At 43.4% G+C, this 115,343-nt stretch carries 97 protein-coding genes (1 of these 97 only partly in view); 42 read left to right on the top strand and 55 right to left on the bottom strand.

Annotated features, from left to right (window positions below):
* Nucleotides 1-720 carry the 5' portion of a hypothetical protein gene (locus A136_RS02485; protein ID WP_017064354.1) on the bottom strand. Its footprint begins 741 nt before the window's first position, so 720 of the gene's 1,461 nt are visible here — the first part of the coding sequence; its start codon is at nt 718-720; the stop codon falls past the left edge of the window.
* A gap of 197 nt (nt 721-917) precedes the next feature.
* On the bottom strand, nt 918-2,573 hold the full coding sequence (locus A136_RS02480; protein ID WP_017064353.1) for an ABC transporter substrate-binding protein: 1,656 nt from the start codon (nt 2,571-2,573) through the stop codon (nt 918-920).
* Between the two features lie 400 nt (nt 2,574-2,973).
* Here A136_RS02480 and A136_RS02475 point away from each other — a divergent pair, with 400 nt between their 5' ends.
* From A136_RS02475 to A136_RS02465, 3 genes are all read left to right on the top strand, one after another.
* A complete protein-coding gene (locus A136_RS02475; protein WP_017064352.1) occupies nt 2,974-4,170 on the top strand; it encodes a DEAD/DEAH box helicase in 1,197 nt (398 codons plus the stop codon).
* 133 nt (nt 4,171-4,303) lie between these two features.
* Nucleotides 4,304-4,705: a PPC domain-containing DNA-binding protein gene (locus A136_RS02470; protein WP_017064351.1), complete on the top strand. Its 402-nt coding sequence runs from the start codon at nt 4,304-4,306 to the stop codon at nt 4,703-4,705.
* 70 nt (nt 4,706-4,775) lie between these two features.
* The gene (locus A136_RS02465; RefSeq protein ID WP_017059480.1) at nt 4,776-5,399 is read left to right on the top strand and encodes a 3'-5' exonuclease; all 624 of its coding nucleotides are present in this window, start codon (nt 4,776-4,778) and stop codon (nt 5,397-5,399) included.
* A 72-nt stretch (nt 5,400-5,471) separates the two neighbouring features.
* Here the strand turns inward: A136_RS02465 and A136_RS02460 are convergent, their stop codons facing one another.
* Nucleotides 5,472-6,308, bottom strand: coding sequence for a DUF6279 family lipoprotein (locus A136_RS02460; RefSeq protein WP_017064350.1), 837 nt, complete (start codon nt 6,306-6,308; stop codon nt 5,472-5,474).
* A gap of 303 nt (nt 6,309-6,611) precedes the next feature.
* Here A136_RS02460 and A136_RS02455 point away from each other — a divergent pair, with 303 nt between their 5' ends.
* Entirely contained in the window at nt 6,612-6,785 is a 174-nt protein-coding gene (locus tag A136_RS02455) for a hypothetical protein (protein WP_017064349.1), read from the top strand.
* 140 nt (nt 6,786-6,925) lie between these two features.
* Here the strand turns inward: A136_RS02455 and dbpA are convergent, their stop codons facing one another.
* The 9 genes from dbpA to A136_RS02410 form a co-directional block, all read right to left on the bottom strand.
* Nucleotides 6,926-8,305: an ATP-dependent RNA helicase DbpA gene (gene dbpA, locus A136_RS02450; protein WP_017064348.1), complete on the bottom strand. Its 1,380-nt coding sequence runs from the start codon at nt 8,303-8,305 to the stop codon at nt 6,926-6,928.
* A 148-nt stretch (nt 8,306-8,453) separates the two neighbouring features.
* Nucleotides 8,454-9,362 carry an aldo/keto reductase gene (locus tag A136_RS02445; protein ID WP_017064347.1) on the bottom strand — a complete coding sequence of 303 codons (909 nt, stop codon included), beginning with the start codon at nt 9,360-9,362 and terminating at the stop codon, nt 8,454-8,456.
* A gap of 218 nt (nt 9,363-9,580) precedes the next feature.
* Nucleotides 9,581-10,168, bottom strand: a complete 588-nt coding sequence (locus A136_RS02440) for a hypothetical protein (RefSeq protein WP_017064346.1) — start codon at nt 10,166-10,168, stop codon at nt 9,581-9,583.
* A gap of 210 nt (nt 10,169-10,378) precedes the next feature.
* Entirely contained in the window at nt 10,379-11,323 is a 945-nt protein-coding gene (locus A136_RS02435; protein ID WP_017064345.1) for a PstS family phosphate ABC transporter substrate-binding protein, read from the bottom strand.
* Complete coding sequence (locus tag A136_RS02430) at nt 11,323-11,961, bottom strand: OmpA family protein (protein ID WP_017064344.1); 639 nt, start codon at nt 11,959-11,961, stop codon at nt 11,323-11,325. Before A136_RS02430 ends, A136_RS02435 begins: the two co-directional genes overlap by 1 nt.
* Nucleotides 11,961-13,274 (bottom strand): TolC family outer membrane protein, encoded by a 1,314-nt coding sequence (locus A136_RS02425; RefSeq protein WP_017059472.1) that lies wholly within the window; start codon nt 13,272-13,274, stop codon nt 11,961-11,963. Before A136_RS02425 ends, A136_RS02430 begins: the two co-directional genes overlap by 1 nt.
* 34 nt (nt 13,275-13,308) lie before the next feature.
* Nucleotides 13,309-14,634 (bottom strand): HlyD family type I secretion periplasmic adaptor subunit, encoded by a 1,326-nt coding sequence (locus A136_RS02420; protein WP_017059471.1) that lies wholly within the window; start codon nt 14,632-14,634, stop codon nt 13,309-13,311.
* Nucleotides 14,627-16,786 (bottom strand): type I secretion system permease/ATPase, encoded by a 2,160-nt coding sequence (locus A136_RS02415; protein WP_017064343.1) that lies wholly within the window; start codon nt 16,784-16,786, stop codon nt 14,627-14,629. Before A136_RS02415 ends, A136_RS02420 begins: the two co-directional genes overlap by 8 nt.
* A gap of 33 nt (nt 16,787-16,819) precedes the next feature.
* Nucleotides 16,820-25,996, bottom strand: coding sequence for an RTX toxin (locus A136_RS02410; RefSeq protein ID WP_017064342.1), 9,177 nt, complete (start codon nt 25,994-25,996; stop codon nt 16,820-16,822).
* Nucleotides 25,997-26,245: 249 nt separating this feature from the next.
* Here A136_RS02410 and A136_RS02405 point away from each other — a divergent pair, with 249 nt between their 5' ends.
* The 5 genes from A136_RS02405 to A136_RS02385 all read left to right on the top strand — a co-directional run bounded on the left by A136_RS02405 (nt 26,246) and on the right by A136_RS02385 (nt 31,603).
* Nucleotides 26,246-28,093 carry a M3 family metallopeptidase gene (locus tag A136_RS02405; protein WP_017064341.1) on the top strand — a complete coding sequence of 616 codons (1,848 nt, stop codon included), beginning with the start codon at nt 26,246-26,248 and terminating at the stop codon, nt 28,091-28,093.
* A 521-nt stretch (nt 28,094-28,614) separates the two neighbouring features.
* On the top strand, nt 28,615-29,532 hold the full coding sequence (locus A136_RS02400) for an alpha/beta hydrolase (protein ID WP_017064340.1): 918 nt from the start codon (nt 28,615-28,617) through the stop codon (nt 29,530-29,532).
* A 262-nt stretch (nt 29,533-29,794) separates the two neighbouring features.
* Nucleotides 29,795-30,274, top strand: a complete 480-nt coding sequence (locus A136_RS02395; RefSeq protein WP_017064339.1) for a hypothetical protein — start codon at nt 29,795-29,797, stop codon at nt 30,272-30,274.
* 225 nt (nt 30,275-30,499) lie between these two features.
* A complete protein-coding gene (locus A136_RS02390; protein ID WP_017064338.1) occupies nt 30,500-31,297 on the top strand; it encodes a hypothetical protein in 798 nt (265 codons plus the stop codon).
* A 96-nt stretch (nt 31,298-31,393) separates the two neighbouring features.
* Nucleotides 31,394-31,603, top strand: coding sequence for a hypothetical protein (locus tag A136_RS02385; RefSeq protein WP_017064337.1), 210 nt, complete (start codon nt 31,394-31,396; stop codon nt 31,601-31,603).
* Nucleotides 31,604-31,877: 274 nt separating this feature from the next.
* On the opposite strand, the gene A136_RS02380 is transcribed toward A136_RS02385, so the two are convergent.
* Nucleotides 31,878-32,711 carry a RecX family transcriptional regulator gene (locus tag A136_RS02380; RefSeq protein ID WP_029235207.1) on the bottom strand — a complete coding sequence of 278 codons (834 nt, stop codon included), beginning with the start codon at nt 32,709-32,711 and terminating at the stop codon, nt 31,878-31,880.
* A gap of 204 nt (nt 32,712-32,915) precedes the next feature.
* The gene (locus A136_RS02375; RefSeq protein ID WP_017064335.1) at nt 32,916-34,520 is read right to left on the bottom strand and encodes a mechanosensitive ion channel family protein; all 1,605 of its coding nucleotides are present in this window, start codon (nt 34,518-34,520) and stop codon (nt 32,916-32,918) included.
* A 251-nt stretch (nt 34,521-34,771) separates the two neighbouring features.
* On the opposite strand from A136_RS02375, the gene A136_RS02370 reads away from it, so the two are divergent.
* The 4 genes from A136_RS02370 (at nt 34,772) to A136_RS02355 (ending at nt 39,425) form a co-directional block, all read left to right on the top strand.
* Nucleotides 34,772-35,020 (top strand): hypothetical protein, encoded by a 249-nt coding sequence (locus A136_RS02370; RefSeq protein WP_017062732.1) that lies wholly within the window; start codon nt 34,772-34,774, stop codon nt 35,018-35,020.
* Between the two features lie 921 nt (nt 35,021-35,941).
* The gene (locus A136_RS02365) at nt 35,942-38,005 is read left to right on the top strand and encodes a protein-disulfide reductase DsbD family protein (RefSeq protein WP_032546833.1); all 2,064 of its coding nucleotides are present in this window, start codon (nt 35,942-35,944) and stop codon (nt 38,003-38,005) included.
* A gap of 3 nt (nt 38,006-38,008) precedes the next feature.
* Entirely contained in the window at nt 38,009-38,578 is a 570-nt protein-coding gene (locus A136_RS02360) for a protein disulfide oxidoreductase (protein WP_017064333.1), read from the top strand.
* Nucleotides 38,579-38,705: 127 nt separating this feature from the next.
* The gene (locus A136_RS02355; protein WP_017064332.1) at nt 38,706-39,425 is read left to right on the top strand and encodes a DsbA family protein; all 720 of its coding nucleotides are present in this window, start codon (nt 38,706-38,708) and stop codon (nt 39,423-39,425) included.
* A gap of 314 nt (nt 39,426-39,739) precedes the next feature.
* On the opposite strand, the gene A136_RS02350 is transcribed toward A136_RS02355, so the two are convergent.
* Entirely contained in the window at nt 39,740-40,756 is a 1,017-nt protein-coding gene (locus A136_RS02350) for a succinylglutamate desuccinylase/aspartoacylase family protein (protein ID WP_017064331.1), read from the bottom strand.
* Nucleotides 40,757-41,132: 376 nt separating this feature from the next.
* Here A136_RS02350 and A136_RS02345 point away from each other — a divergent pair, with 376 nt between their 5' ends.
* The 3 genes from A136_RS02345 (at nt 41,133) to A136_RS02335 (ending at nt 43,838) form a co-directional block, all read left to right on the top strand.
* Nucleotides 41,133-42,107 carry a porin gene (locus tag A136_RS02345; RefSeq protein ID WP_017064330.1) on the top strand — a complete coding sequence of 325 codons (975 nt, stop codon included), beginning with the start codon at nt 41,133-41,135 and terminating at the stop codon, nt 42,105-42,107.
* 154 nt (nt 42,108-42,261) lie between these two features.
* Nucleotides 42,262-43,152 carry a DMT family transporter gene (locus tag A136_RS02340; RefSeq protein WP_017064329.1) on the top strand — a complete coding sequence of 297 codons (891 nt, stop codon included), beginning with the start codon at nt 42,262-42,264 and terminating at the stop codon, nt 43,150-43,152.
* A 68-nt stretch (nt 43,153-43,220) separates the two neighbouring features.
* The gene (locus A136_RS02335) at nt 43,221-43,838 is read left to right on the top strand and encodes a glutaredoxin domain-containing protein (protein ID WP_017064328.1); all 618 of its coding nucleotides are present in this window, start codon (nt 43,221-43,223) and stop codon (nt 43,836-43,838) included.
* Between the two features lie 153 nt (nt 43,839-43,991).
* Here the strand turns inward: A136_RS02335 and A136_RS23085 are convergent, their stop codons facing one another.
* From A136_RS23085 to A136_RS02325, 3 genes are all read right to left on the bottom strand, one after another.
* Complete coding sequence (locus A136_RS23085; protein ID WP_017064327.1) at nt 43,992-44,126, bottom strand: hypothetical protein; 135 nt, start codon at nt 44,124-44,126, stop codon at nt 43,992-43,994.
* Nucleotides 44,127-44,411: 285 nt separating this feature from the next.
* The gene (locus A136_RS02330) at nt 44,412-44,762 is read right to left on the bottom strand and encodes a hypothetical protein (RefSeq protein WP_017064326.1); all 351 of its coding nucleotides are present in this window, start codon (nt 44,760-44,762) and stop codon (nt 44,412-44,414) included.
* 100 nt (nt 44,763-44,862) lie between these two features.
* On the bottom strand, nt 44,863-46,068 hold the full coding sequence (locus A136_RS02325) for a multidrug effflux MFS transporter (protein ID WP_017064325.1): 1,206 nt from the start codon (nt 46,066-46,068) through the stop codon (nt 44,863-44,865).
* Between the two features lie 108 nt (nt 46,069-46,176).
* Between A136_RS02325 and A136_RS02320 the strand changes: the two genes are divergently transcribed.
* Nucleotides 46,177-47,073, top strand: coding sequence for a LysR family transcriptional regulator (locus tag A136_RS02320; RefSeq protein WP_017062741.1), 897 nt, complete (start codon nt 46,177-46,179; stop codon nt 47,071-47,073).
* Nucleotides 47,074-47,215: 142 nt separating this feature from the next.
* Nucleotides 47,216-49,060 carry a putative bifunctional diguanylate cyclase/phosphodiesterase gene (locus A136_RS02315; protein ID WP_017064324.1) on the top strand — a complete coding sequence of 615 codons (1,845 nt, stop codon included), beginning with the start codon at nt 47,216-47,218 and terminating at the stop codon, nt 49,058-49,060.
* 106 nt (nt 49,061-49,166) lie between these two features.
* Here A136_RS02315 and A136_RS02310 read toward each other — a convergent pair whose 3' ends face one another.
* The 3 genes from A136_RS02310 to A136_RS02300 form a co-directional block, all read right to left on the bottom strand.
* Nucleotides 49,167-50,477 carry a peptidoglycan DD-metalloendopeptidase family protein gene (locus A136_RS02310; RefSeq protein ID WP_029235206.1) on the bottom strand — a complete coding sequence of 437 codons (1,311 nt, stop codon included), beginning with the start codon at nt 50,475-50,477 and terminating at the stop codon, nt 49,167-49,169.
* Between the two features lie 277 nt (nt 50,478-50,754).
* Nucleotides 50,755-51,054, bottom strand: coding sequence for an isoamylase early set domain-containing protein (locus tag A136_RS02305; protein WP_009845720.1), 300 nt, complete (start codon nt 51,052-51,054; stop codon nt 50,755-50,757).
* Nucleotides 51,055-51,178: 124 nt separating this feature from the next.
* The gene (locus A136_RS02300; RefSeq protein WP_017064322.1) at nt 51,179-51,832 is read right to left on the bottom strand and encodes a hypothetical protein; all 654 of its coding nucleotides are present in this window, start codon (nt 51,830-51,832) and stop codon (nt 51,179-51,181) included.
* Nucleotides 51,833-51,864: 32 nt separating this feature from the next.
* On the opposite strand from A136_RS02300, the gene A136_RS02295 reads away from it, so the two are divergent.
* From A136_RS02295 to A136_RS02280, 4 genes are all read left to right on the top strand, one after another.
* Nucleotides 51,865-52,347 (top strand): GFA family protein, encoded by a 483-nt coding sequence (locus A136_RS02295; protein ID WP_198929242.1) that lies wholly within the window; start codon nt 51,865-51,867, stop codon nt 52,345-52,347.
* A 175-nt stretch (nt 52,348-52,522) separates the two neighbouring features.
* Entirely contained in the window at nt 52,523-53,197 is a 675-nt protein-coding gene (locus A136_RS02290) for a YoaK family protein (RefSeq protein WP_017064320.1), read from the top strand.
* Between the two features lie 228 nt (nt 53,198-53,425).
* On the top strand, nt 53,426-54,796 hold the full coding sequence (locus tag A136_RS02285) for a YjiH family protein (RefSeq protein WP_017064319.1): 1,371 nt from the start codon (nt 53,426-53,428) through the stop codon (nt 54,794-54,796).
* A 435-nt stretch (nt 54,797-55,231) separates the two neighbouring features.
* Entirely contained in the window at nt 55,232-57,103 is a 1,872-nt protein-coding gene (locus tag A136_RS02280; protein ID WP_017062748.1) for a methyl-accepting chemotaxis protein, read from the top strand.
* A gap of 128 nt (nt 57,104-57,231) precedes the next feature.
* Here the strand turns inward: A136_RS02280 and A136_RS02275 are convergent, their stop codons facing one another.
* A complete protein-coding gene (locus A136_RS02275) occupies nt 57,232-58,638 on the bottom strand; it encodes an alpha-amylase family glycosyl hydrolase (protein WP_017062749.1) in 1,407 nt (468 codons plus the stop codon).
* Nucleotides 58,639-58,921: 283 nt separating this feature from the next.
* Complete coding sequence (gene ppiC / locus A136_RS02270) at nt 58,922-59,203, bottom strand: peptidylprolyl isomerase PpiC (RefSeq protein WP_258185064.1); 282 nt, start codon at nt 59,201-59,203, stop codon at nt 58,922-58,924.
* Nucleotides 59,204-59,484: 281 nt separating this feature from the next.
* Here ppiC and A136_RS02265 point away from each other — a divergent pair, with 281 nt between their 5' ends.
* Nucleotides 59,485-60,399 (top strand): chemotaxis protein, encoded by a 915-nt coding sequence (locus A136_RS02265; protein WP_017062751.1) that lies wholly within the window; start codon nt 59,485-59,487, stop codon nt 60,397-60,399.
* Between the two features lie 94 nt (nt 60,400-60,493).
* Here A136_RS02265 and A136_RS02260 read toward each other — a convergent pair whose 3' ends face one another.
* The 4 genes from A136_RS02260 to hutW all read right to left on the bottom strand — a co-directional run bounded on the left by A136_RS02260 (nt 60,494) and on the right by hutW (nt 63,833).
* Entirely contained in the window at nt 60,494-61,054 is a 561-nt protein-coding gene (locus A136_RS02260; protein ID WP_017062752.1) for an ATP:cob(I)alamin adenosyltransferase, read from the bottom strand.
* 113 nt (nt 61,055-61,167) lie between these two features.
* Nucleotides 61,168-61,698 carry a heme utilization protein HutZ gene (gene hutZ / locus A136_RS02255; protein WP_017064318.1) on the bottom strand — a complete coding sequence of 177 codons (531 nt, stop codon included), beginning with the start codon at nt 61,696-61,698 and terminating at the stop codon, nt 61,168-61,170.
* A gap of 155 nt (nt 61,699-61,853) precedes the next feature.
* Nucleotides 61,854-62,375: a heme utilization cystosolic carrier protein HutX gene (hutX, locus tag A136_RS02250; protein WP_016784265.1), complete on the bottom strand. Its 522-nt coding sequence runs from the start codon at nt 62,373-62,375 to the stop codon at nt 61,854-61,856.
* Between the two features lie 48 nt (nt 62,376-62,423).
* Nucleotides 62,424-63,833, bottom strand: coding sequence for a heme anaerobic degradation radical SAM methyltransferase ChuW/HutW (hutW, locus tag A136_RS02245; RefSeq protein WP_017064317.1), 1,410 nt, complete (start codon nt 63,831-63,833; stop codon nt 62,424-62,426).
* A 161-nt stretch (nt 63,834-63,994) separates the two neighbouring features.
* On the opposite strand from hutW, the gene A136_RS02240 reads away from it, so the two are divergent.
* The 6 genes from A136_RS02240 to A136_RS02215 all read left to right on the top strand — a co-directional run bounded on the left by A136_RS02240 (nt 63,995) and on the right by A136_RS02215 (nt 68,876).
* Nucleotides 63,995-64,786, top strand: coding sequence for an energy transducer TonB (locus tag A136_RS02240; protein WP_017064316.1), 792 nt, complete (start codon nt 63,995-63,997; stop codon nt 64,784-64,786).
* Between the two features lie 2 nt (nt 64,787-64,788).
* Nucleotides 64,789-65,490 (top strand): MotA/TolQ/ExbB proton channel family protein, encoded by a 702-nt coding sequence (locus A136_RS02235; RefSeq protein ID WP_017064315.1) that lies wholly within the window; start codon nt 64,789-64,791, stop codon nt 65,488-65,490.
* The gene (locus A136_RS02230; RefSeq protein WP_017064314.1) at nt 65,487-65,900 is read left to right on the top strand and encodes an ExbD/TolR family protein; all 414 of its coding nucleotides are present in this window, start codon (nt 65,487-65,489) and stop codon (nt 65,898-65,900) included. Before A136_RS02235 ends, A136_RS02230 begins: the two co-directional genes overlap by 4 nt.
* Nucleotides 65,901-66,065: 165 nt before the next feature.
* Nucleotides 66,066-66,953: a heme/hemin ABC transporter substrate-binding protein gene (locus A136_RS02225; RefSeq protein WP_017064313.1), complete on the top strand. Its 888-nt coding sequence runs from the start codon at nt 66,066-66,068 to the stop codon at nt 66,951-66,953.
* A gap of 103 nt (nt 66,954-67,056) precedes the next feature.
* Nucleotides 67,057-68,094 (top strand): FecCD family ABC transporter permease, encoded by a 1,038-nt coding sequence (locus tag A136_RS02220; protein WP_017064312.1) that lies wholly within the window; start codon nt 67,057-67,059, stop codon nt 68,092-68,094.
* Nucleotides 68,094-68,876 (top strand): heme ABC transporter ATP-binding protein, encoded by a 783-nt coding sequence (locus A136_RS02215; RefSeq protein WP_017064311.1) that lies wholly within the window; start codon nt 68,094-68,096, stop codon nt 68,874-68,876. Before A136_RS02220 ends, A136_RS02215 begins: the two co-directional genes overlap by 1 nt.
* 395 nt (nt 68,877-69,271) lie before the next feature.
* Here A136_RS02215 and A136_RS02210 read toward each other — a convergent pair whose 3' ends face one another.
* A complete protein-coding gene (locus A136_RS02210) occupies nt 69,272-69,733 on the bottom strand; it encodes a TetR/AcrR family transcriptional regulator (RefSeq protein ID WP_004731875.1) in 462 nt (153 codons plus the stop codon).
* Nucleotides 69,734-70,263: 530 nt separating this feature from the next.
* On the opposite strand from A136_RS02210, the gene A136_RS02205 reads away from it, so the two are divergent.
* Nucleotides 70,264-70,563, top strand: a complete 300-nt coding sequence (locus tag A136_RS02205) for a YfcZ/YiiS family protein (protein ID WP_017062761.1) — start codon at nt 70,264-70,266, stop codon at nt 70,561-70,563.
* A gap of 36 nt (nt 70,564-70,599) precedes the next feature.
* On the opposite strand, the gene A136_RS02200 is transcribed toward A136_RS02205, so the two are convergent.
* A complete protein-coding gene (locus A136_RS02200) occupies nt 70,600-70,896 on the bottom strand; it encodes a YnjH family protein (protein ID WP_017064310.1) in 297 nt (98 codons plus the stop codon).
* Between the two features lie 103 nt (nt 70,897-70,999).
* On the opposite strand from A136_RS02200, the gene A136_RS02195 reads away from it, so the two are divergent.
* On the top strand, nt 71,000-71,599 hold the full coding sequence (locus A136_RS02195; RefSeq protein ID WP_017064309.1) for a hypothetical protein: 600 nt from the start codon (nt 71,000-71,002) through the stop codon (nt 71,597-71,599).
* 157 nt (nt 71,600-71,756) lie between these two features.
* Here A136_RS02195 and A136_RS02190 read toward each other — a convergent pair whose 3' ends face one another.
* The gene (locus A136_RS02190; RefSeq protein ID WP_017064308.1) at nt 71,757-72,863 is read right to left on the bottom strand and encodes a 1-acyl-sn-glycerol-3-phosphate acyltransferase; all 1,107 of its coding nucleotides are present in this window, start codon (nt 72,861-72,863) and stop codon (nt 71,757-71,759) included.
* 175 nt (nt 72,864-73,038) lie between these two features.
* On the opposite strand from A136_RS02190, the gene A136_RS02185 reads away from it, so the two are divergent.
* Entirely contained in the window at nt 73,039-73,665 is a 627-nt protein-coding gene (locus A136_RS02185; RefSeq protein ID WP_017064307.1) for a hypothetical protein, read from the top strand.
* 133 nt (nt 73,666-73,798) lie between these two features.
* On the opposite strand, the gene A136_RS02180 is transcribed toward A136_RS02185, so the two are convergent.
* Entirely contained in the window at nt 73,799-74,284 is a 486-nt protein-coding gene (locus tag A136_RS02180; RefSeq protein ID WP_017064306.1) for a hypothetical protein, read from the bottom strand.
* A gap of 27 nt (nt 74,285-74,311) precedes the next feature.
* On the bottom strand, nt 74,312-74,833 hold the full coding sequence (locus tag A136_RS02175; RefSeq protein ID WP_017064305.1) for a nicotinate-nicotinamide nucleotide adenylyltransferase: 522 nt from the start codon (nt 74,831-74,833) through the stop codon (nt 74,312-74,314).
* Between the two features lie 109 nt (nt 74,834-74,942).
* On the opposite strand from A136_RS02175, the gene nadE reads away from it, so the two are divergent.
* Complete coding sequence (gene nadE / locus A136_RS02170) at nt 74,943-75,773, top strand: ammonia-dependent NAD(+) synthetase (RefSeq protein ID WP_017062768.1); 831 nt, start codon at nt 74,943-74,945, stop codon at nt 75,771-75,773.
* Nucleotides 75,774-75,879: 106 nt separating this feature from the next.
* Here the strand turns inward: nadE and A136_RS02165 are convergent, their stop codons facing one another.
* Together A136_RS02165 and A136_RS02160 are read right to left on the bottom strand one after the other, a co-directional pair.
* Nucleotides 75,880-77,751: a hybrid-cluster NAD(P)-dependent oxidoreductase gene (locus A136_RS02165; protein WP_017064304.1), complete on the bottom strand. Its 1,872-nt coding sequence runs from the start codon at nt 77,749-77,751 to the stop codon at nt 75,880-75,882.
* 209 nt (nt 77,752-77,960) lie between these two features.
* On the bottom strand, nt 77,961-78,725 hold the full coding sequence (locus A136_RS02160; protein ID WP_017062770.1) for an EAL domain-containing protein: 765 nt from the start codon (nt 78,723-78,725) through the stop codon (nt 77,961-77,963).
* Nucleotides 78,726-78,994: 269 nt separating this feature from the next.
* Here A136_RS02160 and A136_RS02155 point away from each other — a divergent pair, with 269 nt between their 5' ends.
* Entirely contained in the window at nt 78,995-79,960 is a 966-nt protein-coding gene (locus tag A136_RS02155; protein ID WP_017062771.1) for a helix-turn-helix domain-containing protein, read from the top strand.
* A gap of 96 nt (nt 79,961-80,056) precedes the next feature.
* On the top strand, nt 80,057-81,067 hold the full coding sequence (locus A136_RS02150) for a helix-turn-helix domain-containing protein (RefSeq protein WP_017064303.1): 1,011 nt from the start codon (nt 80,057-80,059) through the stop codon (nt 81,065-81,067).
* A 255-nt stretch (nt 81,068-81,322) separates the two neighbouring features.
* On the opposite strand, the gene A136_RS02145 is transcribed toward A136_RS02150, so the two are convergent.
* From A136_RS02145 to A136_RS02110, 8 genes are all read right to left on the bottom strand, one after another.
* On the bottom strand, nt 81,323-81,586 hold the full coding sequence (locus A136_RS02145; RefSeq protein ID WP_017062773.1) for a hypothetical protein: 264 nt from the start codon (nt 81,584-81,586) through the stop codon (nt 81,323-81,325).
* Between the two features lie 533 nt (nt 81,587-82,119).
* Nucleotides 82,120-82,860, bottom strand: coding sequence for a LysM peptidoglycan-binding domain-containing protein (locus A136_RS02140; protein ID WP_017064302.1), 741 nt, complete (start codon nt 82,858-82,860; stop codon nt 82,120-82,122).
* Nucleotides 82,857-83,984, bottom strand: coding sequence for a hypothetical protein (locus A136_RS02135; RefSeq protein ID WP_017059956.1), 1,128 nt, complete (start codon nt 83,982-83,984; stop codon nt 82,857-82,859). The genes A136_RS02140 and A136_RS02135 overlap by 4 nt, the downstream gene beginning before the upstream one ends.
* A complete protein-coding gene (locus tag A136_RS02130; protein ID WP_229647381.1) occupies nt 83,941-84,645 on the bottom strand; it encodes a hypothetical protein in 705 nt (234 codons plus the stop codon). The genes A136_RS02135 and A136_RS02130 overlap by 44 nt, the downstream gene beginning before the upstream one ends.
* Nucleotides 84,646-84,658: 13 nt before the next feature.
* Nucleotides 84,659-87,460, bottom strand: a complete 2,802-nt coding sequence (locus tag A136_RS02125) for a CS1-pili formation C-terminal domain-containing protein (RefSeq protein WP_017067435.1) — start codon at nt 87,458-87,460, stop codon at nt 84,659-84,661.
* A complete protein-coding gene (locus A136_RS02120) occupies nt 87,460-87,987 on the bottom strand; it encodes a hypothetical protein (protein WP_241846862.1) in 528 nt (175 codons plus the stop codon). Before A136_RS02120 ends, A136_RS02125 begins: the two co-directional genes overlap by 1 nt.
* Before the next feature lie 66 nt (nt 87,988-88,053).
* Entirely contained in the window at nt 88,054-88,584 is a 531-nt protein-coding gene (locus A136_RS02115) for a hypothetical protein (protein ID WP_017064298.1), read from the bottom strand.
* 581 nt (nt 88,585-89,165) lie between these two features.
* Entirely contained in the window at nt 89,166-91,493 is a 2,328-nt protein-coding gene (locus A136_RS02110) for an adhesion domain-containing protein (protein WP_017064297.1), read from the bottom strand.
* 368 nt (nt 91,494-91,861) lie between these two features.
* On the opposite strand from A136_RS02110, the gene A136_RS02105 reads away from it, so the two are divergent.
* Both A136_RS02105 and pyrC read left to right on the top strand, forming a co-directional pair.
* Nucleotides 91,862-92,020, top strand: coding sequence for a YqaE/Pmp3 family membrane protein (locus A136_RS02105; RefSeq protein WP_017059962.1), 159 nt, complete (start codon nt 91,862-91,864; stop codon nt 92,018-92,020).
* A gap of 192 nt (nt 92,021-92,212) precedes the next feature.
* Nucleotides 92,213-93,241, top strand: a complete 1,029-nt coding sequence (gene pyrC, locus A136_RS02100; protein ID WP_017064296.1) for a dihydroorotase — start codon at nt 92,213-92,215, stop codon at nt 93,239-93,241.
* Nucleotides 93,242-93,358: 117 nt separating this feature from the next.
* On the opposite strand, the gene A136_RS02095 is transcribed toward pyrC, so the two are convergent.
* The gene (locus A136_RS02095; RefSeq protein WP_017064295.1) at nt 93,359-94,264 is read right to left on the bottom strand and encodes a DUF808 domain-containing protein; all 906 of its coding nucleotides are present in this window, start codon (nt 94,262-94,264) and stop codon (nt 93,359-93,361) included.
* A 175-nt stretch (nt 94,265-94,439) separates the two neighbouring features.
* Here A136_RS02095 and A136_RS02090 point away from each other — a divergent pair, with 175 nt between their 5' ends.
* Nucleotides 94,440-95,366, top strand: coding sequence for a M14 family metallopeptidase (locus A136_RS02090; protein WP_017064294.1), 927 nt, complete (start codon nt 94,440-94,442; stop codon nt 95,364-95,366).
* 203 nt (nt 95,367-95,569) lie between these two features.
* Here the strand turns inward: A136_RS02090 and A136_RS02085 are convergent, their stop codons facing one another.
* The 10 genes from A136_RS02085 to xsc all read right to left on the bottom strand — a co-directional run bounded on the left by A136_RS02085 (nt 95,570) and on the right by xsc (nt 107,891).
* Nucleotides 95,570-97,177 carry a BCCT family transporter gene (locus A136_RS02085; protein ID WP_017064293.1) on the bottom strand — a complete coding sequence of 536 codons (1,608 nt, stop codon included), beginning with the start codon at nt 97,175-97,177 and terminating at the stop codon, nt 95,570-95,572.
* A 486-nt stretch (nt 97,178-97,663) separates the two neighbouring features.
* Nucleotides 97,664-98,236: a malate synthase gene (locus A136_RS02080; protein WP_017064292.1), complete on the bottom strand. Its 573-nt coding sequence runs from the start codon at nt 98,234-98,236 to the stop codon at nt 97,664-97,666.
* Nucleotides 98,237-98,483: 247 nt separating this feature from the next.
* The gene (locus A136_RS02075) at nt 98,484-99,404 is read right to left on the bottom strand and encodes a cache domain-containing protein (RefSeq protein ID WP_017064291.1); all 921 of its coding nucleotides are present in this window, start codon (nt 99,402-99,404) and stop codon (nt 98,484-98,486) included.
* 11 nt (nt 99,405-99,415) lie between these two features.
* The gene (locus tag A136_RS02070) at nt 99,416-100,756 is read right to left on the bottom strand and encodes a TRAP transporter large permease (RefSeq protein ID WP_017064290.1); all 1,341 of its coding nucleotides are present in this window, start codon (nt 100,754-100,756) and stop codon (nt 99,416-99,418) included.
* 37 nt (nt 100,757-100,793) lie between these two features.
* Complete coding sequence (locus tag A136_RS02065) at nt 100,794-101,336, bottom strand: TRAP transporter small permease (protein WP_017064289.1); 543 nt, start codon at nt 101,334-101,336, stop codon at nt 100,794-100,796.
* 164 nt (nt 101,337-101,500) lie between these two features.
* Complete coding sequence (locus A136_RS02060; protein ID WP_017059971.1) at nt 101,501-102,502, bottom strand: TRAP transporter substrate-binding protein; 1,002 nt, start codon at nt 102,500-102,502, stop codon at nt 101,501-101,503.
* A gap of 117 nt (nt 102,503-102,619) precedes the next feature.
* Entirely contained in the window at nt 102,620-104,086 is a 1,467-nt protein-coding gene (locus A136_RS02055; RefSeq protein ID WP_017064288.1) for an NAD(P)/FAD-dependent oxidoreductase, read from the bottom strand.
* A 48-nt stretch (nt 104,087-104,134) separates the two neighbouring features.
* Nucleotides 104,135-104,572, bottom strand: coding sequence for a nuclear transport factor 2 family protein (locus A136_RS02050; protein WP_017064287.1), 438 nt, complete (start codon nt 104,570-104,572; stop codon nt 104,135-104,137).
* Between the two features lie 264 nt (nt 104,573-104,836).
* Complete coding sequence (locus tag A136_RS02045) at nt 104,837-105,652, bottom strand: FRG domain-containing protein (protein ID WP_017064286.1); 816 nt, start codon at nt 105,650-105,652, stop codon at nt 104,837-104,839.
* Between the two features lie 427 nt (nt 105,653-106,079).
* Nucleotides 106,080-107,891: a sulfoacetaldehyde acetyltransferase gene (gene xsc, locus A136_RS02040; RefSeq protein ID WP_004731917.1), complete on the bottom strand. Its 1,812-nt coding sequence runs from the start codon at nt 107,889-107,891 to the stop codon at nt 106,080-106,082.
* A 262-nt stretch (nt 107,892-108,153) separates the two neighbouring features.
* Between xsc and A136_RS02035 the strand changes: the two genes are divergently transcribed.
* A complete protein-coding gene (locus tag A136_RS02035) occupies nt 108,154-109,137 on the top strand; it encodes an AAA family ATPase (protein ID WP_017064285.1) in 984 nt (327 codons plus the stop codon).
* Nucleotides 109,138-109,140: 3 nt separating this feature from the next.
* Complete coding sequence (locus A136_RS02030) at nt 109,141-110,862, top strand: cobaltochelatase CobT-related protein (protein ID WP_017064284.1); 1,722 nt, start codon at nt 109,141-109,143, stop codon at nt 110,860-110,862.
* A 51-nt stretch (nt 110,863-110,913) separates the two neighbouring features.
* On the opposite strand, the gene A136_RS02025 is transcribed toward A136_RS02030, so the two are convergent.
* Nucleotides 110,914-111,681, bottom strand: a complete 768-nt coding sequence (locus A136_RS02025; RefSeq protein WP_017064283.1) for a sulfite exporter TauE/SafE family protein — start codon at nt 111,679-111,681, stop codon at nt 110,914-110,916.
* 71 nt (nt 111,682-111,752) lie between these two features.
* Entirely contained in the window at nt 111,753-112,826 is a 1,074-nt protein-coding gene (gene pta, locus A136_RS02020) for a phosphate acetyltransferase (RefSeq protein WP_017064282.1), read from the bottom strand.
* 154 nt (nt 112,827-112,980) lie between these two features.
* Here pta and A136_RS02015 point away from each other — a divergent pair, with 154 nt between their 5' ends.
* Together A136_RS02015 and A136_RS02010 are read left to right on the top strand one after the other, a co-directional pair.
* Nucleotides 112,981-113,769 carry an IclR family transcriptional regulator gene (locus tag A136_RS02015; RefSeq protein WP_017064281.1) on the top strand — a complete coding sequence of 263 codons (789 nt, stop codon included), beginning with the start codon at nt 112,981-112,983 and terminating at the stop codon, nt 113,767-113,769.
* A 93-nt stretch (nt 113,770-113,862) separates the two neighbouring features.
* Nucleotides 113,863-115,290: an NAD-dependent succinate-semialdehyde dehydrogenase gene (locus A136_RS02010; protein ID WP_017064280.1), complete on the top strand. Its 1,428-nt coding sequence runs from the start codon at nt 113,863-113,865 to the stop codon at nt 115,288-115,290.
* Nucleotides 115,291-115,343 lie beyond the last annotated feature (53 nt).

The raw sequence follows: 115,343 nt of genomic DNA, 5'->3' as shown, positions 1-115,343 counted from the left end.
GTAATAGTCAACATAAGCTTGCTGGGCTGTCGGGTTCTCTTTTTGAATCTCTTTGGTCTCTTGATACGACTTTTTAATGGCAGGCATCATCTTCTGCGCTAAATCGTAGAGCTCAGTATTTTGATCTTTAACGAAATCACCATACAAGTCCTCTACTGCGATGTTGTATCGGTTCGCAATTCGGAAGTCATGCTCTTTCACATTTTGGATAATGCTATTTTGGGTGTTCACGGCTTGCTTCAAAGCAGAGCAACTGTTTAAACCACCTTTATACAAGTCGGCTTGGATCTGATTCCATAAAACAGTTGTCAGTGGCGTAGTCGACTTAATTTCTTGCTCAGAACTCACCGTCATGACTGGCGGAAAGATTAACTGATAAGGTTCAGTAATCGGTGTGTTTGGGCTGTCTGCATCAATAGCGCCTACTGGCACGTTCACTACGATTGGAGCGTAGTCCATACAGTCTGAGTTAGAGCCCGTCAAAGATAGCTCATAGCTGCCCTCATCGTCCGTGACACTGCTAGGCTCACCTTCATCTAATACGCCATTATAATTGATATCTAGAAACGCGGTCGCCCCGGAAATATACCCGTCAATGGCGACACCTTGTAAGGTTCTCGTTTGAGGAGCAGGAGCACTTGTGTTGCTACCACCGCCTCCTCCGCCACAAGCCGTAAGGCCAACAGCTATAAGTGCGATAGAAATAAGCTTAAGTTTCATTCGATTAGATCCTAATGAAATACATTATAAATGGAATTGTCATTGGGGGGATGACCGGAAATGACTGTGATAGTCATAGCCAGCCATAATAGCGATTGGCATTAGAAAGAAACACGAAAGGGTGATAGCCGATTCGTGCATGTTTTCATTTTGAACAGAAACTAAAAGATAGGGAAATGGGGTTAAAAATGGACTAATTACTTCTCGTTCGAAGCTATCCAAAGCTTATAAAAATCACTATAACCGGTTTGGTTAATCTCTACCCCATGAACCTCAACACTATTAAAAACCTTCTCTTTGCCGTGAAATAACGGACAAAGTAACTTCTGTTGATAAAGCGAACCTTCAATCTCTTTCAACTCGCGCATTGGGTCCTCGCCACTGACAGCAGCTCTAACTCTCTCGCAATGCGCCTTCATCTCAGAATTGTTGAAAATGAATCTGAGCCCAGAGGAAGCAAGTAGCCAATCGTAAAGGCCATAATCGGCTGGCTGTTCGATAACTTCTTCAATGAATAACAAGTCTGCCGACTCACTCATGGAGCTAGGGTCACTGATATTGGTAAGCTCAACAACTTCAATAGCGACACCCGTTTTTACAATCGTTTGTTGCAGCCAGTCCGCCATATCTTGAAGTAAAGGAATCGTCATTCTAGGTCGTGTTAATACAACCGTGCCCGTCAAAATAGGAATGGGATTGCTGGATGTTAATTTACTCGGCGAGAAAGACAGATCATCCGTCACCATATCAGCATCAAACTCTTTACTGCTGGACTTGATAAACGATACCAACCTGTCGAGTTCTTCAGGGGTTATGCCCGAGTTTTCTCTACGATTAACCGCAAGATACGAAAGTGCATTGATTGTGGTTTCTTCTGCTACGCCAGATTGATTAAAACTCAGGGTGTGATCATTCAAACCTTCTATGTCGGTGAGCGTTATCTGTTCTAACAAGGCATTTTGAGCAAAGTAACCTCGGTGACGTTTAAGAACCAAGCACTCTTCGCTCCAATCGTCTAATGAGAAAGGTCCGGTTCCGATATAGGCACTGCGCCCGCTCGAAAAATAAGTACGCTTGCAGCGGTAAATAGACGCGTGTGGGCTAGTCAAAGCATAGAGAAACATTGGGTTTGCGTGTGTCAGCTCAATAGTCAGTTGTTTATCACCCACCACTTGAACATCACTGACCTGATCAAATAAAGACTGTACTGGCCCTTCGATATTTTTTAGCTGCAACAAACATTGAGCAACATCTTTGGCCGTTAAAGTTTCACCGTCATGGAATAACACATTCGGTCTCAACCAAAAATGCAGAAATCGCCCTTCCACCTTCCAATGGTGCGCGAGGCTCGCTTGGGGATTTCCCTCATGGTCTTGGACGAGTAACGTATTGTATAGACTTCTTAAGATGTGATGTTCTGCGGTTCGGTATGTTTTTGCTGGATCAAGGTTATCAACCCACGGATATTGAGTGATCAGTAAATGGTCATGTTGTTGATTGAACAGACTATGTTTTTCAGTCGCTAGCGTCAGTGCCTTTATTGCAGCATCACCATAGCTTTCTAGAAGGCGGGGAATAACGTTAAAACACCCTTGCTCTAACTGAAGCGCTAACACTTGTTCTAATGCTTCGGGAAAGCTGACCAAAATTCTAAACTGGCTAAGCTTCCCTCTTCCTTTGGACGGAATCCAACAAATCCAGCGATATTCCGATAAGCATTTAAGAATGATCGAAGTGTTTCTGCGAGAGGTCGATAGCGAGTGTTCAAGATCATCGATCGTTAGGTGATACTCTTCACCTAATTCATACTTTGCAATAAGCTGCTGAAGTCTACGTAAGTTAGCGTCGTTCAATGGATATCCGAATCAAGCGTCTAGTGGAACGAGAATAGCTGTAACCCAAATGGGAGGTCTATTTACTCATTCAAGTTGGAATATGCTGTATGAAACTGTTGATATAAATAATATCAAGATCCAACTTAATTTATAAACACCTCTTTTAGCAAACAAAATAATCACTGATCGTGCATATTCAGTGGCAAAAATAAGTGGGAGATTAATCCTCCACCGGATTTGCTATTTGCTCTACATTCCTGCCTTATCGTTGTGCTATTGAGCCAGTATTATCCAACTAAAGTGTGTATGTTACTAGCGGTACACAAGCAACATGGTAGAATGCCGCCATTAATCTTATCCTTGTATAAGATTGTTGAACCTTTCCATCGCTATTTAGCCAAATCATACCGAGAAACTTATGCCATTTTCCAAGCTTGGATTAAGCTCACCTATTGTTAAAGCCGTTGCAAAACAAGGCTATGAAAAGCCAACCTCTATTCAAGAAAAAGCAATTCCGATTGTTCTTTCTGGTAAGAACCTTATTGCTGCAGCACAAACAGGTACAGGTAAAACTGCGAGCTTTGTTCTCCCTATCTTAGAAATGCTAAGCAAAGGTGAAACGCAGCGTAAAAAACGTATCCGCGCAGTTATCCTGACACCAACGCGTGAGCTGGCAGTTCAGGTTGAACAGAACATCACTAAGTACGCGAAGTTCCTAAACCTAACATCACTAGCGATGTACGGTGGCGTGTCTTACCAACACCAGAAAGATCGTCTTATTGAAGGCGTGGATATTCTTGTGGCAACACCAGGTCGTTTGATCGACATGTACGGACAACGTGCCGTTCACTTTGATGAAGTGGAAGTACTGGTTCTAGATGAAGCTGACCGCATGCTAGACATGGGTTTCATTGAAGACATCAACAAGATCATCGCGCGTCTACCACAAGACATCCAAAACCTGCTGTTCTCGGCAACGCTTTCAACGCCAGTGCGTGCACTAGCGAAAAGTGCAATCAGTGAAGCGGAAGAGATTTCGATTGCCAAGACTGATGCGTCTAAAGCGAACATTGAGCAATGGTTGGTAACGGTAGATAAAGACCGTAAGTCAGCACTATTGAGCCACATGATTACCGAAGGTAACTGGGACCAAGCGCTTATCTTTATCGAAACCAAGCACGGCGCGGCTAAGTTGGTTGCTCAACTTGAGAAACGTGGTATTCAAGCGGAAGCTTTCCACAGTGGACGTAGCCAAGCGATTCGTGAAAAAATCTTGGCTGACTTTAAGAAAGGTCGCCTAAAATACTTAGTCGCGACGGGTGTTGCTGCTCGTGGTATCGATATCGACAACCTAAGCCGCGTAGTGAACTACGACATGCCATTCCCAGCAGATGATTATGTTCACCGTATTGGTCGTACAGGCCGTGCTGATGCATCTGGCGAAGCGATCTCTTTCCTATCAAAAGATAACTTCAAAAACCTGTGCATTATTGAAAAGCGTCTTGGTCACTTGATTGAACGTCGCGTTGTTGAAGGTTTCGAACCACGCAAAGAAGTACCCATTTCAGTATTGAACTTCGTTCCTAAGAAGAAAAGAGAACAGCAACAAGACTAAGTAATTTCAGCGACAGAAAATGCAAAGTTGCATTAACCAAAAGAAAAGTCGCGTTAGCCAAAATGAAAATAAAACGAAGCCCTATGTGGCTTCGTTTTGTTCTTTGAAATACATATAACGTTGAGGCAATAAGATGATCACTCCTATCGCAACGAGATTAACCCGCGGCCAAGACCTAAAGCTAGAGATCCAGAGGCTAGTGACAGCGCACAATATCTCCGCGGGCTCTATCGCGTCTTGTGTCGGATGTGTTTCTCAACTCAATATTCGTCTGGCTAATGCAAACAATACCAAGCTAATCACAGCTCCGTTCGAAATTGTGTCTGTAATGGCAACGCTAACCCCAAACCACCAACATGTTCATATATCCGTTGCTAATGAAAATGGCGATTTGATAGGTGGGCATTTGCTTGAAGGGACGATTATCGCAACCACGGCGGAATTGATTGTTCACCGCTATGATACCTTGACCTTCAACAGAGAGCATGACGATTCGACGGGTTACACTGAACTTACTATCAGCAATAGCAAATAACTGATTTACCCATAGCAACACCAAACGCCCCATACAAAGCGATACTACCAAACAGCAATTAGGAAACACGATGGCTCCAAACTCCGCAGATTCCGTTATCGTTCTCGATTTCGAGACCACAGGCTTATCACCAAATATGGGCGACCGAGCGATTGAGATCGGTGCGGTTAAACTCGTTAACGGCGAAGTCGTCGACACCTTCCAGCAGCTCATGAACCCGGGATTTCGTGTGAGTGGATTCATTGAAGGTTATACCGGAATCAGTAACCGTATGTTAAGCACAGCGGCCAGTTGTAGTGAAGTGATGGATGAGTTTGCAGACTTCATTCAAGACAGCCAACTTGTCGCTCACAATGCCTCATTTGATAAGCGCTTTCTTGATGCGGAATTAGATAATATTGGTCGCGATTACAATGGACAGTTCGCTTGCTCAATGTTGATAGCTCGTCGTCTAATCCAAGACGCACCAACTCATAAGCTAGGCGACCTTGTGCGTTTCAAAAATATCGACAACGACGGTACTTTCCACAGAGCGTTAGCCGATTCAGAAATGACAGCAAGGTTGTGGTTATTAATGATCGATGAGCTGCAGAGTGACCACGGTATTCAACAGCCGAGCTTCCAATTGATGCAGAAAATATCGAAGACAGCCAAAGGTTCGATTCCAAAACTACTGATGAGCAACAGGGGTTAGGTTCCGAAATTCACCTTAAAGTGGGATGAAAGGCTAGCTCGACAATAACCGCTAGCCTTTAAAAGGGACGCTCTACTCTTGCAATGACTTCAACGTTCCTTTGAGGCTTTCTAATTCATTCATAAAATACGCCCACTGCTTGTTACTGCTGGTCGCGGCGATATCTACTAAAAACTTGGCTGATGTTTCCATATTTTGGTTGAGTTGTGACTCAAGTTCATCAGGATAATAAGCTTCATTGTTTAAAAGCAACTTCATGATAATCGGCTGAGCAATATGCAGATCGCTCTTCTTTGCCATCAGCGTCGTTAGCTCTTGATAGGTGTTGTTTTGATATTGTCGCCAACTGCTATTGGTATTTACCCACTCTTTAGACCAAGCCAAAATAATCTGTTTTTGTTCTTTCGATACTGAACCTAACCACCGTTCTGCGCGCTCTTCTATTCTGCTTCGGTATCGCTCTCTCGAATCGGCATCGTTCAACGACAACCTTTCTTCATAATAGTCTTGCTGCTTTTCACGAAAGTTCTTTAAAAACTCCCTGTCTTGCTTAGGGCTAAGCTGCATACTCAAGGCGTAAATATCTGGAGCGAACTTATTGACGATTGTGCGAATATGCTCTTTCGTTTGTTCACTTTGGCCCACAATAAAAGCGGGATTCATATCCGACCGTTCTACGTTTTGAATCGCTTCTAATTGCGAGATGTACAGAGGTAGCTGAGTTTCTTTATGCCATTTTTGTAATATATCTAATCGCTCTTCAAGCTCTGATTCTTGGCTATTTGAGAGGGAAACAAAATCTTCTATATAGCTAACGACAAACCAACCTATATTGTTATAGGCGAACTTGGTCCCGCACCCAGTAAATAGAAAACAGATCACTAAAACTAACCACCGGCACTTTCTCATTCTACCCTCTCACGACATTCAACAAAGCCACAAACCGATTAACTCATCCCTTTAAGGTTAGCCCAGTTTTTATAACGCTAATTCTAGCTCTTATAAAAGTAGTCTTAATAAACAGTGGTCGTAAAAACTTTGAGATAAATTGAGACCCAAACTTGCTAATCTAGCTATTTAGGCAAATGATTAAACTAAAAATAATTAATGGCAGTGATGTAACTTGATTTTATTACTCATTTGACGTGATACGAGCCCTATAAATGAGTTGGGTTGACGTATTTAAAATGATTGATATTTGGGAGGGAAGCTATGGCCGCTATTCCTGATCATCCAAGCGATTTAGAATATGAGCTTTGTTATTTTGATGATGGTTCAATAACCACAATCACGATATTGGTTCACAATCGACAGGAAGCGATGACTTGGTATCTTAGCGAAGGAAAACATATCAACGATCTTTATTCGATAAGACCCGATGAATAATGCTTTGGTATAGAGGACTAGGTCGATAAACCTAAGATAAGAAACTTAAGTGGCATTTTGTGGAACACCCTTTACTGCAATGCCATTAATTAGCAATGTCGTTAATTAGACATATCGCAGCAAAGGGATTCAGTCTCGAATTACTTCAGGATTCGGGCGCGGAATTGACGACCCTTCATTTTACCTGATTCGATTTTGTTCAGTGCTTTTTTAGCCACAGATCTTTCTACCGCTACGTAAGCACGCATTGCAAACAGATTGATCTTACCTACTGATTTACCATCAATGCCGCCTTGGCCCGTCAGTGCGCCAAGAATATCACCAGCACGAAGCTTAGCTTTCTTACCGCCATCAATTTGGATGGTAACCATGTTTGAGTAGTACGGCTTAGCAATTGGTTTTGCTGGCAGTTCAGATGGCTCGATTGGCATGTCCATGTACTCATCAATTTGAGCAACACGGTACATCTCTTTTTCGCTAAAGAAGCTGATCGCTACGCCTTTGCTTCCTGCACGGCCAGTACGACCAATACGGTGTACGTGAACTTCAGGGTCGCGAGACAATTCAAAGTTGAACACAGCATCTAGGTTATCAACATCAAGACCGCGAGCCGCAACGTCTGTCGCCACTAGAATCGAGATGGTTTTGTTTGAGAACTGAACCAAAGCTTGGTCACGTTCACGCTGTTCCATGTCACCATGAAGTTCGATAACACTGAAACCGCGGTGGCTTAGCTCATCGTTTACGTTCTGCACTTCTTTCTTAGTGTTACAGAACACAACCGCAGACTCCGGTTGGTGATGCAACAACAGCAGCTCTAGAGCGTCATCACGAGCTTCAGAACCTTCTAACTTGTAGAAGTGTTGTTGGATGCTTGAGTGATCGTGTGTTGATTCAACCTTCACCATTTCTGGATTGCGCATAATGCGGTCTGCAACAGATTTGATCTGTTTAGGGAAAGTCGCACTGAATAGCAGAGTTTGGCGTTCTTTTGGCGCCGCTTCAATCACAGCATCCAAAGCGTCTTGGAAACCCATCTCTAGCATGCGATCCGCTTCATCTAACACAAGTGTGTTCAGCTCAGACAGGTCAATGCGGCCTTTCTCTAGGTGATCAAGAATACGACCAGGTGTGCCTACAAGAATGTGTGCGCCATGCTCTAGTGAACCAATCTGTGGGCCCATTGGCATACCGCCACATAGTGTCAGCACTTTAATGTTGTGAATACCACGAGCAAGAGTACGAATCTCTTTTGCTACTTGGTCTGCAAGCTCACGAGTCGGACATAACACTAAAGACTGAACACGGAAACGCTTAACGCGTAGGTTCTGCAGCACGCCTAAACCGAAAGCAGCTGTTTTACCTGAACCCGTTTTACCCTGACCGATAACGTCCTTGCCATTTAGGATAGTAGGAAGACTTAACGCTTGGATAGGCGTCATTTCAGTATAACCAAGAGAATCTAACGTGTTTAGAAGCTCTGGTTTAAGGGCGATTGAAGAGAATTTTGAAGTGCTCAATGGAAATATCCAACTGGTGAAAAACAGAGTGCATTATGAGTGTTTTTGAAAATTATTCCACCTTAATCACAGTTTTGGAGAAACATGTTAGGCGAACACAAAAAAGCCAGCTTTGTTAGCTGGCTTTAACTTCTATACGAATTGCTTTCTATGGCACACCGTGACCTTTAGATGCCACCCATACGCGATACCACTGTTCGCGCGTCAGCTCGATTTTCAGTGCATCAACGGCCGTCTTCACACGCTCAATCTTACCAGAACCAATAATTGCAATTGGACTAGATGGTAAACGACGAACCCAAGCGTAAATCACTTGATCAATGCTGTCTGCACCGACTTCTTGACGAATCGCCTCTAGCTCATCACGAACGCGAACCGCTTGCGCTGAATCACCACTGAAGATGCTACCACCACCGAGACAAGACCACGCCATCGGGCGAATGCGGTTCATCTGCAGTTGATCTAGCGTGCCATCATGAGCCACTTCGAAGTTCAATGGGTTGATTTCAACTTGGTTGGTCACTAACGGCTTACCGAGTCGAGATTGAAGCAGTTCGAACTGACGCGGTGAAAAGTTAGAAACACCGAAGTGCTTAACTTTACCTACTTTGTGTAGCTCTGCGAACGCTTCTGCTACTTCATCGGCATCCATTAACACGTCAGGGCGGTGAATCAACAATACATCGATATCGTTAACACCTAAGTGCTCTAATGAGTTATTTACTGATTGGTAAATATGCTGCGCGCTGGTGTCATAGTGATTGATCTTACGATCTGGAGTGTGGTCACCACATAGGTTGATATCGCACTTGGTGACGATTTGAATATCATCACGAAGGCTTGGTTCAAGCGCTAAAGCCTCACCAAACAACTTTTCACATTGGTAGTTACCGTAAATATCCGCGTGATCAACAGTTGTGATGCCAAGATCAATATGTTGCTTCAGGAAAGTCAGGCGTTGTTGCGGGGTCATGCCCCACTCTGCTGTACGCCAGTATCCTTGCACCAGCTCAGAAAGTTCTGGGCCTTGTGGCGCTATCGTTACTCTTGCAACCATGGGTTGTCTCCTTTATCAATACTGAACGTATCCTAATCTCGTTTTACCGAAGGCTCAACGTAATAACAAATGGCAAAGCTAAACGCTTATTAAAAATGTGAGAGCCGCAGAAAAACGAACACTTAAATGAATTATAACTTGCTGTCTGCCCGCGAGCCGTTCTCCTGAAAGGCTTGTTTAGCCTAATAAATAACGAAACTATCTATAAATTTGAGCAATTAAAAACGATTAAGTTCAACCGTTAAGTTGTCACCATCACTCTGTAACTGAATCCAAGGAGAAGTAGAGCTAGAAGAAGATAAGCTAGGCACATTCCACACACTCAGTTGCTCTGCTGAACCGTGAGGCGCGTTGATGAATTCGACCAGCTGTTTATCCACCTTATCGAAACCAACACCTTCATTTCGAGCTTGTTCGAGTTGAGCTGTAACATCGAATTCATCTTCACCAATACGAATTGAACTGAGAGCAAAGCCATCTTGGCGAAGGTATGCCTGAAGCTTTGTGTAACTTAGGTCCGAATATGGCAGGTTTAAGAGAACCGTTTCGACACTTGAGTCCCCCAACTCCAGTTCAACATACACATCCAGGTCGTAATATTGGGTTAAGTCACTGCACAACAAAGTACCTTCGATCTCACCACAATCCATCAACTCGATATCATTAAAATAGTTTTGAGAATTCGGCAGACTTGGGCTGCTGTTAAATACTGTTCTTAGCCACCAGCTTTCGGTTGCTTGCGCTGAAAATGAAATAGCATTGAGGGACAGCATTAGAGGCAAGATTAGAACTTGAAAGATTTTCATCGACTGGGCTTATTTAGCGCTATATGAAGTGTCCATTATACGTGACCAAACGACAAACAACTGCTCGAGTCGCAAATTTTAGGCGAAAAAAAACGGGCATACATGCCCGCTAGATAATTTCATCACCGAATAACGTAATCCGTCACGTTGAGAACCATTACGAAAGAGAGAATATCACTCTCCCACAACAGTTACAACATGACATACCCATTACTTGTAGCCACCTTCAATAGCAGGCTCTTCAAGCGACAATCTGACTTTGTTACGTTGAATAGCTTCTGGCGGCAAGCTGATGAAGCCGTATTGGTTCAACACGCCTTGATGATCTTGTGACAAGGTAAGCCCAACAAAGAACTCCTCTTGTTCCGTAAAGCCTTTGCGATGCGCTGGAATATTCAAGTACATGTAATAAACCGTTGCTAACGGGTAACGACCAGAGAGGATCGTTTCTTTGTTTAGGTCGTAGTTCACACCTAGGTTATCAACCACGCTCAACCATTTCACATCAGAGATCTGATCTGAGTAAACGGTGTAACCAATGGCGGCATCTTCGTCTTCAATCTTATTAATCAGATCAGGTAAATCCGCTAAGAACTGAGTATGGGCATATTCTCCTTCTGTTCCACATTCGACCCAACTTGAAAAGGTAGTATGGCCTTTCAGGTTGTGATCAATGGCAAAGGGCAACATATGAGTATCTAGGCTTTCACCGTTACGAATATCACTACTTGCTGACCATTTTGGATGTTTAGGATCGTTAGAACAACCAAACACATCAATTAATTCAGCGACGGTGATTGATGTCGCAGGGTTATTTTCATTGGCTAGAATCGCAATCACTTCAGCGGTAAACATCAGCTCTGTTGGCCTATAACCGTAACGCATATCAAACCTAGCCATCTCTTTGTCAGTCCACTTTTGGGAAGTGATACCAACACGCGAGCGCTGCATGATCATCTGTTCTGGGACGCTGTCACTCAACAAGATTTCTAAGTCGATCTCTTGGCTCTTAAGCAGATCTTCTACAAGCCCCTGCATATTCGGCTCAATCGCGACCAAACCAATGTCACTGGCATCATTCGCGAACGTCGATGCAGAGAACAACATAGGTACAGCAGCAAGCAGTAAGCCCGATTTATTCGATAGACGTTTCATTACTGGCCTCCTACTGGATCAATCGACGTTTTAGACTCAACATCGCTATTACTATCGAGCTGCATTTCTGAAGTGAAGATGTTCCAAGATGGATTCACTTCCATGCTTTCTGTCTTAATCACCGCAATCGTTCTACGCTTACGCTTGTGAAGGTGCTGAGTTAAACTGGTTATCTGAGTAAACTCTTGTTCGAAGATACGCTCACCATTGATGCCTCTATCAATCAATGCGTCTCGAATCACGCCAGTTCTTTTCTTGGCCAATGCTTTGTTATAAACGTTTGTACCTTCAGCACTGGTATCTCCGACCAAGGTAACCGAAGCATCAGGCTGCTCTCCTAGTAAACGCACCAACTCATTTAATACAGCGGTATGATCAGGTTTAAGGTCATACTTATCAAAATCAAATGCCACACTTAATACTTCAACATCTTCGACAATTTTCCAATTAGCACACCCTTTAATGTCTACCGTTACACCTTCTGGCGTATCGGCACATAGATCTCGCTGGTTAATCACACCATCTCGGTCATTATCCGCTAAGTCATCAATTTGGTGGCGTGTCATTGTCGTATCAGGCGTTTCTACACATCCCATTAGCAAGATAGAGCTAAGTAGCGCTAGTTTAAAATATCTCATTACTTATTCTCCCCTTGCCACTCTTCTGGATGTTCAATCCTCAACGCATACGTCAACATACCCATCGCATTTAACACTCGATAAGCCGCTAACGTTTGATCATATTCAGTGCTGATGAAGTTTCTTCGAGCCAAAAACACTTCTACTTTTGCATCCAGTACATCAAGAAGGCTTCGTCTGCCAACATTGAATTGCTGGATATAGCCAAGCTCTGCAATTTTCGCTGCATCAACATTCTGTTGAAGTAAGGATTTTTGCTGCTCAAGCATTTTGTAAGCGTTCCAAGCCAGTTGTGTACCTTCTCGAACCTCACGCTCTGTTCGTAATCGGATCGCCCTTGCCTCTTCCACTCGCCAAGCTGACGATTCAACCCTGGAGTCGGTAGAGAAGCCATTAAACAGGTCATAATCCATCGTCAACATGATACGTGCATCTTCATCGACACCGCCTGGCGGGTTAGATACGTTGTCATTCTTATTGGCATGAAGCTCAAGTTTTAGTTCTGGGTAGTAATCCCCTTTCTCGCGGCGCATCTCTTTACGAGCCGCGTCGATATCAAGCAAAGAGGCTTTGATTTCAGGGTGATTCTCGACAGCTTGTTCAAGTGCGACCTGTGCTGAGCTTGGTAATAGAGCGTAATCAAACCGGGGGTAAACCAAGTTCACCGCAGGTTTGCCAACCAAGCGTAGATACTGAGTTTGCAAATCAAACAGGTTGTTCTGAGCGGCGATAAGTGAAGACTGCGCGGTCGCGACACGGGCGGAGATTTGAGCCAGATCCGAGTTGCTACTCAAGCCTTTGCTCTTTTTATCTTGGATATCTTGATAGATCTCTTGGTGCTCTTTTACATTACGCTTAGACAATTCAAGTAGCGTCTCTGCTTTTAGGATATCGAGGTAATTTCTCACCACATCTAACGATACGTTTTCAGCTCGCGAAATCAGAGTTAGACGCTCAGCTTCTGCTTCGAACGTCAGTCGATCGACATTCGATGTGGTTTTAAAACCATCAAATAGTAACTGGGATACTTTAACGCCAATTTCCGTTCTCGTTAGGCCTCGATCATCGGTATCAAGTTTGCTACCACTGTTGTAGCGCGTTTCTTCATAACCTGCTGCCGCGTACAAGTTCACTTGCGGCATATACAAACCACTCGCCGCGTCTCCGTCTCTGACCACCGATTGGTATCGGGAGTATTGCGCCAATATCTCTGGGCTATAGTCGATGGCAAAGGCCACGGACTCTTCTAATGAAGCTGCTTGAGACAGCCCACTCATTAGCAAGCAAGAAGAGAGTAAGAATTTTGAATGCATTACACTTCCTTTTATATTTATGCTTTAACCCACTTCATCGTTCACGAAGTGAGTTTTCCTTAGCTCGTAAAATAGGTTTTAACCAATAACTCAATACTGTTTTCTCTCCGGTTAATATATCGACCGCGACTTGCATCCCTGGGATAATGCTAAAGGCAGAGTTTTGTTGCTGGTCTTCGTTTAACTGAATATGGGCACGATAATAGGCGTTTCCGTCTTCCGTTTGTAAGGCGTCGGCACTCACGTAAATCACCTCGCCTTTAAGTCCGCCATAAATGACGAAATCGTAGGCCGTGAATTTCACTGTTGCACCTAACCCGTTATGAACAAACGCAATATCTTGCGGAGAGATTCTCGCTTCAACAATCAGGTCACTGTTTGATGGAATGATCTCAATGATCGGCTCGCCGGGACGAACTACACCACCAATGGTACGCACAAAGATCTCTTTGACTGTGCCATCAACGGGCGCGACAATTTCAGTACGCTTGAGTTGGTCGGCAATCGCCTGCTGGCTTTCGTTCAGCTGCGCTATCTTGCTCGCCACTTCATTCAACTGGCCTTGCACTTTGGTACGAAAATCTAAAGCGATACTTCGATGATCCGCTATCGACTCTGAGTAGGCAGCTATCTGCTTCTGCGCTGCTACTTTTGAGCTAGCAATATCACCTTTGAGTTTGACTACATCACGGTTGAGTTTAAGTAGCTCAACTTCCGCAACAGCACCGCTCGCTACCACGTCTTTCAGCATGTTGCGCTCACGAATCACAATCTCGAGGCTGCTTTCAAGAGTCTGGATATTGTTAAACGTATCGACACGAGCTTGGTCTTGTTGCTCGATACGAAGTGCCGCCTCTTCCAGTTCAGACTTCAACTGTCCTAAACGTTCTCGGTAGTTCGCCTTGGCATTCATTAACGCAGGGTGGCTTGATACATCAACCGCAATATCTTGAGGCACCAAGACCACTCGCTCATACCACTCTTTCGCATCGTTATTTAAAACGACCGTCGACAGCTCAGCCTTTAATCTTAATTGCTGAGCAAGCAAGGTATCCGCTTGTTGAGCCGACTCTAAAAACGCCGCCTTAAAACGTGTGTCTTCTAACTTAGCTAGAGGTTGCCCCTTCACTACAGATTGGCCTTGTCGCACCATGATCTCTTGAACCAGTCCACCTTCTAAGCTCTGAATGGTTTGCACCGAAAGACTTGGAACGACTTTACCTTCACCGATCACGACTTCTTCTAATGTTGCCCACGTAGCCCAACCGATAATTGATACAATGAGTAGAGCACTCAACCAAATCAGCTTTCGAGAGCGGAATGCTAAGTGGTTGTTGGTCCATTGAATATCATTACTCATGACGACCTCCCTTCACCACAGATACCGTCTTAAACCGGCTCGTACCTTTAGGTACACTTTTCTTCTGTAAAGAGAGAATTTCTTTAGGTTCACCTTCTGCCACGATTTGACCTTTATCCAATACAATCACTCGATCACACATCATCAAGAATGAAGACTTATGGGAGCTGATTAGCATTGAGGTTTCTCTCGGCATACTTTGCAGCGCATTAAAGAACTGAATCTCGGCCTGATTATCTAGCGCGCTGGTGGGCTCATCCATGATCAATAACTTTGGACAACGATACAGAGCTCTCGCAATGGCAACGGCTTGGCGCTGACCACCAGAAAGTAACCGACCACCCTCACCGACAGGTGTTTCAAGGCCATTGCTTAGGCGCCCCATGTAACCATTCAAACCCGACTGTTGAAGAGCTTGTCTTAGCTTTTCTTCATCAACGTTGGTCGCACCAAGCGTAACGTTGTCGTAAACACTGCCAAAAATAAGATTAGTGGTTTGCCCTACCCAACCCATGCCACTACGCAGAACGCTGGTTGGCCATAATTGCCCATCGATTTCTTGATAGAAAGCTTGTCCTGTTGTTGGCAAATACTGGCGCGCAACAATCGATAGTAGAGTTGTTTTACCCGCGCCTGCCGCACCGACAAGACCAACTCGCTCACCCGGTTTGATCTCTAGGGAAATCTCCTTTAATGCAGGGCTTTGAGTCTCTGGATAAGTAAACGTCACTTCATCTAACCTAACCCCACCATCAAAGTCTCCTTTGTCGATAACTTGGTGTTTGGACTCTTCCTGAGGTAGCTCCATAATCTGATTCAGCCCTTCAACGGCCGAACGTGTTTGCTGGAACCTCAGCAATAGAAGAGAAAGCTGGTTCACCGAACTTGCAGCGCGCCCACTCAACATCACAACGGCTATCAAACCACCCATACTCAGCAAGCCTTCAGAGATCTGATACACGCCGAAGATGATCAGAGTGATGGTAACGATCTGCTGACTGGACTGAATAGAGTGCGTCACGATATTGGAGTAATGACGAGATTGAGTCTGCCATTGAGAGAGCGACGAAATCGTCTGTTCCCAACGCTTCTGGGTAATACCCTCAGCATTGTTTTGCTTGATATCCGGAAGGGTTGTTAAGCAATCAAACAGCTGGGCTTGTCTTTGTGTCGAGAGACGTGCGGTTTCATCGAATGTTTTCTCGACCTTGCCTTTCATCGCGATGCTCAGCACAATCAAAACAAGCATGATCGCGACAGGTATGAACATCATTGCGCCACCGAGCCAGCCGATAAGCAGTAGGAATAACAAAGTGAATGGCAGATCGACTAAAGTGACTAACGAGATAGAAGTGAAGAAATCTTTCACGCTATCGAAGTCTTGAAGCTGTCTGGCAAATGCGCCTACCGATTGAGGTCGATTTTCGAGCTTCATACCAAGGACTTTCGAGAACAGCTGAGAAGACAACTTGTTATCAATATAGCGCCCAGCCATATCAGTCACAGAGCTTCGTGAGCTTCTCAATACCCAATCAAAAATAACAACGATACCAACGCCTGCTGCTAATACCCAAAGCGTGTTAAACGCTTGGTTTGGCACAACACGGTCGTACACATTCATGGTAAATAACGGAACCACTAGCGCAAGCACGTTGATCAAGAACGAAGCGATAAACAGATCGCGATACCAAGGCTTCACTTCTTTGACCACCCGCCACAACCAACGGGTGTTGGATTTACTGTCATTGCGCTCATGTGCCTGAACACGGGCGTCATCAAGCGCTTGAGCACCCACTTGCCAAACAAATGCATCCACTTTAATGACTAAGTCTTTAAGGAGAATTTGTTGGCTTAAGTTGGATTCACAATTCAATACTTGAAAGTCGCCAACGGAGCTTTGGGTTACGACAAGAGGAGACCCTGTCGCGGACTCAACAGCAACAACAGGGAACTGACATTGAGTCAGTAATTCTTTTTTAACGTGGCTCAGCGTTAACCCCGATTTCTCAATCGCTCTTGGAAAAAGGGATTCATTGAGCCTGCCTTCATTTAAAGGTAGGCCAGACACTATTTTGGAAGGGTGACTGCGAATATTAAAATGCTCACACAACCACTCAACACAAGCTAGCCAGCTGTCTTTTTGTTCTACCAATCTAAACTTCCTTTTATAGACTGTACATCCAACTTACAGCGTTAAATTATTGTCTTCTATCATTTTTTGTAAAATTTGTGCTTCTAATGCACTGCTACTGTCACCTTGATACAGATCGTCGTACGTGACATCAGCTAGCAAGATGTTTTGTTGAACGTCTTCGTCACCATTAGGTTTAATAGAAATGGTCACACCTTCACCAGATTCTTCTAAATCTAGATATTGTGTTGCCCCTAGCCCTGTATTAAGCCCTAGGCTTCCCAAAATACCCGAGAGGTCAATTGCATCAGTGTCTGGAGACGCATCAAAATCTTGAATCACATCGTAGCTTGGTGCTTCTGCACTCCCTAAGCCTGAAGATGCGAACACAAAATTGTCAGAGCCTATACCGCCAATCAACAGATCGTTATCATCTGTCGCGGTAATCGTAGAATCCCCTTCAGCGACAAACTCAATCGATACGGTTTGGGGTAACCCGACCGCTTGGTTATTGCCTATCTCTGCAGACGGCTCTATCGTTAGGTCAAATTGATCACCACTGTTGTAGCCCCCGGTAATCGCTAGGTTAGGCACATCTGCCAAGTCCACCACATATTGACCATAGACCATAGAGCCGTGTGAGAACGTCAAACCTGCGGGAATATCATGAATTGTAATGAAGCCCACTTCTGAATCAGCAGGGTTTACAAGAGAAAGGTCTAAACCAAGAGGAATCGTGCCACTTGCTTCTGCCACGATCGAAGAATATTCAACGCTCAATAACGGTGCATCAGGCTCTGGTGTGATAATAAGCGTCATGTCTTGCGAGCTCGGGTCACCCGTGTCGACCACTAACTCACCGAGTACCGTATTTTGATCAACCGTTCGGCCGGTAATCGTAATATCGAGGTTTCCAAACGCATCGCCTGCAAAGAATTCGAGCTCATCAACAGAACTTGCTTTAACGAGGATCGTCGCCTGTATGATGCCACCAACACTGGTGAAAGAACTGGTTTCTGATCCAATTCGAATTCGGTCTAACCCAACTAACCCTGATGGGTCCGAAGTTCCATTCACTGTTACCGTAATTGCTAAAAACTCATCACTGTTAGTTTCAAAGCTATTGGCATCAAGAGGAATCACGATGCCATCATCTTCACTTCCAGTGAGCTGTTCAGGTAAATCGAAGAACTCAACTTTGTCACCTATAGGGTTAACACCTACAGTAAATTCAGATTGTGTATAACGGATATCCGTCGTACCAATTTCTTGAGTAATCGCCTCTAGAGACAGATTAATGTCACCACTAAAGTCTCTTGGTGGCAGAATGACTAGATTAGATAACTGACTTGGATCTAACTGCCACTCATAGGTAGGGTTTCCATCGAAGGTACCGCCATCAGCACCATTGTTTGGAACCAACTCATAGTTGTCTCCGATTTTAATCGCGACAACTGCGCCTTCAGGAACTCCCTTTAACGAAAGCGACATGTTTTCAGAACCATCTTGGTCAATGAGCTCTGCGCTAAGTGATGACAATGAAATGTAGTTATCCTCGTCGCCGACTATATCCTCTGTCACCAAGTTCGCCGCATCAGCGACTGGCTCAACGGTGATCGTGACTACGGTCGTTTTATCTTGCGTATCCGTTTCAACGACACAATCCGCTTCATCGGTAATATTTGCAGTTACCGTGAAGGTGATATCGCCGCTGTAATGTTCAGGTGGTGTTACCAACACATCACTCAAGCGGCTAGGATCCGTTACCGTCCAAGTACCATTGCCGTTATCAACCAACAAGCCAGTATCAGCAGGACTCTCCGATAGTGTTACACCATTTGATACTGTGATGGTCAGAGAGTTAACTGTCTCCTTGCCAGTAGCACTATTGCCTTCACCCGTGATTAACTGACCGTCTTCAACGCTATCACCAAGAACCAGTTCAAGGTTAAGGTCTGTCGCGATGTCTTCTTGAATGGTTGTGGAGTCGGCTTCAACCGTAATGTCATCGACCACAGGCAGAACTTGGATACTAATGGTTTGGGCCGTCGTCACCGTATCACCGCTACATGGTGAGGTCTCAATTGTCTCTATGGTGAAGTCAATACACCCTGCAAAATCTTCATCCAAGCCCGTTAACGTTAGTTTCGAAAGTCCATCTGCAGTGATTGAATAACCGACGATCTCACCAGAAGCATCGTATTCAGCAATCACACCATCACCGGAGATCTCAACGCCTTCAGGAAGTGAATCGGCAGGAATATAGAAAGAGATTTCATTGTCTGGATCACTGCCAACATCGGTGTTTAGCAAGCCAGTGAGATCAATATCTTCCCCTTCAGGTGTTTTAATTTCGCCATCGGGTTGAATCGGGCTTGGTGGGCCAACAGGGTCACAAGAACCGCCACCGCCGTCATGACCAGTAATTTGCAGCGGGAAAGTCGCATCAATATATCTCGCATCTTCACCATCAATCACACGAGCACGAACCACAATATCCAGTACCGGAGTATCACTTGGGCTGGAAATCGTCGCATTATCTAAAATGTACGCTGCGAGCTCTTGGAAAGAGTCACTCGTTAGCCCATCCGCCGATATGAGCCAATTCCCAGAGCTATCTTGCGCAGCACCATTAGGGTGCTCAACAATCAACGAATAGCCGTCGGGAATCTCGATCAAAATATAATCTAGGTACTCTGACCCATCGATATCCGCGTCGACGAACGTCACGGCGTTAGAGATATCAACAGGCGAGCCATCTGTACTCTGTAACAGCTCTGTAGAGCCTTCTAATCGAGTATCTAGCTCGACACGAGCATCGACAGTCACGCTAATGGATCCGGTAATATCTTTAATATCCGTTGCACCAGTTGGAGAGGTATCCGTGACTTCATAGGTGATAGGAATTGAGAATGTTCCGCTTAAATCTTCTGTCGCTGTAACAGAAAGCCTGCCGCTGCTTAGAAGATCCGAAAGCGTTGGCGTTGTTGAGTCCAGTAGAGTATCCAAATCTAAGCCTGAAGCTGGGACCTGAATAACACTCCCATCAAAATAAAGAGTGAGATCTGCAGGTAGGCTATCAATGACATATCCCGTCAAGGATTCGCTGCCATCAATATCCTGATTCACTGAAGGTTCAAGGTTCAGGCCGATTTGACTGTCTTCGATGCCTTGAGTACTGACCACTTGACCGTCTTCTTGATCAACGACCGGCGCTAGCTCTACTTTAAGTGTCATAGGAAACTCGCCCGAATCACCATCGGGCTCAGTTGAGATAGCAATAACGGTGAGTTCTAATTCACCACTAAAATCAAGAACTGGCTTGAGATACAGATCATCCAGTTGAGCGTTAGAGACTTGGAATACGGGCCCTGTCACATCATCAACATACGCAATCGTCAGCGATACTGGTTCACCCAACGCATCCACCAGCAAAGTGCCTTCAGGAATGTTAGTAAGCAGTATGTTGATCTCTTCTGAAGCATCGTCATCCGTCGTCTGTATGAGGAAGTCGAGCTGTATTAACCCATCTTCATTCAAGACCGATTGGTTGCTGATGACTTTACTGTCACTGTCGTATTGCCAATGACCATTACCACCGTCTACCGCGATAGGTTCATCCACAACACCTTTCAAAAAGATATTGATGGTTTTTGTATCACTTGACGCTTGCCCATTGATAGGAATAAGTGAATCGATCGTCGACTCAGTCGCTATTGCTGTTACGTCTATTGACAGATCTTCAGTAAAGGAACTGATGTCTTCTTTAGGCTGAATATAAGCAACACCATTGGCGATAGCTTCGGCAGTGACTGAATAGGAATTATTGCCTATCTTTGCGGTACCATCACCTTCAACAGACCAGCCATCTTGAACTTGGATAATATAAGTTAACGATTCAGAACCATCGGTGTCCGCCAAAGCGCCTTCAATAACGTCTTTGAGGTAAATAGCTTCATCCTCTAGTCCCTTGTAGTCTTTAACAGACACATGAGGAGTATCAGCATCAGGTGAAATATCGACAGTAACGGTATGTACAATACTTGCCGTTTTATCATCTGGGTCAGCGAATGAATTGCCAGACTCTGTTGCAACCGCAGTAATCTCAAACTCAAAGCGACCCGCTAGGTTGTCGTCAGCCCTGATTTCCATTTTATCAATCTGAGCCTGTGTGTAAGATTTCCCTTCTTTGACTGCGTTGCCATTTAACGTCAAATTCAAGCCGTCAGGAATCCCACTAATCTGGTAGCTCAATGTTTCTGACGTATCTTGATCCACCAGCTGAGCTGTTATGTCCAAACTGACTGGGTCTGAGTCATCTTCTACTGAATGATAGGAGAATACGGAAGCCGACCAATCCGGTGCATCAGCCACCGGTAAAACAGACACTGCAACATCAGCCGTCAGTTCTTTAGGATCCGTATCAGTGCTAATGATTGCGTTGATCGCTAGGATAACCGTTGAGGTGGTATTGGATTCATGAAGCGCGGGACGATAAGTCAACTGTCCATTAGGCCCAGTGAACTGACTATCAATCGCTGCCAATTGACTTCCAGACAAGGTGACCTTGCCGTCTACAACTTGAAGCAACACCCCATCAAGGTACAAGCTACCACCGTTTAGCGATGCTTCTGAGAACTCGATAGCAGTAACGGTTTCGCTTTGGTCGACATCGCCGGTTGCCACACTTACAACGATAATCGCGTCATTGTCTTCTGTGGTTTCAGAATCTTCATAACGAATAAAACCTTCGTTATCATCCAGAATAAGCTCAGCAGTACTGGTAACTTTATCACCGTCCGCATCTCGCACCAGATAATCGATGTCATCGACGATCTTAGGATCTGCAGGGTTTGTTGATACATTGGGATTTGTAGTCAGCTGGTAGCTACCATCTGAAGAAAGCGTAAACTGACCGTAAGTAGACCCACCATCATAATCATTAATTAGATTAATCGTGATAGGAGTGCCTGCGTTATCAAAGGTATAGGTAGTACCGCGATAGTCAAAACTTACAATGGTTGCGCCATCGGCACCTGCGAATTTTTCTGTTAGAAATTGTCCATTAAGGTCATCACCCTCAACCATTTCAATTGCCCCTGAACGCGCAACTGGGACAGCATCTGTTACGTTGACAGAATAAATTGCCGGATCAGAGCTATCGCCGTCCGCATCGTTGACCACCAATTCAAAATTGAGGGCTAGATTATTCTCTCCATCAGCATTGGCGTGATCGAGAGGTGCATAAAGGTCGAGCTCTGTTGTCCCGTCAGTATTAAAACGAATCCTAAATATATTGTTTCCATCAGAATCTTGACCGTAATACCAACCATCAGAATCGACAGCTTGCAGTGAAATGTCTTTCCCTGCACTCGAATATGAAAGTGCATCAAACGCAGCGGTGTCGACCGTCACAGAGACAACATCATCGGAACCTTCGATTATTCCTAACGAAGGGCTAGAATCTTCAACACCAACCTGTTCGCTGTCTCCAAGCAGACCGTCTTCATCAACAGAAATGCTTCCGATAACAGTAATTTTAGGGTTTGCACCATCGTAAATCTTAATATCAGATTCTTGTGTATCTCGTGAACCGTCTGAATCGATGGTGACGATTGAGGCTGGAATCGACAGCTCTGTGTCCTTCACACCGGTTCCGTGGTCTATTGACTGGTACAAATCAATCTCAACCGTGACATTCGTGGAACCATTGGCTTCTAAGCTAAAATCTTCAGGAAGTCTCACTTGGAAAACAGCATCGCCATTCGACAATACCGCATCAAACGTTCCATCCCCATTATCTCGCCAAGACAATGCTTCACCATTACGTGTCACCGCCTCACCGTCACTATCAAGAACGGCTTGGCCAGTTGTCACATCTAACCCCAAGAACACGAGTGGATCGTTGCCCGCACTCACGGCTAAGCTTGCACTCGCTGTTGTTCCAACACCAGACGGGGTTGTATCAGCAACAGGGTTTTCACTCAACTCGACCATGCCAGAGCCAATCGTAGGCTCCCCACCATCCGTAATCGAGACGTTCAAGGTTAATTGAGTTTCATCGTTGTCATCATCTTTTGCTGTGATGACAAAAGGAATTTGGTCGGTTCCATTCGTTTGGTCGAGGCCCTTGAATAGTTCAAAGGTGTAAGTAACATCAGTATCGATCTCACCTGACAGAGAGGTAAAGCTCAAGGTGAACGCTTTATTTTCAGCACTTTCAGAGCCGACATAACCAATAAGTTCATTTCCGTCTGCAGAGACCACATAGATGATCTGTACACCCCCACTAAACAACTGCGGCTGATCTCCAACATCAAAAAATACAGACTCAACAAAGTCACTTCCGACGTTGAGATTGAAAGTGCCAGTATCTGAAACACTGCCGTGAATAAGATCTGATTCGTCCACAGCAGCATTGCTAGTTGAAGTTAATATTGGGTCGGCTCCATCCTGGATGATCCAGTCGAATTGCCCTTGTTTTAAAGAAGTGCCATCTAAATCCGTTCCATCAATAATAAGTGGCAGGGTGATGGAGTCGTTGCTGAACAGGTGGTTGATAGACTGTTCTAACACTAATGTGACATCTGCTAGAACATCGATACCACTAGCGACTGCACTCAACGTTAGCGTGAATATCGTTTCACCATTTGCTTGTGCGGTAATCGTTTTACCATCATTCGCTAACGTGTAGGTTAGAGGAAAGTTCTCATCTCCGGTCGTCAAGCCCAAGGCGTCTAACTGCACCAGAGTATTAGCATTAAATACAATAGAAGCGGGATCTGGATTATCTGATCCAGCGGAAACGGTAAACTGGCCGACTACAGTTTGAATTCCATCAGACACATCACCTTCAGAGCTGGTCGTTGTCCCATCAACAACTAGCCCTGCATCACCATCAAAAATATCAATGACCGCAGTGCCGTTTCCGAAATCATTACTGATGTCGCCAGCAACATAGTTGAAGGTGATGTTCTGATCAACTGTGTGGTCCAAATTCCTGTTGGCGACGAACGTCCAGTGGCCATTCGCAAATACGGTCAAGGTGCCTTCGCTAGTAGCAAATGAAACCGGAGAGCCACCAACAATCGTCTTGGTCGTACCATCAACTTCAACACTTTTTATCGTAAGTTGAGTATCCAAATCGATGTCGTTATTCAACACGTTCCCTGACGCAATCTCACCCTCGATCATTTGATAAGACTCATCAAAAACCAGAGGTTCAGTATCTTTGATGACAATAGGTAAACGTCCTATCACTAACTCCGTTGTACCATCAGCATCGGTTTGCAAACCTTCGATGAGCAGAGCCGTCAGAATTGAATCTAACCCAGCTTCCTGATCAATCGCCTTATAAAAATTGATATTTACGTTGCTGCCGGAAATTGACGCATCGAATACTTTTTGCCCATCGCTTCGTGTGCCAATTAGGCTTTGTTTATCAGCCGATACAGCAACGGTTATCGATAGGGTTTGAGAAGTTAGTGACTCTGCGATGCTTTGATCATCGCTAAAAGAGAAGTCCGCATAATCGATGCGAATATCAGAGGTCTGAGTTTGATTTCCAAAAATCCCGACAACAGTTTCTGAGAACACAACCGACTCGGGCAGTATAATGCTTGGCATATCATCGATAGCTTGATTGCCTACCGTATTGAAAACTTTGGCATCAACCGTCCATTCTGACGCCAAGTTTAGGGACGAGACATCTATATTTTCAACAACCCAATTACCTGATGCATCAACAACACCCTCAAACACAAGAGTCTGAGAGCCATCATTAACTTCAATATAAACAGGAAGACCTTCGGCAACATTGGTTGTGCCTTGCATGGTTGTAAGTTGGCCGCCACGAAATGCCAAAATACTAAAACCGTCTAGCGTATCAATGTCTATAACAGGCGAAACAGTATCAATAACAATTTGCCCTGCGCTATTTATTGCAGAAGCAGGGTTACCGGCAACGTCAACAGTATCAGCCTCAATTTGAATGCCACCATCGGAAAAGCTGGTTAGATCCACGCCTTCAACTGACCAAGCACCATCAATCACAGTTGCCGTCAGAACAATGACATTCGTTGTGCTGTCAGAAATACGAATATTGACCGTTTGGCCATCTTCTACGTTCTGTACCGTACCAAAGAATTTAGCCGACTGAATTTCGAAGCTATTGAGGACACCGTCGCCACCATCATCAACCGCAGCGGTGATGTCCGCTAGCGTATCTTTCACGATCGTGTCGGTCGCTGTTGTAGGGTTTCCAGCAATATCGATAGTATTGGCAACAACGGTTAGCTCACCTTCTGCAAAGCTTGAGTAGTCTTGAAGAGTCAGAGTCCAAGTTCCGCCGGATACTTCCGTTGTGTATTCTTGTATCGTTCCTTGGCTATCGGTAATTGAAATGTTGATGGTTTGCCCATCTTCTACATTGGCAATCGTACCAACTAGCACCCCATTCGATATTTCAAATTGATTGTAAAACTCATCACCAAAGCCATCGAAGTCAACCTCAATGTTGGCTAATGTGTCTTTGATTGTGGAATCGTTAGCTGCAATGCTATTGCCAAAATCATCAGCAATGACAGCATCGACTTGAAGATCCCCCTCCTCCAATGAAGAGAGGTCGACGCCATTGACGACATACGTTTCATCGCTTGTGATGGCTGTGGTGGTTACTGTGTTTCCGTTAACATCAGTGATGGTCAGAACAACGGTACGCCCGTCTCGAACATCCACTGCCGTGCCCGTAATCGTGACACTTGGTACTTCAAACTGATTTTCGTAACCGTCTCCACCATCCAAAATATCAACGGTTAATAGTGCACTAGGTAACAGAATATCAAGGTTACCCTCATTCGAGGTTGTATCTTCGTCGGCATATTCTGCAGGACGCGTATCAAAACCCGCCTCAGCGAGCGTTTCATCTAAGGTGGAACGAACATAAACAATAAATGAGGCGCTGGAACTAGGTTGGTCATTTACTGAGTTAGGCTGTTGAGGTGCGCTTTCAATGTTGTTGACGAGTTCGGTGACCACCTTTTCCAACTGTTGTTCAACTGCGGCGATTTGTGGTTCGGTTAGGGGCTGAGCCTCTTGTAAATTCTGAGGTTCAATGCTGACGACTTGCACGCCTTCAACTTTTGGCTGCGTAGCAGGTAATTGAAGCCAAGTCCCATCAGGGAATACTTGCCACACAACACCACCAACTTCGATATATAAAATAGGATCCATCCTAAACCTCTTCCTTACAAAAACGCTGACCTTGAGAACATCAATTTACTCAATAAAAAGCCGGAGAAATCAGCACACTCTCTTTAGTTAATACTAGCAAATAACAAACCATTAACAGTTAATTATCACTAATACGCTGTAAAGTAAACCGATAGGCTGTGACTGCATTCAGTTATATCTATCGTCACAAAATACATTCAATGAATGTGTCATAATGTTGAAATTACTGGTTAAATTTCAAGGAATGTCATGACTGCAACGAACTATCTCAACCAATTGAATCAAAAGTATCTTGCGACTCATAAAGCGAAAGAAGACTTCTTTTGGGATACATATATGGGTATCAGTGACGACCACGATGGTTCGACACTCGCACAGACTCAGTGGACTGAATTTCTAAGCGCTGCCGAACAGATTACTGCTATCGAAACGCAACTTGCTGCTATCGATAAAATTCAAGATCCTCTCGAAAAAGAGAGTACACTAACAGGCTTGAATGGTTGGTTGGCGACCTTTAGATCTCACGCTATTGAGTCTGAGCAGTCACAGAAGCTTAAATCCGATCTCATAAAGTTTGAGGCTGAACTGTTTGAGAAAAAACAGAATCATGTAATGACTTACGTAAATGAAACAGGTGATGAAACAGAAGGATCGCTGCCCGTTTTAGGTTCAGCCGTTAGAAGTAATGGTAATGAACAAGTTAGGCTTTCTGCACATCAAGCATTATTAGATTTAGAGCAATGGCTGCTGGTTAACGGCTTTATTGAGCTGATCAAAAAACGTAACCAATTTGCTCAATCACTGGGGTTTAAAACCTTCTTTGATTACTCGGTGGTAAAAACCGAACAGATGACGACAGAACAACTGTTTACGATTCTGGATGACTTCGAAGCACGCACGCGTGATAGCCATCAACAAAGCCTAGCCAATTTGGCAGAGCAGAAAGGCGAGAATGCACTTCAAGCCCATAACTTTACCTACTCTTTTGCAGGTGACGTTATGAATGATCTTGACCCGTATGTTCCGTTCTCAAAATCATTAAGACGCTGGATAGAGTCTTTTGGTCGCCTCAACATTGAATACTCTCAAGCGACATTGAAACTCGATTTACTTGATCGCAAAGGAAAATACCCTAATGGCTTCTGCCATGGCCCTATCCCTTCTTTCTATGACCAAGATGCTTGGGTTGCGGCCCAAGTTAATTTCACTAGCAACGCTAAGCCCGATCAAATAGGCAGTGGCTATGATGGGATTAACACACTATTTCACGAAGGTGGTCACGCGGCGCATTTTGCTAATGTAAAAATGAACGCCCCTTGTTTCTCTCAAGAGTTTGCGCCGACTTCGATGGCTTATGCTGAAACACAATCCATGTTCTGCGACAGCTTGTTAAATGACGCTGACTGGCTAAAACAGTACGCTCTAAATGCGGACGGGCAACCTGTGCCAGATGATCTAATTAAAGCCATCATCGACAATAAACAGCCCTTCCGAGCTTACCAAGAACGCAGCATTCTTGTGGTTCCATATTTCGAGCGAGCCCTGTACGAATTAGCTGATGAAGACCTCACGCCTGAAAAAATCACGGCACTTGCTCGTAGCAGTGAAAAGGCAATTCTTGGATTGTCTTGCAGCCCTCGTCCACTAATGGCGATCCCTCACTTATTGTCTGATGAAGCATCTTGCTCATACCAAGGTTATCTATTGGCTCATATGGCGGTGTATCAAACACGAGCTTATTTCACCGACAAGTTTGGTTACTTAACAGATAACCCAGAGATCGGGCCTTTGTTGGCGAAACACTATTGGCATAAAGGCAATAGCGTGAACCATAACGGTACAATCGAAAGCCTGACTGGGGAAGGTTTTAATGCCAAATATCTCGCTGACGAGTGTAACTTATCGCCAGAGGAGGCTTGGGCGATTGAGGAGCAAAAAATCAAACAGCTGTCGACAAGAGAACGTGCACCAGTCGCGGATTTGAATGCGAAGGTATCGATCGTTGATGGAGCAACTGAATTAGCGAATAATGCAAAGTCGAATGACCAAATGTGTGATGATTTTGAGCACTTTATTATTGAGCAATACGGTCGATAGATTGAGTTTTAATGCTAATGAAAAAGGCAAAAATGAGTAGTGACATAACTCATTTTTGCCCCAAAGTGAGCCAGAGAGGGGGTGAACTCTGTTTCAAACTCAGGAACTTGCCTTACTTTTCCTCATGCCTAGAGTTCTAACTTTGTCCCCAAATTTCTAACCCACTAGACCACTAGAGACTGATCTTCAATCACAGCTACGCACGAATACGTTGTTTAAGTGTTTCTAAGCTATTGAATAGTCGGTAACTAAATGGAAGTTCTTCAGTGATAACGTGCCTTGAATAGGAAGCTATGTGTGTTTGCACGGTTTGCACCTGAAAATCGGATTTATACTGTATTATGTGCTTATTTTTCAGTTGGTTAAGCAATGAATTTCGGATATGCTGAAAGTGTGAATTCGTGCCTGCACGATATTAAAATGTTATGTTTAATCAGCATCACAAATTTCCACTGTTTTTATATACAGTTTAATGTGTTCGGCTATCATCTCGAGCTTTGAACACATTCGAAGAATTAAATATGAGCAACTATCTAGAGCGCGGCATTAAAGAACTCGTTGAAGAGTTCATTTCTTGTGGGAAACCCTGTCCATCAAAACAAACTATTTCTGATCGTCGGGCTGGTTATCTATCAAGTACAGTTTTAGCTGGCTCTAGCCCTGAAATGGCCGATGAGTTTGTTGATGAGCTGGATGGTATTCAAATCAAAGTTTATAAGCCAAGCGATAAAGCTAATTTGCCAATCACGATTTACTTTCATGGTGGTTGTTTCATTAGTGGTGGTTTTGAAACGCATGAAGCACAACTGAGGCAGTTAGCTCATCTATCAGAGACTATAGTGGTTTGCATTAAGTACAGATTAGCACCAGAACATACATATCCATCAGCTCATGATGATGTTTTTCAGACCACGTTGGGTATCAAAGAGCATGGTCATAAATATGGCGGTGATACTGAACATGTGTTTTTTGTCGGTGATAGTGCTGGCGCACAATTAGCTCTTGCTACAGCACTTCGCTTGAAAAATAAAAAGCTGTGGCTACCTGAAAAACAAGTCCTAATATATCCAATGGTCGATCCCTTGGGCGCGTCTGATAGTTATCAGAAAAACGGTACAGATTTTATTATTACCGCTCAAATGTTGCTGTCAGGTTTTCAGCTTTATGCGGGTGAATCAGAGCGGTTAGTCAGTGAAACAGAACTCAATCTATTAGCAAGAAAAGATTTTCAAGGTTTACCGCCAACGATGATTATCACAGCCGAATATGACCCACTGCGAGATGAAGGAGAGCAGTTGTACAGGTTGCTTCTTTCCCAAGGAGTTGACGCTTATTGTGAACGTTACCTAGGTGTAATACATGGTTTCTATCAACTTTCGGGTGTAAGTGAGTCTGCAAGGCGTTGTATTAGGAACATTGCAGAAACGCTCAAAAATTAAACATAACAAACGCTTCAAGAGGGACTTCCAACGCGTGGCATTTTTATTATGCGTTGGTTTTTGTGTTTACGGTGTTATGCGGAAACTTGGTAGTAGCGTTGTCAGCCCCTTAAGCGGGCGTTAGTACTCCCGAATCGTTCATGCCTTAAACAAAGTCAATTAACTATATGACTTTGTTGGCAAATTTAACCTAACATCCAGAAATTTAGTTGCATTTTCATTTAAAATGGCATGATACGTTATGATTTTCTTAGAGGTTTAAATGTTAAAATATATGCTAATTGGTGTTGCTCTTCTTTCATCTGGTGTCCATGCTAGGACTCAAGTTTTAACGGAAGAGAGAGTCGGTGGAAGAACAAATAAAGTTCTATTAGCGCAGACATCAAAAGGTCAATCATTTTGTGCCTTATCAATGGCAAAAAACAATACATCTGTAAATCACTTTTCATATAATGATGGAAGTAAAGAACTTGTTATTTCTTTAGATCAAGCACTAACCTTCAAAGGAAGACAGTTTTCAGCACATAAACATTATGAGCTTAATGGTGAAGAGCTTAAAGTTATCAATGCTAGAACCTTAGTAAAACAGGATTACACATTGAATGAATTGTTCTCTCAACAAGCAGATTTGCTATTAACAGAAGGGCTTGCTGTTAATCAATATCCAGGCTGTAATCCACAAGTAGTATCTAAGAGAATTGTTACGACTTACGAAAATTGTATCAACCATATTTCTCAGTAGCGACAGAGAGTACTAACAAATAAGGATTAAGGTGTTGCGCAGCCAACACTAAATCCCGAGTGTTGAACAAGCCCGAAGCCACTTTATTAAGTAAACAACAGTGATTCGCAACGCTTGGCGCTCTCACTTCGAGTTGGGTTTAGTGTTTACGATGCAGTGGTTAAGTTCAGTGTATGCGCTGCTCACACGTTAATTGGGCTACACCTTTAAATTATTGGAGTCCGAGTGGAAGTCAGAAAAGACCTAGAAGAAGTTAGCCCTCATATATCAAGATTACTTTCTTTTGCTAAAGAGTTTTCAGCCAACAATAAAGATTGGAGTCACTTGAAGAATCAAGAGGACTTCAAGTTTGTTCATCGCGTCCCTGATCATGATAGGCATAAAGTTGAAGCACTATATTGCGATGGTAGGGATATGGCTATGTATATGGCAGGAACTCTCGCTGAGATAAATTACGACTTCAGTCGCTTCCCGACGCTAACTTCAATTGTAGAGGGCTTTGACGAAGGCAGGGTGAATGGAAATTATGATGAAAAGGTTCCCGATACGGCAGTTGAAATCTGCAAGTTGCATGATGTTAAACTTTGGTCCGTCGACCAAATGTTCCACCTATTTAAACGTCAGGAAAAGCTACTTTCAGCAATACGAGGAACTCTAAATATTTTGAAAGCTAGTGATTTGTATAAATTAGAGAATGGAATTGAAGTCATGAGTAAAGAAAATACAACGATCAATGTCTCTGGAATATCTTCTTCAAGCATAAATATAAATTCTGATAGCGCTACTGCATCGGTTAATCAGACTTATAATGAGCCTGAAGTATTTTCTGAGATAATTTCTGCAATAAATTCGACAGACTTGGATGACGCCGTAAAGCAAGAGCTGCTAGACAGTACGCAAGCTCTTGCTCTTAGCCATGAAAATGGTACTTTTCCTGCCGCGTATAAAGACTTTATGCAGAATGTATCTGCACACATAACAGTATTGACCCCATTCATAGCTGGTCTTTCAGCATTGCTATAGTGTTAACAAGCGCATGTTGTCGGACTGGTTTTCCGCTGCGCTCCACACCAGCTGCAAATGCGAGCGTTATATAAATGATGAAAATGGAGAATTATAATGAATGAAGAAACAAATCAATATCTACAACAATTAGTATCTCTAAATGAGGGAATTCTTGAAGCTTTATTTGAAATTAAGTCCGACATCGCAGAGATTAAAGAAGAGCTTAACTGGACTAAAGAGCACTCACACAGCAAAATGCACCTAGATAAACTTGAGGAAATGGATTCTAAGTTATTTGATATTTCTCTAAATTTACCCGGGTGATTTATATAACTAATAAGGATTAAGCGTTGCGCAGCCAGCGTTAAATCCCGAGTGTTGAACAAGCTCGAAGCCACTTTATTAAGTAAATTATTCGATGATGGTCGAGGGGCATTGCGCCTTGAACTGGTCTATTCACGCATGGCACCAAGTTAGTGACTTTCCATACCTGTAGTTATTTATGAATAGCTAATTTAGCAAAACCACTGACACAGAAATGTCCAATAGTTACTTAGGACAAACCAACATACTACAATAGGAAATTTTTCCGGCTTAGTTATTCGTTACCTTCACTCAATGCAAATTTGATCTCGTCAGAAGAGAACCCCTTTCGACTTAGCATCGCGTAAGCCTTAGAGCGTTCTTTATGATCGTTTAGGTCATAAGGCTTCTTCTGCAACTGTTCTAAACACGAAGAATAGAAATCTAGCTGCTCTTCATTAATCAATCGGTCGATGAGCGATGACAGCTCACTTGTGTCGATTTGTCGTTGTCTAAGTTCTTGCTGAATGGCGGTCAGGCCCTTGCCTTTACGAGCATACTTGAGCACCTCTTTTTCCAAATCGGCTTTCTCGGCCTTAATTTGAATGTTACTTTTCAGTTGATGCGCTTGTGGGTGCTGGTCAATCGCTACCTTAACTTGTTGATAGCTAAAGCCACGCTTTTGCAGTGTCGCAACCAGCTTTTCACGGCTCATGGTAAAGCTTGAATAGTAGTGGTTGATTCGGTCTATCAAGATGGTTTGTTCATCAATAGACTTTTCGAACGACACTTTATGGATTGCATCAGAAATCACTGAATCGGTCAGCCCCTTCTTCTTCAGTTTTTCGACAATGTATCGAGAACCGAATTCACCAGAGAAAGCTTGTTCCACGAATTGTTCTGCAAACACTTGGTCAGACTTGAGATACCCGAAGCCTTTCAATGTCCCTAGAGTTTCATCGATCCATTCTTGATTGTCGGTTTTCACTTTGAGCTTCGCCACTAACTCGCTTTCCGTCATGTCTCTCTGAGTTAAATGCCACATCGCAGAGTTCATAACACTTTCAATTCGCGTCGCTTTTCTTACCGTTGTATTTCTAGTATTCGTTTTTTGCTGTGAATCGTCCATTCGATTTCAACTTTCCAGATTAAGCCTACCCCATCATAACGTAATTCTAAGGTGGTTGAGTGGCATAAAAGAATGAAGCTCAACATAAGCGGCAGCCAATAAAAATGGACGCTTGTTCAGCGTCCATTTGATATCACATTAAGAATGATGGCTCTAAGCCATGCTTAGCTTTTTCGTAATAGCTTTTCATACTAGATCTTTCGTTTAGTTCTCTTCGTGATTGTAAATATGTACATCTCGTTGAGGGAATGGAATCGTGATGCCTTCTTCATCGAAGCGTTTCTTCACGGTTTCCGTTACATCCCAGTACACATCCCAATAGTCATCAGTCTTAACCCAAGGTCGAACTACGAAATCAACAGAAGACGTATTCAAGGTATGAAGCTTGATCATATGCTCTGGTTTTTTCAACACTAGAGGGTGTGCAAGAATGATGTCGTTCAATACCGCTTTCGCTTTATCGATATCATCTGAATAACCAATACCGAAAACCATATCAACACGTCTTACACGTTCTGCCGTGATGTTGTTGATCACGTCACCCCAAATCTTGTTGTTTGGGATCACCAAGCGTTGGTTATCAATGGTTTGAACAGTCGTCGATACTAAGCTCATGTCTTTTACCGTGCCTTGCACGCCTGCCACTTTAACCATGTCACCGACGTCATAAGGACGGTAGATCAAGATCATCAAACCCGATGCAAAGTTAGATAGTGTGTCTTGCAATGCGAAACCAATGATGACACCGGCTACACCGAAACCAGTAAGAAGAGGTGCTAGCTCTATCCCTATTTGAGACAGTGCGATAAGCAAACCAATAAACACGACCGCTTTAGATGCGATGGATACAAAGAAGTCCTGCATCAATACACTGAAGTCCATTTTAGAGTGCGAAACACTCTTACGAACGGTTTTGCGAGCCACGTTAGCAATAAGGCGAGTTACATACAAAATACCGAGAAACAGAGCAAGTTTAACGATAAAAGAAGGGGTATTTTCAAAAGCCCATGAACTGAACGAACGAAGCCAACCATCCAACAGCTCCAGTGCAACATCAACATCCAACACATCGGCGTTAATGTCACCTGTCGTCGCTAGCAAAACACGTTTGTACGAAGTCACATCCACGCCAAACGGTTCCATTAGCGTGATGGTTTCTTCTAAGCTCGCGACCATAACGCTAGTTCGCTCACTGAAGCGTTCAAGCTCCGTTTTAATCGTCGCTTTCTCTTCTTCACTTACATAAGATAACCGGCGTTCTAAATCTTGACGTTGTGTATCCGTGTATAGAATTGCATTAGTAAGATATTGAGAACGAGAAACAAGTGCCGTTTTGAGCTCACCTTCAGGAACAGCAACATCAACACCACGCTCTTTCGACCAATTTAAGGTCTTAGCAAGCTGCTGATAATAGACATCCATCATTCCGATTCGTTTTTGAATACGCAATTCAAGGCGTTTTTTAGCGTCACCTTCAGCTGAACGGTTTTCTTTACTCATTGAAACGATTTTAGTTTCATTCAACGACAGCAATTTTTGTAGCAGTTCGACCTGCTGAGCAAGAGTGACATCCAGCCCCTCTTTTTTATCTGACGATAGCTGTGAAAAAATCTCTTCGCGTAGGCCCTGGTTCTTACGCCTTAAGATATCTTCAAGAAAGGGTTTTTCAGCATCATGCGCCGTTTCTAATGTTGCTAGATCGAGCATTAACTGATCTTGTACTTCTGCGATTTTCTCAACGCTCTGCGCATAACTTCCAAATGCGACAAACGCCAACATTAACAATAGACAACGCCAAACCTTCATCATATTAATTCCTATCACTGTCTAAATTGACCCTATAAATAGTAGTAAAAAGAATATAGATAACAAGCATTTAAACGTATGTTATGTTAAAAATTCGCAAATTATCAGCCTGCTTCTAATATTTGAGAGTTCCAATCCCCTCTTATGACCTGTAGAGTACGCATCCAACAAAGAACAACAGCCAATATCTTCATTCGAGCACAGCACTAAAGCGCCCTAAATACGATGTTGGCTCACAGCAAGAGAGCATAAAAATGAACAACGAACTTGATATTATTGAGTCTCTAGAAGAACTAGAGCAATTCCTAATTTCAGTGGAAGCTGGCGGTTTAGGCCTTGAAGGCGTTGAAGGTGTAGGCATGGCAACCAATAATTCAGATGGTCGTCACTTCGTTGCTGTATTCAATAGCAGCCATAAAGTTCTGCTTGCTCGCTGGATCACCAAAGAGGTGTTTGATAACGGTAAAGACTTGGTACGTAACGGCCCTCGCCGCACTCACTAAGCCTTTCCAATAGCACCAATGATTAAAGCCCAACACGTTCACTGACGATCTGTTGGGCTTTTTTGTATCGCCTGTCCCGTCCTGATAGTTAATAAACCACTCAATACAGAATAATTAGCGATAACTTTCAGTTGTTGTGAACTTTAGCTACAGCTCAATGTCGTATTCGCGTGAATTGGTGTTTATGCGTCTTTTATCGTGTATCTGCCGTTTCCCGCATTTATACATAGTTTCACTTTAACCATTTTATGACTTGTGGCACGAAGAGAACTTATCTAAGCTAACCACAATTCAATGAGCTTGCTTTAACGACTAACAGATTTGATTACTGACTAATTTGCTGAACACATCGCTACTTTTCTTATCCACACAGAACCGCCGACAAAAGCATTCGCTTTGGGCGCTCTTCCTTACCGGACTGGTTATCGTAACTTGTCTGGCGAGCACTCTGGCCGTCAAGAAAGTATCGTTATCTGCATCCGCTAATGGCCAATCAGTCCTAGTTGGCACACAAACTCATACAGAAACCAGTAATCCCCAAACCAACATCGCTTCTTCAGAAAAAATGGCTGCTCTATACGCCAGCGTTTTCGGCTTAGAAGCCTCAAAAATGTTAACGTCCCCCAATTCAAATTCATGCAGCCTAAGTTCGAAAATGCTGACCTTTGCCGCCCCAAAAACCGGCTGGCTTATCCCATTCGTACTTATTATTGCTGTTGCGTTTAACTTACCTCCTCACATCTCGAGATTATCTAGAGACAATCATCGCTCTACTCGACCGACAAAACACCGATTGCATCTAAAGCACTGTATATTTAGAGAGTAAATAACCGGGCTACTACACCCTTTTATTTATTTTTTGGAGATACATTTGTGTACAACACACTACTAACTAAGTTTGTCGATTCATTGGCATTCTCTATGCGTACATGCGCGAAAACCTTAGTCACTGCCCTTTTGGTTATGACGTCATTTACCGCCTTGGCACAGACAACGGGCTGGCTTAGTGTGCCTGAGCATCCGCCTGTTAAAATGCGAATGATGTCGACGGGTGAACAGTCGGATGACGGCTCTAAGATCCAAACCGTGCTCGATGTCGTGCTCGACGGCGACTGGAAAACCTATTGGCGCAGCCCAGGCGAAGGTGGCATTCCGCCAAGCTGGGACTGGTCTGGTTCAACAAACATTGAGTCAGTAGAGTGGCACTGGCCGATACCTAAATACTACGAGCAGCTTGACGTCATGACGTTAGGCTACAAAAAACATGTCAGCTTTCCTGTCACTTTATCCCTGAAAGACAACACGAAGCCTGCGATATTCAGGGCATCGTTTACCTTTCCGTCGTGTACCAATATCTGTGTGTTAACCGATTACGATATCGAACTGCCGATTGACCCACAAACTTTAGCGCTCGATGAAGAAGCGATGTTCTTGTTCAACCAAGGCATGAGCCAATCTCCACGAGAAGCTAATCGCACTTCAGTCAATGGTCTATTTTGGGACAAGAGCAAGCAGCAACTGGTTACTCAGCTGACAAGTAAAAATGGCTGGGATAAGCCGATGGTGTTGATTGACGGGCAAGAAGTGATTGATGACTTCTTCTCTCAACCAAGCGTCCACATCACAGACAATACAATGACGGCCGTATTTGATGTGAGCAACTGGATAGGTGAAGTCGACTTAACGGACCATAACGTGAGTGTCACCGTTTCAGACACTAATTTCGCCGAAGAGATGACGGCCAAAGTTGGCTCAGAACCGATCGCTTACCAAACAAGCAACAACGGCTTTTTGGCGATGATAGGCTTCGCTTTAATTGGTGGTTTGATCCTCAACATCATGCCATGTGTGTTGCCAGTCTTAGGAATGAAATTAAACAGCATCATTCAAAACCAAGGTGCATCTAATCGTCATATTCGACTCTCATTCTTAGCTTCTGCGTCAGGTGTCATTACATCATTTGCGCTGTTAGCCCTAGGTATGACCGCTCTAAAAATGGGTGGTAATGCAATTGGCTGGGGAATCCAGTTCCAAAATGTTTGGTTCATCGGGTTCATGCTGATCATCACTTTGCTGTTTTCGATTAACCTGCTTGGGTTATTCGAATTCAGACTACCATCAGGTTTAAACACCTGGATGGCAACCAAAGGCGATGACTCACATTCAGGCCACTTTGTTCAAGGCATGTTTGCAACGCTGTTAGCAACGCCGTGTAGCGCGCCATTCCTAGGAACCGCTGTCGCGTATGCACTTGGAGCAAGCTACCAAGAGTTATGGGCTATCTTCATCACGCTTGGTATCGGTATGAGTGCGCCTTGGTTGATCTTTGCGCTATTCCCAAGCCTAACCAAATTGCTTCCAAAGCCTGGGGCGTGGATGTTCAAAGTTAAGCTGGTATTTGGCTTAATGATGTTCATTACCAGCCTATGGCTAACAAGCCTCCTTAGCCCATTCATTGGTAAATTCCCAACTATCCTGCTGTCGCTATTTATCGTGATTTCAGTATTGATTTGGATTGGCCGTAAGTTGGGTCGCAAGGTGCTTATTCCTATCGTCGCAACCACAACCTTGGTGTTTGGTGCTGCATTGATCGTCGGTAGTGTCACCGCTGATAACTGGGCGACTCCGATTGTTGACGATCTCGCTTGGCAAAAGCTGGATGCGAAGCAAATCCCTCAGCTCGTTGATGAAGGCAAAACGGTGTTTGTTGATGTGACTGCTGATTGGTGTATCACTTGTAAAGCCAACAAGATCGGCGTCATCCTTCAAGACCCTGTCTACAGTCACCTACAGCAAGAAGACATTGTTTTGATGAAAGGTGATTGGACAACACCAAGTGAAAGTGTCACTCAATACTTACAAAGTAATGGGCGATTTGGTGTGCCATTTAATATCGTCTACGGCCCGAGCTATAAAAGCGGTATTCCACTGCCTGTCATTCTCAACAGTGACACTGTCGTTCAAGCCATCGACGCTGCGAGATAACTGATGAAGACTCCCAACAATGAAGATAAATCTAGCACGATTGAAGACGACGCTGTAAAGGGTGAGGCCAAAAAGCCAAGTCGTCTTAAGAAGTGGGGAAAGGAACTGGTTTCAATGATATTGATCGTTGGCGTGGTTTCATTTGCCATGGACTTTTATCACAGCAGAAGCATGCCTCAGGGCGATGCGATTCCAATTGTGGGTCAATCGCTCCAAGGCGAAGATATTGATGTTATCGAGCTAAGCAAAAATGGTAAGCCAGTCATTGTCTATTTTTGGGCGACTTGGTGTGGTGCCTGCAAATTTGTAAGCCCGACGGTTAATAGCTTCAGTGATTCCCATCAGGTGGTTTCGGTCGCTCTATCGTCTGGTCCAGACGAACGTGTCCAGCGCTACTTGGATGCAAAAGAGTATGACTTCCCTGTTATCAATGATCTTTCTGGGTCAATCAGCAGAAGTTGGGGCGTTAATGTCACGCCAAGTATTGTCATCATCAAAGATGGAAAGATTAGCAGTATCGCAACCGGCGTTACATCCCCTATCGGCCTGTGGTTAAGAACCTACTTTGCCTAAATCGCTCACAAAGAAAAACAGAGCAAAGCTAAGTAAATAAACCGACTCAGCCAGTTTAACAAACAATATTAATGTGATCGCAACCTAATAAGCGCTCACGATTATCACGAATTAGAGAAAAGACAATATGAAAAAGCATCTGATAAGCGCACTGATTTTAGGCTCATTAATGAGTACTAATGCCTTCGCAGAATTAAACAAAGAACAAACTCAACAACTTGAAGAAATTAATCAATTCCTGAAGGAAAACCCATCGACGATCTCTGGATTGCATACCAGTTTAGAGCAGTACGTAGCAGGTCAAGAACAGTCGAAGAAAGCTCAAGCGGAAAGCCATGATTGGTTGTACAACAATGACGCTCACCCAATCACGGGCAATCCGGATGGCAAATCAGTCATCGTTAACTTTACTGACTACAACTGCCCTTACTGTAAGCGCTTGGAAAAAGGCTTGGTTCAATTAGCCTCTGAAAACAGCGACATTAAAGTGATCAACGTGTACTTATCGTTTAAGCAACAACAAGTTGCAGGGCTAGACACCAACGCGGCGCTATACGCGATGAAAGTATGGAAAGATAACCCAGCAGCATTCCCTGAAGTTGATAGATTGCTGATGGCGAAAAGCGGTATTCACTCGAAAAGCTCACTAGAAGCCGTTGCCAAGAAGACGGGAACAGAGGCGGAACTAAAAACAACTCAAGAACAAAACCAGGTTCTAACCACTAACCATCAAACGTTCAGTGCACTCGGCTTAACGGGCACTCCAACCATGATGATGAACGGAAATGTTTTACCAGGGTATGTGCCTTACGACCGACTTAAAGATATCGTGGATGACGCTTTTTAATCGAGTGTAGATAGAGATAAAGATTCAAAAGAGAAGTAATAAAAAGCCGACTCGCGTAACTCGCAGTCGGCTTTTTGATGAGTTTAAGATAATGTTTTCAATATTATTTTTGAAATAGAAAAGCAGTCGAAGTGTCACTATCTTGCAATGGATTCTTAATCTAGCCTCGCTACTCTAAAAGCAGTTCTCTCGATGAGTCCAAGACGTGCTTACTCTAGACAACTGTCCTTTGACCGAGCCCTGCTCGGTCTTTTTTTTGCGTGTTTTAATGGCGACACAGTGCATTAACACGGAAACTTCCAACCGACTGAGCCTTAACTTAGCAAGCGACAAACAAGCGCACCCGGCTCCCTTAACGCATCCACGTTATAGCTAAGGACACGTCCGGCAGACGGCGCGTGATAACGGCGACACTCATTACCAAAAGCGTCATATTGAATAGCCAACAGATCATCTTGTTCTACGCTCTGCAGAAGCTCAACCTGCGGCAATACGAAACCACCAATATCAGCGCGGATAGAAACCACATCATTACCCTCTATCCAATCCATACTCGGCAGCTGCATTTTCTCGGGATGATTTATTTCAACCTCGAACATTTCATAATAAGACAGCATGTTAAAAACACCGTTTACCGCTCGTTGAATCATGTCAGGCTGAGTAAATTTCCCCATCCCAACTTCCACCGTGATGCTCGGAATTCCACTTCGATTCCAAACCGTTTCCAAAATACCTGGGTCACCAGGGTCATTCAGAACACAATCGGGCTGCATGAGCCTCGCCATCTCCAAACATTGTTCTATGCGGTAATCAGCAAACACATAAAGTGGATAAACTGCGCCACGAGTTTGAGTGTGGAGGTCAACGGCAAAGGTGGCATTATGCTTAAGCAAACGCTCCCACAAAGACGCAACAAAGCGCTCCGCAGCCAAGCCATTCGCGTCACCCGGAAAGAGTCGATTAAGATTAGCAGGGCAAGAACCCGGATCCGAAGAGATGAAATCACGGCTATGGTTCAGCAAGCCAGACAGATTCACAGTAGGTACAATCGTTACCGTGCCTTTGAGCGTTTTACCGACTAAGTCCCTGATAATTTGCTGTGCAGCCAACACTCCGTTTAGCTCATCACCGTGAATACCGGCGGTGATCATCAACTTAGGACCTTCTTGACTGCCTTTGAAAACAGAAACCGGCATGTTCTTAGGTTGCCCTAGCCCATCACTGGTGACTTGAAACCAAAACTGGTGCTCTCCAACGGGTAGGTCTTCAACATTCAAGGAGCCAATAACCTGCCTACCTTGTAAAACATCGCCTAAGTACTCTGTTTTCATCCAACGTCTCCATATTGTTGAGCAGAATCTATTCTCTTCTAAGTTTTTGCATCATAGAGGATATCCTTACCAGTACAAGCAGTTAATCAGATTAACAAGCTCTCAGCGCAGCCAAAATTCACCACCATCGACATACGTGATTCCAAGGTAAAACTTGCCAATGTGACCTTTGAAATACACGCAACTTGTATAACTATTCATAGAACACTCAGTCGCATGAAATAAAAGTGCAATAAAATCAACACTTAAAAAAGTTCCCCATTCACGAAAATGTAATTTTATGGAAATGAAAGCTTAATTTATCTGCTCTAAATTAGCTTCATATCGAAACGGAGAGCACATTGCTCACGGATTTTAAAATACAAGGTAAGTGATTATGAAAAAGGCAGTTCTAGCTTCTGCAGTGGTAGCAGCACTAGTTTCAGGTTCTTCTCTAGCAGCAACAGTTTACAGCTCTGATGGTACAGAACTTAAAATTGGCGGTCGTGCGGAGGCTCGTTTCAACGTATCTGACAACAACGAAAGCGCATCTGACAGTTCTTTCAAAGACAAGTCACGAGCTCGTGTGAATATTTCAGGTAAATCTGAACTTTCTGATGGTTTATATGGATTCGGTAAGTATGAAGCAGAGTTCACTAGCGCATCAACAACAGAGTTCGAAGACGGAAGTGGCAATACTGTAAAAATTGAAAATGAATCTCTTACCAATCGCTACTACTACGCAGGTTTAGGAACCAAATTCGGTGAGTTCTCATACGGTAAGCAAGATTCTTCACAGGTAATGCTGACTGACATTACAGATACAATGGCAACATTTGGTGCAGATGCTGCTGATGCCGTTGATGGCAACAAAGATAAGCGTGAGAATAACTTCCTTTACTCTGGCGAGTTTGACGCGTTGACGGTACAAGCTAACTACATCGCTGCAAATGAAAAAGATGCAGATAGTTTTGGCCTTGCTGCTATGTATAACCTAGGCGCTTTTGACCTTGGTGCGGGTTATGTTTCTCAAAAGAATGGTAACTTCGATGACGATCAAATCAACCTTGTAGCTCAATTTTCTATGGATGCGTTTACGGTTGGTGGTCTATACACAATGGCTTCAGTTGCAGATAAAGATTACACAGGCTACGAGCTTTCAGCTATCTTCAAAGCAACTAAACAGCTATCACTAATTGGCGTATACAACTACGGCGAGTTCGATAAAGCGGCTGACGAAGAAGCAAATAACTTTGCTATTGAAGCGGTGTACAAGTTTAACGGCCACATTCGCACATATGCTGGTTACAAGTTTGAACAGCGAGACAATAAAGATGACCAACTACAAGCGGGCATCCGTTACGACTTCTAATCTAAATCGACTTTAGATACAGACTAAAAGGTTGGGCAATAGCTCAACCTTTTTTCATATTCAAATATTCTGACTGACTTCATCAATGCTTTTTCTGGTTAAGTGGTGCTAAATCCGTATCATAGGTGTACCACATCAAATAATTAGAAGCATCATGTCACAACACCATCCGATCCAAGGCGCTAGCTGGATGCTAACCGCAGGCCTAGCCTTTGCCGTTATTAACAGCCTAACTCAAATTGCTAGCATTCATTTCGGACTTACTTCTACCACCGTTGCCGTCATTCAATACGCCATCGCGTTGTTCGCTATTCTTCCTTATCTGAAAACGCTGGGCATTCGTCGCGCACTAAAAACCGACAACCTCAAATTGCACGTATTCCGTGTCTTCTTGTCTGTTATTGGTATTCAACTTTGGATATGGGCACTGGCTTACCCAGTACCAATTTGGCAAGGCATTGCCCTTCTCATGACATCGCCATTGTTTGCAACCATTGGTTCAGGGCTTTTCTTAAAAGAGAAAGTTGGGGCTGCTCGCTGGGGCGCGACCTTAGCAGGCTTCGTGGGTGCGATGGTGATTCTAGAGCCGTGGGCTGAAGATTTTAACTGGGCAACGTTATTACCAGTCGGTGCCGCTTTCTTCTGGGCATGCTACTCACTGATGGTGAAAAAACTCTCTTCGCAAGACAGTCCTTCAACCATGGTGGTCTATCTTCTACTATTAATCACACCATTTAACATCCTGCTTGCTGCGCCAGATTGGCAAACGCCAAGCAGCGGTACAATCTGGGCTATATTGATTGTTATCGGTGTTATGACGGCACTCGCTCAATGGGCGATAGTAAAAGCCTACTCGGTCGCTGATGCTTCGTTTGTGCAACCTTTTGACCACGCCAAATTACCGCTAAATGTTTTAGCAGGTTGGATTGTATTTAGTTGGGTTCCACCGGGTCGTTTATGGCTAGGGGCTGCTATTATTATTGCGTCAGTTGCATTTATAACGCACTGGGAAACTAAAAAACCTTCAAAAGTGAAGAAAGTTTAAGGTTGGTGAAATAAATAGTTCGACAGTCCGTTCTATATGGATAAGAGAATTCAAACGAGGCCGTAACCATGAAGAAACCAGTCAAGATTACACTATACCGTTGGGCAGGCAGTTGGGGTCCATTTAAAGTTAATATCCCATGTGGGGAATGTACCCTTACCAAAGACATTCTTAAGGATACTTTTGAGAATGAGTTATCAGATGTCGATGTCGAACTGGAAGTGAAAGATTGGTTGTCTCACTGGTGGGAGCCTCTAAAACTTGGCTCTTGGCACGCCCCAATCCTTGTTGTTGAAGGCAAGGTTGTCAGCCAAGGTGAAGCGCTTAATCGCGGTGTGTTAATCCAATCCGTGATCAAAGAGTGGACCAAACGAGACAGCTTAAAAGGCAACATCGTTTATGGTAAGGCGACCTGCCCATTCTGTGTTAAAGCAAAGAAAATGTTGGATGAAGCGGGTGTTGAATACCAATACCACGATGTCGTAAAAGATAGCGCCGCTTTGTACCGTATGATTCCAGAGGTAAAAGCACACATTGGTGAGAAAACACCGGTCACCGTCCCGCAGATCTGGCTTGATGGTAAGTACATCGGTGGTGCCGATAACTTAGAAGCGTGGATGAAAGAGAATGGCTTAGATAGCATCCCTAATAATGTGGTCGACTTATCCAATCAATCTGCTGGCTGAGTTCATTAAAAGCCATTAGTCAGAAGCTTAATTGGTATTTTTTGTGTCCATCCACAACAAAACAAAGCGATAACTTTCACCAATCGCTAAAACGAAAAAGGCCTTAAACTTCATCGAGTTTAAGGCCTTTTAAAATTCCGTTTTTGAAAATGCTTATTTAGCCATTTTCTTCATCATTCGCTTAAAGAGCGATGGTTTCTTTGGCTTTGAAGTGCCGTACAATGCTTCGTGCATCATGTTTTTTGCTGCCATTTGACCAAGGTATGCGTGGCCTAGTTCGTAATTCATGCTTATCTCCGCACATAATCAACTTTCTTTAGCGCGGATTCTACACTTAAAACGCCCAAAAACAAGATCTAAATCACACTTTAATGCAATATTAAGCATTCATTTGCAATTAGCCTAATTTTGTCTCTGTGCTAATCAGCATTGTTTTTGTATATCAATGAGTTAACCTAAATTCTGGTTTGAGCTTAATGCTCCATTCCTAATAACAACCCAAGACATTGATTTAGACACTGATAAAAAAAGCAGCTCAATAGAGCTGCTTTCTAAAATGCTTTACTGAGAAACCTAGTTGCGCTTTGGCTGTCTGTAAGTTTTACCGGCAATTTGGTATGTGTCTTTTTGCTTCAATTCAAACATCGTTTCAAAGAACCAAGCTGCAAATTTGATTAAGTCATCGCCTTCATTCATAACATGTTCGATGTACTCTTGCTCTTCGCCTTGTTCATTTTCTTGAAGCGTCACGTGGTAAATACGCTTTTCGCCTTCCACTTCAGCAAGTGCAAATTGACCAGTCAGTGATGCAGCAGCCTCAGCGACTTCTGTATCCTCATTGGATTTCAATAGCTCAAGCGCTTGAGGCAGGCCATCTAGTGCGCAGATAGCTTTTACCAGTACTTCAAATTCATTTTGCTGCATTTTGTTTTTACCTATTCAATGGACCGAAGCATTGTAGAAAACCATCAGCACAAATACAACGTATTAACGATGGTGCGTTAAACGATAGTGAATTTAGTGTTTAGCTATATTCCACTTCAACAGTATCGCCTTTGTTGTTCATTTTGGTTGAAGACCAAAGCACTCCGCCCATGGCTGCGCCAATAATGAGGTAGAACACGCCTAACTGTAGATGAGTCGTGACCCAACTCTCTACTAGATACCCACCCAATAAACCCGCTAAACACATCTGAATAGAGCCCGACAATGCCGATACTGCGCCCGCTTGCTTCTTATGAGGTTCTAATAACATGCTGATTGATAATGGGAACGAAATGCCTTGTGCTATCGCCAACCAAGTAAACGCCCAAACCAAGTTAAAGATGGATAACTCATGAGTAAGAAGCCAAGTTCCCGAAGCCAAAATAATCAAAATCGCAAGGCTCATCAATTGCGGAGTGCTAAACCTACGATTGAGCAAGTTCAAAGCCACGCTACCGATCAGTAAGCCTGCCGAAGGGACAATCATCAATGAACCATACTCAGCGGCGGTCAGCCCCAATTGCTCTTGCATTAAGAATGGAAACAACGACAGTGATACCAAACTCGCCATGTAGCTCATCCAGTTGTAACTGGCACTGGTCAACACTTGGCGATTGGTCAACAAGCGTCCGTAGTTCTTCACCACTTGGCACGCATCAAAGCGGCTCTTTCCGTATGGCAAAGTTTCATGCAGAACAAAGTAACCCAGTGTGAATATCGCTAGTAGATACAATAAAACGAACAGGAACACCGCCTGCCAACCGAGGTGAAATGAAATCCAACCACCGAATACCGGCGCAATGATCGGCATAATCGACGCGGTGATCGAGATATAAGACAACGCTTTGGTAAGCTGTGGACCATCATAGCTGTCACGAAGCACACTTCGCCCAAGAACCGAGGCACTACCCGCCCCTAAACCTTGTAGCAAGCGACCAACTTCTAGCGCCGTCATATTGTCAGAAAACACAACACAAACGACTGTACCAATCAAATAAACACCCTGACCTAACAAGAAAATAGGTCTTCTTCCCACCGCATCGGACATCGGTCCGTAAAATAGCTGAGACAAGCCAAAACCCACCAGAAACAGCGTGACGAGAAGCTGTACATCTACTTGAGTAGCACTTAAATCAGAAGCAATTAACGGTAATGCTGGCAAGTAGATGCTCACACCCACCTGCCCCGTAGCAATAATCATCATTGCTAAGAGTAACGGTGTTTTTTTAAAGGTCGATTGGCTCAAAAAATTCCCTATTCGTTTGATATTTGTTCATTAGACGAGTTTACATTCAAAACCAATAATTGATAATTAGCTAAATTGGAATTTTATTAAGTCCCAACAGGAAATAATATGGATTGGATTCTTAACGTAAAAAGCTACGTCAGAGTAGTCGAAGAAGGCAGCTTCAATGGTGCTGCTCGAAAGCTGAACACCACCAGCTCGGCGATCAGTAAAAGAGTGAACTGGTTAGAAGAGCGCATCGGCACCCAACTGTTAAAGCGCACCACGCGATCAATTAGCCAAACCGAAGCAGGTGCGCTCTTTTACCTGCGAGCCAAGGATCAGCTCGACAATTGGCAGTCCATTATTGATGAGACTCGCTCGGTTAACCAAACCCCAGCAGGCCTATTAAAGATTGGCGCTACGATTGCGGTTGGCTCTAAGTTTCTGGTGCAATACATGGACGACTTCTTAGAAAAATACCCAGACATTAAGGTGCAGCTGATCACGACCACGCCAGGCCAATTACCTGAACTGGGCTTAGATCTGGTGATCAGTCGTGAACTGGAACAGCTCAACTCCTTAAGCTTCAAGAAAACACCGCTGTTTGAACACAAAGCCAGCTTCTATGCAGCGCCAAGCTATTTAGCTAAACATGGTTACCCCGCCAACGAGCAGGACTTAGAACAACACAACTCGTTAATTTGGGGAGAGCGTCCGACCCGTGAAGTCACACTCACCAAAGGGCAGCGAATAACGTTAAACGGTAACTTTGCGACCACCAATCCAGAGGCTTTGTTTCATGCTGCGAAGCGAGGAATGGGCGTACTGTTAACCATCAAAGCGATGATCAAAGAGGATCTAAAGCAAGGGACATTAGTTCCAGTATTGCCAAATATTACCGCCGACGAAGTGATGGTTTACGCGTACTACCCTAAGCTTGATTACTCGCACACGCGAACCAAGCTCTTTTTGGACCATCTGAAAGACAGGCTAGACAAAGAGCGTAGCACGCAAGCTCTGTGAAATAAGTCACATTTTAATTTGAAAAGTTATACAACACGGTCAATAATAAACTTGACGTATATAGATTATACAAGTTCGCACATATACAAGATAATACGTATACCGCTTACACAGTGAATCTGGTTAACTAGGGGTGGTGGCTATGACTCAACATACGCACAATAGCATGATAGACACAGAGCGCATTGGCCGTTTGCTGAAATTGGAAGGTATCGACCTTTTAGAGTCAGCTGTGCTTACTTTACATCAGACCTTTGATACTCAATACACTAGCATCATTGAGAAGAAGTACTTCCCTGACCAAACCGTTCCTTTGGTGATCGCCCATTCTGATCATGTATTACATGACAAAATCAATGCGCGCCATGGTCACATCTACCAACAAGCCTTCAATCAAAGACACCCAGATTGCTCATTTTCTCAGTACATCGTCCAGTCATTGCCAACATCGGCATTTAGGCAGGAAATCACCTCACAAAACTCCATCGCGATCCCGACTCAAACTCAAAGTGGCGAAGTGATGGGCGTGCTGTTTTCAACGTTCACCTCGCCTCTTAGCCCTGATCAGCAACAAGACGTGGTAAAGCACCATCAATTGTTCGCCGACATCATCATCCACACCTTGCGTGAAATGTGGTTTAACGATCGTTCCGAACAACTTGTAAATCAGCTTAGTTATGAGGTGTCACACGACAGCCTAACCGGGTTACTCAACCGAAGCTGTTTATCAGATACCTTAGAGTCGATTACTCAACAGAGCGTCACTCCGTTTACATTGGCTTTACTCGATATCAATAGCTTCAAAGCCATTAATGACATGCACGGCAATTATATTGGCGACAAGGTACTTCAATTTGTCGCAGAAACCTTGCGGAGAACCTTACCCGAAAGCAACCTGACTTTCCGGACTGCTGGCAACGAGTTCGCCTTCATCACCTACCATTCTGATCCGATAGCCGTGTGCGAACAAATACTGGCCAAAATTAAGCAGGGCTACAGTAGCGTTGATATCAAGATAGATTTCGACGTCAGCATCGGTATTGCCAGTTCGGATGGAGACAACAAAGACGTTGAGCAAATCATCTTCAATACCAGCTTGGCGCTTAAAGAGTGTAAACACAGCCAAGATACTCATATTCAATGTTATGACACTCACTTAAGAGTTCGTTACCAAAGAAAAACCGAGCTAGTCGCAGCGCTACGAAGTGAGCTGGAAAACCCAATTTCACAAAGCTATATCCCCGACAGCAATGGAATGTACGTAGTGGTACAGCCGATTGTGGGTCAAGGTGAAACGCAATGGGAATATTTCGAGGTACTGACTCGCTGGAAAACCGCCAGACATGGAGACATCTCACCCGTAGAGTTTATTCAAGTGGCAGAAGAGTCAGGGCTGATTGTCGAATTAGGTGAACGCATTATTGAATTGGTGTGCCGCGCTAAAACCACACTAGAGCAAGGCTTGGGCTACAAGGTTAAACTTGGAATCAACTGCTCTGCGCACGAGCTTACTGATTCGAAACGTTATATATCCTACCTGACTCGAACCATTGAACAGCACCATTTTAAGGCGAATGAGTTTGTTATCGAGTTAACCGAAACCGTTCTGTTATCGCCAACACAAGAGACAAAATCCGCGCTTAACTTTCTGAGAGGACAAGGCTTCACGATTGCACTCGACGACTTTGGTACAGGCTACTCCAGTTTGAACTACATCCACAGCTACCCTATCGATTGCATTAAAATTGATGCGACCTTTATTCGAGACTTGTTAACTAGTTCGACCTCAGAGAGCGTAGTATGGCTGATTGTTCAACTGGCCCATAGACTCGATGTATCTTTGGTTGCGGAAGGTGTTGAGAAGCATGAGCAATTAGAAAAGCTGCACGCGATGGGATGTGACAAGATCCAAGGTTACCTCTACTCACCTCCAATGCGACCTGAAGCTATCGTTAGCTATGTCGCGCACTCAGAGCCTTTAGTTTAAACCCTTACCGAACCTTCTATTGAGAACTAAAAAGCCGCAAGAGCATCACTTAACACTGACTGTGCTTTGTGATGCTCTTGCGGCTTTAAAACAGTTTAATGGCTAGCTACTTACTAGCATTATTAACCATTGCTAGATTGCGCGTTTCTAACGCTGCCTTCAATAGCTTGTCGGCTTCATCTCTTGCTGCTACAAACGTCGCTTTTTCCTTTTTAGGCACAGAATCTGCCATCGGGATATTTGCTGTCATTGCATTCACAGGACGACCACGTTCAATCAGTTCGTAGTGCAAGTGTGCACCTGTCACTCGGCCAGTTTTGCCAGACAAACCAATACGCTGTCCACGAGATACCGTTTGTCCTTTACGAACGAGGATCTTACTCAAATGTAGATAACGCGTTTTGTAAGTGCTGCCGTGCTGAATGACCACGTAGTTACCCGCATATGGATGCTTACGCGTCATAATCACTTTGCCATCACCCGTTGCTTGAACCGGCGTACCAACTGGCGTCGCGAAATCTGTACCGTTGTGCGGTGAAATGCGGCCAGTCACAGGGTGTAAGCGCTTAGGGTTAAACTGAGAACTTTGGCGCCAGCTACTGCTCACTGGGTAACGTTGGAAAGCACGTTGTAAGCTATCGCCATTAGCATCGTAATATTGTCCGTCAGTGTGTAAGTATGCTGACACAACGCGGTTACGATTCATGATCTTAATTGCTTCAATTTCACGTTTTCCGGTTGCAACACCATCAACATATTGCGCTTTTTGAAGCACTTCAAACTGATCGCCAGCACGTAGGTCTCGGCTAAAGTTCAGCTTATCTTTAAGAAGAGTCACAATATGGTCAATCTCAAGACTGCTCAGGCCAACCTTGTTCGCCGACATTGAGAAGCTGCCATGAATATCACCCACTAAAGGTTTTTGCTTCCATTCACCAGGAATAGAGATGTCTTCGAATTCGTAGCTGCCGTCATCAAGCAGTCGGTAAACCACTTTGTCCGCGACGCTAAATTGAAGTTCCATTTTAGAAAGGTCGCCGGTCGCTTCATCACGCCAAAAGCGTAATGTATTACCCGGACGAAGCGTATCTAAAGCAAGGAAGTTCAAATCAGTTTCCATCACGCTCATCATCGATTTGTAAGAAAATCCAAGCTGAGTGAAGATGCTACTCAAGTTATCGCCAGATTGAATTTGATACTCAAATGTCGGCGGCTCAATAACGGTAACAGAAGATGGTGACAGAATTGACTCAATAACGGTTGAGTCGGGCAAATCAAGATCGATCGTTTTCGTCAGATCCGATTGTGACGATTGCAAAGCAACACCAATCGCAGCAATAAGTGGCAGTCCCAAAATAGCTACTTTTTTTACAGGTGAAAGCTCAGCAAACGGAGAGGGAAATATTTTTGAATACACGGTAAACAGGTCTTTCTACGATATAAAGGCATAGGATATGCTTTTCAAACGCATAAATCATCAATGCATTGTCATAATATGATGTGAATCTTCCCAACTTAGCCTAAGTCATTGAGTTGCCGTAGATGAAGAGCCACTAGATAAGAAATAAAATTAACCGCTAAATTTAAAAATAAAAAAGCAGAAACGGCTAGTTTCTGCTTTCTATTGGTTGACGTTATTCCGTTTCGAATAATTAATAAACGAAGCGAATTAGTCGCTGATTTTAAGACAAAGACTATGCGTTAACCGTCGACACTAAGCAGTTGTCTTCACCAAACTCATTTGGGATGTAACGGTCAGCATTCGCATCGTTCACCCATTGTTGGTCATCAACTAGGTAGCGGAATTGAAACTCGCCATCTTTAGGTAGACGAGTTTTAAACTTGTAAACCTTCCCTTTGGCCAGTTTTTTCATTGGGGTGGCTTTCCAATCAAGAAAGTCAGCAACGATGGATACAGAGTTCGCTTCTTGAGCTTCTAGCTCGAAGGTCACTTCAACTTCATCTTTCGTCTTAAAAAAACGTTTATTAATCATTCGCAAGCTCCATTTGTAATAATAAGCGGACACAAAGCTAACTGTGTCTAAATTTCATTCATCTAACTAAGATAATATGTAATTTGGCTCACATAAACAACAGATCCTTACATTCACGAAAACGTTATTGCTTACCAATTGATTGCGTATCAAAAGAAAAACTCATTAACACCTTTTCAGAAGGGGGTTCTGCAAATGATTGTTCCGCAGAATGCTGAGTAAAGCCGATAAAACCTTCCCCAGTAAGTTTATTCTGTGATTGCGAACCTGGCTGCTGAGCTACCTCCAATGTCTGAATTTGTATACGATCACCCAATAAAAGTTGGTCGACTAACACCACACGGCTTCGTTGCTGGTCATGCTTAAACAGGCCTAGATAATAGAAAACACCGCTGCCTTGGTTAGATATCCACATCGGCGCGACAAAGAAACTCGCCTTGCCCAACGTGGCGGCTGAAAGATTATTGGTGTCTACCGTTACCACACCGCGCTCAACACCTGAGTCATAGCGTCCAAACGCGATGGCTCTAGGCTCATCAACTTCATTGATAAAAGCGTAGGCGTTAGTCTCAGGAACTTTAATTGTCCATGGATTGGTCGTCTTCAAATCAAAAACGGTTTCTACGACTGGGTCATAACTCACTTGAGAAGAAGGAAACTTCGCCAAGATCTCTTCATCACTTAAGCTAAAGCGATAAATACCCGCTACTATCACCACAACCAGCATGACAATTGGAATCAGTAGAATCAGAGGGATAGGTAAGATTTTCTTTTTCATGGGCAATTATATTCTTTTGTTTTCATCCAGTTGTGCAGACCATAAAGGGCTTTAGTATAATTATCAATACAGGGTTAACCAGAAGTGGAGCATGGATGGATATCAATCATATTAAAGACAGAAATATCAGAAGTTGCGAATGCCGCTGTGGAGCAGTCAACCTAGTATGCCGAGGTGAACCTCAACGTACATCTGTCTGCCATTGCTATGAGTGTCAGAAACGCACCGGAAGTGTGTTCAGCGTTCAGGCTCGGTTCCCAATAGAACAAGTTACACTCAGCGGTGAAGTGACCTCTTTTTCACGCATCAGCGATACAGGTAATGAAGTCACCTATCAGTTTTGTCCCAAGTGTGGCACCACCATGCTTTTGCAGTCGGTTGCCGCCGCTGATTTTTATATCGTCCCGCTCGGATTATTTAAAGAGCAAGACTTCCCACTGCCGAGCTTTTCGGTTTATGAAGAACGCAAACACGGTTGGGTTAAGTTCGACCACCAAATGAGCCATTACAACTAGTTCGTCAATGAGCGTTATCTTTATCTCGTTATTGACCGTTATCTTTATATAGCAACAGTATTAAAACAAACTGCAATACTGTTGCCTAAGATCAAATATCAACGCTTCACAGCGCTAGCGTATCTTTTGTCTAGCGTTATAATCTTGCTCCTCTATTTAACCCAGGGTGAACCACATGATTTCTAAGTTACCTCGCTGGGTTGAATACGGCGCCCTTTTGTTAGCTGGTCTTGCTGGCAGTGTTAATGCTATCGGCTTACTTGGCTTCCAACATCAAGCTATCTCCCATATCTCCGGCACCATGTCTTTGCTAGGCAGTAGCCTGCTTACACCGACCTCGTCTTCTGTTCACCTCCTATTGGTGATCATGAGCTTCATGTTAGGTGCGGCGTTCAGCGGGTTCTTTATTGAAAACCAAGCATTGAAGTTAGGACGCCGTTACGGTGTTGCACTATGTATTGAGGGTGGATTGCTGTTTTTGGCGCTGTGGACACTGTTGCAAGGCTATACTTCAGGTCAGTATTTCGCTTCAGCCGCGTGTGGTTTGCAGAACGCGATGATCACCACTTACAGCGGGGCAATCATTCGAACAACACACATGAGCGGGATCATTACCGATCTTGGGATCATGATTGGCGCTCGCTTAAAGGGGATGCCTTTTGACCGCCGTAAAGCCAAACTGCTAATTTTCATTGTGGTTGGCTTCCTGTTTGGCGGCTTAATTGGCGCTTGTCTGTTCCAACGCTTCGAAATCTTGGCATTGGCTTTCCCTGCCTCTTTTGCTTTCATTATTGCGTTTAGCTACTGGTTATACTTGACCTATCGAACTGAAACCCCAGTCAATTTATAAATACCTGGCAATATAACCTCAAACTACGTAACATCCGCAACACTTTATTCTAAACTCTTAATACGTTGCAGAATAACCAGCATGAATATTTAGCGATATTTGATGAATAGTATTGCAAGCGATATTAATACTGGGTAATCTTGCACCCAATGAGAAAATACGGACGTTTAGTGAATAAAAATTCCAAGGATGTGGCTTTTTTACGTGTAGAAATTCGAGAACAATAACATGTCTAACAACACGAATACTGCTCAAACAGAGAAATCTAAAGGCAGTTTCTGGGTTTTCTTAATCCCATCATTGATTGGTTTATTCCTTTTCATGGCGCCAATCAGCTATCAAGGTGATCTAACCATCCCTGTAGCTATCTTAGCCAAATCAATTCAAGCGGTTTTCGGTGAATATCTAGTTCCTATCATCACTGCGATCGTTGCTTTCATGTCTGTAGCTTCAGTTTTAAGCACCATTTTTAAGCCTACATTCATTACATCAAATTCATTTTTAAACGGCCTTTTCAACCCATCTCCACTGTGGTTGCTGGTTCGTTTAATTGGTGGTGCTGCAGCCGTTATGGCTTTCTTCCAAGTTGGCCCTGAGGTTATTTGGGAAGAAAATACTGGTGGTCTGGTTCTAGAAGGCCTGCTTCCGACACTATTCTCAGTATTCATCTTTGCTGGTTTGCTACTTCCGCTTCTACTTAACTTTGGTCTACTAGAGCTGTTTGGCACGCTACTAAGTAAAATCATGCGTCCAATCTTCAACCTACCAGGCCGCAGTGCTATTGACTGTATGGCTTCTTGGTTGGGTGACGGCAGTGTTGGTATCCTGCTTACAAGCAAACAGTACGAGAAGAAATTCTACACTCAGCGTGAAGCTGCGGTTGTTGGTACGACTTTCTCAGCAGTATCTATCACATTCAGTCTTGTGGTTATTGCTCAGGTAGAACTAGAGCACCTGTTCCTACCTTTCTACGCAGCAATCTGTTTAGCGGGTATTGTGGCAGCGGTGATCATCCCTCGCCTTCCACCACTAAGCATGAAGAAAGATACTTTCATTGATGGCAGCAAGCCGCACAAAGACGCTGACGCGATCCCAGCAGGTCACTCAACGTTCTCTTGGGGTCTTGAGCTAGCGGTGAATAAAGCATCTCAAGTAAAGTCGGCTAAATCTGTATTTGGCGAAGGCGTTCGTAACGCCGTAGATATGGTATTTGGCGTACTGCCTGTTGTTATGGGTTTAGGTACAATGGCACTGGTTATTGCGGAATACACGTCTGTGTTCTCAATCCTAGGTCAGCCTTTCATTCCATTCCTAGAGCTACTTGGTGTTCCTGAAGCGGTTGCAGCATCTGAAACGATTGTTGTTGGTTTTGCGGACATGTTTATCCCAGCAATCCTTGCGGCTTCTATCGACAACGAAATGACTCGCTTTGTTATTGCAGCAATGTCGGTAACTCAGCTGATCTACATGTCTGAGGTGGGCGCTCTACTTCTAGGCAGTAAGATTCCAGTGAACATCTTAGAACTGTTTATTATCTTTATTCTACGTACGTTAATTACGCTTCCAGTTATCGCTGGTGTAGCGCATCTAATATTCTAAATTAGATACTACTTATGTAACTCAATAAAGATTCAGTTTATAAAGCCTCACTTTTGTGGGGCTTTTTATTTGCGAAAATATATACACAGTATTATTTGGAGTTCAATTAATTTATAAGCTCTGCATGTCATTTGATTTCATATCGTTTGTTCACCCCGCCTCTTTTTAATAGAAAACTGAACGCATAACTATCAAATTAATACATTCTTAATTCCTCCTTAAACTCCGTCTAGCCCCATTCCCCAACTCATTGAACCAAATACTAAAAGCAACAAATATGCGCTTTAGTGAATTTTGCATTGTTTAGGTTGTTGTATTTTTGTAGTCTATTTTGTGAAATTACATTCAAGTAAAATTCAATCTAGTCGATATATATAATTACAAAAACACGATTAACTTTAGTCTTCGCAAAGCCTGTGAGAAGGGGAAAACTCAATGAAATTTAGCCATAAGGTGGTTGCTGCATCATCAGCCTTGCTGCTAGTGACAGTATCATTGCTTTCAATACAACAACTTTACACTGTAAGAAGTGCAGTAGAAAACCACGTCAATGCGAGCCTGAAAGAGATGGTCTCGGGCGTGAAAAATACCGTCGTATCGGAGATGAACGCCAAGAAAGCGTTGGCTCAATCGACGACTGAAGTCATCGAGATCAACCCTGAAGATCGCGCTTACGTTAAAGAAATCTTAGAAAAGCCAAAGCTTAAAAACAGCTTCCTAGCGGTTGGTTTTGGTTATGAAGCAAACGGTTTCGTTATTGAAAATGATGATGGTTGGGATGCCGGTCCAGACTACGACCCACGAATTCGTCCTTGGTACATTGATGCTAAATCCAAAAACAGTTTAGTTGTTACCGCTCCTTATGTGGATGCATCAAGTAAGAAAGTCATCATATCAGTAGGTACTCCAGTTAAAGACAACGGCCGCTTTACTGCGGGTATGTTCTACGACCTAGAATTGACGAACCTTGCTACCTTGGTCAACCAAGTGAACTTGTTTGATGCGGGTTACCTGTTCCTAGTAACAGCCGACGGCACCACGATTGCTCACCCAAATGCGAAAAACAACGGTGAAACGCTATCAAGCTACATGCCACAAGCGACTATTCGTGAAGGCTCTCAAGAAATTGAAGTCGACGGCAAAATGTTCCTAGTTAATTTCACCCACATCCCTAGTGAAGATTGGTATATAGGTGCAATCCTCGATGAAGAGATCGCGTTCCAAACCGTTGAAGAATTGAAGAACAGCTCAATGATCTACTCGTTGATTGCAGTTATTCTCAGCATCATTGCACTGACTGTTCTGATTCGTGTGTTAATGCGTCCACTGGATGCGCTTAACCAAGCCATTCAAGATGTGGCGAGCGGTCAAGGTGATTTAACTAAGCGCCTAGATACCAACACAGACCAAGAGTTCTCTGACCTAGCGAAAGGTTTCAACACCTTTACTGAAAACCTGCAAAATCAGATCATTCAATCGAAAGCGATTGGTGTTGAAATTAAGCGTGGTACTGAAATCACGGTTAAAGGTGCAGGCGAATCAGCGAAAGCGATGAATACCCAACTGGAAGAGCTTGAACAGTTAGCGACTGCAATGAACGAGATGGCGGTTACTGCAACTGAAGTTGCAAACAATGCTCAAGGCGCAGCAGCGGCAGCCCGTGAAGCAGACGAAGCAACGCTAGACGGCACATCTGTCGTAAGTGACACCACTCAAGCGATTGATAACCTTTCAGCACGTATCGACCAAGCGGTTGCCGAAGTACAAGTACTTGAATCAGCAACAGCCAACATCGAAACAATTCTAAAAGTAATCAACGATATTGCAGACCAAACCAACCTACTGGCATTGAATGCGGCTATTGAAGCGGCGCGTGCTGGTGAATCAGGCCGTGGTTTCGCAGTCGTTGCCGATGAAGTTCGTACTCTGGCACAACGTACTCAAGAATCAACTACGGAAATCCGCAACATGATCGAGCAGCTCCAAGCGGGTGCAAGCTCAGTATCGAACGCGATGAACCAAAGTAAAGACACAGCCACTGACGCCGTTGAACGCGCTCAGCAAGCGAACTCTTCACTTGACCGTATCCGTGACGCGATTCAACGCATCTCAGATATGAACATCCAGATTGCTTCAGCGGCAGAAGAGCAGAGCTTAGTAGCGGAAGAGATCAATAACAACACTGTTAAGATCAAAGACCTTTCAACACAAGTATCAACAGCGGCCCAAGAAGCGAATACCGCAATGCAGCAGCAAACTGACAATGTTCGCCAACAAGACGAGCTATTGAATAAGTTTACGGTTTAACCAAGGTTTGGCTCAGTTGCCGTTTGGCTGAGTCGCCATTTGGTTTAGTTACCGAGCAATAGCTTAAAATAAAAAGCCCCGATTACTGATTGCCAGTAAGCGGGGCTTCTCTTTCTAGTCTATCCAAGTTAACTCGTGACAGGCTTCAATTCATTCGTCGTTAACATCATGCATTGGTTCGATTCCACCTTGATGGTTAAATCCTTACCAACACATTCAAACACATCATCCGACAGTAAATCGGTTACCGCACCAGTCCAATTTAATGAGGCTGTTTTGCTTCGCTTCGACTTGTTGATCACCACAATGCCTTTATCGCCACGGACAAACACCAACAAATCATCATTCGCTTCAACCACACGCATCGCTTCGCCATGAACATGGTTATGGAATTGAATCATGCTTTTCATGTAAGGCGCTTGCCAGTCGTTAAGCCAACGAGGCTGACCGCTCTTGTCCAGAATACCGCTGGTGCTCAGTTCACTGTAAACAAGCGGCACACCGCCGTCTCGACCAAGAATGAAAGCATGAGCCAATCGCTCATCCACTTCATCCATCACATGCTCCAAAAACACCTCGTTATTGGGAATATCATGAGTGACTGCAAACGTGATCGCTCGCATATTCGACAGAGCCTGACCAAAACAGTATGGGTTAATCAAAGACTTAAAGCTGCCCTGCTCTTCAAATGCTTTGAAGATGGTGTTGAACAACGGGAAATCGTAAGCGCCTAAGCGAGTGTGTTTAAGATAAGGCTCAAGGAACAGCTCATACTCTTCTTCTGTCGCGCCGCCATCGGTAATGATCTCACCGAAGATGTGCATTTCTTCGCAGATGTCATCCGTCCACACCTTGCGTAGGTGTGCCAGTGTCATATGCTTTGCCGCATCAATGCGAAATCCTTTCACACCAATCTCTTTCAGTGCTTTTAGGTAGGCTCTTTGTTGTGCCACCACATTATCGTTATCGAGTAGCGTTGGCAGGCCAGGATCGCTGGCGCCACCGGTAATACGCCCGTTTTGCACTTCCCACGTGTCTTTCCAGTTCTTGATACCAAACGCTTCCACGAAGTCGTTCTCATCAAAAAGAGGCTCAGAAAGGTCACCAAACAAACGTATGGATTCATAATAGTCAGCATCTTTTTGATAAGACGCCATGTCTTGCTGATTGGGATACGTTAGATCACCGCGGATACCCGATTCGTTGGCCATGTGGTTAAACACCACATCCACATAAGTACGAAGCCCATGTCGCTTTAACGTGTCGACCATCGCTTTAAAATCTTGTGTGTCACCCAACTGATTATCGATCACACGATAGTCTTGGGGCTGATAGCGTTGCCACCATTGAGTACCAGAATTTCGATCGCAACCTTTAGGGCCGCGCAGCGATTTCATCGCCGGTGATACTAAAACAGATTTATAACCCAACTCTTGGATCAGTGGGGCGTTCTTCATTACGTCAGCGTAGCACCAGTCAAAGGCATGCAATATGACATCTGTCGCTGGTTTGCTTAACATAGCTGAACTCTCCATGTTGTTCTCCTACCAAACTCGTTTACAGCTTTTTAGAAAAGGCAAAGGCTAAAAGGCAAAGCTGCAATAAATTTCCTCAAGAATGGCATTTATTATATGAGTTACTCATTAAAAACCCTCCTCCTCCTACCAATTACTCACGGTGGATGGTTGAGGGCGTAGCACCAATTATCGCATAACGTCTGGGATGAACACTCAACCGTAGTGCTTTAAAACGCGCACAAAAGTCACAAAAAAGGAGCGTATATACGCTCCTTTTATTCAATCTAACACATATTTATGACTAAGTTCTGTAAAGAACCTTCACCACATGCCAACCGAATTTTGTTTTCACAAGGTGTGGTACAAGCGTCTCGCCAGAGAAACAAACCTTATCAAACTGAGGCACCATTTGACCTTTTTTGAACTCACCTAGGTCGCCGCCCTTCTTACCAGATGGACAGGTTGAATGTTTCTTCGCTAGCGTTTGAAATTTAGCGCCCTTTTTAAGCTGCGTCATGATGTCTTCTGCTAGTTCTTTATGCTTCACCAAAATATGAAGCGCTGCTGCTGTTCTTGCCATGATAATTCTCAGTTTGTTGCTGCCAGTTTACTTACGACGATTACTTAGAACATCGCGAATGAACTGACTGTTGTAAATCTGTTTGCCGCTAACGGCTTATCGACATAAATTCATCGACAGCCAGCGTTTAGCGTGATTTTAACCCAAGAACCGCTATTCTTCACTCTATAACCGAAAACAACTGCCTTAAAGGCCATTAAAAACCGCATCGCGACTTGCTGCGGCTTCCATTTCCCTTTAAATTAATCCTTATAAATTAAGCGCGTATTAAGTAGGAGCCACTTATGGCCAAACCGATCAGTAAAGCGAGTCAGTCACAGGGAATGTTGATGTTCAAATTGTCCCTCACTCAAAGTTTTGCGATTGGCACGCTTAAGGTCAGAGAAATCGTCCCTTTTCAGCCGATGACTCAGATCCCCTACTCCCATCATCACGTGATTGGTACAGTGACTATCCGCGACCTTACAGTTCCTGTGATTGATATGTCCGCTGCGATTGGCTTCCGTCCGATAACACCCGCTGAATACCAAGATTGTGTACTCATCGTTACTGACTGTTTGAGAACAGTTGTGGCGTTCTTGGTTCGTTCAATTGATAAAATCATTGAATGCGACTGGAAGAGCATTGAATCTCCACCCACCAGTGTGGGTCGCAATGTGTTTGTAACGGGTATTACACGTTTTGAAGACCGTATTGTGCAAATGCTCGATGTGGAACTGCTGCTTTCTAAGATCTACCCAGCTTATGAGAATGCTCATATCCCGATGCTGACCGATGTAGAAAGGGAACGCCTCAAAGCATTGAACATCTTATTAGTGGATGACTCTTTGATTGCACGTAAACAGTTATCTGATGCCTTAGACAGCATCAACATCCCTTACAGCATATGTAACAACGGCTTAGATGCCATCGACCTAATGCGACGCCAAGCCAGCGCTGGCAATGCCATTGATCTTCTGGTGAGTGATATCGAGATGCCGGGATTAGATGGTTATGAGCTTGCATTTGAAGTGCAAAACGACAGCGCTTTAAGTCACGCTTACTGTATTTTGCATACCTCACTGTCCAGTGAGATCTGTGTCGACCGTGCTAATCAGGTGGGGGCGCATGAAGCGCTTGAGAAGTTCAACGCGGGTGAATTAATCGAAGCTATGCTACGCGGCGCAAAAGTCTTAAACGGCGCCTCTACGGCTGCTTAGGCTCTGTTATAGAAGCTAAACCTGACATAGTGCTCAATGGTTTAGCTTCTTAGTCTCTTCTTTCTTCAAATCTTAATAAGAATAGAGCTAACCGTTAGTCTTTGTTTTCTGGCATAGACTTTTTCGGCATAGAGTAGCTCTTACTCACAAATTCCACTTCCTCGACTTCATTCACATGATTGGTAAAAGAGGCCAATGCATAGAGAGTGTTCGCGACTAGGTTGGCGTATTTAAAAAGAATCGGGTCTGGCGACTTTTTGCTTTCATGATGTTCAATACTCACCAAAGCTCGCACAACTTTCTTAGCCTGACAACGACACAAGTGAAGTTCACTAGACACTCGGTGTCCACCGGGTAAGACAAAGCCTTTAACCCCCCCTTCTAACTGCTCACGGATACGATGATAATCTTGCTTGAGCTCGACCAATTCAGACTCGGTGATGGCAAGCTTACCGCGCACAGAGCCATTCAAATGGTAGATGTTTGGCTGCAAGCGTTGCAGGATCTCACGAACCTGAGGCTCTAGCTCTAAAGACAACACCAATCCAACTCGGCAACAAAGTTCATCCGACAAAATCTCAAAATCACAGATAGGACTGTCTTCATAAATAAACGGGTAACAGAACTCGTCCCAATCTCGACTTACTGGTTTCACGTACCGATCCTTACATATAAATAGTCATCAAACGCCAATATACCAAACTCTTTGATTTAGACATAAAAAAGCCCTCACATTGGAGGGCTCCTAAAGAAATCGATTAAACGAGATTACTCGTTAGATACTTTTCTGTGACCTTCTTGTAGGTGAACGAAATCCACCAGATCGTCGCCTGACACTTGGTATGCCTGACCAAAGCCTTTAACGAACAGGCCGTTCTCAGCTTTAAGGTTAAACAGAGAGAAGTCTTGAAGTTGGCTCAAACCATCAATGATTTCACCAAAACGCTCTTGCATCTGGCCAATCACTTGAGTCCAAAGTTCCGTTTCACGCTCCACAACACTTGCTTGAGCATCAAACGTTAAACGTTTACGTGCGTAAAGTTGCTTCGAGCTCTCTTCGTCTTCAATCATCATCAAAGAGACCTGAGGGTTCGCTTTCAAGTTGCGAGCATGACGAGCAATATCAGAAATTAGAACAAAGTAACCTTCTTGGTTCTGAACGAAAGGTGCGTAACTTACGTTCGGGCGACCTTCTTCATCAACCGTTGCAAGTTGAAGGGTACGGCGCTCTTGGCGAAACTCTTTAATTTCTGGACCTAGGCGACCTTGTAGACGTTCTTGTTTTACTTGCTGTTCCATGGGTAATTCCTTTCTTCACTTTCTCTGATTTATTATTTTTGCCCAAGGTTGAGCGATCATTAGCGAACTAAACGATCCTCGAGCATTGATGTCTTGTTTAAGCCAGTTGGCAACCCTATGTAAGATTGCTGCTGATTATTTACTGTAAATTGAACTTAAGCTTGTTCTTTTAGCGCTTTGAAGCGTTCTACTTGGTCGGCAATAAGCTCACGCTTTTCGTTGCGGCCTAGGTAAATCTTAAAAATGTTCTCACCGGTTTCACTGAAGAAGCCGAAGTAATGACTTTCACGACCCATGAACGCCTTGCTCACCAAACCGATATGTTTAACGTTATCAAGTTTAAGGTGACCATGAAGCTCGCCCTCTTTGCCCATTAGGTTGTAGTAACCACGCGCTACCTTACCTTTCGGGAATGGCGCTTTTACTTCAAAGATAGAACCAAATGAATGCACGATAGTGGTCACAGGGCCCCAACCCACTAAACCTTCTAGAATCTCTTGAGCACGGCTGCCATCTAGCATTACCGCCATGTCGTTTGGAAAAGCAGCAACCACTTCAACCTCTGAAACACCTAGCTTCTCAGCAATTGCTGTTGGCAGTAGTTTTGGCTCTTCTTCTAAAATTAGAGCTACGCGTTGTTCTAGAGTTTCTGTCATTTCTAATGTTGTATCTGTCATTGAATATGTTCCGTATAAACGAGTAAGTTATAAACTAAAAATTCGATATTAAGCGTGCTTCAAACTTGCATGCGGGTGTACGCCCGAACCTGACGCTTTAGGCGCTGGGTGCATAGCTTGGTATTCAGCGTTAAGCACTTGAATCACACTCTGCGCTAGGCTTACCGCCCAAAAGCTGCCAGCAATAGTCAGGCTCAGATAATCTTCCGAAAGCTCAACTAAACCGTTATTTTCCCAATGTGCGAACAAAGGTTTTAGGTAGTCGAACGTATCTTGCCCCATAAATCTCGGTAGCGTACTTCTTCTAACAACACCAGAATCGAAACCTGCCTTTAATGTTGAGAAGATAGGCTCTAATGAGCTTTGCTTAGTCATCATGGCAATAGGTAATTGACCTTGCTTTATAGACTCCATGTAGCTGTCTAAAGTTCGATGCTGCATCACACCATGACCGCCGATGTTGCCACCAGCGCCACAACCAATGGGTAGAACTTCGGCATAAGTTTTCGCTAAGCTGTTGTAAATGCTGCGTTCACGGTTATCACGAGTCCAGTGGTTTACGCTCAGTTGCTTAACCTTATTTTTTGCCATGAACTCCACACCCGCCAAATACATGCTCGCCTTGTCTGGCGTATTCGCAGGCGGTGGGATTTTTCCTTTCTCAACAAGATTAAGCATAGGTGCATTGCCCGCAACAATCAGTTGGTAGAGGTCAATGCCGTGTGCGCCAGTAGACATGTAGTCTTCTAAATCTTGTTGGAACACTTCCATAGATTGGTGTGGTAATCCGTATAACAGATCAAGAACGATTGGCGCTTGCTCGGTGCGGCTTAGTGAACTGATACGTTCTAGCACAACCTCTCGGTCATCTAGGCGCTTAGCACTACGTCGAACCTGAGTATTGAAACTTTGAATACCGAACGAGAAACGATTGAAGCCACCTTCAAGCGCACGATCAAACATCTCGTCACCAAATCGATTGATGCGCCCTTCCAATGTCATCTCAACATCGTTTGCTAGTGGGAAATATTGACGAATCGCTTTACCCAGCTGCTCAACTTGTTGAGACGACAAATCGGTGGGAGTTCCGCCACCAATATAGACGGCGTGAAATAGTCCAGACTGAGCCCAAGGTGTTTTGGCTTTCTGCTTTAGCTCGACCATCAGTGCATCGAAATACTCATCCACTAATTTACGGCTTGCGGCATTTTGGAAGAAATTGCAGAACGTACAACGCACACGACAGAAAGGAATGTGGATATACAAGCAACGCGTATCCTGTTTTTTCCCTTCACTCAGCATCAGTTCGTCAAAGAGTTCTAACTTCTTACTGGGGTCGACCGGAATTGAACTTCCTCCGGCGTGTGCAGAATGCTTTTTCGCAAACGCAAAACGAAGCGGATCAGGGCTAGAAACGCCCAAGATTGATTCGTCAAATTTATAAATATTAAGACTCACATAATCTCTCTAAACACTTACATAGCAAAGTCTGGAAGACTATTCGCTAAAAACTGAGAGAATCATAAATACACGCAAATGATAATGCAATTGATAATTGATCTTATTTAGATTCTAAGCAATAATCCGATACAGAATTTTGATTTGGTAAAGGATTGATTGTGAACGTTCCTAGATATGTTATTGCAGGCGGTGCATCGTTAGTGATTCATGCCGCGTTGTTGTTTGTCGCTCAAGAATCCAAAGTATTTGCGATGCCTGCAGGTAGCCAATCGAACACGGTATCGATCAACTTCACTCCTAAGAGCGTTCCTTCACAAGCTCAGCAAAAAACAATCACAGAGCCAGTTAAACCTGAGCCAATAAAAGAAACCGTCTCACAAGCCGAACCAAAAACGGTTGAGCCAAAGCAAACTAAGCCAACCCCAAAGAAAAAAGCGATCACCAATAAACCTCAACCAAAGAAAGTTGAGAAAAAAGTGATTGAAAAGAAGGTTGTCGAGAAAAAGCCTGTTCAAAAGAAACCAGTGACTGAGAAAAAGGTGGTGAAGAAAGAACGCCCAGAGCCAGCCACTCAACCAGAGAAACTGGCCGACAAGAAAGTCGATAAGAATATGGACGAATCTGCCAACCAGCCTCAGGAAGTAAACCAAGGCGTATCAAACCAAGAGCCGGTTTTAGTCACTAAGCCTTCGTTCTCTGCGCGTCCTACCCCACCGAATTACCCTCGCCAAGCAAGACGTCGTGGCGTTGAAGGTGTCGCGACTTATGAGATCTGGCTAGACGCTGAAGGCAAACAAATTAAACAAGCATTAGTAAATTCATCAGGCGCGCTAATGCTCGATAACGCCGCATTAGATGCCATTAAACAATGGAAATTCTCACCTCACACTGTCAATGGTCGAGCGATTGCTCACCGAGTACAAATACCTGTTCGTTTTAGGTTGGATTAATCATGCAACAAATCAGTTACTTACAAGATCAACTTGGCTTAATGACTTGGCCTCTTCTTATCTGCTCAGCATTAACAGCAATGATCATCGCTGAACGTGTCTTCCAAGTCATGCTCAGCATTGGTGTGGGCAAACGTGCTATTCGTCGTGAGCTTAACCAAATTTCACCAACCAACAGCAAAGAGATTGAAGCGCTTGCTCAGTCGATTTCAGGTAAACGCCCGCTCTTGTACAAGGGCGTGTCAATGTTGCTTGCTCACCACTCTTTCTCAAAAGGGTTACGTGAAGATGCCGCTGGGATCTGGCTACAAGAAAAACGCCACCAGCTTCATGCAGGTTTAAGACTGCTTGGTTTGATCGGCGTGATCAGCCCACTCATCGGCTTGCTTGGTACGGTACTTGGTCTTATTGAGATGTTTAAAGGCGTTGCCGCGACAACAGGCAGCATCACGCCTAATGATTTGGCAGACGGTCTTGGATTAGCAATGCGAACCACAGCAGCAGGTTTGATGATTGCGCTTCCTGCTATTTCTGGTGCTCAGCTACTAGGGCTATGGGCCGATCGAGTGCTGGCTCAATTGGAGCATACATTGAACTATGTGAATGTGTGGCTAGAAGGCATGTCGATTCAAACCAATCAGTCTGATGATACTCAAGGTAAGCCTATCAACAAAACCTCTATCGGTGATGTGAGTCAAGCATGATTAAAACGCCCCACTCATCTCACACACAGAGCCTAGCGCCAGACTTAACACCGCTGCTCGACATCATTTTTATCGTGATGGTTTTTCTACTGCTTACGGCATCGGTAAAGCTGGAATCGCTAGAAGTTGAGCTACCAAGCTCGGATGTTAAAAACGTTTCTGAAGTCCACAAAGACTCGATTAGCGTCAACATCCTAGACCATGCCCCCTACTGGGCGATTAACGGCCAAGAGTATATCAACTGGGAAAACTTCAAGATTGCCTTGTTAGAAGAGACAGGCTCAACGGATAAAAAACCGATCATCATTGGCGCGGATAAAGCCGCCAATGTTGAAAACCTAGTGAAGTTGCTTTCATTCCTTCAAGAGAACGGAATACCAGCGACTCAACTGCTCACGGACGATGGCTAGAACAACACTCAATTTTTATGAGGCCTAGCGTTTATAAAATTTGGCTCCTGATAGCTAAGACCAAATAGACAGAACTAAGCCTCTCTATCGATTCGAACTCACAATGCGAACGGACTGCTCACTGAGTATCTTCGCGATACAAAAAGAAAATATAAAGAACTTATTATGAACAACTTAAACGTGCTCAATAAATTAAAGACCAAGACACATCTCCTTTCAGTTGCCGCTATGAGCCTGGCACTTAGCGCACCCGCAATGGCCAACGACGCTGAACAACCTCGAATCATCAGTGCCGGTAGTGCCGTTACTGAATTGGTTTTGGCATTAGGAGCTGAAGAGCAGCTAGTCGCGATTGATGTGACCAGCCACTTTCCTCAAGCAGAAAACCTGCCAAAGATTGGTTATCACCGAAACCTGTCTGCTGAAGGTCTACTCGCCCTAGAGCCAACCACATTGATTGGCTCGGATGAAATGGGACCAGACAACGCGATTTCTCAATTGAAATCGGCAGGCGTCGATGTAGAGATTGTTAACACTGAAGCAAACGTGGAAGGGCTATTAAAGCGTATCGACCAAATCGCAAAGATCACCCATACCGAAGACCACTCGCAGCAAGTGAAAACCGATGTGAATCAAAAGATCGCAGCACTGAAAGCGAACCAAGTACCAAGCAACGAAGCGAAGAAAGTTCTATTCCTGTTGCTGCATGAAGGTCGCCCTGCCAACGTTGCTGGCGGTGAAACATCACCAAACGCAATCATCGAGTTAGCTGGCGGTATCAACCCTGCCGCTCAGAGCTTAACGTCTTACAAGCCACTTTCAATGGAATCACTCGTTGAGATGCAACCTGATGTCATTTTAGTAAGCGGCCGTAGTTATCAAAAAATGGGCGGCGCAGATGCCATCCTGAAATCACTGCCTATGCTAGCGGCAACGCCTGCAGGTATGAACAAGCAAATCATTACCGTAAATGGCAGTGCTTTGGTTGGCGGGCTTGGCCTAGAAAGCCTCTCTGAAGCAAAGCGTCTAAACGCACTTATCTACCCGCTATAACTCAACCACCCTATTTCTGCTATCGCTAATTCGCTTCCCTCACCAACTGACTCACGCTGTTGTTGAAGGAGGTCGAAGTTAGCGATAGATATTGAGGCCCTTTATGTTGTTACGCTCCGTCCCACTGAAAACGTCGATGTTAGCTCTAGGTGCAACCCTAGCTTTTGTCGCGCTGTACTCGATCACTGTTGGGCCAATGAACATTAGCTTAGCGGACAGCGCCACAAGCTTAATTAAACCAAACAATGACTTAGCACCTCACATCAACTTAGTGATTCAAGAGATCCGCTTACCTAGAACCATCTTGTGCATGCTGATTGGTGCGATCCTCGCCTTGTGTGGTGCAGTGATGCAGGGTTTGTTTCGAAACCCACTTGCAGAACCTGGCATCATAGGTGTGTCTGCGGGCGCAGCATTAGGTGCTGCACTGGCTATCGTTTTGTTCTCTGAGCTATCGCTTCAATACCCTGCTTTCATGAACTTTGCTGCGGTTCCTGTGTTCGCTTTTCTTGGCGGCGCTTTAACCACGCTGCTGGTGTATAAGCTAGGTACAGGTAAATTCGGCACCTCTGTCACCATCATGTTGTTGGCGGGTGTGGCGATCAGTGCGCTCTCTGGCGCAGGTATTGGCTTCTTGAATTTCATTGCTGATGACCAAATGCTGCGCGATCTTTCATTGTGGTCGATGGGTTCATTGGCAGGCGCTAAGTGGTCAGGCATTTTGCTGGCTGCTGTCACGCTCGTTGGATTGTTTGTTGTTTTCTACCGCCAAGCGATGTCTCTAAATGCTCTATTACTGGGCGAGTCAGAAGCACAACACCTTGGTATCCCAGTTCAAAAGCTGAAACGAAAGCTGATTCTACTGACGGCTGCGGGCGTTGGTATCACGGTTAGCCTGTCTGGCATGATTGGTTTTATTGGATTGGTTATCCCACATTTAGGTCGCATGTTAGCAGGCCCGGACCACCGAGTTCTGTTGCCACTATCAGCGGTACTAGGCGCACTACTGCTAACCGCCGCAGACATGTTCTCACGCGTGGTACTTGCTCCGGCAGAGCTACCTGTAGGTATTGTCACTGCGATTATCGGTGCCCCATTCTTCTTATATCTACTATTTCAACAGAAAGGGAGAATCCTTTAATGTTTCCTTCAGCTTTAAAAGCGACCGATATCGAAGTGAAGTTCGGCAGTAAAGTGATATTAGATGGCGTTTCTATTGAGATTGAAGCGGGAAAGGTAACTTCACTGCTTGGGCCAAATGGCGCAGGTAAAAGCACGCTGCTTAAAGCTTTATGCCAAGAGATATCAAGCAACGGCGATATTCAATACTTTGGACACAGCAAAGACAAGTGGCCTTCTCACAAGTTAGCTAAGCACCTTGCTATGCTTCCTCAACACAGCACCTTGACCTTCCCATTCTTGGCACATGAAGTTGTCGAGCTTGGTGGGATTCCTCTGCAAGAATCCAACAAAAAACTAACTAGCATTGCTAGCCAAAAAATGGATGTTGCTGATGTGACTCACCTGAGTGAAAGGCTTTACCCTTCACTATCAGGCGGTGAAAAGCAGCGAGTGCACTTGGCTCGAGTATTAACTCAGCTTCACCACTCTGGTGACCAATGTATTTTGATGCTTGATGAACCAACCTCTGCACTGGATCTTGCCCACCAGCACAACACCTTAAAGATTGCGAGAGAATTAGCCGATAACCACAATGCCGCGGTTATCGTGGTTTTGCATGATCTCAACTTAGCCGCGCAGTATTCCGATCGATTGGTGGTATTGAAAGATGGCAATTTGGTGTGTGATGGCAAGCCTTGGGATGCACTGAAACCTTCGATGATAGAAGATGTGTATGGTTACAAAAGTATCGTAGAAAAACACCCAACCATGAGCTTCCCTCAGGTTCACCCCGCACAATAAGTCCGATTAAGGAGCGACTCGTTTTGAGTATTCGTTCTTGATAACAATGACGTAATCCTAAGCCTCGATTTGTTCGGGGCTTTTTATTGGCTCACAGCCACTCTCTCGGCTTAAACTCAATTTTATTAACAACCACAACAGCAAGCACCAAAACGACTCACCTTGAGCATTTGAGGCTCTAGAAATGAACTCTACTTGTTAGGGTTACTTAGCTTTTAACACTGAAGAGAAAAACAAGCCGCGAGCGTAAGCATATAAAAAGAAAGGAAATAACATCATTCAGCATCAATCAACAAGACTGCGACATCGATGTGGGATTGAGAGAAAAACGTACAAGAAGTGAAACGGCAGGCACAAAAAAAGCCCCCGTAGGAGCTTCTTTTATTGAGTGCTGATTATTGGCTCATACGAATCAATGATTTACCAATCAGCCACTCTAGTTCTTTACCGCTAGTATCGCCAAACTGAGTTTCAGTCAGCTTGTATAGACGATCAATACCGTTTGCAGCGAACTCATGTGCGCTCTCAGCAGTAACGATATGATGGAAAAGTAAACGTAAGATTGCTAGGAACTCAGCGTCTTCAAGTGCTGCAACCCAGCTAGCTGAAAATGCGTCAAGGCCATTTTCGAAGTCAATGTGTTCCATGAACATCTTGAAAATACGACCGTCTAGAGCAGCAGTAAAATCCGTTTTCTTTGGAAAGTGATGACTTATACCTGTACGAGAAACACCCGTTTGTTGACTCAACGTCGTGTATGACATCTTGTCGTAACCCAATCTTAGTAGCTGGTCTACAACGGCATCCATGATTTTCTGGATCGTGATTTCTGTATCTTCTTTACTACGCTTTGGCATATTCAGGCTCTTCTCTTTGTAAATCCATCTAACTCAATCAAATGAAGTCAGAATGAAAATCGTTATCAGCATTATGTGAGCAAGGTATTTTTTCGCAAGTATTTATAACTAAATTCACACAAATACTATGTACGAACAATTTTACAGTGATGCCTCTTTGGACACTTTGTCTAATTATTCTTCGAAAATCACCTTACAATCCTAAGTCGATAAGTTTAAATAACGACTTAGAATATGAAATACCCAACGAAAAATTCATTGTATAAATACCTATCAAGCGATAGATAGTCTTATAAAATCATTCCTGGCGCAACTAAGTGAATGATATTCTGACATATTAATAACATTCCTTTTCAACAAAACGTGAGGTAAATCACATACATATTTGGCGGCGCGAATATAGATATTCATCAAACACCTTAACAAACAACATAGCATACCAGTATAAATTAGTTCAAAGGTTTTAATTTTTGTAGATACAGTTCAAATTGCTCGTTAGAATAACCTCAGACTTTGTAAGAGGATTATTTATGAGCCAAGATATTGGTAACAACGATGTATGTGAGGCTTGCGGCTGTGCAGGCGAAATCGGGTTCATCATTAAAGAAGGCGACGATGTTGCTGAAGTAACGGTTTACGGAAACTCAAAAGCACTGATTGAAGCTGAGTTTGCTAAGTATGTTGAACTTGCTAAACAAGTGTCTAGCAACGTTGAGTTCGAAGCATCAGAGATGACTGAAGAAAGCACAGAGTTGCACGCTCGCTTTAAATTTGAAGTTAGCGCTGAGAAGATTATTTTTGAACTTAAGACTCGCTCTCTAGCGCGTTAATATAAGCATTTATATGCTTATTAAAAGACGAGTGAATTACTCGTCTTTTTTTAATTGAACCCAAGCCAGTGACCCATTTTTCTCAAAATCGTTTTCTGCAGCGCACTGAATCACTACGCCCCCCACCTCTAACACTGCCCCAATGCTATAAGCCTTGTCATCGTAATAACAAACTCGTTGCTGTTGACCGCCTTGTGTCACCACCACCGCAGCTTTACCGGGCGTTGAAATTACTTTATTGGCACTCGCAGACATTGAGCCAAACAATGAAGCGGCTATCAGAAAGACCTTAATAATTCGTATATTTACTCTAATCATTGATTTACCTATCATCTTTGCTCCATTCCTCGTTAATCTACCGCCAAATGGGTAAAACACTATGCGAGAATAATTTTTCCATTATAGTGTAAGCGTCTATCGTAATAAGAAGCCTGTTATGCTCAGAATAATTGCACTTATTATTGGTTCCTTAACCATAACAAATGTCAGTGCTGAACCACTCGATCACTATCAAATATTGAACCATCTCGATAATTACGGAAACTTATATCTACGAAATAAGCCTTATAGATCACTTCCAACTGGCTTGGTGGTAGATGGTAATCTCAATATAGAGAATACTGCGATCACACGCCTACCCAAAGGGTTAGAAGTGAACGGCAGCCTTAAAGGCTCTAACAGCCAACTCGCTCGAGTCCCGAGCGGGGTTAAGATAAAAGGTTACGTCGACTTGATTGGCAGCCAAATCACCAGCTGGCCAAGAGGTGTAAGAGTGGGCGGCTTTATCAACCTCACCGACACTCCACTGGAAAGGCTACCGAATGGCTTTAGAGTAAAAGGCGATCTGAGCGTGATCCGCACTCCTTTAACCGAGTTACCCAACGGGATCGTGATTGACGGCGACCTTTATATAGGCGGTTCTGGGATTACAACATTCCCCGAGACCATGACAGTCAAAGGCAACATCTATCTGGGCGGTAACACTGTAACCACATGGCCAACCAATCTAGAGCTCGGTGGCGCAGTCGCTCGCTAATTCAAGCTATTGCTCTAATGCTCTAATGCTCTAATGCTCTAATACGTTAATGCTCGATCGCAGCAACAAATGGTGATTCAGAAACAAAAAAGGAGCCCAAGGCTCCTTTTTCAATTCAATCAAGTTGCTAATCAACTAGCAAGCTAACTAACGCTCGTTAACCAATGTTCTTCACTGGGTTGGCGTAGCTATCGATCAAATACTGACGCGCACCTTGTGGCAGGCTCGACAGTTTAGCTTCAAACTCTTGTTTAACGGCCGCTGTAATCGACTCATCTTCTTTTTCTGCTGCCAGCAAGTTTACTGGGAACAGTTTGTAGTTATCGTGGATCTGACGATCGATCTCTTCAGCAAGCGCTTCAGGCGTATCAAAATCTTGGTCGATAACCTGACCGAAACCAACGTGAACGCGTCCTTTATCACCGATGATGCCTTGAATGATACTTTCGATATCTTCAAACTCACCCTTTTCGTAACTGCCGTTTACGTCTTTTTCGAAAAGCTCTATCGCTTTAGCCGTGTCACATGGGTCGTTCTCGTAAGAAATAGCCACAGGAACAATCTTCAATGACTTCACGTATTCAGGGAAAGCAATTTTTTGCTTACGTCCTTCAACGTGGAACATTTTCAAAATTGCTGGCTCAGTAAAATCGTTACCGTCTTTCGCACGACCTTCCTTTTGAGCGATCCAGATTGAGTTGCCCGTTTCTAGAGAGTGCTTAATGTAAGAAGACAACTGCCCTAGCGCTTTCATCATCTCACGCGGTCCTTTCAAAGAACGCTTTACGATGAAGCTCTTGTTTAAACGCATCAATTCAGTCGCACATGGCTTTTTCAACAGGTTGTCTCCGATAGCGATACGACAAGTCTGATGATTATTTTGATGCAGAGCGTAATTTACTAACGCAGGATCCATAGCAATGTCACGATGGTTTGATACAAACAGATAAGCTTGGTTCGCATCCAGTGACTCGATACCAGTGTACGTCACACCGCTAGTGGTTTTCGCTAACGTGTCGCGTAAGTACTTTTTCACTTCAATCTGAATGGATTCAACGCTAGTCAGCTTGCTCCATTTCATTTTTAAGTACACACGCAAAATCGGGCTCATTAATGCTTTGAACCAAGACGCATGGTTTGAAAAACGGTAGTGCAAGATTGCACTGATAAATTCTTCATCATTAATAAGACGGTTTAGTGCCGCTGGAATTTCATCATCGCCGTAAGGGCGAATATCAACATATGGATCGGTTGGAGAGGTCATTTTTTAATTCATATAATAAAAAGCTGGCTCATTCTACGCGTTGTTTTGACTTCTCGCAGCTACAGAGCCCATACTTTTGACAAGGTCAGACCAGAAACATTGAAAATCCCCTGTTATTGTTGGCATTCTTTAAGATTAACGGTAATCTTGACGCCCCAAAATTAAGGTACTATCTATGAACTTCGCTATTGAATATACATCGGCTTACTTTTCACACTTGGTGATCACACCACGCAAGAAAGTACTTAAACATAGCCTTGTATCGGTTCAAAGTGGCTTGGTTTTGATTAAGTTAGGCAAACAAGAGTATGCCGTTGAACCAGGACAAAGCGTCTGGATTCCATACGACTGCCTAACGTCACTGACCTACTTTCCAAACACTCAGGTTAACCGTGTCGATTTTTCTGTTCGTTTGACGGATTCATTCCCAAGACAAGCGGGTTACATCACGCAAACGAACCTCTCTTCGGCACTACTAGAAAAGCTAGAACAAACCAAAGCTCGTGCTTCCAATGCCAATAATACGGAACAAGCGTTTAAAGATATGCTTTCTGTCTTGAAGCAAGAAGTGTTGTCGTTTAAACCACTGCTTTGCGAAAGTGCTCTTTCTCAGCGATTCAATCAATGGAACATTGATGATTCAAACCTGCCACAAGAGCACACTCTGGTGATGGTGATGCGAGAAGCGAAGAAACGCATGCAGTCAGGTCAAAAACGTTCACTTGTGATTGATGATCTGTTCTCAGGTAAAGAAGAAGAGTTCGAGCAACTGTGTATGCTTGTTTTTGGTGAAGATTTATAGCTTGCCGGAAAGTGAGTGCTGGTATTAAAACTCGCAAGCCAGATACTAAAAAGCCGCAAAAACTGAGTTTTTGCGGCTTTTTTAATTCTTACTATTTAGACGTAGATAGCAATCTATCTGTGTATCTGCCTGTCTAAAATGGCAACTCAACCTGCATCATTAGGTCGGCGTCACGTGAGTCGTGCCAACGATAATCAAAGCGCATACGCGGCTGCCCTTCGACTTTCTCGCCAAAACCGATGCTGAGTTGAAGACCATGATTCATCAACCACTCTTCAGTCGACATATCATACTGCTCATCTTCAAGGTCTTCTGGAAACCACATACCCAAGCCAACATAGTTTGACTCAATGCTTTGTGTCAGCAATGGCGAGTCTTTGGTTTGAAGAACCCAGTCAGACCAATAGTCCGGTGTGCTTTCCGGTTCATCATCGCTCAGCCCACTGATTTCCATCATACGTTGGCCAAAAGACTCAATGCTGGTCGAGAAATCTAGACAATTGTCATCTTCATCAGAAGTCAGCATGATTGAATCTAAGCTAAAAAAATCACACTCAGCATACGCAGGCATACTACATGCTGCCATGATCAACGTCGCTGGTATCGCGCTCTTTAGCATAGTCCTCTGACCTCTTGATTAGTGAACTCACATTATCTGATACAGTCCACTATCTTGCAACATCTTTGTAACTGACTTTGTACTCAGTTTTGCAACATCGCTTCCACTTATCAGTGCATTACGTATGTCTGTGCTGCGAATTTTCACTTTTTCAGGGCAAGCCATTACAGACCACTGCTCGGTAATCTCATCTGATTTATAGAAAGATGAGAACTTAAAGAAGTTATCTGGGCCAATAACAAACGTCAGTTCAGCGTCACGATGTAACTTTTGCAGTTCACTGAGTACAGCAAAAGTCGTCACGCTTTCGCCGGGTGTAAATAAGCTCTTTTCGATCAACGAAAGCTCAACTTGATCCAGTGAAAGATCACTGATAAATGCATTAACTAACTGACATCTCGTATCAAAGTCTAGCATCTCTTTTCCCCAAGCATGGGCAATACTTGGAACGAGTAGAATTTTGTCAAAGTGAGCCAACGAATCAATCACACTTTTATGCCCTAGGCTCGGTGGATTAAACGCACTACCGAAAATGGCTATTTTTTCCATTGTTTATTACTGCCTTCTCTTTCTAAGCTTGTGCAAAGAGGTTTTTAAATCGGATGATTTAGGTATGATAACACTAGATTTTTAATTTGCTTGCAGGAAAGGAATACGAATGGAACAGTTAATTCGTGACGAAATGCGCGTACTACCTTCAATTGACCCTCACTTCGAAGTGACTCGTCGTGTGGACTTTATTAAAACGAAACTTCAGCAGTCAGGCTGCAAGTCTCTGATCCTTGGTATCAGTGGCGGTGTAGACTCAACGACCTGTGGCCGCTTGGCACAAATGGCCGTGGATAGCCTGAATGAAAACTCTGGCAGCAACGACTACCAATTCATTGCGGTTCGCCTACCTTACGGCGAACAAAAAGATGAAGATGAAGCACAACTTGCTCTCTCTTTCATCCAGCCTTCTCAATCTGTTTCTGTAAACATCAAAGCGGGTGTTGATGGGCTTCACGCAGCATCTCACGTTGCACTTGAAGGTACAGGTTTACTACCAACAGACTCAGCAAAAATCGACTTTGTTAAAGGTAATGTGAAAGCTCGCGCTCGCATGATCGCGCAATACGAAATTGCGGGTTACGTTGGTGGTCTTGTGATTGGTACTGACCACTCAGCAGAAAACATCACTGGCTTCTACACCAAACACGGTGACGGTGCATGTGATTTAGCGCCTTTGTTTGGCCTGAACAAGCGTCAAGTTCGTGAACTTGCAGCAACGCTAGGTGCGCCAGAGCTATTGGTTAAGAAAGTGCCTACTGCCGACCTAGAAGAGCTTGATCCACAGAAAGCCGACGAAGCAGCATTGAACCTTTCTTACGACCAAATCGATGATTTCCTTGAAGGTAAAGAAGTCCCTCAAGACGTGTCAGACCGCTTAGTAGGCATCTACAAAGCAACACAGCACAAGCGTCAACCGATCCCAACGATCTACGATTAATTGTTTGAATTAATCTTAGAATCAAAAAGGCCGGAAGTTCATTTCAGTGAACTTCCGGCCTTTTCTATTCAATGTGCTTTTCTTTCTGGCCTTCCGACCTACCGAGTTAGTCTACAACTTCGATATCAGTTTGAGGCACACTGCAACACGCCAGTATTTGCCCCATGTTGCGTTCATGCTCTTGCAACGCCGGTACATCAGGTTGATGAACTTGCCCAGACTCAAGGGTCACTTTACAAGCACCACAGAAACCCGCGCGACAGCTTGATGCGATAGACACACCTGCCGACTCAGCTTGCTCTAGTAGTGTTGATTGGTTGTTGCCTTCGAACAGGTAGCCGTTAACGCTCAACTGCAGTTGCTTCACCGCTTCTTCCGTTGATTGAGCAACACCAAACGCTTCTTGATGATAATGCTGAGGATTCAGCCCCATTTGAATCAGCAATTTCTTGGCATTATCCATAAAGCCGTCAGGGCCACACACGAATGCTTGGCGCTTATGAAGGTCCTCAATTTTGGCGACATGAGACACACTCAAACGACCTGACAAACCATCCCACTCTTTCGTTGGTTGGCTTAGTGAATAAATCACACTTAGACCAGCATGTTCGCGAGCGATCTTATCAATCTCAGCTTGATAAGGGATATCTTCTTCACTGCTGCATTGGTGATAGAACACCACATCATCAATCTGACCATGGTCGGCTAAGTAACGAAGCATCGACAACATAGGGGTGATGCCGCTTCCCGCTGATAACAGCAGTAATGGATGTGTTGGGTTATCTTCTAAGTAGAATGCGCCATCTGGATTCTGAGCAACTAGCGTGTCACCGACTTGGAAGTGATCATTGAGCCAGTTTGAGATTTGACCATCGTCCACTCGCTTCACGGAAATCGCCAAACGACCTGCGCGTGAAGGGCTAGAAGATAACGTGTAACGACGAGACACTTTCTCGCCATTAATCACCATTTCAATCGGTAGATGCTGCCCCGGCTGATAGCTTGGTAATAAATTGTTCTCTTTCGCTGGCTCTAGCCAAAAGGTTGTGAAGTCGCGAGCGATCTCTTCACGCTCGACGCAAGTTAAGTGCAGTGACTCGACCCAAGAGTCTTCGTAGTGTTCTTTCTCTTTGGTTTCAAGTACCTCAACAACGTCACCCGCTTTCACCAGACCTTCATTTTTCGCCACAAGGTTCTGACCAAAGAAAACGCCACCACGTTCATTGGCTCTGAACGTAGAAAAGGTATTGAGTGGCTCTTTTGTTGCTCTGAATTCGCCGCTCTCAACATCGACTGTCGTTAGGATACAGCGCTCACAAGGCTTCACCGCTTCGAATTCAACCTCACCAATTCGAATGCGCTTCCAACCATCTTCAGCAAACGCTTCAGTGTTTGAGACGACAAAATTGGTGCGGAACTGATCCATGGAATGCGTTTCAGGACTACGGCGATTCAACTCATCAAGCGAAGCTTGGCTGATGATTAACATCGGGTAACCATCGGCGAAACTGACATTCTGACCAAGCTTTTCTCGAACACGATTAGATTGCTCACCACAGAACAGAAGTTCTACGCGAACACCAAGCACATCGCTAAACCAATCATCCGCCTCGTCGTTGGTGGTATACGCAGTGAAGCTATCTTTCCACACTGTTGCAGGCGCTTCTTGCATCTTGAAGTTTGCATATTTTAGGCGCAGCGGTTCTTTGCCTTCGTAAGTAAAAATAAAACCGTCTGGCTGCAAGCTAGAAGACACCTTGACCATTTTAGGGTACTTACGCGCCGTCACCATTGAGCCGTCAGCCAAGGCCAACATAAAACGTCTGTCGAAGGTAAGGCCCTGTTTTTCGACCCAAGCAGAAGAGAGTGCAATCCCACCTACTGATTTAACCGGAAACACATTAATTTGAGATAAGGAGGGCTGTTGACCTGAAAGCTCTTGCTCCAAAGCCTTTTGATCCAAAGGTGACTGCGACATAACGATTCCAATGTTTTGTTGTTTGTCCCAATGCTAACAAATGGTTATAAATAGATAAACTGGCAGGCATTCAACACTTGATACTAAGTAGGCATGATTAAACTAATAGAATGGCATTATGTTCCGGCAAACCTAAAACTCTTGAAACTAACGATGATGCTTTACACACTAAAAGTAACCCGAATTTATTCACGCTATTTTTAAGTAGATCAGCAATATGCTGCACCTTGTTTCGACAATTGACTCAATGAGCCAGGTTTGCCTAAGTGATAGCCCTGAAAATAATCTATGCCCTGCGATTGTGCAAAACGTAAATCTTCATGGTTTTCTATACCTTCAGATAACAATTCAATCTGATACTTCCGAGCTAAAAATCTAAGACGCTCCCAAAAGGTCGAATTATCACTCCGGTTTCTCATTAACGACCGATCTATTTTCACTATGTTCGGTTTAACAACCCTAATCAGTGCTTCACCAGTGTTATAACCACTGCCATAGTCGTCTATCGCGATTTTAATTCCAAGACCACGACATACTCCAAACTGGGACATCATCCTTTTCTCGTCAATGCCAACCGGGTATTGTTCATTCTCAGTAAGCTCAATCCATAAGGTTATACCTAACTTGTTGCATGCTTGCCAAATTGGGGAAATATCACGTAGAAAAGTGAAACTTAAAACGTGATCAGGGGAGATATTAATAGTCAGAAAATCAATCATTTTCTTCTGAGACAATAATTCCTCGGACACTCTTAACAAGAATATTTGAGTAAACCATGCAATCTTCTTAGAGTCTAACAGACAGCGAATTGACGATTCAACATCGTGCCCTTTTTCCCAACGTAACAAAACCTCAGCACCGACAGTTCCATTGCCATTAGTTATCGGTTGAAAAACAGGATAAAACAATCCTTGATTAACATCGTCAATAAGTGCTTCGGCTTGTAAATTTTCAGACAACATATTCGTATTCATAAACAAACCTCTTTTTGTGATTAATCCATACTACAGATCAATAACTAGCAAGGATTAGCATGAACAAATCATATGTAGCTTTACATGCCTACTTCTTAACCGTGAAGACAAACTGCATAAGTAGTTAAACGAACTCCTGTACAAATACACAATGCCGTTTCAAAACGGTAATCTCGAGTCTGTTACTTTTAGATAGGTTATTAAAAACGCCATAAACTATCATAGATGACTATACTTCAATTAGATCAAATTACGCTTAGGGATAATGTATGTTTGGTGACTATTTAAAGGAATTGAGAGTCTCACTAGGTCTTACTCAGAGTGAGCTTGCTGTTAAGTTAAACCTTGCAAATGAAGAGTTTCGCTCTGTAGACGTGGTAACTCTCAGTCGTTGGGAACGAGGAAAAACCAAACCAACACTTGCAAAATGCCTAAGAATCTTGCGTTGTTTACAGGTTGACCTGAGTGACTTTTATGAATTAATACCGAATCCAAACGAAACAAAGCTACTAGACGAGATTGAACAACTTCGTTTTAATAACAGGGTAACGAAGCTTTCATCATTAAGTTATGAAGAGCCACAAGAGCCACAAGAGCCACAATCAGCTTTAATTACTGAGATGCCACTTCTTTTGAAAGATGATGACAAGATACTATCTAGCCTTAAAATATTTTACGAAACAGCCATCCATACACCGAAGGGTTTTTTCGACATTAATCTATATGACTACCAACAAAACAAACGAGCTATTTTAAAAAGATTTATAACAGAAAGCGGGCAGTTGGTAGGTCACTCACTTAGTTTTATATTCGAAAGTGACTATTTTGACAAAGTTACTCATTCAAAAATCATTGATATCGACCTGACAAAATCTGTCAGTTATAAAAATTCGACTAAGTTATCGGTTTGTAATTATAATCGTTACTCTTCTAATTTCCAGATATTTCGATGTATGTTAGTTTCTCAATTTATAAACCTAATTCACTATTCAAATGTTCAACGTTATTATTTCTTTAATGCATGGCCTGAAAGCGGACAAATTTTAGAGCAACTTGGATTTAAGAAAATAGCATTTGATATTGAGTCAGAAAAAGGAGGTTTTAAATTAGGCAACCGCTCATTCGAACATTGCTTATACGAAATTGATACAGCGACACTTCTTTCTCAACCCGAAATAATAACCCTCATAAAAACAACCCAGTGGGATAACCAATACTCAATCAAAAATCATTAGGCATAGCCAAGCAGCCTTTAAATTAAGATGCCTACCATCTTAAGTTTCTACACATAATAATACTTCGCCTTATGCAAAAGATTGGAGAAAACTACTGTGTTTGGCGAATACTTAAAAAAATATCGAATCGCGAATGAACTAACACAAAGTCAAGCAGCTACAAAGCTCAACTTACTCGGAGGAGATCTATCGAACATTGACACAGTTACACTTAGTCGATGGGAAAGAGGAACAACTAAACCAACTCTTAGCCGTAGTATTCGTGTTTTGCGAGAATTTACCAACGATCTCGAGCCTTATCTATCTAAAGTTAGTCATTTACTACATCAAGACCCTAGTTCTAAAAATAGAGTTGATCAATTCGACTCTCTGATGGAAGAGAAATACCGTAGTTTAAATAATTTGATCGCCAGAGCAAATTATCAGTCAACATCGATGATCGAACACAATCCTGTTTGTGAATATCCGATTGGAAATTCTAATGATAGTGAGATTGTAAATTCTGTACTTGTTTTTCATGAGAAAACCTCTGATGAGAATATTAAGCATGGACTCTATAAAATCGATTTTTTAAACTATTGCAATGAAAAACGTTTCATTGCCTATAAATATGTCGACAGCGTCACAGGGGAGCTATTAGGACATAACATAGGCACTATATTCACGACTGAAGGTATGATCTCCGAAATTGAAACACTTTCTCAAAAGTCGATTGATGAAATAGATTTAAGAAAAACCGTTCCTTATAATAAAAGCCGAAAATTAGCTTATTTTGCGGTGAGCCAGCATTCGCTGTACGAGCGACCTTTTCGTCTACAATTAAATAGAGAATTCAGGTTTCTAGCAAAACACGCTAACATTACCGACTACTACACAACAGTTGCTATAAAGAGCTCAGCAGAAGTACTCGAAAAAATGGGATTTTCTGTTGTTTCGTACGAGAAAAAATCAACCAACGGTGCAATCAAAATTGGTAAACACTATTATTCTAAAGCTTTAATGCACATAAAAACAAGCCAGCTATTTACTCAACCCGAGTTCTTGAACTTGCTTACAGGCTGTCAAACCTGTTCAAACCCATGCTCAATTAGCTCTCAGTGTTGCTAAGCGGTCTCTTTCCGCGCACATTAACAGGAGTACCAATCCATCGAAAGATAGTTGTGATGGATGAACTCCTGCTTGCTTCAATCTTTCAAAACACAGCTCTACAGTTTTGACATTCGTATTCGATATTATTGAACCAATATACCTCATTATTTTCCCACTTAAATTATCAGTACAATCTATATACTATGTAATTAAGCGATTGAGTATTAAAGCATATGGTAAAAAGTTAGAATCTAATATGCTATGTTCGCTTGACTACATGTCAACCTCACGAACAATTACATCATCTACTTCATTGTTTAGTAATGTTACATAACTGCTCTGAGTCATGCCTCTTACAGCTTTCGTGTTTTGCATGCCATCCACATTCGTTAGACTTTTGTCAGAATAAATTGCTCGTATATCTCCATCGACTCGGCCTGAAAACGTGACATCATCAGCACTAATAGAAGCAATCGCTGAGGTTGCAAAAAATAAAAACGAACATAAAACGACCTTAATATTGACAAACGACTTCATAAACACCTCAAATGTAATTGGTTACATATGAGAGTTTAGCTTATTCGCAGGAAAAAAGAAGTCTAATGCCTATCAGCCACTCTTGCATCCGTGATGTTAGATTTGTAAACATTAATTTGTTCAGAAAAGTCCATTCATAACGATCATGACATAGCATGGATACGGCCACATCAATTCACCAGACTTATGCATATTATGCACTGGTTAGCGATTTGATGGCAGTTAAACCTTAGGGAGAGACCGAAGAGTAAAACGCTAATACATATCTTGCAAGTCTTCATAGTAGTTTAATGGTTTTACATTAAGAGAATTAAATTTTATCTAACTTCGTAATATTTAATACCTGAACCTAAGATCTGGTATGTAAACCATGATTCTTGGCAACACTTGATTATTCACATCAACGTAAGCTATGTAAGATCATAGATGAATAGTTAGACAGATTTAATCGAGTGCAAAAAAAAAGCATCACCATACCTTATAAGAAATAGGTCTAGTAATACTTTAATATTGATCAGGTTACCGGTAAGAGCTTATTCTAATACTTGGCCAGGAATGAGCAAATCAGGATTTTCAATATCATTACTCTCAATGATCTCTTCTAAATCGAAGCCGAACTTTCTACGTAGTTCATATAACCAATCACCTTCTTGTACGACATAAGGTAATGTCGGCTTAACAGCAACTTCGGATATACTGTTAGACATAGTATCGAAGTCACAGTCCGTATCAGTTGGGTCAGATGTGCAATCCGGAGCTTTCGTAATTTCAAGTGACGAAGGGCGAGGTTCAACTTGGTCAGACTCAATCTTGCGCTTGCTGTCATTGAAATAATAAGATAATCCAACCACGGCTTCTCGTTGATTTTGCCCAAAATCATCATTCAACGTTTGATTAAGTGCGATACTCGCACCGAAATATTCATTCAAAGCATACTCAGCAAGGTACTCTATTGTTGGATATTTATCTTCAAATCCGACTCCAACCTTTAAATCAATTTCTTCTCCATCATGTATACTATAAAGCAAACCTAAATCAGGTATGTACTCAGAATCATCTAATAATTTATAATGTTTGATACCTAGATTCAATTGAAGTCGGTTATATTGGTAGAGAAAATAAATAGATTGAGAATTCTCAAACATATCTCCATCAAAATTATAGCCATAGTTTGCCCCTACCCCCAAAATATGAGCAGTTGGCTTCTCAGCAACCGCTGCACCGCTGGTTAGTACTAGAAACATAAAAAAAATATTATTAATTAGTCGGTTCACAGGTTCACCTCATAAACAACATTAAACGACCCTTGGTAATTACCTGAACTGAGTGCATTTCCATCGACATCAAAACTAACATCGTATGCTACATCAACTTTGTTACTACCTTCTCCATTCACTGTAATCACTTCTGAATCAGGAAAAGATGCGGTATTAAGTACTCCGTCTTGGACAATCACCTTGTCAGGGCTTTCGCAGCCAATGGCACACGTGATTGTGTAGGGTATCTTTTCTAGCGAGTTATCAATATTTGTAAGCTCATAGTCACCTGACGTAGGGCTAAATGTCATAATAACGCCTGTAGGTAAAGTCCCTAACAAGCTAACATCATACCTCGTTGTACCAGAGATCCTTTTTGTTGCAGTATCATACTGGGGTTCAATATTCCCGTCTCCAAGTACCGTTAATGATTCAAGGATCGCAGCTTGATAATCAATCGTGATAATTAACGTCTCCGGCACTCTGGTATAAGTCATCGTACCGGTTTGACTTGTAAAAAAGTAAGTGGGTGAAAGGTTAATTGATGCCGTAAAAGTTCCAGATCCAACAGGGGCTGCGAACACATCATTACTGATATTAGGCAAAGCGAAAGCAGGTCGATAAAACTTAAAAGGCTCTATTCGGCTTGTTGCTGTGTAACCCATTCGCGACACACACAAAGTCGACTCTTGGCCCACTTTCGCACTCGAACCACTTATATTTGTAGCTGCACACTCATTGGCAACTCCCATTCCCACATTTGACCCGTAGTCTTTTGATGTGAAATAACTAGCCGAGCTACCCAAATTGTACTCAACGCCTAACAACTCCAGGCTGGTGTTAAAACTTTCGCCTGTAGAATGATTAACAAAGCTAACGTTATTAACGGGTTGGTTATCCATCGTTGCGGGATACCACTCTGCCGTTGGTTGCTCTTGCGCTATCGTCCATGCAGATGGAGATATAGCTTCACTACCGAAATAACTATTTGGCGCCGCATTGTTCCAAACCACAGAGTTGTTTGCTGTAATCGTTCCGTATACATCTGCAGCATGGCTACTATCTAAAGCCGTGAATAATAGCGCTATACTAATTAGGCTATTTCTTTTTAATAGTGATATTTTTGTTATAACTGTAATCATGGTTGGCTACCTTAACGGATAACGAATCGACATTTTGCAGGCCTTCTGCTAATTTTATGGTTTTCTTTCGACCAGATAGTATTGTATTAGTTTGTTTACATTTGTTACTAACAGAATTCGGTTTACAGTTATCAAACTGCATGTAGAAAAATGTGTTACCATTATTTTCCACATAAACTTCTGAACCGTTATATTTAACTTTGTAGTCAACATTAGTATTTTTTGCAGGTACAATATAATAAGGAGCATAACCATAATTAATACCAATTATACTTTCTTTTTTATCTCCATCGATAACGCTAGGCATGAAAGTCACTTGATAAACTTTGTCCTTCTCTAAATCATCACAATTAACCTGACATAAATTCTTTACTGATACACGACGTCTTTCCCCCGGATTTAATATCAGTTTATTGGGTAATAGCGCAAGATCCCATAAAGGTAAATTATCTTTTGTTAGCTCTACCTTTTCTAACTCTCCGTTTTCAACCTTTACTTGGCTAACGTTACCTTTTATATATTCAGGTTCAGTTTTCGAACTAGTCAGAGTAAAAACTCCATTACCATCTTCTCCAGCTATAAGAAGCATTTTATCTATGCTAAATGCATGGCTAAAAGAGGTCGTCATTAATAGTATCGAAGTAAATATTACACGTTGCATAATTTTCTCTATGTTAGTTATAAGCATATGGCGTCATCTCCATATGAACTGCATAATTAATGAGTTCATCAACATACAGTTTGTTTGCCGTAGTTAGTTGCTCAGGAGACTTAGCGAATATATACAAATAACCGCCAAGCTTTTTGTTTATAATTTCAACACCTGAGTTGTTCAGTTTGTTCTGATAGTTCAATACAATATTACTATCCTTGTATTGCCCTAAGTAGTAATAATAAACACCATCAACTAGGGCTATCTGATAACCTTCACTATTTTCTTCGAATGATGGCATACAGAAGTTATTACCTAAATTCAAATTATTAACCGATGATAACTCCGGTATTACACATTGGTTTTCCTTAGATATAATTTTGTAAGGTTGTTTATCTTTCACCTTAAATTGATACACACCTTCAACAAGCTTGTCAGTAGAAACACAACCTCCACCGATACATTCAACTCCGTCTATTGGATTTCCATTTATATCACTAAACGTCGATATAAATGATTTCAACTCAGACAACGACGTATCCAAACGGATAACAGTTCCTGGATAACTAGTAGCCGACGTAGAAGACTCACCATTGTTGTAAAAATCAGAGGCTTCCGTATCAAGCTTGAATTCATATTCATAGAACTCTTTTAATGGATATACCGTCAAAGCATCTTCACTAACATAAGCATTGCTTTGTTTTCCATTCTGCTCGGAGTTAACTACCGCCAAGAATTTTCCATCCGAAGACAGTTCCCCTGTATCATTATTCGAAATAAAATAAGAAGATGACTTTTCACTCGTAAACTCTATTCCTTGAGAAGTTACGATATTACTTGTACCAATATATGCAGAAACACTTGTATTACTACTTGAATTGATATAGGCATAAGAGTTTGAGTCAATATATTTATTCTTATAATTTGCAGACAATGATAAATCGGCACTGCTTTGGTCTTCAGTAGAATCTTGATAATAAAGTCCCGCAGAGCTTGATACATTTAGATTGTTTCTGTTAATTAGACTACTTGAGACTGTATCTCTATGCGATAGCGCAACATCACCACTATCATCTATTTGTGCTTGTGTACTATGTGTGTATGTGTTTTCCTGGCCTATTGGAATAATTATTGAGGCCATAACACCATAATTTATATCGCTCGATTCACTTGCTGATAACTCTAAGTTCACCTTTGAGTCAAGTGGTAATGATGATATCTGCACGCCACTTCTTGCAGACCAACTTTCTGATTCATTATTATAACCATTACTAAAATCTTTATATTGGTTTTTTGTTAATATACCCGATATATATGATGATATATTTCTCGTTAAGTACTTGTTGTAATTTACTGATAATGACGTATAGTTCGAGTTACTGAATAAAAGTTGAGACAAACTAATATCTCCAATACTATTATCATTTTCACTATCAAATTTTGTGTAAGATACACTTAAGTTATAAATCCCCACATCAAAATTATAAAAACTAGATCCATCGTCAAATAATCCTGTTACTGCCGATATTCTGGACACTTCCCCTAAAGATAAGTGACCACCAACATAATTATAATTATCTTCCCCTGTAATAAACGAACCTGCACCCAGTGCAAAAAAATCCGTAACTTGATAGCTCAATTTCCCATTGGTGAACATTGGACTTTCATAATTATCATAAGCAAAGTTGATGGATTTCTGGTCAAAATCGTCCTCTAGTCCCGTATTCGTCAGGTCTCTTGATAAATAACCGGCTGTAATATGATAATCTAGTTCGCCGGTTTTAATCGACGAAGAGCTTGTATTGACTATCAACCTATCTTCTGTGTAAAACTCTTCACTGCCATCAAATATTCGAATTGTCGCAGTATAAGTACCAGATGGTAGCTCGTTATAGTCAAAGTATTCTTGCCCTGCATCCACATTACGACTTAATAGAACACGGCCTCTATCATCATTAATTTCTAGTCGACCAGCTCTTGAAATGTTCAAATAGACTCGTCTAGAATTAGGAGATGATTTTTTTACTAGCTCTCTCGTCGATCCAATCGACAACATGTAACCAGAAGTTTTGCTGCCATTTTCTAAAAACTGAGTACTATTCCAAGAGCGTTCTTGGTATTTATACCCAACAGAGAAACGAGTATTACCACCAACATAGTTATACGATGAGTCATCCGAACTGAAACCATTGACATCACTAAAGTTTAGATCATTATGCAAATAGCCATACTTGCCAAAACCTGCATAATTTTCATGTTGATAAGAATAAGACGATGTATAATCAGTGTTGTCGCTATAAGAACCAGATAGATTCAAACCATGTGACATAATGATCGCGTTTTGATCGATCTCTTCTTTTACAAATTTTATTTCTGACTCTTCTATTATCTCAGTTAAGAATTGTGAGTTAACATGAATAATCAATGATTGGCTATCTGGCACATAAACAAAATCATATAAATCAGGTAGTAGACCACATTCACTTCGATAACCTTTACAATCTAGGCTCGATTCAACCCCATTTACCAGTGTTGTTGCCATCGCATCGCTAACATCTTTCTCAATACCAAGTTCATTCGCCAATGCTTGTGCTACAAGTTGTTTTTGTGAAGTGGGAATTCTTACTTCATCACCCGAGATGAAAGCTTCCGAATAGAATAATTTGTTGTTATCAGCCGAGAGAATTAGTGGCATTCTTATCAACTTCTCTTCAAACATATCTTCAAATCCATCTGGAATATTTGCGACGGATTTTGAACTATATATTATGGCCAAGAAAAATATGATAATTAAGTTTAAACCAAACCAAAGTCTAATAAACATTATAGTTGAAGCTCCACATTGAACGTAATACGACCATTGCAATCTAATGGCTCATCACTCGGTATATTTTTATTTGTCACTAATTCAAATTCATTGGTAGAGTTTTCATATTCAGTATTTTTAATATTATTAAATTCAAAGTTTGGTATATCTAAAATATCAGAGTAATGTTTTCTATCGATATAGAGATCGACAAAATCATCATACATAGTCTCACCGCTATCGTTGAGAACACATTTAGAAGTGAACTCTGATATGTTATAACTGTATTCAAACGAATCCCCAGCGCTTGTTGGTATATTCGTTCTAATATAAGAATAAAAACGCCCATTTAGAAAGGTTTCGTTCTCACTATCATACTTCAGTGCAATAAACTCATCAGATAAATCTACACTTATAGAATAGTCATACAAATTCGCTCTATTTATTTGTGTATTTACTGGAAATGAATAGCTTTCATAGCCAAAGCTATTGAAACTAAAAATAACAAGCAATAATAGAAAGAAATAATTTATATAGATATTCATTTTCATCAGCCTCGAAAAACAAGGCACTTAGTTAATTAAGTGCCTATCAAATAATGAGATTTTTTCTTATGGCAAAGTTGCAATCATATCAACGTTAACGATAACTTCTGTACCAGCAATATCATCTGGAGTTGAGTGTGCTGTATCGTTAGCAACATACAGTTGAATCGTATCGCCTGGTGAAAGTAGAGTTGAAGCTAAGTAGTCAGCTGAAGTAAGTTCCGTCCCTGTAAGGTTATCGCCAACGACAATGTTAGGCTGTACTTCACCCATTGAAGCTGGAAGCACATTTACTTGTGATACCGTCCAGTTAGCTGGAGTTAAAGCCCCAAGCAAAGCATCCGTGTAGTCATGCGCTTCCAAAACAACTGGTTTAGTCGTTGCGAACGTACCGTCACTGTTCACCTGTAACGTACCAACAAAAGAAGTAGCGTCTTCACTACCGCCCGCACCAGTAACAATGATGTCACCGTTGGATACAAAACCAGGAACAAAGCCGCTGAATACTGCAGAACCAATAGAGGTATCGCCAGGTGCAGCAAAAGCCGGAACAACAGTAATTGCAGACAATAATGTAATGAGTGTTAATTTTTTCATTTTGTTTCCTTTAATATAATATAAGCATTGCGTTAGCCTCTTGCTAAGCAGCAGGCATATAATATTGAAATAACTGCGTTTTAGGTTAGCACGTTGGAATTATTTATAGTTAAATATGCCTAGTCGATATATCGCCGACTAGTTCATTTATCTAGGGAATAAGATCTGTACAATAAATACTTTCAGTTACACTAAATTGGATATCATAATAACCATTATCAAACTTTGAGAAAGGTGTTTCAATTGGATATGAGAAGGGGTAACGCTGGTGACTATCTGAGTTATAAAAATGAGCATCATAACTATTTTATTATATTGCTTTATATAATATTAATTATGACCATCACAAGTTAAACTACCTAAATCGTAACCTAAGTTATTATAATCTAGCGTTTAATTTACAAGTGATGTCTTTAGTTGGGGAAATAGAGTGAGACGGAGAATTTACCTTTCGGTTATTAATTAATAAATATCAACATGACAATAACACGTAAATAATTCGCATTAAAAATGCCAGTAACATCGCTACTGGCTTACTAAAGATTTTCAACCTACTTTAAAGGAAGACAGACTCATAACTATCATCTATAGCATGATAAAAAAACGTGTACTTGGACACCAAGGTAATTATAGGTGGCCTCATAAGTATCTTCAGGACCTCTATAATACGTGATACCACCGTTTTCCCCACTTGGGTCCGAGTAATTATTAATGTAAAACTTATAGAGATAACCACCTCCTCGGAACCAAAACTCATCTAGGTAATCGGCATGTGAATATATACGACCTGCAGGTATGGCTTTATATGCAGGGTCTTCATTCCAAGCGCTAGCAAACCGAAGTGCAATAGTTGACGAGTCAAATTCTTTCCACCCACCACCATCGAAGTTTATTGATGAGCAGTAATATTGAGTCTGGCTGCTATTATATCCAGACTCTATAAAGTTCGTGTCATCTGCGTTATACCCATCACCTCCGATTATCGAATACGTAAAATCGGCAGTATCATTCGGAGCAAAAATCGAAGTATCATTATCACTATAGCGGAGTACTTGTTCTCTCGTAAGCAACGGAAGAAATTCACTTCCTTCATATGAGGTTATACCCAAAGGTGCGAGTAAAGTAACGTTCAAGTTATCACAAAATGAGGCATAGCAAGCTTCAATATTAACATTAAATTGATCTGTATTTGCGGTAGAATACGCTGTCAAGATACCTGTATGTTCATCAAAGGTAATAACGTCCAACTCAGTTACTGTCCAATTGACATATTCGGCTGGAACTTGTTCCACTTCGCCAATTGAGTTAGTTATAGTCGCCTGATATAATTCATGTTTATCTGTATCTAAGTCAAGTTGAATCGAAGACACACCATTTAAACTGATAGATACTGGGGTGATTTCTGGGATATAAAGAGCATTAGTACAAAGAACATAATTTACCTCTTCATTATTACTAGCAGTGACTGAACCATCAAATAGATTGACTAGTGTTGTGGTAGTTTCATCAACCTGGTCACGAGTCCAATACGGTTTGTCATTTGGATATCTATAGTCTGTAAATATTTGACCATCAGGCTTCCAAGCATAAAGTTCTTGCAAATCTGCTTGATCCGGTAAAAAAGCACCTCTTGCAGTACAAATTGCTTCAGCAACACCTTTCGAATGCGCTACGGTTGTTACATTATCGACGGCATTGGTGCCATCTCCTGTTCCTATTATTTCGAATTCAATACTCGCAGTTTCTGCCTGCTCCATAGTTAAAGGTGGAGTAACAGTAACAGATCTGACTTCATTAAAATCAATTATCGGGTATAAGTCTTCGGATTTTAACTTTATTATCCCGGTGGCATAGCCTCCTTTGTTATCAGAGACAACGTAAGTGATATTGTGATAGCCAGAATTAGAAGTAGTAAACGTGAAAATAGTGTCATTGAACAGATTACCATCTAAGTTAGCATCTTCTATAATGGCAACATCAGCATCGTAAGCATAGACATCAATTAATTGTAATGAATCACCATTAGGATCAGAAATGAGACTCAAAACGTCAATTGTGACCGTTTTCCCGTATGGAACTTCTGACACTATTTTTAAGGTATCAGGATCGGTAAATGTCTGTATATATGTAGAGTTAGCTATTGGAGCACCATTTACTGTTGTTGAAACTGCAATATCCAGGCTACCACTAAGAACATTTACTCCATCACTATAGCTATATAAAACCCTCTCAACTCCAGATTCAAGTCCAGCACCTGGAGTATACTCTATAACGTTATTCGCGGGATCAGATACTGCTGATGAAAGCGTTGAATCGCTATTAGGCAAAGTTACCGTCATACTAAGTGTATAGCGACTCGTGTCGACCTCGTACCCCAAATTTGCTAACTCGTCCTTCACGTTCACCGAAATGGGTGTTCCAGTTGAAGTTGCAGATGATATGGGTATTAATTGTTCACTGTTTTCAGCTATAGCGATTCGAGCTGTAGCCTCACTATAGCCATCATAAGATATCGCTGTTGACATTCTTGACACAGAGGATCCAACACGAAATCGGTAGTCACATAGGTTTACTTGCGTTGCTTTAATATAAAAACCATTTTGGTCGTTAGAAACCACATCGCAATGATAGTCAGAATTAAGGGATTCAACATTCAGCAGAGCAACAGGTGTCCCATCAGAACTTTCCATATTGTTGGAGAGATCAACATAAAAAGTTTCACGAGGTTTAGTGTGCTGCATGGTATCTTGAACGGAGTAAAGTACGTTCGATTGATCTGGGCTATCTGGGCTATCTGGGCTATCTGGGCTCGAAGTAGAACCAACTCCTGAATCACCATTACAACCTGAAACAGCCAAGATTAAAGCTACCTGTAACAAATTAGCCTTCTTTGGCAACACATCTAACATATCGTTTGACCTTTTTAAAATTTAACCTAGTAGCGTACGAATTCTACATTCGATTGCGATGTTATCTTTTTGCAACTGGATATGTTTAGCAAATATGCAAAATTGACTCTTGAAAATGCCTAGTCATAAAATCACGGCCAAACTTCAAATGATTAAATGTATATCTTGATGGGAATACTGATTATAAGCATTTGGTTATAAATAGATAAACTGGTAGGCATTAAACACTTGATACTAGGCTAGTATCTTGAGATGTTTAGCTTTCTATCTTGATACATTAAGGCAGCAATGCAGTAACACTCTCGAGACGTTCTATAATATGAACACGTTTACCGCATTGAACTTTCATTGAATAAAAAGGATTTATCATGAACAAACTCGTCATTATCATCTTATGTGTACTGCTTCCGCCTGTTGGCGTGTTCTTCGCTCGCGGCGCCGGGAAAGATTTGGTGATTAATATCATTCTTACTTTCTTCTTCTGGGTTCCAGGAATGATCCATGGTCTGTGGGTAGCCACCCGTTAACCCTTATTAACAAATAGATACCGAATAAAATATCCATAAAAACAAGCTCCTAGCCATGAAGAGTTAAAAATAGGATGAAATGAAAGTACTTTTCCACTATCATCCTGTCGCCTAAACGTAAGCGATTGCTTTCACAGATTTCGCCGAGTTTAGGCTCCAACTACATAACACTTCAAATGGTGGGAGCCTTCAATGACACAACTTACGATTACTCGTCCTGACGACTGGCACGTTCATCTACGCGATGGCGAAGTATTAAAAGATACAGTTCGCGATATCAGCCGTTACAATGGTCGAGCGTTAATCATGCCAAATACGATCCCACCGGTAACCGATACCGAAATGGCTCTTGCTTACCGTGAACGCATCATGGCACAGCAGCCAAGCGAGCAATTCCAGCCTCTAATGGCACTTTACCTGACAGACAACACAACACCTGATGAAATTCGTAAAGCGAAAGAATCTGGCGCTGTTGTAGCAGCGAAGCTATACCCTGCTGGCGCGACGACTAACTCTGATTCAGGTGTAACTTCAGCTCAAAAGATTTACCACGTACTCGAAGCAATGCAAGAAGTGGGTATGTTGCTGCTGGTACACGGTGAAGTAACGGCTCACGATGTTGATATCTTTGACCGTGAAAAAGAGTTCCTAGACACAGTTCTAGCACCGATTGTTAACGACTTCCCTAACCTGAAGATCGTTCTAGAGCACATCACGACGGCAGATGCTGCGACTTTCGTTAAGAACGCTAACGAGAACGTAGCGGCAACCATTACTGCTCACCACTTGCTTTATAACCGCAACCACATGTTGGTTGGCGGCATTAAGCCACATTTCTACTGCCTACCTATCCTTAAGCGCAACACACACCAGTTAGCACTTATTGAAGCAGCAACAAGCGGTAGCAAGAAGTTCTTCTTGGGTACAGACTCTGCACCACACGCTAAAGGTGCAAAAGAGTCAGCGTGTGGTTGTGCAGGTTCTTACACAGCGCACGCTGCGGTTGAACTGTACGCTGAAGTATTCGATTTAGAAGGCAAGATTGAGAACCTAGAAGCATTCGCGAGCCACAATGGCCCAGACTTCTACGGCATGCCACGTAACTCAGATACAATTACGCTCGTTAAAGAAGAGTGGAATGTTGCTGAAACGATGCCTTTCGGTTCAGACATCGTTGTGCCAATCCGTGGCGGCGAGGCGATTGCTTGGTCTGTAAAATAAGCACTTGGGCTGTTAAATAAACACCCTCCATTTAGCGAAAAGGGTCACCATAGTAATTATGGTGACCCTTTTTTGTTTCGATGAAAGACTGTCTTATTCCCAGCAGTAATTTAACGATTACTTACCGCGAATTTTTCCGATAGCAGTCCAAATAGCAACGACAATCAATCCAGATAAAACCCCAATCACACCATTTAATAGCGTTGGTACCACCGCAGTCGCAATCGTATGTCCACTGAAGTCCATAATAATCGGTTCAATTAAGTGATGAATTGCTGGAACGTTGTGTACCACAATACCGCCGCCAACCAAGAACATCGCAGCCGTGCCGACAACCGCAAGCATCTTCATTAGCTTTGGTGCAAATGCGACTAACCCATTACCCAATCGGGTTTTAATGGCACTCCCATTTGATGTGCGTTGGAGATAGAAACCTAAATCATCCAGCTTAACGATCCCTGCCACTAAGCCATAAACACCAATCGTCATCACAACCGCTATCAAACTCACCACAAGAATCTGAGTCACGATACTTGTACCCGTTACGGTACCCAGCGCAATTACAATGATTTCCGCAGATAAGATAAAGTCAGTCCGAATCGCGCCTGCTACCTTTCTCTTCTCATACTCTTCAACAGATTCACCCGAGCTGCTTTCCTCATCTTTCTCTTCGTGTTGATGAGCATGAGGAAAAAGCTTTTCTAAGATTTTCTCTGCCCCTTCAAAACAAAGAAACAGACCACCAATCACCAGTAGTGGCATGATCAACCAAGGAATGAATGCACTGATCAATAGTGCTGCCGGAACCAAAATCAGCTTGTTTTTAAATGAGCCTTTGGCGACCGCCCATACCACTGGGATTTCTCTTTCAGCAGAAACACCGGATACCTGCTGGGCGTTAAGGGCTAAATCGTCACCTAATACGCCTGCGGTTTTTTTAGCGGCTACCTTAGACATCAATGCGACATCATCCAACACGGTTGCAATGTCATCTAGCAGTGTTAGTAAACTTGCTCCAGCCATTTTGTTGTCTCTTTATAAAGAATTGAACCATCAATAAAATGTAACACCATCAATTCACTCATCAAAGTTATGAGTCTGTAAAAAATAAAGTCACAAGTTGTGTTTTCTATTGCTGTCTCTGTTAGACAGGAATAATCTGTCTTAATCTTTCACGAACATAAAAGAAAAAGTATTGATGAAAAGTGAATCTACCTACCCGATTGGTAAGCCAGGGCAAAAATGGCAACAAGCAGAACGTGAAGCATGGTTAGCTCAACGAACGGTTAAGCGTGAATACCAGCAAGAAGTTGTACCAAAGATTAAAGCACTTGCAGACCGCTTTGACATCGAACAATACGGCGCACTGAGCTACGACGAAGCTCGCTTCCCACTCTTCGCTATCAAGAGCAAAAACTGGGACGAGTCAAAGCCGACGATTCTGGTAACAGGTGGTGTTCACGGTTACGAAACCAGTGGCGTGCATGGCGCGATCAAATTCGCTGCGACTCAAGCAGAAAAATACACGGCGCACTTCAACATTGTTGTCGCACCTTGTGTGAGCCCTTGGGGCTACGAAGTGATCAACCGCTGGAATCCAAATGCTGTTGATCCAAACCGCTCTTTCTACGACGGTACGCCAGCAGAAGAATCAGCAAACCTACGAGCTCTAGTAGCGTCTCTGCCAGAAGTATTGGTTCACGTTGACCTGCATGAGACGACTGACTCTGATGAAACTGAATTCCGACCTGCACTCGCAGCTCGTGATGGCATTGAGTACATCGAAGGTATGATCCCAGACGGTTTCTACACTGTTGGCGATACTGAAAACCCACAACCTGAATTCCAAGCTGCTGTCATCGCTTCAGTTGAAAAAGTAACCCACATTGCGCCTGCGGATGACGAAGGCAAGATCATTGGTTCAGACGTCACTCAACACGGCGTGATCAACTACCCAATGAAGAAGCTTGGCTTATGTGGCGGCGTGACTGACTGTAAGTACGGTACAACCACAGAGGTTTACCCAGACAGTGACAAAGTAACAGACGAAGAGTGTAATGATGCTCAAGTTGCTGCTGTTGTTGGTGCTTTAGATTACGTTATTCAGCACGAATTGAACGCATAAGCTCATACCCGCTAATAACTAGAACCGAGCACCTAGAACTAAGAACGAAAAGAGCCACAAGTGATGATTCACTTGTGGCTCTTTTTTATCTGGTCTCTGATTTCTTCCTAGGCATAAAAAACTCTCTTGCACCAAGTACAAGAGAGCTTTGAATCATGCTGAGTAAAGTAAATCTCTATCTAGCGACTTACTTAATTCACGATTTATTTTGTAGTTTGAGTTACGGTTTCTTGCCCTTTACCGACTTCTGTCAGTAGGCCTTTCAACAAGCTCACGCAACCAATCAAAAGAATGATCGTAAACGGCAGTGCTGCAATAATCGTAATAGATTGCAGAGCTTGGATTGATTGAGTACCACCAATCCACAGCATCACCATCGCGATAGCACCTGAGATAACCGCCCAAACGACTTTCTGTTTCACTGGCACTTCTAATTTACCACCCGCCGTCATGCCATCGATAACGATAGAACCTGAGTCCAACGTTGTAACGAAGAACACGATGATCAGCGCGACTGCGAGAACAGACAGAATGCTACCGAACGAGTAAGCATCTAGCATGTAAAACAAGCTTAGAGATACATCTGTAATGCCTTGGTCGAGGCCAAGTTGCCCCACCTGATTAATCACTTGCTCGATAGCTACGCCACCGAAGATAGACATCCAAGCTGAAGTCACCAATGTTGGGATAATCAATACGCAAAGTAGGAATTCACGAACCGTACGGCCTTTAGAAATACGCGCTACGAACATACCGAAGAAAGGTGCATACGCTACCCACCATGCCCAGTAGAACACAGTCCAACCATGCAGCCATGTTGTGTCTTCACGACCCGCACTTTGGCTCAAAGCTACGATATTTTTCACATAGCCCGTTGCCGCCGTTGCCATTGAATCAAGCACAGTTGTGAAATTCAATACAGCGATAAGACCAAGGAATATGAATGCAATAACCATGTTCAGGTTACTTAGGAACTTAACACCACCGTCCATACCACGTAGTACAGAGATGATCGCCAAGCCCATGATCAGAACGATGATAGATTGCTGAAGGAAGATGTTGTTTTCCAAGCCGAACACGTGGCTAATACCACTTGCTGCTTGTGTACCACCTAAGCCCAATGAAGTCGCAAGGCCAAACAGAGTAACCAGTACGGTTAGTACATCGATTACATCACCAGTTTTGCCCCACACACGCTCACCCAGAATTGGGTAAAACACAGAACGCATTGATAGCGGTAAGCCTTTGTTATAAACAAAGTACGCCAGACAAAGCGCCGTCATGCCATAGATAGCCCATGCATGAAAACCCCAGTGGAATACGGTTGCGCCTAGCGCCAGTTCACGACCAGCGGCTGTGAAAGGTTCTGCGTCTAATGGCGTTCCGAACCAGTTAGTGAAGAACGCAGTTGGCTCTGCAACACCCCAGAAGATAAGTCCAATACCCATACCTGCTGCGAATAACATCGCAATCCAAGATGACATTGAATAGTCCGCCGTCGCGTCTTCGCCACCTAAACGGATTTTACCCAACGGTGAAAAAGCAAGAACAACAGCAAACGCTAGCATGATGTTAGCTCCCCACATAAACAGGAAGTCAAACTTTGATAGAACAGCACCCTTAATAGAATCAATTGCAGCTTTAGCATCTGCAGGAGGAAGAGCAAGAAGAGTGATGATGAAGAGAAGAGATAAGCCAACTGAGGCTACGAAAACTGTGTTATGGACATCCATGCCCCATTTACTGACGTTGTCTTGACCAACTTGATAGTCAGTAGAATCAATACTGTACTTTTTTGATTTAAAACTCATAAATTATGATGTTCGCATATCCGATTCAACGAATATAAGGACGCTCTCCATATCCAACTACTACTTGATTGGCTCGCCGCATCGCCTAAATAAAAGGCAATAAAAATCACAATAGTTAGTGATAAATGGACTTACTGGCTCAATCCCAAGGCGCGTATTATAGCACAGCTCAAAGCATTTTGACTGAGATTTCGCTCAATAGTCGCCCAAACCACCGTTGACAATGATAGTTAACCTAATAAAAACAGAATAAAACAAAAGAACAAAATTATTTAAATACAACAACTTAAATCAAAACCACACACTGTAACGTCACATCCAAAATTTCTGCATATAATTTTGATAATCGCCCAATTTACTTATAGCTCTAATAAAAAAGCCCCGCTATAGGGGCGGGGAAAGTTACCAAAGGTAAAAGAGAAATCAGTGCTCAAATGTCAGTGCTGCGTCTCACAGATCAGCACTGCACATTTCAAAGACAATTCGTTAGATTGCGAAGCAAAAACCTAGGTTATAGTCTTCACCATTTTTCGCCGTGAACTCTTTGTCTTCACTTGATGCATTCGGGCGGCCACTTTCATCGCCTTTTACTAAGCTCACCCAGTGACGGATGCCAGAAGAACGGCTCGCCTCAGTTTGACCAAACGTGGTGCACGTCTCTAATTGGATATCTTGAATATCAACCAACTCCAGGCGGCCAGTGCCTTTACGAGCACCGATTGTCACTTCAACGTGCGTACCGCTTTCATCACGGAATAGGATTGCTGAAGGCTTAGATTTATCACCTGTGTAAGCCACAAAGTGTTTAGCGCGTTTCAAACCTGTGTGTTCACCGTTTTTGAAATAAACCTGAACGTGTCGGTAGTCAATCTCGTAACTCACTACATCTTCATGTGAACCCGTCTCTAGAGGAAATAGAGTATCAAGCAACTGTTTCGCCATTTTTTGTTTTTCGAGTTGCTTGTCTGCTTTCACCATTTCGACGGCAAAGACAGCTTCAGCAATAAATGTTGAATGGTTTCTGTGAAGTTCTGTTTTGTCTAGTGTCAGCATATTCATAGTCTATCCCTCGTACGGCTTTAAATTTCATTTAGGTCAAACATCCCAATTGACCCTTTTCAAAATTGTTCTTTACTGTGTGGTTTCCATGTTTTTCATACTACTTGTATTTTTGTCACAATTTCACAACAAAAATTTCACAGTGTGAATTTTACTAAATTGCTTTTTTACACACTCCTATTTTTAGGGGTAAAAAGAGTCGTAAGCCATTAATTTAAATAGACTTACGATCATAGAATATTCATTTTTACGTCTTGTTTGAATTTGTGTAATAACCGACCCCTACTAGCTTATTGTCGATAACACGGTAATACGTGTGCTTGGTTTCGACTTTACTCGACAGCGGGTTCAACCAACGATAAGTGTAAACACCTCGGCCGTTTTCTTTCGCAAGGTTCAACATCTCAGTAAAAATTGGCTTATCGTCAGGGCTTAGAATCTCGCTGTGCGAACGCCCAACTAGCTCAGGAGAGACCCCATGCGCCAGCAACTTTCCAGAGCTCATATCCATCACAAACACATACAAATCCCCTTCTACAAAGCTGCCATCGGCATCATTAAACTCATTTAGGCTCTCTTGTTCTGACTCCACTATCGCGGTCATCGCTCTCGCCAGTAAATTCTTTGCTTCGGCCGCACTGGAACGTTCAGGGTAATAACCGACAGCGACAATCACATCACCCACACGTTCAAAGAAAGTCGTTTTCGGCTCACCCATTCGATCGGTCGGATTGGTCCAGTGATACTTCACTTCACCAAAACCGTTGTGTGCTGCTTTGGTGATCATTTCACGGAAAAAAGGATTACCGTAGACGTCTTGCGTATCTAAAACACTGTCACCCACTAACACCATTGACGAGCCGCCGCTGGCAAGGAATTGGCCATCAATGCCCAACGCAAACACATAAAGCTCACCATCGATATATTCAGGGTCACTCATGAAGTCTTTGACGCTATCGTCGCCCTCTTTTTGAACGTGTATCACTGCCTTGGCAAGCAAGGTTTTGGCTCTTCTTTCAGCCTTACTGACAACATGTGGTTCAGAAATATCGAGCACATTGACAGGCTTGGCTTCTTTCTCTATTTCAGAGTGTTCCGCACGTAAACTAATACCACTCACCACTGCAAACACGGCACAACCAATGAGGATGATTCTGGATAAATTCATGGTTATCTCTCCTAATAGCCGACTAAGGACGGTAGCCAAAGCGTAATTTGTGGGAAGAAAGCGATAACGAAAACGCCCACAACAGAAGCAAGAACAAAGGGATGGATCTTCGCGGTGATTTGTTCAACCGTGGAACCCCCTATTCCCGAGGCGACAAAGATATTTTCCCCAAGCGGCGGCGTTGCAAAACCTATCGATAAGGTACACACCACCACGATGCCCACGTGAGTTGGATCAGCGCCCAGCATGTACATGATTGGCAGTAACACTGGCACGATGATCATGATCGCCGCTAAGGTTTCCATAAACATGCCGATGAACAACAACAAGGTAATGGTTAGCGCCCACACCATGTACATGTTGTCGGTAAAACTGAGTAATGATTCAGCCACGACAACCGGGATCTTTTGCTCGATCAACAAGCGTCCAAATACTGTTGCTGCAAAGAGGATCAACAACACACGTCCGGTGATCCATGTCGTGGTCGATAGAGATTTCATCACACTTTTGAACGACAATTCGCGGTGAATAAATACACCCACAAACAACGAATAGAATATCGCTACAACCGCAGATTCTGTTGGTGTGAACATGCCGCTGTAGATACCGCCAAGAATCAAGAACGGCGCTAATATCGACCATAAACCGCGGCGCAAGTAGTGCCTTACATCGCCAAACGACCAGGTTTCAGTCAACCCTTTATAGCCTTCTCGCTTAGCAATGAAGTAGTTGGTTACCACCAGCGTCGAAGCCATGATGAAGCCCGGTACAACCCCAGCAACAAACAGTTTTGGAATAGACAAAGAAGCAAACTGGCCGTGTTGAGCAATGGCTTCCGGTGGCGCCATTAAGCCCATTGCGGAGATACCAAAGATAACCAAGGGAATGGATGGTGGGATGATAATGCCCAAGCCACCAGATGCAGCAGTAACTGCCGATGCGTAGCTCTTATCGTAGTCACGCTTGACCATCGCAGGCACCATTAGCATGCCTACCGCAGCGGTGGTTGCAGGGCCTGAACCCGAGATAGCACCAAAGAAAAGACACGCCATTACCGTTGCTGCGCCAAGGCCACCTGTTACGGGACCCGCTAAGCTTTCGGCGATATCCACCAGACGTTTGGAGATACCCGCCGCCTCCATTAATGCACCCGCAAGAACAAAGGCTGGCAGGGCCATTAGCGGGAAGTTACCCACCGAGGTAAACGCGATTTGTACTAAAGCGATGGGATTTTTGTCGAGCAACATATAGGCCGCCATCGAAGCGCCAGCCAGTGATACTGTGATTGGTGCGCCCAGAATTAACAGCGTTAAAAAGCCACCAAATAAAATTAGAGTTAAATAGGATTCCATTATTACATCTCTCTATTACGACTATTCTCTGTGATGACTATTGCGCTGACTTTTGTGCCGTCATTTTGCGCAGCTCTTTGACTTCTGGATCTTCGTTGGTTGCGCCTTTGAATAAACGCTCATAGTTGTTCCAGATAATTCGAATCATCATCAGTGAAAACGCGATAGGTAAAATCATGTAGAAGTACTTCATCGGGATACCTGTAGTCTGAGACTTCCAAAACAGATTCATTTTGTTGAACACGAAGTCGTAGCTGAGGTAAACGAAGTAGCCGTTGAAACAGAGCCATAAGAAGTCAGCGATGGTTTCACTCACGGTCTGCACGATTGGCGGAAAGAATTTAAAGTGAAAGCTCACTCGGTTGTGCGCCGACATCTTGGCCGCAACAACAGCCCCTAGATAGGCAAACCAAACGAACATGTAAGTAGCGACCTCATCCCCCCAAGGGATAGAGTAATCAAAGAACTGACGAGTAAGGATTTGTGTGAACAGCAATAGGACAAAGCTTGCGAGCAGCAGACAACATGTATATTCCTCAATGTTGTTTAGGTGCTTTTTTATTGTTTTAGCGACTGACATATAACCTCCAATGTTGATTTCCACATGACAACCAGTCGCTCACGGTCCTAAAAAGATCAGGTACAGAACAGATCAACGAGTACAGCCATGTAAATGCCCTATCTCACTGTTCTATCGCTAGGTGATTAAGTAGCGCAGAACAGCAGATAGGGCGAATCTAATCGTTACTTTCTACCTAGTAACTCAAGAACGTCGTCTAGCTTGTCTTTGCCTCCAATGCTTGAGTAGAACTTAGGCCAAACTGACTTAGTCACCTTGCTGATCCACTCTTGCTCGTTGTCTGCTGGGTCTGTGAATACCATGCCTTTCGCTTGTAGCTCTTCACGGATCTTGTTTTCCGTATTTTCTAGATAAGCAAAACTGTGCTCTGTCGCTTCCTGACCTGCTTCAAGAATGATTTTTTGCATTTCAGGAGTCTGTTGTTGGAAGACCGTTTCACTCACAATTAGAGGTTCCAAAGAGAAAATGTAGCGAATGTTGGTCACGTACTTTTGTACTTCGTTGAATTTCATCGCGTGGACTGTGATGTAAGGGTTATCTTGTCCATCTACCACGCCTTGTTGCAGGCCAGTGAAAGTCTCAGACCACGCCATTGGCGTTGGGTTTACACCCCATGCTTGATAAGACGCGATCATGATTTCGTTACGAGGAACACGAATCACTAGCCCTTTCAAATCTTCTGGTGAAGCAACAGGCTTTTTCGAGTTGGTCAAAACCCTAAAGCCAGAATAAGCCCAACCGACAATACGAACACCAGCGTCACGAATCGTGTTATCAACTAAATCTTGGCCTACTTGACCTTGAGTCAGTAGCACTGCTTCTTCTGCGCTTTGAATCACGTAAGGCATGGTCAATAGACCAACGGTTGGAGAGAAAGGCGTCACGTTGTTGATCGCCAGTACAGAGAAGTCGAGAAGACCGATTGCTGCGTCGTTTACGGTGTCTTGCTCATTGCCTAATTGGCCATTCGGGAACAGGTCGATTTTCACTTTACCGTCTGTTTTTTGCTCCATCAGTTCAGAGAATGAGGTCGCTAATTCCCACTGCGTACCACCAGCAGCATCGCCGATAGCCATTTTAAAATTCGCTGCTGCCGCGGTATGAGATAACACCGCTGTTGCTACAATAGTGACACCAGCAATAATTTTATTTTTAATCAATTTCATAGTCTTAACCTTTCCTATCATACAGACGTCCTGCCTGTACTTTGCTCACAAGGTGACCTGGTACAACTTTCCTGGTCGTAATTCTATTTCCCTATTTTGGAAACAATGTTCGGGTAGTTACAGCCTTTCATCCTTTAACGAATACCACTGATAAAGGAACCGCTGCCCTACTCTTCGAAATGGTGCAAACATCTCAGATTCCACCACTTCCCTCACGTTGGGGAACGGAAGTTTTGATTCAAATATTGGCAAGTCAAGCTTATGACCTTCACCTGCGATCCACTGGGCAAGGCGCTTGCCTGCTTGAGCGGAATACATCACACCATTGCCGCCATACCCTAGTGCGTAGAAGATGGATTGCTTTGGATTCGGCTGATAGATTCTTGGCATCATATCGTGGCTAACATCCACCCACCCCCACCATGAATAATCGATTTTGATCTGATCGAGAGACGGGAATTTTCGGGTTAAATCCGCTCTCAACATGTCTTCGTATTTCTTTTCAGGTGCGTTCTTGCCACTGATGGCACTGCGTGTACCTATCTGCACTCGGTTATCGGGTAACAAACGGTAGTAATGACGCAGGATTCGGGTATCAGTAATCACCTGATTGGTTTTGAAGTTACACGCGGCAATTTCGTCTTGAGTTAGCGGACGCGTCACCATCGAATTAGAAAGTACCGGCAACAAGCGATTCTTAAGCTCTGAATGCAAACCTTGGCTAGTGTATCCACCGGTACAAACCCCAACAGAACGTGCCTTCACAACACCGCCGGGCGTTTTTAGGTAATGCACACCGTTGCGTGTTTCCCAACCCATAACAGGGCTAGCTGGATGCACTTTTACACCGAGTGCTCTCGCCTTTCTTAGATAGCCAAACGCCAATTTCCCTGCATGAATACCAATGCCTTCTGGTTCATGCATTGCGCCTGCCGCTTCTTGGTCACCAACGTAATCTCGTTTTACGGTTTCCGCATCTAAGATCTGCGCATCGTAATCGAACGTGTCACGCAGCAACTTGGCTTCTTTCTCGAGTGTTGCCATCACTTTTGGACGGTGAGCGACGTATAAGTGGCCGCCCGGTTGTGGGTCACAATCAATGTCTTTGATCAGAGACTTAAAGGTGTTCATACCATCGACGCATTCGCGATGCATTTTCAGTGCGGTTTCTAGTCCCCAGCGTTCAATCCACTGAGAACGCTTCAAACGTCCTGACGCACACTGAGCCTGGCCACCATTTCGGGTACTGCAGCCCCAACTCATACGGTTAGCTTCAATCACAGTCGCTTTAATGCCGTACATTTCAGCAAGGTGTATCGCGGTGCTTAGGCCTGTGTAGCCTGAACCGATTATCGCCACATCCACATCCATATCCGATGTAATTGGACCATCATCTTCAGGTGGCGCGCCTGCGGTATCTACCCAATAAGTCGGGGCGTATTCCTTACCGTGACCTGGGCTCTTGTCTTTAAGTGGATCGTATTTTGGATCGTATTTATCTTGTGCTTGGGTGCTTTCTTTTGCTTGGGTGCTTGTCACCTTTGGCGGCACATCGGCTGCCGGTTGTTCCATTACTAAACTCATAATTCGACTCTCCTAGTCATAACACGTGGACTGATTTTGGTTTCGTGTCTAGCTCTTGGGAGTGTTGTTAGGAGTCAAAAGAGGTCGTGTTTTACGGAAGGCATTTTTTACGCTGATTTTTCCATCTTTCAGGGTAAACACATCAACCATACGAGCTTCGATGACGGTGCCATCTGGGTTAGTCGCAGAGAACGTTGATTCGCTTACCGCGCGGTCTCCACACACAAAGTGGACAGGATCGCTCCAGGCTGCATCTGGAAAGTTCTGCCAAACCAATTCAAAGCTATTGCGAACGGCTTCGTACCCTTCGATAGTGTTGCCAAGTTCGCCTTCTCCTGCCACGGTGTGGAAGACACAGTCTTCGGTCATAAACGACATTAGCGCTTCAATATCATGGTTATTCCATGCATCACTAAAAGACTGTAAAAAGGCGGTGTCGACTTGGTTTTCCAGCACGAATGTCGCTGCATTGGTTTGCATATTCATATTCCAGAATCCTTTATGTTTTCGTTATTGGTTTAAATTTCAGTAGCTTTGCGCCACTTTTTTATTAGAGTGTTTAAACTAGATCTGTGAAATTTAACAACTTGATAACAAGCTTCGCCACTCTAACTTCGAGTTACTTTATAAACAATCTTTAAGCTCACAGATTTCATCTTTTTATAAATTAATTAGTGTTCTAATTTTATTTACACAGTCACTCACTATATTTATACGAGGTCTAAATAAAATAATTAGAAATACTAGACTTTAGTCGAAGTCAAAATCTTGATGGTACTTTCGGCCATACTGCTCAAGCTGACGATCATGAGTATTAACTTGTAATTCGATATTACCCTCACCTTTATTAATTTCTTGATTACCATCTACATGGGCTTCATTTTTCAAATCATCCAGTTTATCTTCAATATATTTTGTCGGTTCATTTAAAACATTCATGGAGGTTAATTCCTTTATCAGGTTTACTTTCGCTGATGGAAGAATATGAACGGACACTAGACCGTTTGAATATTCTTTCTCATCGTACCAAGGCTGAATGGCATCATTGCCACCTTCCTTAAATGGGTGAATGGAATACCACTTATCCTTGCGTTGCTCTTGCTGATCACAATCAGCCACATTGAATATCTGAGTTCTATTCAGGTCACATGGTGAGTTAAAAACACTAACCTTATGATAATCAATGGCTTTAATAATATTGATACAGTCTTTGCTTTGGCTATGACACACAGACCACAACGCATTGACCAGGTTATCTGTCCACTCAAGTAAACGGGTTGGAAACCCCTGTTTCTTGGCTAAACACATCAATAACCAATCGTTTATCTCGTGTGCACTCAACGAATGCCCGCCATAAACTCTCACGGTCTTAAGAAGCTCTTGTTCGACACGGCGAATATTCTTTCGATTTGAGCGACCTAAGCTTGGCATCAGGTTATTATTCTCATAGTCACACACGTTATAAATCAAACCACGATGCCCACTACACTCTGTAATAAGTGAATCGATTATTTTATACAGCTCTTCGAGTGAGCTTATATAATGTTTATTTTTCACAACATGCATACTACGATTCACTTAATTTAAATTCGGTAAAATCCAAATATCAATAACCCCATCAATCGATGATAAAAACCAACCAATAATAACGATTGACCAATAGTCAACGAGTGTCGTTATTGTATTTTTCTAAAATGATAATAGGTATATATCTTCATAAACAAGTATCAGTAATAGAACCATTCACTAAGGAGCTATGAGTTAATGGTCGATTAATAATAGCGAGTAACAAAGTTTATATAGCTAGAACCACTTATGTTCCTAATAAACATTTAATTAGTGTTCTAATGTTTAACTGGAAATTATTGAACTAAGCGTTTACGTTCTTAACCTAAGTACTTGCCAATACCCGTTGGTATTGCCCGACCACATTCTCGATAGCACTTCCTCTAACACTCTCGAGATATCTGCGGCCGGACAAATTTCCTATGACTTACACGTAATCTTTGTATTTATCTAAGAAACGAACCGGTGTTGATAGTGCATCTCGGCGGAACGGGTCGCCCAACTCCTGAGTACACATGATTTCAATGATGGTTGTTTTGCCTTCGTTCATCTGCATGTCGATGGCTTTTTGCAAGGTTGGACCTACATCTTCAAGCTTATCAACCGTGATACCTTCAGCACCCATTGCTCGTGCAATCTCTGCAAAGCTTTGGTTTTCAAGCTCACCGGCAACAAAGCGTCGGTTGTAGAAGTCGACTTGGTTCTTCTTCTCCGCACCCCATTGACGGTTGTGGAATACCACGGCTGTCACTGGAATGTTATGGCGAACACATGTCATGGTTTCCATCAAGCTCATGCCCCACGCACCGTCGCCTGCATATGAAATAGCGGGACGATGAGGTGCCGCAGCTTTCGCACCAATGATGGTCGGGAATGCGTAACCACAGTTACCGAAACTCATTGCAGCAAAGAAGCTACGTGGTTTTTCAAAGCGTAAGTAGCTGTTTGCCACTGAGTTGATGTTACCGATATCCGTCGAGACCATTACGTCTTCTGGCATCGCTTTTTCTAGTTCACGCAATACTTGGCGTGGGTGTAGATATTCGCCACCAGAGAACGGAGTCTCGTGTGAGTTTTCCTCAATCATATCTAAGCTGAACGAGTCACGTTCGTGTGTCCACTCATCAAGCTCTTTTTCCCAAAGTGCTTTCTCTGTTGCGACCGTGTCTTGACGAGCGCCTTTATTGTCATCACACAACAATGCACGGCCTTCCAATCTTTCAGATAGAGCAACCGCAGCTGCTTTCGCATCACCACAGATACCAACTGAAATCTTCTTAACCAGACCTAGCATCTTGTTGTCGGCATCAATCTGAATGATTTTCGCGTTCTTCGGCCAGTAGTCCATACCATGTTGAGGCAACGTACCAAATGGACCAAGACGTGTACCCAAAGCGATAACCACATCCGCTTGAGCCATCAACTTCATTGCTGCTTTCGAACCTTGGTAGCCTAAAGGACCACACCATAATGGGTGACTAGCAGGGAACGAGTCATTGTGCAGGTAGCTGTTCACTACGGGTGCGCCTAATCTTTCTGCCAGTGCCGCACACTCTTGAACTGCATCAGCCATTACCACACCGCCACCAGAAATGATGACTGGGAATTTCGCTTCAGCTATCAGGTCTGCTGCTTCATTCAGAGATTTCTCACCACCTGGACCACGGTCTAAACGCGCGGGTTTAGGGATCTCGGTTTGAGTTTCACCGTAGAAATAGTCACGTGGAATGTTCAGTTGAGTTGGACCCATTTCACTCATCGCACGGTCGAAGCATCGACCTGTGTATTCCGCCATACGATCTGGGTGCGTTACGTGTCCTTGATACTTAGTAAACTCTTGGAACATTGGAAGCTGGTTACATTCTTGGAAACCACCTAAGCCCATTGTTTTAGTGCCTGTCTCTGGCGTCACAATGACGACCGGGCTATGTGCCCAGAACGCAGCTGCAATTGCTGTTACACAGTTACTGATACCTGGGCCATTCTGCCCGATAACCACACCGTGGCGACCAGATACACGAGAGTAACCATCTGCCATGTGGGCAGCGCCTTGCTCGTGTACTACTGGGACCAATCGAATGCCAGCAGGAGCAAAGATATCCATTGCGTCCATAAATGCTGACCCCATGATGCCGAACATGTCGGTAACATCATTAGCAACCATAGTTTCAACGAACGCTTCTGATGGTGTCATTGTTACTGTGCCGGAAACAACCGTACGTTTTTCTTGCTCGCTCATTCTTCCATTCTCCTTGAGTTAATCAAAATTTCATTTTTCGGAATGAATTGTCTCTTTTTCGAATTAAATTTCACCTTAGTAGTAGAATTTTTGCGCGTCAACTTTTTATATTAAATTGGAACAATTCATTCTAATTAATAAAACTAGATCACATTATTGGTAGTTTTTCGTACAAAAAGTGCCGTTAACTTAGGTTGAGCTGTTAATAATCGACGACATAGCGCAATAGCTGCGACAAGTAATGGGTTATATAGAGGGAAGAATGATGAAAGAGTCGGAATTGATACCAACGCGACAAGTAAGTGTAAGAGAGTGCTTTGGCATCGACAGCAACCTAACGGTGATGGCGTTTGAACATGCGGGAGAGTATGTGCCAAAAATCGATCCTAACTACTGTTTTGATCCTGAAGTGACGCTGGCCATATTGGCGGGGTTCACTTCAAATCGTCGCACCTTGATACAAGGTACGCACGGGACGGGCAAGTCTTCTCACATTGAACAAATTGCCGCGAGATTGAACTGGCCATGCTTGAGGATCAACCTAGATGGGCACTTAAGCCGATTGGATTTCATTGGCAAAGATAGCATCGTCATTAAAGATGGAATGCAGGTGACAGAGTTTAAGGAAGGCATTCTTCCACAAAGTATCCAGCAACCCATCGCATTGGTATTGGACGAATACGACGCGGGTCGACCTGATGTGATGTTTGTGATTCAGCAACTCTTAGAGCAAGACGGCAAATACACTTCTCTCGAGCAAAACCGCGTGATCACTCCCCACCCTTCTTTCCGCCTGTTTGCTACGTGCAACACGCTTGGCTTGGGTAATTTTTCAGGTTTGTATTCGGGTACTCAAGTGCTTAACCACAGTCAGTTAGATAGATGGAACATCATCGCTACGCTCAACTATTTAGACCCACAACATGAAACCAAGATAGTGTTGTCAAAGCGCCCGGAGCTAAACGATGAAAGCGGTCAACAATTAGTAGAGAAAATGATCGCCACCGCTGGTTTAACGCGTAACGGGTTTCGGGCTGGCGACCTTTCGACTGTGATGTCTCCGCGTACAGTGCTCACTTGGGCTGAAAACATCCAAATATTCGACGATGTAGCGACGGCATTTAGGCTTTCATTCTTAAATCGCTGCGAAGACGAAGAGAAAGAACTGGTTAGCGAATACTATTTCCGTTGCTTTGGTGAAGCCTTGGAAGCGCATACTCAAAATTATTCGCACTCGGAGTCGTAAACCATGGCCAATATTTCTTCTCAGCAGAAAAAGATCCTCGATATTGGTGTGTCTGTCGCCAGAGCAATCAGTGGTGAACTCGATCTGAACTATCGGGGAGAACGACTCTATAAAGGCAATAAGCCCTGTTATTACCAGTCTGCCCACACCAACGATCTCACCTTTGTATCTCGCCACGAGCTGAAAAACAGTAAGCTTTCGATGCAAGGCAAGATCGATTCATCGGCATTACGACTCTTGCTTTCAGATGCTGATCTTCACTACTCATTGCGACCGAAAAACGAGGTCGAACGTCTGTTATATGACTTCTGCGAGCAGGTGCGAATTGAATCGCAAGTTCCATCTTATCTAAAAGGCGTTACCACCAGCATTCAGTTCAACTTTGCGTATTGGAGCGACCAATATCATCAGAATGGCTTCACCGAATCACGAATAGGCATGTTGCTGTTTACTCTGATGCAAGTCATCCACACCCGCTTAACCGGTGTTCCGGTTTCGGAACCCATTGCTGAGACCATTGAATCGACTCGCGCCGGCATCGTGCCTACCTTCGGTCACAGCTTTAAACGCTTAAAGCAACATAGAACAGACCAAGAACAGTTTGCACACAGTGCCAATGAGCTTGCAGCCCTTGCACAAGAGTTAATCATCCAAGAACAGGAAAGTGATAACTCACCCACACCAACCGTTGAAGAAGACATCAAGATCCTTGCACAGCTTGCCTTGATTGTTGATGGTGACATTCAAGATCAAGACGTCGATACCGACATCACAGGCAGTAGCAAGGTATTCGAGTTGTCGGGCGCCAATTATCAGGTCTTTAATTCAGAATTTGATCAAGTCATCGCCGCAGACAAACTCGTCAGGCGTACCCTATTACTCGAACTGAGACAAAAGCTAACCGATGACATCATGGCGAGACAAGTCAACACTCGCCGTTTAGCCGCTATGCTTACTAACTTTGTTGCCACACCACAGAGGAACCGACGTCAGGACCATTTAGAAGAAGGCATTGTTAACGCCACCACCATCACCAAGCTCGTCACATCGCCATTGGATAGCACTGTCTTTTATCAAACTGACATCGGTACATCTCATCAATGTGCCATCACATTTTTGATGGACTGCTCTGGCTCAATGCAAAAGCACAGTCACAAGCTAAGCCTACTGATTGATACAATTCTCAAATCCGTTGGACTGGCCAACATCCCTTTCGAGATTATTGGCTTTACGACCAATAACTGGAACGGTGGCAAGGTCTATCGGCAGTGGCTTAAACAAGGCCAACCAAAGCACCCGGGCCGCTTAAACGAAGTTCGGCACATCGTGTTTAAGGATTTTGATACCCATTGGAGACGTTCTCGACTTGGCATTGCGAGTCTTCGTAAAGCCGACATCTTTAAAGAAGGGATTGATGGCGAAGCGGTTCAGTTCGCGAGTCATCGATTGCAGCAGCACACCGCCCAGCGAAAGGTTTTGATTGTGTTCTCAGACGGCTGCCCGATGGATACCGCTACCAGTACCGCCAACGATCAGTTCTATTTAGATAACCATCTCAAACAGGTGATTGAACGTGAGTCGACCAAAAACGGTATTGAGATTCATGGTGTGGGAATGGGAGTGGATTTGAGCCCGTACTATCGCAGCAACATCACGCTAGATGTACAAGAGAGCTGCTTGTTTGGGCTATCTAGGAGCATATTTGAGATGCTAAAGCGTGTTTAAACAGGGAAGCTTAGGCTAGCGAATCACTAGCCTCCTTTGTCGAGAATGGTTTTACGAGGAGCCAAACAACGACCATGCAGAGACAGCCATCAAATATCCGCCTATCAGCATTAACACCGTAAACACCAGCTTTCTGAGTTGATCATTAGACAACGGCGGTGGGAAACGCCGAGCAAACATTGTGACAAGCGCCACCAGAGGAACAGCAATAGCGGATAACCACAATATGCTCTGTTCCATGTCGCCCGCCGCATAGACATTGACCGTACGGGACATCGACGTACAAGCGAAAACCATCAGCAGTGTGCTTCGCACCAGATCGAGCGAAAAAGGTTGCCGATAGAGATGATAAACAATCGGTGGACCTGCCATCCCAAATAATCCCCCCGCTAACCCAGAGCTAAATCCTGAGACAAGGAAAGATACGGTTGTCGAACGGACCGTTCTAGTTTTAGGTTTAAACATAAAGCTCAAACCAGCGAACAACACCATGGCACCCAATAGCCCTCGTAGGATTTGGGTTGCCGACTCGCTCAACGCGTCCAGCAAGTACACGCCCATCGATACGCCTGGAATAATACCGATAACTAACACCACCAGAATCTTGAGCTCCCCAAGTAATGGTTTACCCATCAACGCGACCAAGCAATTGAACAAGGTCACAATACTGACCACAGCGGCTATGACGGGTAAAGAAACCAGATTAAGGCTGACCGTCAAACCAATCACGATGATACCGAGGCCAAATCCAGTGACAGTTTGGAAATAAGTACCTACCGCAATGGTGGCAAGAATGGCGAGTAAAACAGGTAACTCCATTAGCTATCCTAATTAGGTTATTTGGGGGTAAATATGAGTGCAAGATTCCGCATTAGTTTAAGCAACGAGTGTTAATACCTGAATTCAAACTCCGACTCTTGGCTCTCTTCAACATCAGTTTCTGCATCAACCGCTGATTTTTGTGTTTTCCCTTGTTGCGCTTGTACCGCGGTAACGGCAATGACATTAAAGATATCTTCGGCACTACAGCCTCTGGACAGGTCATTCGCTGGTTGATTCAGCCCTTGCAGCAACGGGCCAATCGCAACTGCCCCACCTAGCCTTTCCGCAAGCTTATAACCGATATTCCCCGCTTCTAAGTTAGGAAATATCAACACGTTAGATTGACCTTTCACCTCTGAATCAGGCAACTTTTTCGCCGCTATTTCAGTGACAATCGCCGCATCAAGTTGGACATCTTGATCGACGGCGATTCCGGGACAACGTTGTTTCACGAGTTGAGCGGCATTGCGAACCTTATCGACTGATTCGTGTTTAGCACTACCGTTAGTCGAAAACGACAGCATCGCGACTTTAGGTTCTTCCATCAGGAGCATTTGAGCGCTGTTTGATGCCGCTACGGCAATCGATGCCAGCTCGGTTTCATTGGGGTTAATCACTAAACCACAATCGCTGAAAATCATACCGCCTTTAAGATTATGGAAAGGCTCACACAACATCATCAAGAAGAAACTCGACACCAATTCGCTGTCCGGTGCAGGGCCGATAATCTGCAGCGCAGCTCGCACCACATCAGACGTGGTATAAACGGCACCATTAACCGTGCCGTCGACCAGCCCTTCCCTTACCATCAAATTGGCAAAAACAAGTGGATCTTGAACCAGCTCTAGGGCGTCATCATAGGTCATGCCTTTGGCTTTTCGTAATGTATACAGCCGTTCAGCGAGCACCTCTTTGAGTGACGACGCCTGTGGAGAAACAATATGAATGCCAGCGAGGTTAATGTGGTGAAGTTCTGCAGCAGCGATGATCGCCGATTCATCGCCCACAAGTGTGATGTGAGCGAGCTGTTTGTCAATTGCCATTCTTGCAGCAGCTAGCACTCGCGCGTCCTCCGCTTCACTCAAAACAACACGCTTACGATCTAAATGAGCTTTATCAATAATCCGTTCAATCACCTTCATCTTTAAATTCCATTTATTGAGATTAATTGTTCCATAATTTATATTCATATTATTGAAATAATAAAAAAGGTCAAATTTTATTCAGATAATTGAAGAATAATGATTTGGTATGTACACTCTTAGGCATAGACATATCGCAAGGATGAATCACTGTATGCAAACAGAAACACCGCAAGTTCAAGGGGATACACCGACCCTCCGACTTTTTGCACTATTAGAGGTGATAGCGCAAAAAGACGAGTTTATTTCTCTGCAAGGTTTAGTCGAAGAGACCGGATTGCCAAAACCCACGCTGCACCGAATGCTTCAACAGTTAGAAGCCGCGGGCATCATTCAAAGAGATGGCGACGAAAAGCACTACAGCTCAGGTATTCGACTCAGAAAACTTGCCGAAAACCTACTTTTGAATAGCACCATGCACAGCGCTCGACGCACCATCCTTGAGAATCTAAGAGCAGAAGTCGGTGAGAGTTGTAACCTGACGGCTCTTTCAAGTGGTGAAATCATTTATCTCGATCGTGCAGAAACTGAAGCTCCCCTTCGCTTTCACCTGCACCCCGGCTCTCGCGTTCCCGTGCACTGCTCGGCTACTGGCAAACTGTTTTTAGCGCACATGTCTAAGTCGCAGCGCAGACGATTAATTGAAAATGTGCCGCTGACTCAATACACCGTAAACACGATTACCGACTATTCGACTCTCGAGAAAGACATCGAAGAAGCAAAAATCCAAGGTTTTGCTATTGATGATGAAGAGTTTTTACCGGGCTTAGTCTGTATCGCTGTGCTGATCCCCTCACCAACAGGTCAATCAAACCTAGGCCTAGCGATACAAGCACCTGTGATTCGAGTGAAACCAGATGAAGCAATAAAATTCTTACCCGCACTTCAAAAAGCAGCAAAAGCATTAGCGAAGATAGAAGCAGACAACTGGGCGCAAGAATAACCTTGGCAGGCTAAAGCGAATCATCAGCACTGCATAGACATCAACTCAATAACAGCACCAACACGTGTTAAGTAATCATCAAGAAGGAATCACATGCTAGAAATTAATAACCAGCGCTTACTCTCTTTTATGGTGACAGAAGCGAATAACGCGGTTGCCGTGACCAATCCAGCAACGGGTGAACTCATCGGGAACGCACCGATATCATCAGAAACAGAGTTAGCGAGCGCGATCGAACGAGCTCATGTAGCGCAGAAAGAGTGGGCAAAAATCCCTGCTAAATCTCGTGCTGCACTACTTCATCGCTGGCACCAGTTGATCCTCGAAAACAAGGATGACCTTGCTCGAATCATGACAATGGAACAGGGCAAGCCGTTAGCCGAGGCGACAGGTGAAGTCGTGTATGGCGCGAGCTTCATTGAATGGTTTGCAGAAGAAGCGAAGCGCACTTATGGTGATTCCATTCCTAGCACAGTCGCTGGCAAACGCTTGGTGACCATCAAGCAGCCTATTGGTGTCGCATGTGCGATTACGCCATGGAACTTCCCGATTGCAATGATCACTCGTAAAGCGGCTCCTGCCTTAGCAGCGGGTTGTAGCTTTGTCGTGAAACCTTCAGATGAGACACCGCTTTCTGCGTTTGCTGTGGTTGAATTGGCTTATCAAGCGGGTATCCCTAAGGATCTGCTCCAAGTAGTGCTTGGTGAAAGCCCTGAACAAGTGGGCAACCTATTCACTTCGCATCCGTTGATCAAAAAAATCTCTTTCACTGGGTCGACCCGTGTGGGCAGCATTTTGATGGCTCAAGCTGCAAAAGGCATCAAACGCACCTCTATGGAGCTTGGTGGCAATGCACCTTTTATTGTGTTTGACGATGCTGACATCGACGCGGCCGTTCAAGGGGCAATGGCGTCGAAGTTCCGTAATGCAGGTCAAACATGTGTCTGTGCAAACCGATTCTACGTTCACAGTAAAGTGTACGATGAGTTTGTGGCTAAATTCGATCAAGCGGTTCAGCAGCTTAAGATTGGTAACGGCTTAGATGAAGGTGTCACGATTGGCCCTGTTGTCAGCCTGAACGCAAAGAACAACATCCAAGCATTAATAGACAGAGCGGTAGAACAAGGCGCGACGCCTGTGACGCCAACTCAAGAGCTTGATGGGCTTTTCCTTCAGCCTGTCATTCTGAAAAATGTGAAACACAGCATGGACATTGTTCAGCAAGAGATCTTTGGTCCTGTCGCTCCTGTGATGCAATTCGAGACAGACGAAGAGCTTATTGAGATGGCAAACGACACCATTTATGGATTAGCGTCGTACTTCTACAGTCAGAACATTCATCGTGTATGGAACATCGCAGAGGCACTTGAGTACGGTATGGTCGGTATTAATGATGGCCTGATCTCAACCGAGGTCGCGCCCTTCGGCGGTGTTAAGCAATCAGGTATTGGCCGTGAAGGTGCGAAAGAAGGCATCGATGAGTACATGGACATTAAGTATCTTTGCTTTGGCGGAAAATAAGGTTGGTAGTAACTAAGTTCTGGCAGTGATTAGGGCTCGGAAATAATTAAGTC

This window comes from Vibrio crassostreae 9ZC13 (genome assembly GCF_000272045.2).
Taxonomy (GTDB): domain Bacteria; phylum Pseudomonadota; class Gammaproteobacteria; order Enterobacterales; family Vibrionaceae; genus Vibrio; species Vibrio crassostreae_C.
Note: the sequence above shows the minus strand (reverse complement) of the source record. Positions and strands in the feature narration are given on the sequence as shown.

Excerpts from the sequence above, each read along its gene's own strand:
- A136_RS02475 (WP_017064352.1), top strand. The coding sequence starts at position 2,974 with ATGCCATTTTCCAAGCTTGGATTAAGCTCACCTATTGTTAAAGCCGTT.
- A136_RS02470 (WP_017064351.1), top strand. The coding sequence starts at position 4,304 with ATGATCACTCCTATCGCAACGAGATTAACCCGCGGCCAAGACCTAAAG.
- A136_RS02465 (WP_017059480.1), top strand. The coding sequence starts at position 4,776 with ATGGCTCCAAACTCCGCAGATTCCGTTATCGTTCTCGATTTCGAGACC.
- A136_RS02460 (WP_017064350.1), bottom strand. The coding sequence starts at position 6,308 with ATGAGAAAGTGCCGGTGGTTAGTTTTAGTGATCTGTTTTCTATTTACT.
- A136_RS02455 (WP_017064349.1), top strand. The coding sequence starts at position 6,612 with ATGGCCGCTATTCCTGATCATCCAAGCGATTTAGAATATGAGCTTTGT.
- A136_RS02445 (WP_017064347.1), bottom strand. The coding sequence starts at position 9,362 with ATGGTTGCAAGAGTAACGATAGCGCCACAAGGCCCAGAACTTTCTGAG.
- A136_RS02440 (WP_017064346.1), bottom strand. The coding sequence starts at position 10,168 with ATGAAAATCTTTCAAGTTCTAATCTTGCCTCTAATGCTGTCCCTCAAT.
- A136_RS02435 (WP_017064345.1), bottom strand. The coding sequence starts at position 11,323 with ATGAAACGTCTATCGAATAAATCGGGCTTACTGCTTGCTGCTGTACCT.
- A136_RS02430 (WP_017064344.1), bottom strand. The coding sequence starts at position 11,961 with ATGAGATATTTTAAACTAGCGCTACTTAGCTCTATCTTGCTAATGGGA.
- A136_RS02425 (WP_017059472.1), bottom strand. The coding sequence starts at position 13,274 with ATGCATTCAAAATTCTTACTCTCTTCTTGCTTGCTAATGAGTGGGCTG.
- A136_RS02420 (WP_017059471.1), bottom strand. The coding sequence starts at position 14,634 with ATGAGTAATGATATTCAATGGACCAACAACCACTTAGCATTCCGCTCT.
- A136_RS02410 (WP_017064342.1), bottom strand. The coding sequence starts at position 25,996 with ATGGATCCTATTTTATATATCGAAGTTGGTGGTGTTGTGTGGCAAGTA.
- A136_RS02405 (WP_017064341.1), top strand. The coding sequence starts at position 26,246 with ATGACTGCAACGAACTATCTCAACCAATTGAATCAAAAGTATCTTGCG.
- A136_RS02400 (WP_017064340.1), top strand. The coding sequence starts at position 28,615 with ATGAGCAACTATCTAGAGCGCGGCATTAAAGAACTCGTTGAAGAGTTC.
- A136_RS02395 (WP_017064339.1), top strand. The coding sequence starts at position 29,795 with ATGTTAAAATATATGCTAATTGGTGTTGCTCTTCTTTCATCTGGTGTC.
- A136_RS02385 (WP_017064337.1), top strand. The coding sequence starts at position 31,394 with ATGAATGAAGAAACAAATCAATATCTACAACAATTAGTATCTCTAAAT.
- A136_RS02380 (WP_029235207.1), bottom strand. The coding sequence starts at position 32,711 with ATGGACGATTCACAGCAAAAAACGAATACTAGAAATACAACGGTAAGA.
- A136_RS02375 (WP_017064335.1), bottom strand. The coding sequence starts at position 34,520 with ATGATGAAGGTTTGGCGTTGTCTATTGTTAATGTTGGCGTTTGTCGCA.
- A136_RS02370 (WP_017062732.1), top strand. The coding sequence starts at position 34,772 with ATGAACAACGAACTTGATATTATTGAGTCTCTAGAAGAACTAGAGCAA.
- A136_RS02365 (WP_032546833.1), top strand. The coding sequence starts at position 35,942 with ATGCGTACATGCGCGAAAACCTTAGTCACTGCCCTTTTGGTTATGACG.
- A136_RS02360 (WP_017064333.1), top strand. The coding sequence starts at position 38,009 with ATGAAGACTCCCAACAATGAAGATAAATCTAGCACGATTGAAGACGAC.
- A136_RS02355 (WP_017064332.1), top strand. The coding sequence starts at position 38,706 with ATGAAAAAGCATCTGATAAGCGCACTGATTTTAGGCTCATTAATGAGT.
- A136_RS02350 (WP_017064331.1), bottom strand. The coding sequence starts at position 40,756 with ATGAAAACAGAGTACTTAGGCGATGTTTTACAAGGTAGGCAGGTTATT.
- A136_RS02345 (WP_017064330.1), top strand. The coding sequence starts at position 41,133 with ATGAAAAAGGCAGTTCTAGCTTCTGCAGTGGTAGCAGCACTAGTTTCA.
- A136_RS02340 (WP_017064329.1), top strand. The coding sequence starts at position 42,262 with ATGTCACAACACCATCCGATCCAAGGCGCTAGCTGGATGCTAACCGCA.
- A136_RS02335 (WP_017064328.1), top strand. The coding sequence starts at position 43,221 with ATGAAGAAACCAGTCAAGATTACACTATACCGTTGGGCAGGCAGTTGG.
- A136_RS23085 (WP_017064327.1), bottom strand. The coding sequence starts at position 44,126 with ATGAATTACGAACTAGGCCACGCATACCTTGGTCAAATGGCAGCAAAA.
- A136_RS02330 (WP_017064326.1), bottom strand. The coding sequence starts at position 44,762 with ATGCAGCAAAATGAATTTGAAGTACTGGTAAAAGCTATCTGCGCACTA.
- A136_RS02320 (WP_017062741.1), top strand. The coding sequence starts at position 46,177 with ATGGATTGGATTCTTAACGTAAAAAGCTACGTCAGAGTAGTCGAAGAA.
- A136_RS02315 (WP_017064324.1), top strand. The coding sequence starts at position 47,216 with ATGACTCAACATACGCACAATAGCATGATAGACACAGAGCGCATTGGC.
- A136_RS02305 (WP_009845720.1), bottom strand. The coding sequence starts at position 51,054 with ATGATTAATAAACGTTTTTTTAAGACGAAAGATGAAGTTGAAGTGACC.
- A136_RS02300 (WP_017064322.1), bottom strand. The coding sequence starts at position 51,832 with ATGAAAAAGAAAATCTTACCTATCCCTCTGATTCTACTGATTCCAATT.
- A136_RS02290 (WP_017064320.1), top strand. The coding sequence starts at position 52,523 with ATGATTTCTAAGTTACCTCGCTGGGTTGAATACGGCGCCCTTTTGTTA.
- A136_RS02285 (WP_017064319.1), top strand. The coding sequence starts at position 53,426 with ATGTCTAACAACACGAATACTGCTCAAACAGAGAAATCTAAAGGCAGT.
- A136_RS02280 (WP_017062748.1), top strand. The coding sequence starts at position 55,232 with ATGAAATTTAGCCATAAGGTGGTTGCTGCATCATCAGCCTTGCTGCTA.
- A136_RS02275 (WP_017062749.1), bottom strand. The coding sequence starts at position 58,638 with ATGGAGAGTTCAGCTATGTTAAGCAAACCAGCGACAGATGTCATATTG.
- A136_RS02265 (WP_017062751.1), top strand. The coding sequence starts at position 59,485 with ATGGCCAAACCGATCAGTAAAGCGAGTCAGTCACAGGGAATGTTGATG.
- hutZ (WP_017064318.1), bottom strand. The coding sequence starts at position 61,698 with ATGGAACAGCAAGTAAAACAAGAACGTCTACAAGGTCGCCTAGGTCCA.
- hutX (WP_016784265.1), bottom strand. The coding sequence starts at position 62,375 with ATGACAGATACAACATTAGAAATGACAGAAACTCTAGAACAACGCGTA.
- A136_RS02235 (WP_017064315.1), top strand. The coding sequence starts at position 64,789 with ATGCAACAAATCAGTTACTTACAAGATCAACTTGGCTTAATGACTTGG.
- A136_RS02230 (WP_017064314.1), top strand. The coding sequence starts at position 65,487 with ATGATTAAAACGCCCCACTCATCTCACACACAGAGCCTAGCGCCAGAC.
- A136_RS02225 (WP_017064313.1), top strand. The coding sequence starts at position 66,066 with ATGAACAACTTAAACGTGCTCAATAAATTAAAGACCAAGACACATCTC.
- A136_RS02220 (WP_017064312.1), top strand. The coding sequence starts at position 67,057 with ATGTTGTTACGCTCCGTCCCACTGAAAACGTCGATGTTAGCTCTAGGT.
- A136_RS02215 (WP_017064311.1), top strand. The coding sequence starts at position 68,094 with ATGTTTCCTTCAGCTTTAAAAGCGACCGATATCGAAGTGAAGTTCGGC.
- A136_RS02210 (WP_004731875.1), bottom strand. The coding sequence starts at position 69,733 with ATGCCAAAGCGTAGTAAAGAAGATACAGAAATCACGATCCAGAAAATC.
- A136_RS02205 (WP_017062761.1), top strand. The coding sequence starts at position 70,264 with ATGAGCCAAGATATTGGTAACAACGATGTATGTGAGGCTTGCGGCTGT.
- A136_RS02200 (WP_017064310.1), bottom strand. The coding sequence starts at position 70,896 with ATGATAGGTAAATCAATGATTAGAGTAAATATACGAATTATTAAGGTC.
- A136_RS02195 (WP_017064309.1), top strand. The coding sequence starts at position 71,000 with ATGCTCAGAATAATTGCACTTATTATTGGTTCCTTAACCATAACAAAT.
- A136_RS02190 (WP_017064308.1), bottom strand. The coding sequence starts at position 72,863 with ATGACCTCTCCAACCGATCCATATGTTGATATTCGCCCTTACGGCGAT.
- A136_RS02185 (WP_017064307.1), top strand. The coding sequence starts at position 73,039 with ATGAACTTCGCTATTGAATATACATCGGCTTACTTTTCACACTTGGTG.
- A136_RS02180 (WP_017064306.1), bottom strand. The coding sequence starts at position 74,284 with ATGCTAAAGAGCGCGATACCAGCGACGTTGATCATGGCAGCATGTAGT.
- A136_RS02175 (WP_017064305.1), bottom strand. The coding sequence starts at position 74,833 with ATGGAAAAAATAGCCATTTTCGGTAGTGCGTTTAATCCACCGAGCCTA.
- nadE (WP_017062768.1), top strand. The coding sequence starts at position 74,943 with ATGGAACAGTTAATTCGTGACGAAATGCGCGTACTACCTTCAATTGAC.
- A136_RS02165 (WP_017064304.1), bottom strand. The coding sequence starts at position 77,751 with ATGTCGCAGTCACCTTTGGATCAAAAGGCTTTGGAGCAAGAGCTTTCA.
- A136_RS02160 (WP_017062770.1), bottom strand. The coding sequence starts at position 78,725 with ATGAATACGAATATGTTGTCTGAAAATTTACAAGCCGAAGCACTTATT.
- A136_RS02155 (WP_017062771.1), top strand. The coding sequence starts at position 78,995 with ATGTTTGGTGACTATTTAAAGGAATTGAGAGTCTCACTAGGTCTTACT.
- A136_RS02145 (WP_017062773.1), bottom strand. The coding sequence starts at position 81,586 with ATGAAGTCGTTTGTCAATATTAAGGTCGTTTTATGTTCGTTTTTATTT.
- A136_RS02135 (WP_017059956.1), bottom strand. The coding sequence starts at position 83,984 with ATGATTACAGTTATAACAAAAATATCACTATTAAAAAGAAATAGCCTA.
- A136_RS02130 (WP_229647381.1), bottom strand. The coding sequence starts at position 84,645 with ATGCAACGTGTAATATTTACTTCGATACTATTAATGACGACCTCTTTT.
- A136_RS02125 (WP_017067435.1), bottom strand. The coding sequence starts at position 87,460 with ATGTTTATTAGACTTTGGTTTGGTTTAAACTTAATTATCATATTTTTC.
- A136_RS02120 (WP_241846862.1), bottom strand. The coding sequence starts at position 87,987 with ATGAATATCTATATAAATTATTTCTTTCTATTATTGCTTGTTATTTTT.
- A136_RS02115 (WP_017064298.1), bottom strand. The coding sequence starts at position 88,584 with ATGAAAAAATTAACACTCATTACATTATTGTCTGCAATTACTGTTGTT.
- A136_RS02110 (WP_017064297.1), bottom strand. The coding sequence starts at position 91,493 with ATGTTAGATGTGTTGCCAAAGAAGGCTAATTTGTTACAGGTAGCTTTA.
- A136_RS02105 (WP_017059962.1), top strand. The coding sequence starts at position 91,862 with ATGAACAAACTCGTCATTATCATCTTATGTGTACTGCTTCCGCCTGTT.
- pyrC (WP_017064296.1), top strand. The coding sequence starts at position 92,213 with ATGACACAACTTACGATTACTCGTCCTGACGACTGGCACGTTCATCTA.
- A136_RS02095 (WP_017064295.1), bottom strand. The coding sequence starts at position 94,264 with ATGGCTGGAGCAAGTTTACTAACACTGCTAGATGACATTGCAACCGTG.
- A136_RS02090 (WP_017064294.1), top strand. The coding sequence starts at position 94,440 with ATGAAAAGTGAATCTACCTACCCGATTGGTAAGCCAGGGCAAAAATGG.
- A136_RS02085 (WP_017064293.1), bottom strand. The coding sequence starts at position 97,177 with ATGAGTTTTAAATCAAAAAAGTACAGTATTGATTCTACTGACTATCAA.
- A136_RS02080 (WP_017064292.1), bottom strand. The coding sequence starts at position 98,236 with ATGAATATGCTGACACTAGACAAAACAGAACTTCACAGAAACCATTCA.
- A136_RS02075 (WP_017064291.1), bottom strand. The coding sequence starts at position 99,404 with ATGAATTTATCCAGAATCATCCTCATTGGTTGTGCCGTGTTTGCAGTG.
- A136_RS02070 (WP_017064290.1), bottom strand. The coding sequence starts at position 100,756 with ATGGAATCCTATTTAACTCTAATTTTATTTGGTGGCTTTTTAACGCTG.
- A136_RS02065 (WP_017064289.1), bottom strand. The coding sequence starts at position 101,336 with ATGTCAGTCGCTAAAACAATAAAAAAGCACCTAAACAACATTGAGGAA.
- A136_RS02060 (WP_017059971.1), bottom strand. The coding sequence starts at position 102,502 with ATGAAATTGATTAAAAATAAAATTATTGCTGGTGTCACTATTGTAGCA.
- A136_RS02055 (WP_017064288.1), bottom strand. The coding sequence starts at position 104,086 with ATGAGTTTAGTAATGGAACAACCGGCAGCCGATGTGCCGCCAAAGGTG.
- A136_RS02050 (WP_017064287.1), bottom strand. The coding sequence starts at position 104,572 with ATGAATATGCAAACCAATGCAGCGACATTCGTGCTGGAAAACCAAGTC.
- A136_RS02045 (WP_017064286.1), bottom strand. The coding sequence starts at position 105,652 with ATGCATGTTGTGAAAAATAAACATTATATAAGCTCACTCGAAGAGCTG.
- xsc (WP_004731917.1), bottom strand. The coding sequence starts at position 107,891 with ATGAGCGAGCAAGAAAAACGTACGGTTGTTTCCGGCACAGTAACAATG.
- A136_RS02035 (WP_017064285.1), top strand. The coding sequence starts at position 108,154 with ATGATGAAAGAGTCGGAATTGATACCAACGCGACAAGTAAGTGTAAGA.
- A136_RS02030 (WP_017064284.1), top strand. The coding sequence starts at position 109,141 with ATGGCCAATATTTCTTCTCAGCAGAAAAAGATCCTCGATATTGGTGTG.
- A136_RS02025 (WP_017064283.1), bottom strand. The coding sequence starts at position 111,681 with ATGGAGTTACCTGTTTTACTCGCCATTCTTGCCACCATTGCGGTAGGT.
- pta (WP_017064282.1), bottom strand. The coding sequence starts at position 112,826 with ATGAAGGTGATTGAACGGATTATTGATAAAGCTCATTTAGATCGTAAG.
- A136_RS02015 (WP_017064281.1), top strand. The coding sequence starts at position 112,981 with ATGCAAACAGAAACACCGCAAGTTCAAGGGGATACACCGACCCTCCGA.
- A136_RS02010 (WP_017064280.1), top strand. The coding sequence starts at position 113,863 with ATGCTAGAAATTAATAACCAGCGCTTACTCTCTTTTATGGTGACAGAA.